Source organism: Bradyrhizobium sp. cir1 (genome assembly GCF_014198245.1).
Classification (GTDB): domain Bacteria; phylum Pseudomonadota; class Alphaproteobacteria; order Rhizobiales; family Xanthobacteraceae; genus Bradyrhizobium.
On record NZ_JACIHE010000002.1, the window covers coordinates 332,772 to 447,092 of the forward strand.

97 protein-coding genes and 1 pseudogene (2 of these 98 running past the window's edge) are annotated in these 114,321 nt (G+C 65.1%); 58 read left to right on the plus strand and 40 right to left on the minus strand.

Features of this window, described 5'->3' with window-relative positions; all coding sequences use genetic code 11:
• Together GGD63_RS06040 and GGD63_RS06045 are read right to left on the minus strand one after the other, a co-directional pair.
• Positions 1-298, minus strand: partial view of a DUF2167 domain-containing protein gene (locus tag GGD63_RS06040; RefSeq protein WP_183239988.1) — the start only. 632 nt of this gene lie to the left of the window's left edge; the window shows 298 of its 930 coding nt (coding positions 1-298); it begins with the start codon at positions 296-298; the stop codon falls past the left edge of the window.
• Positions 299-550: 252 nt separating this feature from the next.
• Complete coding sequence (locus tag GGD63_RS06045) at positions 551-2,269, minus strand: caspase family protein (protein ID WP_183239990.1); 1,719 nt, start codon at positions 2,267-2,269, stop codon at positions 551-553.
• 174 nt (positions 2,270-2,443) lie between these two features.
• Between GGD63_RS06045 and GGD63_RS06050 the strand changes: the two genes are divergently transcribed.
• The 6 genes and pseudogenes from GGD63_RS06050 (at position 2,444) to GGD63_RS06075 (ending at position 9,567) form a co-directional block, all read left to right on the plus strand.
• On the plus strand, positions 2,444-3,799 hold the full coding sequence (locus GGD63_RS06050; protein ID WP_183240756.1) for a hypothetical protein: 1,356 nt from the start codon (positions 2,444-2,446) through the stop codon (positions 3,797-3,799).
• A 63-nt stretch (positions 3,800-3,862) separates the two neighbouring features.
• Positions 3,863-5,059: a methionine adenosyltransferase gene (gene metK, locus GGD63_RS06055; protein ID WP_183239992.1), complete on the plus strand. Its 1,197-nt coding sequence runs from the start codon at positions 3,863-3,865 to the stop codon at positions 5,057-5,059.
• A 306-nt stretch (positions 5,060-5,365) separates the two neighbouring features.
• A complete protein-coding gene (gene ahcY / locus GGD63_RS06060) occupies positions 5,366-6,787 on the plus strand; it encodes an adenosylhomocysteinase (protein WP_183239994.1) in 1,422 nt (473 codons plus the stop codon).
• A 160-nt stretch (positions 6,788-6,947) separates the two neighbouring features.
• A pseudogene (locus GGD63_RS06065) lies at positions 6,948-8,164 on the plus strand (flavin-containing monooxygenase).
• A gap of 142 nt (positions 8,165-8,306) precedes the next feature.
• Positions 8,307-8,927: a ParA family protein gene (locus GGD63_RS06070; protein WP_183239995.1), complete on the plus strand. Its 621-nt coding sequence runs from the start codon at positions 8,307-8,309 to the stop codon at positions 8,925-8,927.
• A 10-nt stretch (positions 8,928-8,937) separates the two neighbouring features.
• A complete protein-coding gene (locus GGD63_RS06075) occupies positions 8,938-9,567 on the plus strand; it encodes a phasin family protein (protein ID WP_183239997.1) in 630 nt (209 codons plus the stop codon).
• A 25-nt stretch (positions 9,568-9,592) separates the two neighbouring features.
• On the opposite strand, the gene GGD63_RS06080 is transcribed toward GGD63_RS06075, so the two are convergent.
• From GGD63_RS06080 to GGD63_RS06090, 3 genes are read right to left on the minus strand one after another with little or no spacing between them, the layout of a single operon-like run.
• Positions 9,593-10,840 carry an MFS transporter gene (locus GGD63_RS06080; protein ID WP_183239999.1) on the minus strand — a complete coding sequence of 416 codons (1,248 nt, stop codon included), beginning with the start codon at positions 10,838-10,840 and terminating at the stop codon, positions 9,593-9,595.
• Between the two features lie 31 nt (positions 10,841-10,871).
• Positions 10,872-11,108: a 4-oxalocrotonate tautomerase family protein gene (locus GGD63_RS06085; RefSeq protein WP_183240000.1), complete on the minus strand. Its 237-nt coding sequence runs from the start codon at positions 11,106-11,108 to the stop codon at positions 10,872-10,874.
• 16 nt (positions 11,109-11,124) lie between these two features.
• Positions 11,125-11,835, minus strand: coding sequence for an SDR family NAD(P)-dependent oxidoreductase (locus tag GGD63_RS06090; RefSeq protein WP_183240002.1), 711 nt, complete (start codon positions 11,833-11,835; stop codon positions 11,125-11,127).
• Between the two features lie 212 nt (positions 11,836-12,047).
• On the opposite strand from GGD63_RS06090, the gene GGD63_RS06095 reads away from it, so the two are divergent.
• The 3 genes from GGD63_RS06095 (at position 12,048) to GGD63_RS06105 (ending at position 14,348) form a co-directional block, all read left to right on the plus strand.
• Positions 12,048-12,971 carry a LysR family transcriptional regulator gene (locus GGD63_RS06095; protein ID WP_183240004.1) on the plus strand — a complete coding sequence of 308 codons (924 nt, stop codon included), beginning with the start codon at positions 12,048-12,050 and terminating at the stop codon, positions 12,969-12,971.
• A gap of 145 nt (positions 12,972-13,116) precedes the next feature.
• Complete coding sequence (locus tag GGD63_RS06100; RefSeq protein ID WP_014493894.1) at positions 13,117-13,272, plus strand: hypothetical protein; 156 nt, start codon at positions 13,117-13,119, stop codon at positions 13,270-13,272.
• A 146-nt stretch (positions 13,273-13,418) separates the two neighbouring features.
• Positions 13,419-14,348, plus strand: a complete 930-nt coding sequence (locus GGD63_RS06105) for an aspartyl/asparaginyl beta-hydroxylase domain-containing protein (RefSeq protein ID WP_183240005.1) — start codon at positions 13,419-13,421, stop codon at positions 14,346-14,348.
• A 35-nt stretch (positions 14,349-14,383) separates the two neighbouring features.
• Here the strand turns inward: GGD63_RS06105 and GGD63_RS06110 are convergent, their stop codons facing one another.
• Positions 14,384-14,926 (minus strand): Spy/CpxP family protein refolding chaperone, encoded by a 543-nt coding sequence (locus tag GGD63_RS06110; protein WP_183240007.1) that lies wholly within the window; start codon positions 14,924-14,926, stop codon positions 14,384-14,386.
• 164 nt (positions 14,927-15,090) lie between these two features.
• On the opposite strand from GGD63_RS06110, the gene GGD63_RS06115 reads away from it, so the two are divergent.
• Positions 15,091-15,549 carry a nuclear transport factor 2 family protein gene (locus tag GGD63_RS06115; protein ID WP_183240009.1) on the plus strand — a complete coding sequence of 153 codons (459 nt, stop codon included), beginning with the start codon at positions 15,091-15,093 and terminating at the stop codon, positions 15,547-15,549.
• 69 nt (positions 15,550-15,618) lie between these two features.
• On the opposite strand, the gene GGD63_RS06120 is transcribed toward GGD63_RS06115, so the two are convergent.
• From GGD63_RS06120 to galE, 3 genes are all read right to left on the minus strand, one after another.
• Positions 15,619-16,320 (minus strand): fumarylacetoacetate hydrolase family protein, encoded by a 702-nt coding sequence (locus GGD63_RS06120; RefSeq protein ID WP_143840864.1) that lies wholly within the window; start codon positions 16,318-16,320, stop codon positions 15,619-15,621.
• Positions 16,321-16,357: 37 nt separating this feature from the next.
• On the minus strand, positions 16,358-18,160 hold the full coding sequence (locus GGD63_RS06125) for an ABC transporter ATP-binding protein (protein ID WP_183240010.1): 1,803 nt from the start codon (positions 18,158-18,160) through the stop codon (positions 16,358-16,360).
• A 116-nt stretch (positions 18,161-18,276) separates the two neighbouring features.
• Positions 18,277-19,290 carry a UDP-glucose 4-epimerase GalE gene (gene galE, locus GGD63_RS06130; RefSeq protein ID WP_183240012.1) on the minus strand — a complete coding sequence of 338 codons (1,014 nt, stop codon included), beginning with the start codon at positions 19,288-19,290 and terminating at the stop codon, positions 18,277-18,279.
• A gap of 126 nt (positions 19,291-19,416) precedes the next feature.
• Between galE and GGD63_RS06135 the strand changes: the two genes are divergently transcribed.
• The 3 genes from GGD63_RS06135 (at position 19,417) to GGD63_RS06145 (ending at position 21,391) form a co-directional block, all read left to right on the plus strand.
• Entirely contained in the window at positions 19,417-20,454 is a 1,038-nt protein-coding gene (locus tag GGD63_RS06135) for a glycosyltransferase family 4 protein (protein ID WP_183240014.1), read from the plus strand.
• Between the two features lie 263 nt (positions 20,455-20,717).
• Entirely contained in the window at positions 20,718-21,008 is a 291-nt protein-coding gene (locus tag GGD63_RS06140; protein WP_183240016.1) for a type II toxin-antitoxin system HigB family toxin, read from the plus strand.
• On the plus strand, positions 21,008-21,391 hold the full coding sequence (locus GGD63_RS06145; RefSeq protein ID WP_210315662.1) for a type II toxin-antitoxin system HigA family antitoxin: 384 nt from the start codon (positions 21,008-21,010) through the stop codon (positions 21,389-21,391). Before GGD63_RS06140 ends, GGD63_RS06145 begins: the two co-directional genes overlap by 1 nt.
• 34 nt (positions 21,392-21,425) lie before the next feature.
• Here the strand turns inward: GGD63_RS06145 and waaF are convergent, their stop codons facing one another.
• The gene (gene waaF, locus GGD63_RS06150; protein ID WP_183240017.1) at positions 21,426-22,505 is read right to left on the minus strand and encodes a lipopolysaccharide heptosyltransferase II; all 1,080 of its coding nucleotides are present in this window, start codon (positions 22,503-22,505) and stop codon (positions 21,426-21,428) included.
• Positions 22,506-22,676: 171 nt separating this feature from the next.
• On the opposite strand from waaF, the gene rfaD reads away from it, so the two are divergent.
• From rfaD to GGD63_RS06170, 4 genes are all read left to right on the plus strand, one after another.
• On the plus strand, positions 22,677-23,657 hold the full coding sequence (gene rfaD, locus GGD63_RS06155) for an ADP-glyceromanno-heptose 6-epimerase (protein ID WP_183240018.1): 981 nt from the start codon (positions 22,677-22,679) through the stop codon (positions 23,655-23,657).
• A gap of 12 nt (positions 23,658-23,669) precedes the next feature.
• Complete coding sequence (rfaE1, locus tag GGD63_RS06160; protein ID WP_183240019.1) at positions 23,670-25,154, plus strand: D-glycero-beta-D-manno-heptose-7-phosphate kinase; 1,485 nt, start codon at positions 23,670-23,672, stop codon at positions 25,152-25,154.
• Positions 25,155-25,207: 53 nt separating this feature from the next.
• Positions 25,208-26,461: an O-antigen ligase gene (locus GGD63_RS06165; RefSeq protein WP_183240759.1), complete on the plus strand. Its 1,254-nt coding sequence runs from the start codon at positions 25,208-25,210 to the stop codon at positions 26,459-26,461.
• Positions 26,462-26,545: 84 nt separating this feature from the next.
• Complete coding sequence (locus GGD63_RS06170; protein WP_183240020.1) at positions 26,546-28,459, plus strand: SDR family NAD(P)-dependent oxidoreductase; 1,914 nt, start codon at positions 26,546-26,548, stop codon at positions 28,457-28,459.
• 6 nt (positions 28,460-28,465) lie between these two features.
• Here the strand turns inward: GGD63_RS06170 and GGD63_RS06175 are convergent, their stop codons facing one another.
• Both GGD63_RS06175 and GGD63_RS06180 read right to left on the minus strand, forming a co-directional pair.
• Positions 28,466-29,482, minus strand: a complete 1,017-nt coding sequence (locus GGD63_RS06175; protein ID WP_183240021.1) for a glycosyltransferase family 4 protein — start codon at positions 29,480-29,482, stop codon at positions 28,466-28,468.
• Complete coding sequence (locus tag GGD63_RS06180; RefSeq protein WP_183240022.1) at positions 29,479-30,438, minus strand: lysylphosphatidylglycerol synthase transmembrane domain-containing protein; 960 nt, start codon at positions 30,436-30,438, stop codon at positions 29,479-29,481. Before GGD63_RS06180 ends, GGD63_RS06175 begins: the two co-directional genes overlap by 4 nt.
• Positions 30,439-30,670: 232 nt before the next feature.
• Here GGD63_RS06180 and GGD63_RS06185 point away from each other — a divergent pair, with 232 nt between their 5' ends.
• The 9 genes from GGD63_RS06185 (at position 30,671) to GGD63_RS06225 (ending at position 42,780) form a co-directional block, all read left to right on the plus strand.
• Complete coding sequence (locus tag GGD63_RS06185; RefSeq protein WP_183240023.1) at positions 30,671-31,660, plus strand: NAD-dependent epimerase; 990 nt, start codon at positions 30,671-30,673, stop codon at positions 31,658-31,660.
• A 7-nt stretch (positions 31,661-31,667) separates the two neighbouring features.
• Positions 31,668-33,080 (plus strand): mannose-1-phosphate guanylyltransferase/mannose-6-phosphate isomerase, encoded by a 1,413-nt coding sequence (locus GGD63_RS06190; RefSeq protein WP_183240025.1) that lies wholly within the window; start codon positions 31,668-31,670, stop codon positions 33,078-33,080.
• Between the two features lie 185 nt (positions 33,081-33,265).
• The gene (locus tag GGD63_RS06195; RefSeq protein WP_183240027.1) at positions 33,266-34,270 is read left to right on the plus strand and encodes a Gfo/Idh/MocA family protein; all 1,005 of its coding nucleotides are present in this window, start codon (positions 33,266-33,268) and stop codon (positions 34,268-34,270) included.
• Positions 34,271-34,309: 39 nt separating this feature from the next.
• Positions 34,310-35,461 carry a DegT/DnrJ/EryC1/StrS aminotransferase family protein gene (locus tag GGD63_RS06200; RefSeq protein ID WP_183240029.1) on the plus strand — a complete coding sequence of 384 codons (1,152 nt, stop codon included), beginning with the start codon at positions 34,310-34,312 and terminating at the stop codon, positions 35,459-35,461.
• A gap of 141 nt (positions 35,462-35,602) precedes the next feature.
• A complete protein-coding gene (murJ, locus tag GGD63_RS06205) occupies positions 35,603-37,132 on the plus strand; it encodes a murein biosynthesis integral membrane protein MurJ (RefSeq protein ID WP_183240030.1) in 1,530 nt (509 codons plus the stop codon).
• Positions 37,133-37,286: 154 nt separating this feature from the next.
• Positions 37,287-40,079, plus strand: coding sequence for an AAA family ATPase (locus GGD63_RS06210; protein WP_283811933.1), 2,793 nt, complete (start codon positions 37,287-37,289; stop codon positions 40,077-40,079).
• 146 nt (positions 40,080-40,225) lie between these two features.
• The gene (locus GGD63_RS06215) at positions 40,226-41,212 is read left to right on the plus strand and encodes an alpha/beta hydrolase (RefSeq protein WP_183240032.1); all 987 of its coding nucleotides are present in this window, start codon (positions 40,226-40,228) and stop codon (positions 41,210-41,212) included.
• 330 nt (positions 41,213-41,542) lie between these two features.
• Positions 41,543-41,818: a DUF1127 domain-containing protein gene (locus tag GGD63_RS06220; RefSeq protein ID WP_183240034.1), complete on the plus strand. Its 276-nt coding sequence runs from the start codon at positions 41,543-41,545 to the stop codon at positions 41,816-41,818.
• A 26-nt stretch (positions 41,819-41,844) separates the two neighbouring features.
• Positions 41,845-42,780: a DUF1152 domain-containing protein gene (locus tag GGD63_RS06225; RefSeq protein WP_183240035.1), complete on the plus strand. Its 936-nt coding sequence runs from the start codon at positions 41,845-41,847 to the stop codon at positions 42,778-42,780.
• 12 nt (positions 42,781-42,792) lie between these two features.
• Here GGD63_RS06225 and GGD63_RS06230 read toward each other — a convergent pair whose 3' ends face one another.
• Together GGD63_RS06230 and GGD63_RS06235 are read right to left on the minus strand one after the other, a co-directional pair.
• The gene (locus GGD63_RS06230) at positions 42,793-43,533 is read right to left on the minus strand and encodes a Fic family protein (protein WP_183240037.1); all 741 of its coding nucleotides are present in this window, start codon (positions 43,531-43,533) and stop codon (positions 42,793-42,795) included.
• Complete coding sequence (locus GGD63_RS06235; protein ID WP_183240039.1) at positions 43,530-43,784, minus strand: hypothetical protein; 255 nt, start codon at positions 43,782-43,784, stop codon at positions 43,530-43,532. Before GGD63_RS06235 ends, GGD63_RS06230 begins: the two co-directional genes overlap by 4 nt.
• 174 nt (positions 43,785-43,958) lie before the next feature.
• On the opposite strand from GGD63_RS06235, the gene GGD63_RS06240 reads away from it, so the two are divergent.
• From GGD63_RS06240 to GGD63_RS06250, 3 genes are all read left to right on the plus strand, one after another.
• Positions 43,959-46,268 carry a xanthine dehydrogenase family protein molybdopterin-binding subunit gene (locus GGD63_RS06240; RefSeq protein WP_183240040.1) on the plus strand — a complete coding sequence of 770 codons (2,310 nt, stop codon included), beginning with the start codon at positions 43,959-43,961 and terminating at the stop codon, positions 46,266-46,268.
• Positions 46,269-46,394: 126 nt separating this feature from the next.
• Positions 46,395-46,844 carry a cytochrome c gene (locus GGD63_RS06245; protein ID WP_183240042.1) on the plus strand — a complete coding sequence of 150 codons (450 nt, stop codon included), beginning with the start codon at positions 46,395-46,397 and terminating at the stop codon, positions 46,842-46,844.
• Between the two features lie 234 nt (positions 46,845-47,078).
• A complete protein-coding gene (locus tag GGD63_RS06250) occupies positions 47,079-48,362 on the plus strand; it encodes a cystathionine gamma-synthase family protein (RefSeq protein ID WP_183240044.1) in 1,284 nt (427 codons plus the stop codon).
• Between the two features lie 48 nt (positions 48,363-48,410).
• Here the strand turns inward: GGD63_RS06250 and GGD63_RS06255 are convergent, their stop codons facing one another.
• Together GGD63_RS06255 and GGD63_RS06260 are read right to left on the minus strand one after the other, a co-directional pair.
• Positions 48,411-48,623: a VF_A0006 family four-cysteine protein gene (locus tag GGD63_RS06255; protein ID WP_246785374.1), complete on the minus strand. Its 213-nt coding sequence runs from the start codon at positions 48,621-48,623 to the stop codon at positions 48,411-48,413.
• A gap of 353 nt (positions 48,624-48,976) precedes the next feature.
• Positions 48,977-49,396 (minus strand): CHRD domain-containing protein, encoded by a 420-nt coding sequence (locus GGD63_RS06260; RefSeq protein WP_183240045.1) that lies wholly within the window; start codon positions 49,394-49,396, stop codon positions 48,977-48,979.
• Between the two features lie 154 nt (positions 49,397-49,550).
• Between GGD63_RS06260 and GGD63_RS06265 the strand changes: the two genes are divergently transcribed.
• On the plus strand, positions 49,551-50,474 hold the full coding sequence (locus tag GGD63_RS06265; protein ID WP_183240047.1) for a cytochrome c: 924 nt from the start codon (positions 49,551-49,553) through the stop codon (positions 50,472-50,474).
• Here GGD63_RS06265 and GGD63_RS06270 read toward each other — a convergent pair.
• Together GGD63_RS06270 and GGD63_RS06275 are read right to left on the minus strand one after the other, a co-directional pair.
• A complete protein-coding gene (locus GGD63_RS06270; RefSeq protein WP_018642903.1) occupies positions 50,471-50,716 on the minus strand; it encodes an Lrp/AsnC family transcriptional regulator in 246 nt (81 codons plus the stop codon). The two genes, GGD63_RS06265 and GGD63_RS06270, sit on opposite strands and share 4 nt — an antisense overlap.
• Positions 50,717-50,913: 197 nt before the next feature.
• The gene (locus GGD63_RS06275; protein WP_183240048.1) at positions 50,914-52,893 is read right to left on the minus strand and encodes a PAS domain-containing sensor histidine kinase; all 1,980 of its coding nucleotides are present in this window, start codon (positions 52,891-52,893) and stop codon (positions 50,914-50,916) included.
• Between the two features lie 271 nt (positions 52,894-53,164).
• Between GGD63_RS06275 and thiD the strand changes: the two genes are divergently transcribed.
• The 4 genes from thiD to GGD63_RS06295 all read left to right on the plus strand — a co-directional run bounded on the left by thiD (position 53,165) and on the right by GGD63_RS06295 (position 57,116).
• Complete coding sequence (gene thiD, locus GGD63_RS06280) at positions 53,165-53,965, plus strand: bifunctional hydroxymethylpyrimidine kinase/phosphomethylpyrimidine kinase (protein WP_183240049.1); 801 nt, start codon at positions 53,165-53,167, stop codon at positions 53,963-53,965.
• A gap of 218 nt (positions 53,966-54,183) precedes the next feature.
• Positions 54,184-54,996, plus strand: a complete 813-nt coding sequence (locus GGD63_RS06285) for a UDP-2,3-diacylglucosamine diphosphatase (protein ID WP_183240050.1) — start codon at positions 54,184-54,186, stop codon at positions 54,994-54,996.
• A gap of 13 nt (positions 54,997-55,009) precedes the next feature.
• A complete protein-coding gene (locus tag GGD63_RS06290) occupies positions 55,010-56,068 on the plus strand; it encodes a glycosyltransferase family 1 protein (protein ID WP_183240051.1) in 1,059 nt (352 codons plus the stop codon).
• Positions 56,069-56,132: 64 nt separating this feature from the next.
• Entirely contained in the window at positions 56,133-57,116 is a 984-nt protein-coding gene (locus tag GGD63_RS06295) for a threonine/serine dehydratase (protein WP_183240052.1), read from the plus strand.
• 180 nt (positions 57,117-57,296) lie between these two features.
• On the opposite strand, the gene GGD63_RS06300 is transcribed toward GGD63_RS06295, so the two are convergent.
• Entirely contained in the window at positions 57,297-59,144 is a 1,848-nt protein-coding gene (locus GGD63_RS06300) for a caspase family protein (RefSeq protein ID WP_183240053.1), read from the minus strand.
• Between the two features lie 179 nt (positions 59,145-59,323).
• Here GGD63_RS06300 and GGD63_RS06305 point away from each other — a divergent pair, with 179 nt between their 5' ends.
• Positions 59,324-59,767: an RbsD/FucU family protein gene (locus GGD63_RS06305; RefSeq protein ID WP_183240054.1), complete on the plus strand. Its 444-nt coding sequence runs from the start codon at positions 59,324-59,326 to the stop codon at positions 59,765-59,767.
• 137 nt (positions 59,768-59,904) lie between these two features.
• On the plus strand, positions 59,905-60,264 hold the full coding sequence (locus GGD63_RS06310; RefSeq protein ID WP_026311971.1) for a hypothetical protein: 360 nt from the start codon (positions 59,905-59,907) through the stop codon (positions 60,262-60,264).
• Positions 60,265-60,277: 13 nt separating this feature from the next.
• Here the strand turns inward: GGD63_RS06310 and GGD63_RS06315 are convergent, their stop codons facing one another.
• Positions 60,278-60,628 carry an ADP-ribosylation/crystallin J1 gene (locus GGD63_RS06315; RefSeq protein ID WP_183240055.1) on the minus strand — a complete coding sequence of 117 codons (351 nt, stop codon included), beginning with the start codon at positions 60,626-60,628 and terminating at the stop codon, positions 60,278-60,280.
• A gap of 164 nt (positions 60,629-60,792) precedes the next feature.
• Complete coding sequence (locus tag GGD63_RS06320; protein WP_183240056.1) at positions 60,793-62,205, minus strand: hypothetical protein; 1,413 nt, start codon at positions 62,203-62,205, stop codon at positions 60,793-60,795.
• Between the two features lie 75 nt (positions 62,206-62,280).
• Between GGD63_RS06320 and GGD63_RS06325 the strand changes: the two genes are divergently transcribed.
• Positions 62,281-63,477, plus strand: coding sequence for an MFS transporter (locus tag GGD63_RS06325; protein WP_183240058.1), 1,197 nt, complete (start codon positions 62,281-62,283; stop codon positions 63,475-63,477).
• Here the strand turns inward: GGD63_RS06325 and dgcA are convergent.
• Positions 63,447-64,442: an N-acetyl-D-Glu racemase DgcA gene (gene dgcA, locus GGD63_RS06330; protein WP_183240059.1), complete on the minus strand. Its 996-nt coding sequence runs from the start codon at positions 64,440-64,442 to the stop codon at positions 63,447-63,449. The two genes, GGD63_RS06325 and dgcA, sit on opposite strands and share 31 nt — an antisense overlap.
• Positions 64,443-64,586: 144 nt before the next feature.
• On the opposite strand from dgcA, the gene GGD63_RS06335 reads away from it, so the two are divergent.
• The 3 genes from GGD63_RS06335 to GGD63_RS06345 are packed head-to-tail and all read left to right on the plus strand — an operon-like array spanning position 64,587 to position 67,382.
• Positions 64,587-65,720, plus strand: a complete 1,134-nt coding sequence (locus tag GGD63_RS06335; protein WP_183240061.1) for an ABC transporter permease — start codon at positions 64,587-64,589, stop codon at positions 65,718-65,720.
• Between the two features lie 2 nt (positions 65,721-65,722).
• Positions 65,723-66,493 (plus strand): ABC transporter ATP-binding protein, encoded by a 771-nt coding sequence (locus tag GGD63_RS06340; protein ID WP_183240064.1) that lies wholly within the window; start codon positions 65,723-65,725, stop codon positions 66,491-66,493.
• A gap of 16 nt (positions 66,494-66,509) precedes the next feature.
• Positions 66,510-67,382, plus strand: a complete 873-nt coding sequence (locus tag GGD63_RS06345; RefSeq protein WP_183240065.1) for an MlaD family protein — start codon at positions 66,510-66,512, stop codon at positions 67,380-67,382.
• A 268-nt stretch (positions 67,383-67,650) separates the two neighbouring features.
• On the opposite strand, the gene GGD63_RS06350 is transcribed toward GGD63_RS06345, so the two are convergent.
• A complete protein-coding gene (locus GGD63_RS06350) occupies positions 67,651-73,365 on the minus strand; it encodes a negative regulator of septation ring formation (protein WP_183240067.1) in 5,715 nt (1,904 codons plus the stop codon).
• Positions 73,366-73,763: 398 nt separating this feature from the next.
• On the opposite strand from GGD63_RS06350, the gene GGD63_RS06355 reads away from it, so the two are divergent.
• A complete protein-coding gene (locus GGD63_RS06355) occupies positions 73,764-74,138 on the plus strand; it encodes an Hpt domain-containing protein (RefSeq protein ID WP_183240069.1) in 375 nt (124 codons plus the stop codon).
• 175 nt (positions 74,139-74,313) lie between these two features.
• Positions 74,314-74,634, plus strand: a complete 321-nt coding sequence (locus tag GGD63_RS06360; protein WP_008143731.1) for a 2Fe-2S iron-sulfur cluster-binding protein — start codon at positions 74,314-74,316, stop codon at positions 74,632-74,634.
• A 15-nt stretch (positions 74,635-74,649) separates the two neighbouring features.
• Here the strand turns inward: GGD63_RS06360 and GGD63_RS06365 are convergent, their stop codons facing one another.
• Entirely contained in the window at positions 74,650-75,117 is a 468-nt protein-coding gene (locus GGD63_RS06365) for a thioesterase family protein (RefSeq protein ID WP_183240071.1), read from the minus strand.
• 182 nt (positions 75,118-75,299) lie between these two features.
• Between GGD63_RS06365 and GGD63_RS06370 the strand changes: the two genes are divergently transcribed.
• Entirely contained in the window at positions 75,300-76,328 is a 1,029-nt protein-coding gene (locus GGD63_RS06370) for an NAD(P)/FAD-dependent oxidoreductase (RefSeq protein WP_183240072.1), read from the plus strand.
• Between the two features lie 141 nt (positions 76,329-76,469).
• Positions 76,470-77,081 carry a DUF2147 domain-containing protein gene (locus GGD63_RS06375; protein WP_183240074.1) on the plus strand — a complete coding sequence of 204 codons (612 nt, stop codon included), beginning with the start codon at positions 76,470-76,472 and terminating at the stop codon, positions 77,079-77,081.
• Positions 77,082-77,280: 199 nt separating this feature from the next.
• Here GGD63_RS06375 and GGD63_RS06380 read toward each other — a convergent pair whose 3' ends face one another.
• Positions 77,281-78,405 (minus strand): hypothetical protein, encoded by a 1,125-nt coding sequence (locus tag GGD63_RS06380; protein ID WP_246785375.1) that lies wholly within the window; start codon positions 78,403-78,405, stop codon positions 77,281-77,283.
• 368 nt (positions 78,406-78,773) lie between these two features.
• On the opposite strand from GGD63_RS06380, the gene GGD63_RS06385 reads away from it, so the two are divergent.
• Entirely contained in the window at positions 78,774-79,130 is a 357-nt protein-coding gene (locus GGD63_RS06385) for a hypothetical protein (RefSeq protein ID WP_183240077.1), read from the plus strand.
• A 112-nt stretch (positions 79,131-79,242) separates the two neighbouring features.
• Here the strand turns inward: GGD63_RS06385 and GGD63_RS06390 are convergent, their stop codons facing one another.
• The 3 genes from GGD63_RS06390 to GGD63_RS40755 all read right to left on the minus strand — a co-directional run bounded on the left by GGD63_RS06390 (position 79,243) and on the right by GGD63_RS40755 (position 81,747).
• Positions 79,243-79,512: a hypothetical protein gene (locus GGD63_RS06390; protein WP_183240079.1), complete on the minus strand. Its 270-nt coding sequence runs from the start codon at positions 79,510-79,512 to the stop codon at positions 79,243-79,245.
• A 193-nt stretch (positions 79,513-79,705) separates the two neighbouring features.
• Positions 79,706-81,070: a HAMP domain-containing sensor histidine kinase gene (locus GGD63_RS06395; RefSeq protein WP_183240081.1), complete on the minus strand. Its 1,365-nt coding sequence runs from the start codon at positions 81,068-81,070 to the stop codon at positions 79,706-79,708.
• Entirely contained in the window at positions 81,067-81,747 is a 681-nt protein-coding gene (locus tag GGD63_RS40755) for a response regulator transcription factor (protein WP_183240083.1), read from the minus strand. Before GGD63_RS40755 ends, GGD63_RS06395 begins: the two co-directional genes overlap by 4 nt.
• 340 nt (positions 81,748-82,087) lie before the next feature.
• Between GGD63_RS40755 and GGD63_RS06405 the strand changes: the two genes are divergently transcribed.
• Both GGD63_RS06405 and GGD63_RS06410 read left to right on the plus strand, forming a co-directional pair.
• Positions 82,088-82,975, plus strand: a complete 888-nt coding sequence (locus GGD63_RS06405; RefSeq protein ID WP_183240085.1) for a MipA/OmpV family protein — start codon at positions 82,088-82,090, stop codon at positions 82,973-82,975.
• 6 nt (positions 82,976-82,981) lie between these two features.
• Positions 82,982-83,722: a hypothetical protein gene (locus tag GGD63_RS06410; RefSeq protein ID WP_183240087.1), complete on the plus strand. Its 741-nt coding sequence runs from the start codon at positions 82,982-82,984 to the stop codon at positions 83,720-83,722.
• Positions 83,723-83,738: 16 nt separating this feature from the next.
• On the opposite strand, the gene garD is transcribed toward GGD63_RS06410, so the two are convergent.
• The 8 genes from garD to GGD63_RS06450 all read right to left on the minus strand — a co-directional run bounded on the left by garD (position 83,739) and on the right by GGD63_RS06450 (position 95,316).
• Positions 83,739-85,280 (minus strand): galactarate dehydratase, encoded by a 1,542-nt coding sequence (gene garD / locus GGD63_RS06415; protein WP_183240088.1) that lies wholly within the window; start codon positions 85,278-85,280, stop codon positions 83,739-83,741.
• A gap of 116 nt (positions 85,281-85,396) precedes the next feature.
• Positions 85,397-86,845: an aldehyde dehydrogenase family protein gene (locus tag GGD63_RS06420; RefSeq protein ID WP_183240090.1), complete on the minus strand. Its 1,449-nt coding sequence runs from the start codon at positions 86,843-86,845 to the stop codon at positions 85,397-85,399.
• Between the two features lie 24 nt (positions 86,846-86,869).
• Entirely contained in the window at positions 86,870-88,213 is a 1,344-nt protein-coding gene (gene gudD / locus GGD63_RS06425; protein WP_183240092.1) for a glucarate dehydratase, read from the minus strand.
• A gap of 26 nt (positions 88,214-88,239) precedes the next feature.
• The gene (gene kdgD / locus GGD63_RS06430) at positions 88,240-89,184 is read right to left on the minus strand and encodes a 5-dehydro-4-deoxyglucarate dehydratase (protein ID WP_183240093.1); all 945 of its coding nucleotides are present in this window, start codon (positions 89,182-89,184) and stop codon (positions 88,240-88,242) included.
• A 130-nt stretch (positions 89,185-89,314) separates the two neighbouring features.
• A complete protein-coding gene (locus GGD63_RS06435; RefSeq protein WP_183240095.1) occupies positions 89,315-90,220 on the minus strand; it encodes a LysR substrate-binding domain-containing protein in 906 nt (301 codons plus the stop codon).
• Between the two features lie 122 nt (positions 90,221-90,342).
• A complete protein-coding gene (locus GGD63_RS06440) occupies positions 90,343-91,695 on the minus strand; it encodes an MFS transporter (RefSeq protein ID WP_183240097.1) in 1,353 nt (450 codons plus the stop codon).
• A gap of 498 nt (positions 91,696-92,193) precedes the next feature.
• On the minus strand, positions 92,194-94,146 hold the full coding sequence (locus tag GGD63_RS06445; RefSeq protein ID WP_183240098.1) for a hypothetical protein: 1,953 nt from the start codon (positions 94,144-94,146) through the stop codon (positions 92,194-92,196).
• Positions 94,147-94,233: 87 nt separating this feature from the next.
• Positions 94,234-95,316: a YbhN family protein gene (locus GGD63_RS06450; RefSeq protein ID WP_183240100.1), complete on the minus strand. Its 1,083-nt coding sequence runs from the start codon at positions 95,314-95,316 to the stop codon at positions 94,234-94,236.
• 428 nt (positions 95,317-95,744) lie between these two features.
• Here GGD63_RS06450 and GGD63_RS06455 point away from each other — a divergent pair, with 428 nt between their 5' ends.
• Positions 95,745-96,251 carry a ferritin-like domain-containing protein gene (locus tag GGD63_RS06455; protein ID WP_183240102.1) on the plus strand — a complete coding sequence of 169 codons (507 nt, stop codon included), beginning with the start codon at positions 95,745-95,747 and terminating at the stop codon, positions 96,249-96,251.
• 564 nt (positions 96,252-96,815) lie between these two features.
• On the plus strand, positions 96,816-99,215 hold the full coding sequence (locus GGD63_RS06460; protein WP_183240104.1) for an EAL domain-containing protein: 2,400 nt from the start codon (positions 96,816-96,818) through the stop codon (positions 99,213-99,215).
• Between the two features lie 4 nt (positions 99,216-99,219).
• Here the strand turns inward: GGD63_RS06460 and GGD63_RS06465 are convergent, their stop codons facing one another.
• A complete protein-coding gene (locus GGD63_RS06465) occupies positions 99,220-99,654 on the minus strand; it encodes a hypothetical protein (protein ID WP_018642849.1) in 435 nt (144 codons plus the stop codon).
• Between the two features lie 64 nt (positions 99,655-99,718).
• On the opposite strand from GGD63_RS06465, the gene GGD63_RS06470 reads away from it, so the two are divergent.
• The gene (locus GGD63_RS06470; RefSeq protein WP_183240106.1) at positions 99,719-100,300 is read left to right on the plus strand and encodes a hypothetical protein; all 582 of its coding nucleotides are present in this window, start codon (positions 99,719-99,721) and stop codon (positions 100,298-100,300) included.
• 62 nt (positions 100,301-100,362) lie between these two features.
• A complete protein-coding gene (locus GGD63_RS06475) occupies positions 100,363-100,962 on the plus strand; it encodes a YdcF family protein (RefSeq protein WP_183240107.1) in 600 nt (199 codons plus the stop codon).
• Positions 100,963-101,029: 67 nt separating this feature from the next.
• On the opposite strand, the gene GGD63_RS06480 is transcribed toward GGD63_RS06475, so the two are convergent.
• Complete coding sequence (locus tag GGD63_RS06480) at positions 101,030-102,373, minus strand: PLP-dependent aminotransferase family protein (protein WP_183240109.1); 1,344 nt, start codon at positions 102,371-102,373, stop codon at positions 101,030-101,032.
• A gap of 186 nt (positions 102,374-102,559) precedes the next feature.
• Between GGD63_RS06480 and GGD63_RS06485 the strand changes: the two genes are divergently transcribed.
• Complete coding sequence (locus tag GGD63_RS06485; protein WP_183240111.1) at positions 102,560-102,796, plus strand: DUF1127 domain-containing protein; 237 nt, start codon at positions 102,560-102,562, stop codon at positions 102,794-102,796.
• 1,076 nt (positions 102,797-103,872) lie between these two features.
• On the opposite strand, the gene GGD63_RS06490 is transcribed toward GGD63_RS06485, so the two are convergent.
• A complete protein-coding gene (locus GGD63_RS06490; RefSeq protein ID WP_183240113.1) occupies positions 103,873-104,298 on the minus strand; it encodes a universal stress protein in 426 nt (141 codons plus the stop codon).
• A 50-nt stretch (positions 104,299-104,348) separates the two neighbouring features.
• Positions 104,349-104,885 (minus strand): histidine phosphatase family protein, encoded by a 537-nt coding sequence (locus tag GGD63_RS06495; protein WP_183240115.1) that lies wholly within the window; start codon positions 104,883-104,885, stop codon positions 104,349-104,351.
• Between the two features lie 198 nt (positions 104,886-105,083).
• On the opposite strand from GGD63_RS06495, the gene GGD63_RS06500 reads away from it, so the two are divergent.
• The 6 genes from GGD63_RS06500 to GGD63_RS06525 all read left to right on the plus strand — a co-directional run.
• A complete protein-coding gene (locus tag GGD63_RS06500; RefSeq protein ID WP_183240116.1) occupies positions 105,084-106,541 on the plus strand; it encodes an FAD-binding oxidoreductase in 1,458 nt (485 codons plus the stop codon).
• A gap of 87 nt (positions 106,542-106,628) precedes the next feature.
• Entirely contained in the window at positions 106,629-107,141 is a 513-nt protein-coding gene (gene msrB / locus GGD63_RS06505; protein ID WP_183240118.1) for a peptide-methionine (R)-S-oxide reductase MsrB, read from the plus strand.
• Between the two features lie 269 nt (positions 107,142-107,410).
• Positions 107,411-109,702 carry a flagellar hook-basal body complex protein gene (locus tag GGD63_RS06510; RefSeq protein WP_183240120.1) on the plus strand — a complete coding sequence of 764 codons (2,292 nt, stop codon included), beginning with the start codon at positions 107,411-107,413 and terminating at the stop codon, positions 109,700-109,702.
• 36 nt (positions 109,703-109,738) lie between these two features.
• Entirely contained in the window at positions 109,739-111,622 is a 1,884-nt protein-coding gene (flgK, locus tag GGD63_RS06515) for a flagellar hook-associated protein FlgK (RefSeq protein ID WP_183240121.1), read from the plus strand.
• A gap of 20 nt (positions 111,623-111,642) precedes the next feature.
• Entirely contained in the window at positions 111,643-113,517 is a 1,875-nt protein-coding gene (locus GGD63_RS06520; protein ID WP_183240123.1) for a flagellar protein, read from the plus strand.
• 72 nt (positions 113,518-113,589) lie between these two features.
• Positions 113,590-114,321: the 5' portion of a hypothetical protein gene (locus GGD63_RS06525; protein WP_183240125.1), read on the plus strand. It continues 51 nt past the right edge of the window; the window shows 732 of its 783 coding nt (coding positions 1-732); it begins with the start codon at positions 113,590-113,592; the stop codon falls past the right edge of the window.

Consider the following 114,321-nt stretch of genomic DNA (forward strand, 5'->3'; position numbering starts at 1 on the left):
TGCCGAGCACGAGACCGACGAATGTCGCCTCGTGCACGACATTGCCGAGAGCGCGCATGACCCGCGCCCCCTCGGCTTTCGGCACGAAGAAGTCGCCGGTCGGGATTTTCAGCTTTGCCTGGTCGATCAGCGGGATGTCGGCGGGACCGGCGGTGCCGGCATTGCCGGCTGCCTGCCACGCGGCGGCGAGTTCCGCCTTGCGCGCCGCCTCGCTAGATGCTGCACCTTGCGAGAAACCAGGGTGTGATCCGAATATGACAGAGAGGACGATGCCGATAGCGGCAACGAATTTTCCCACGGGTTCCCCCAGCAATCAGTCCACCGACGGTCGGTGTTGCCGGCACTGTAGGATAACGATAGGCAGCAGGACAGGACAGCCGCAGGTTGCGTTCGACTATCTCGCTGGCTGTTGCAATTTTGGCGCGCTGCCGCGGGATGTCGTCACCCTCGCTAATTAGAACCGCAATCGTAACCGGATGGGCGTAGCTGCTTATTCCCGGGGGCGCTCATCGGGGCCATGGCACTCCGGCGGGCCGGTGCAAGCTCGCCCTCACTTCTCCGCCAGATAGACCTCGCCCAGCAGCGACGAATTCGACCACGGAACCTGCTTGTTCTTCGTGCTCGAGACCACCTCGGCCCGCACCCGCGTGAGCATCTGCTGCACCTCCAGCCCGGGCGTGCCGATATGGCGGGACAGTGCGGCGGAGAACGGCGAGTTGGCGCCTTCGCCGTCGAGCGCGACCTGGCCCGGTGCGGTGGCGAAAGCGATCAGGGTGCCGGCACCCAGCGTTGCGCCGGCGCCGAGGCTCGTCGGCGCGGCGAGACCCGAGGCACCCTCGATGCCCCGATTGGTGCCGGCGCTCGCGACCTGCTGCGCCATCGGATTGTTGCGGCAGGCATCGAAGATCAAGATGTTGGTGCGGACCTGGTCGTCGAGGCCGGCCATGATCGTGTCCATGTCGATCATCGCCTCCGTCATGCCCGTGCCCGGCTTGAGCTCGACGTCGACGGGAATGAGATAGTTGCGGCCGTCGACCTGCACGCCATGGCCGGCATAGTAGACCAATGCGACCTGCGCCCGCGCGGCCGCGCGCAGAAAGTCGCGCGTCATCTTCTGCATTGCGGCGCGGTCGAGGTCGATGCCCTCCGATAAGGTGAAGCCGATATCGCGCAGGCTTTTCGCGACCGCGCGCGCATCGTTGGGCGGATTGGGCAGCGCCTTCACATGCGCATAGGCGCCGTTGCCGATGATCAGCGCCATGCGTGTGCCGCGAACGGCTGGAGCGGGCGAGGGAAGAGGTGCCGCGCCGGTCTGCTGCTGGGCAGGGGATGCCGCCGGCTGCGTCGCGGGGGAAGGCGCATCGCGCGGTATCGGCGCGGCTGCATCCGTCACCAGCGACAGCCGCACCTTTGCCGTTGCCTGGTTGGCCTTGCTGCCGGCATCGGACGCCACGATCGCCAGCGTCGCCTTGTAGTCGTCGCGCGCGCGGGCATAGTCGCCCTTGGCCTCATAGGCCAGCGCGCGGTGGGTGTAGCCCGAGATCAGCACGCTGTTGGGCGGCGTCATGATGTTGACCGGGGGCTTGTCCTTGGCAAGCCGGATCGCCTCGCTGCCGTCGGCGATGGCGCGATCGAAATCGCCCTTGGCGCGCCAGATCGAGGTGCGGTTGATCAGCGGCTGCGGCAGCGACGGGTCGAGCCGGATCGCCTGGTTGATGTCGGCGAGTGCGCCGTCGAGATCGCCGAGCGCTTCCTTCGCGATGCCGCGGTTCTGGAACGAGAACGCCGATTTCGGATCTGATTTGATGGACATGTCGTAGTCGGCGACCGCCTTGGCGTAGTCGTGCTTGCCGCGCCAGGCATTGCCGCGATTGTGGAAGATGATGCCGCTGGGCGGGCCGAGCTTCAGCGCATCGTCGAAATCGGCGATCGCGATGTCGTAGTCGCCCTTGTCGTAATAGGCCGATCCACGCAAGTTGTAGACCGCCTGGCTCGGCTGCAGCCGGATCGCCTCCGTGGCATCAGCGATGACCTTGGTGTAGTCGCCCTTCTTGTTCCAGCCGACGGCGCGCCAGAAATAGACGGTCGCGAGCTGCTCGCCCTTGAAGACCTTCAGCGCAATGATCTTGGTGCAGGCGTCGACCATTCGGTCCGCCGGGGTGGTCTCGGTGGTGCAGAGCGGCCCGAGCTGGTTGCGCGCCTGCGCCAGGGCGGACGCCGGCCACAGCGCGGCGGTGAGCAGGCAGAGCGCGACAAGCAGGCGGCGCATGGCGGTCGTCCCATCGGAGGAGAGGCGCTTGTTTGTTGCCCGGCCGCGCCACGGGGTTCACCGGTCCCCGCCAGTGCGAACGCAGCGGTGGACGGGATCTGGCCCCTATTTCCCTGGTGGGCAGAATTTGCTAAGAGGCAGTCCCCAATTGCGTTGCCCACTCCCGTCCCACCAATGAAAAACGACGAAATCCTGAGCCAAATCACCGAGTTCTGCCGCAAGGCGGGCATGGCGGAATCGACCTTCGGCCGGCGTGCGGTGAACGATGGGAAGCTCGTGCAGCGCCTGCGCGAGGGCAAGCGCATCACCATCGACACGCTGGAGCGGATTCAGGCCTATATCGCTGCATCAACGACGGGCGGCCTGCCTCCGCCGCGCGGGCTTCAGGTACCCCCGGAAAAGCGCGATCCCCGCGGCAATTTCCGTTTCTTCGAGAACCGGCAGAAATACCTGCTGTTCGTCCACACCTGCAGCGAGAAGCGGGTGATCGCGGACCGGGTCGCGCTGGAGCTTTCCGCCATCCATCCGCGCCCGCCGGCGCTGCGCATTTTCGATGCGGGCGTCGGCGACGGAACGGTGCTGGCGCGGGTGCTGCGCGCGACGCACCAGCGCTACCCCCACATGCCGTTCTACGTGGCCGGCAAGGAGCTCAGCCTCGAGGACCTGCGGCTGACGCTGGAGAGGGTGCCGGACCGCATTTTCGAACATCCGGCGTCGGTTTTTGTCTTCACCAACATGTTCTATTCGGAGGCGCCCTGGCTTACGCCGGCATCGCCCGCGGCGGCAGCGGCCACCGTCTGGCACGAAGTCCCGCTCCGGGGATCTTCATCGGGCGAGTTCGAGCAGCAGATCGCCGAGCTCCGGCCGTTCCTGGAGCAGAACTGGCGCGCCGCGATCAGCCCGCGCACGGCCATGCCGCTCTATGAGCGGCCGGTCGTCCTCGTGCTCTATCGCGAGGACCACAGGTTCCTGCTGGATTCGACCATTCCGCGGCCGGGCCAGACCGAGGCCAATTTCGACCTCGTTATTGCATCCCAGCCATACCGCGCGCTGTCCTCGGTCAATTTCCGGGCAAAACGTATCATTGCGCCCCTGGCGCGGGCCTTGCGGCCGGGGGGGCGGCTGATCGGAATCCACTCCCATGGTCACGATCCCGGCATGGAAATGATCCAGGCGATCTGGCCCGGAGAAAATCCTTTCTCGGTGAGCCGTCATGAGCTATTGCGCGCCGTGAAGTACGAGCTTGGGTCGTTGGGCCGCGACTTAAATTTTAATGCTTATGCTGATAACCGCTCGATCTTCAGGTATGATATGGAAGCTCTGCCCAACGAGGTTACGGGCAATATCGGAACCTCGACGGCCTTTGCAGCGTGGAATGCGGCGGTGTATGTCGCTCAGATCGAGGACGACCGATTGACAGAAACGACTCAAAACGGCCGCACTCTGGATGCCGCCAGGGACGTGCTGAGAAAGTACAACGGCCTCTGGTTTCTTGACGAATCCTACGTCATCTCGCGCCGGCGTGATTGACACAATCCAACGGTAAACATCGCAAACGAACCGCCGTCGAGTGGCGGAACAAGGGGTTACTTGATGCGCGCGTCCTATCTCTTCACCAGCGAGTCCGTGTCCGAGGGCCATCCCGACAAGGTCTGCGACCGGATCTCCGATGAAATCGTCGATCTGTTCTACCGCGAGGGGCCGAAGGCCGGTATCGATCCCTGGGCCATCCGCGCCGCCTGCGAGACGCTCGCGACCACCAACAAGGTCGTGATCGCGGGCGAGACCCGCGGCCCGAAGTCCGTCACCAACGAGCATATCGAGAGCGTCGTGCGCGGCGCGATCAAGGACATCGGCTACGAGCAGGAAGGCTTCCACTGGAAGACCTGCGACATCGAGATCCTGCTGCATCCGCAGTCGGCCGACATCGCCCAGGGCGTCGACGCGCTGCAGCCGGGCGAGGTCAAGGAAGAGGGCGCGGGCGACCAGGGCATCATGTTCGGCTACGCCACCAACGAGACCCCGGACCTGATGCCGGCGCCGATCTTCTACGCCCACAAGATCCTCCGCCTCATCTCCGAAGCCCGTCACTCCGGCAAGGAGAAGGTGCTCGGTCCGGACTCCAAGAGCCAGGTCACCGTGCAGTACGAGAACGGCAAGCCGGTCGGCGTGCGCGAGATCGTGGTCTCGCACCAGCACCTGGTTCCGGACCTCACCTCGAACCAGGTCCGCGAGATCGTCGAGCCCTATGTGCGCGAGGCGCTGCCGAAGGACTGGATCACGCCGAAGACCATCTGGCACATCAACCCGACCGGCAAGTTCTACATCGGCGGTCCCGACGGCGACTCCGGCCTGACCGGCCGCAAGATCATCGTGGACACCTATGGCGGCGCGGCCCCGCACGGCGGCGGCGCGTTCTCCGGCAAGGATCCGACCAAGGTCGACCGTTCGGCTGCCTATGCCGCGCGCTACGTCGCCAAGAACATTGTCGCAGCCGGTCTTGCCGACCGCTGCACGCTGCAGCTCGCCTACGCCATCGGCGTGGCGCGCCCGCTGTCGATCTACATCGACACCCACGGCACCGGTAAGGTGTCGGAGGACCAGCTCGAGAAGGCCGCCGCCAAGGCGATGGACCTCACCCCGCGTGGCATCCGCAGCCATCTCGACCTCAACCGCCCGATCTACGCGCGCACCTCGGCTTACGGCCATTTCGGTCGCACGCCCGACAACGAGGGCGGCTTCTCCTGGGAGAAGACCGATCTCGTCGAGCAGCTGAAGCGCGCGCTTTAGTGCTCTTACCTCGCCCCGCTTGCGGGGAGAGCGTAGGCCGCCTTCGGCGGCCGTACTTAAAGCAAACGCCGAAGCAAAGCTTCGGCTATGCGCGAAGCGGCGGGTGAGGGGAACTCTCCGCAAGCTCAGTGCTTGGATAGAGCCCCTCACCCATAGCCGATGCTCTGCATCGGCGTTCTACTAATACGGCGGCCGAAGGCCGCCTATGCCTCTCCCCGTAAGAACGGGGAGAGGGAGAATGGTGCCACATAGCGTTCAGCTTGCCTTGGTACTGACACGCCAGCCCTCACTGATTAGGAAACAGACATGAACGCGAAGCCCGGCTTCACTGATTATATCGTCAAGGACATTTCGCTCGCCGATTTCGGCCGCAAGGAGCTCTCGCTCGCCGAGACCGAGATGCCCGGCCTGATGGCCACCCGCGAGGAGTTCGGGCCGAAGCAGCCGCTGAAGGGCGCGCGCATCGCAGGCTCGCTGCACATGACGATCCAGACCGGCGTGCTGATCGAGACGCTGGCGGCACTCGGCGCCGACATCCGCTGGGTCTCCTGCAACATCTATTCGACGCAGGATCACGCCGCTGCTGCGATCGCGGCCGCCGGCATCCCCGTCTTCGCCGTCAAGGGCGAGACGCTGACCGAGTACTGGGACTACACCGCAAAGCTGTTCGACTGGCACGGCGGCGGTCACCCGAACATGATCCTCGACGACGGCGGTGACGCCACCATGTACGTCCATCTCGGTCTGCGCGCCGAGAACGGCGACACCGCCTTCCTCGACAAGCCCGGTTCAGAGGAAGAGGAAGTCTTCTTCGCGCTTCTGAAGAAGCAGCTCAAGGAAAAGCCGAAGGGCTACTTCGCCGAGATCGCCAAGAGCATCAAGGGCGTTTCCGAAGAGACCACCACGGGCGTGCATCGTCTCTATGACATGCAGAAGGCCGGCACGCTGCTGTGGCCGGCGATCAACGTCAACGACAGCGTCACCAAGTCGAAGTTCGACAACCTCTATGGCTGCCGTGAATCGCTGGTCGACGGCATCCGCCGCGGCACCGACGTGATGATGTCGGGCAAGGTCGCGATGGTCGCGGGCTTCGGCGACGTCGGCAAGGGTTCGGCGGCCTCGCTGCGCCAGGCCGGCTGCCGCGTGATGGTGTCGGAAGTCGATCCGATCTGCGCGCTGCAGGCCGCGATGGAAGGCTACGAGGTCGTGACCATGGAAGACGCCGCGCCCCGCGCCGACATCTTCGTCACCGCCACCGGCAACAAGGACATCATCACCATCGAGCACATGCGTGCGATGAAGGATCGCGCCATCGTCTGCAACATCGGCCACTTCGACAACGAGATCCAGATCGCGGGTCTGCGTAACCTGAAGTGGACCAACATCAAGCCGCAGGTCGACGAGATCGAGTTCCCCGACAAGCACCGCATCATCATGCTGTCTGAGGGGCGCCTCGTGAACCTCGGCAACGCGATGGGCCATCCGTCCTTCGTGATGTCGGCGTCCTTCACCAACCAGACGCTGGCGCAGATCGAGCTGTTCGCCAACAACAAGGACGGCAAGTACAAGAAGGAAGTCTACGTGCTGCCGAAGGCGCTCGACGAGAAGGTCGCGCGCCTGCACCTCGCCAAGATCGGCGTCAAGCTCACCGAGCTGCGCAAGGACCAGGCGGACTATATCGGCGTGAAGCAGGAAGGTCCGTACAAGTCGGATCACTACCGCTACTGAGCCATCGGTTCGACCGACCATCGATGCGAAGCCCCGGAGCGATCCGGGGCTTTGTTGTTTCGGCGCATGGAATTCAACTCGCTTTGCAGTTGCGGCACGGCCGATTGCCAATTGACGGCCAGCAGCGGCGGGCGGACAATCCTCCTCGGCGGAGGAAACCATGCAACAAGAACATTTCGACGTGCTCATCGTCGGTGCCGGGCTATCAGGCATCGGCGCGGGCTATCATTTGCAGACCAAGTGCCCGGCCAAGAGCTACGTCATCCTGGAGGGGCGCGATTGCATCGGCGGCACCTGGGATTTGTTTCGCTATCCCGGCATCCGGTCCGACAGCGACATGTTCACGCTGGGCTATTCGTTCAAGCCGTGGACAACACGCCGGAGTTCAAGGGCACGGCGGATTTCGCCGGCCGCATCGTGCATCCGCAGAAATGGACCGAGGACATCGACTATGCCGGTAAGCGCGTCGTCGTGATTGGCTCCGGCGCAACCGCGGTGACGCTGGTGCCGGAGCTCGCCAAGAAAGCGGCGCAGGTCACCATGCTGCAGCGCTCACCGACCTATGTGGTGTCGCGCCCTGCGCACGATCCTGTCGCCAACAAGCTGCGCCGCAATCTGCCGACGCAGCTTGCCTATCATCTGATCCGCTGGCGCAACGTGATGTGGGGGATGTTCTTCTTCCAGCTCAGCCGGCGCAGGCCTGCGAAGGTGAAGGACCTCATCCTCAAGGGCGTGCAGATGGCGCTCGGGCCCGACTATGACGTCGCCACCCATTTCACGCCACGCTACAATCCCTGGGACCAGCGTCTGTGCCTCGTGCCCGACGGCGATCTGTTCAAGGCGATCCGCGAGCAGAGGGCGTCCGTCGTCACCAGCGAGATCGACACGTTTACGCGCGACGGTATCCGCCTGAAGGACGGCCGCGAGCTTGCCGCCGACATCATCGTGACGGCGACGGGGCTGGTGCTCCAGGTCGTTGGCGGTCTCGAGGTCAGCGTCGACGGCCGCGCCGTCGATTTTGCCAAGGCGCTGACCTACAAGGGCATGATGTATGCCGACGTACCGAACATGGCCTCGGCCTTCGGTTACACCAATGCGTCCTGGACGCTGAAATGCGATCTCACCTGCGAATATGTCTGCCGGCTCATCAACTACATGGACCGGCATAATTTCCGGCAATGCATGCCGCACAATGACGACCCCGAAATCACCGCGCAGCCCTCGCTCGATTTCACCTCGGGCTACGTGCAGCGCTCGGTCGCCAAGATGCCGAAGCAGGGTTCGAAGCGGCCGTGGCGGCTGTACCAGAACTACGCGCTCGATATCGTCTCCCTGCGCTTCGGCCGGATCGACGACGGCGTGATGCAATACTCCTGACCTTGCTACGTAGGATACCGGGATAGCCTCGCGTTCCCTTGAGACGAATCGCGACTTGCGGTAGTATTTTTTGCGCTGCAAGAAGTTTATTTCCGACAGCGTCTGAGTTCCGCGTCGTTGCCGTCTTGAGGGGAGCGCGGGCATGCACGTCCTTGCCCTGGTTACGCAAAAAGGCGGAAGCGGCAAGAGTACGCTGTCCGTTGGACTGGCGGTGGCAGCAATGCAGCGCGCGGAACGCGTCGCTCTCATTGAGGCGGACGCGCAAGGCACGATCTCGAGATGGAATGAGCGCCGCGAGCATCCCTATCCTCGCGTCGAACGCGTTACCGATCCTGCCGAGATCGAACCGTTGATCGCGCGCCTGAGGGCCGAAGGTGTTTGGCTTGCCATCATCGACACAGCTGCCACGACCAACAGCCTGGCGATGCGCGTCATCGCCTGCGCCGATCTCTGTCTCATCCCGGCGCGCCCGAGCCCGGCCGATATCGAAGCCGCAATCCCTACACTGATCGCCATTCGCAGGCTCAACCGCCAATTTGCCTTCATCCTCAATCAGACGCCGACGCGGGGGTGCCGGTTGAGCGAAGCTGCCACATCGCTAAGCTCGCTCGGCGTGCTTGCGCTCCCGTTTATTGCGCAGCGTAACGATCACCAGGATGCGCTCGGAGCAGGGTTGGGCGTGACGGAGTTCGCACCGGCGGGCAAAGCTTCGGACGAAATTGTCAGTTTGTGGGGTTGGATCGCGGCGCACTTGGCCGAGTAGAGGGACGATTATGGGAAAGGCGCGCTCAAAGCTGCCGGCTGACGTTGCACGCGCCGGGCGTCGCTCGCTGCTGGAACTGGCGGCGGAAGTGAGCCGTGCGGTCGATGAGGGCTTGGCCATGCCGCCGGGCTCAGTCGCCGTCTTCCCCCAAGATGCGCCGCAGATCGTGCAAGAAGCGCCTGCTCCGATGACTGTTCCGGTACAAGAAGCGGCCAGCGTCATCGTTGCAAGACCTGAACCTCCGAGCAGTACCACCACTGATCTCATCGTGGACGTAGCCAAGGAGTATCAAGCCCGCGCTTTGGACGGCATGAGCGCTACGCTCAACTATGCCGATGACCTTGCAAAGTCACGGCTGGCCGGTGTGACATCAGAGGCCAATGGAACCGTCGTCGCGGAAAGCGATCTCATCGACGCGATTGGAACGGTAGCCGAGTGTCGTACCGTCGTGCTCGAACTGATGAAGGTCAATGCGGGCGCGACCTTGGAGTATGCGCGGGAGCTAGGCCGTGCAAAGACGCTGGCGGAGTTGGTTGAGCTGTCGGGCACGCATGCGCGAAAGCAATGTGAGTTAGTCCTGAAGCAAACCGAGTTGCTGAGATCGCTTGCTCAAAGCATGACAAAGCCCAGTGCCAGGTAATGCCGCTCGCCTGCCGTCATCGCGCTCAGGATCTGCGCAGGATGATCAGGGCGAGCCCGAGATCGATCGCCAGCGCAAGGACGACCGCGCCGCCACCGAGGCCGAACAGGACCAGATAGTCTCCGCCAGTCTGCGCATAGATCCAGGAGAAGCCGTACGCGGCGGCCGCCTGGAACAGTGCAAAGCTGGTGGTGGCACGGCTCCATGTCGCGCGCTGCTGTTCGGTCGAACGAGGTACGAGCTCGTGGATGCGTCCGAGCACCAACGGCACGATGCCCGGCGTGAAGCCGCCGACCACCACGCTCGACACGATCAGCGACAGCGGCGCGGTGCTGACGGTCGGCAGCAGCACCGCCGCTGCTTCGATCAGGAATGCCGCGCGCAGGGCGGGACCAAAGCCTGAGCGGTCGCCGAGATGGCCGGTGACGAGCGGGCCGACGATCGCGCCGAGGCCGTACAGCACCCAGTAGCGCGATCCCGCGGCAATGCCCTGGCCGAGCCCCCGCGCCACGAAATCGACGATGAAGACCATGTGCGGCACCAGCGCCACGGCATTGAGGCCGTACTGGACCAGCAGCGCACGGGTGGCCGTCGAACTGCGATGGTGCTTCCCTTGATGATGTGAAGGCGCAGCATCGGCCTTGGCTTCCACAGGCCAGTTCCACCAGCTCGCGAGCGTGAGCACGGCAGAAAGCATGCCGAGGCCGTACCAGCTCTGCTGCAAGCCTTGTTGCAGGAGCAGCGGCACCAGCGTGCCCGATGCGGCGACGCCGAGGCCGACGCCGGCAAAGATCACGCCGCCGACGATGCCGCGCCTTGCGGGCGATGTGTGCGGCAGAATGACGGACGCCGCCAGCACCATGATGATGCCGCCGGTAAGGCCCGACAGAAAGCGCCAGGCGAAGAACCAGGTGAACGACACCGGGGCCGAGCTCGCAAAGAAGGAGAGGGTGGCGAGCAGCATCATCGCCCGCAGCGCGCGGACTGCGCCGATCCGGCTGGCGATGGCGCGTGCCGCGAGCGCGCCGGCGAGATAGCCGGCAAGGTTCGCAGCACCGAGATAGACGACATCGGACGCGCTGAACCATTTTGCCGCGATCAGGGCCGGGATCAGCGGCGTATAGGAAAAGCGGGCGAGGCCGAGTCCGACCAGCGATGCGGACAAGCCCGCGACCGCATATCGCCAGGTTCTTTGTGAAGTTGATTGGGACTCTGAGCCCGGCCGCGTATGCGGCCGGGTCTCGACGTGTCGCTTTGTATCTGCGTCGGTCATGTCATCCTCCTGCGCGCGATGGCGCGCGGGGTCATCCTGTCTGGGCGGCGCGGCGGCGGCGGAATTCCTGCACGGGCAGGCCGCCCCAGCCCCAATTGTCGGTGTCGACTTCCTCGATCACGACGAAGGTGGACTCGAGCGGCTTGCCGAGCACGTCGCGCAGGAGTTCGCTCGAGCCCTTGATCAGCGCGGCCTTCTCCTCCGCCGTGAGCGACGCCGCACCCGGCGTCGTTCCCTCGCGGGTCACTTGAATGGTGACGATGGGCATCGTGGTTCTCCTCGGCTCAGTGGCCGGCACTCTGGCCGCCGTCGACATGCAGGATCTCGCCGGTGACGAAGGAGGCACGTTCGAGATAGAGCACGGCATCGACGATGTCGGACATCTCGCCCATGTGGCCCACGGGATGCATCGCGCCGTACTGCGCATGCGTCGCGACGGAGTGCATCGGCGACTTGATAATACCGGGCGACACCGCATTCACGCGGATGCCGCGCCTGGCGTATTCGATCGCAAGCGATCTGGTCGCGGCGTTCAGCCCGCCCTTGCTCAGCGAGGCCAGCACCGAGGGCACGTTCGAATTGGCGTGGTCGACCAGCGTGGTCGTGATCTGGACGACGTGGCCGGATCCCTGCTTCTCCATCTCGGCGATGGCGAGCTGCGTGATGTTGAAGAAGCCGGCGACATTGGTGCCCATCACCGCGGCATAGTCTTCGGCCGTGTACTGCGTGAACGGCTTGGCGACGAAGATGCCGGCGTTGTTGACCAGCGTGTCGACCCGGCCGAAGCGGGCGATCGCTTGCGACACCACGCGCTCGGCGGTGGATCGGTCGGCGATGTCGCCGGGAACGGCGAGAACGTCATCGTCGCCCGACGACTTGATGGAGCGCGCCGTTGCGACGACGCGATAGTTGCGATCGCGAAAACCCTGGACCAGGGCGGCGCCGATTCCCTGTGATGCACCGGTGATGATGGCGACCTTCTGCTCGATACCCATGACGGGCTCCTGTTGTTGGCTTGAAGACCTGCGCCAGCAGCGGCTGGCTTACGTGCTGAGGTACGCCGCAGCCGCCCGGCTGCGAATACACGTTGTCCGGCAGACTCCGTTACGCGGCGCGAACGAATGCCGGGTCGGCCTTTGGCGGCAGTTGTCGCGGCGCGGGGGAGCGCCTAGCCTGTCACGGGAATTTGACGGGGCGGAAGGAAGGCATGGATCGTCTGGATGCGATGAATGTGTTCGTGCTTGCGGTGGACGAGGGGAGCCTCGCAGCCGCAGGGCGCAAGCTCGGCCGCTCGCCGGCGGCGGTGAGCCGCGCCATCGCCTTCCTGGAAGAGCGGGTCGGCGCCGCGCTGCTGCACCGGACGACGCGCTCGATCAAGCTGAGCGAGGAGGGCGAGCGCTATGTCGCGATCTGTCGCCGCGTGCTTACCGAGCTGGAGGAGGCCGAGGACATCGCGGCCGGACCGCGCACGGCACCGCGCGGCCTGCTCACGATCACCGCCCCCGTGGTCTCGGGCGAGATGGTGCTGCGGCCGATCCTCGACGCATTCCTCGACGCCTATCCGACCGTGTCGGCCAAGCTGCTGCTGTTCGATCGTGCGGTCAACCTGATCGAGGAGGGCGTCGACGTCGCGCTTCGCATCGGTCCGCTGGCGGATTCGGCAATGGTGGCGATGCGGGTCGGCGGCATCAGCCGCGTCGTGGTGGCCGCTCCCCGTTACCTGAAACAGCATCCGCGCATCACCGAGCCGGGCGATCTCGCAAAACACCAGATCGTCGCGATGGCGCATCTGCCCAATTCCTGGACCTTTGCGCCGCAGGCGGGCGCATCGGCGCCGCGCACCGTGCAGTTCACCCCGCGGCTCGTCGTCAACAGCACCTATGCGGCAATGGCCTCCACCGTGGCCGGGCGCGGCGTGGCGCGGATGTATTCATACCAGGTGGCCGAGCAGGTCGCGCGCGGCGAACTCGAGATCGTGCTGGCGGACGATGAGGATCCGGAGATGCCCGCCCATCTCATTTGCCCGCAGGGCCGGCTATCGGTGTCCAAGGTGCGGGCCTTCACCGACTTCGCCGTGCCCCGGCTGAAGAAGCAGTTTGCGCTGCTGAAGAAGAGCATCAAGGCGCGCTGAGCCGCTTCGCGCCCAACAATGCGTTGTTTTGCGTATACGGCGGGTCGGTTGAATCGGCGATGGTTCCGAAACGGTTAACGCCGATTTAACGGATGAGTCTTAGCCTGTCTCGGCCGGGGTTACTCGCAAGGCCGAGGTGAGCCCAATGGAAGCCCAGAAGATCGCGGTCGACGCCGTCGTCGCGCTGACCGATTGCGACCGCGACGCCGTGATCGCGTTCATCCGCCGGCTCTATCTTGCCGGCGTCACCGACCCCAAGCGCCTGACCTTCAAGGGCCTGCAGGCGCTGTCGCGGGCCTGATTCGGCTCGTTTCGGCCAGTTTGGCCCCAGGTTCCACCCCCCTTGCTCTCTCCGGCGTGATTGCAGCCCACCGGTGAATATCTTGCCGCTCGGGCCGGTCCGGAGTAGATGACGTCCCCGGCTGGGTCACCTGGGAACTTGGGGAAATGCTGAAACAGCTTTTTGCGCCGCAACTTGTCATTTTGTATGTGCTTGCGGCCTCGACGATCTACGTTCACTTCCGCGGCAAGCAGCGGCTGCGCTTCGCGCGCCAGCTTGGTGACCACTCGACCTACCTCGCGCCCTATAACGTGCTGATGTACGCCGGCTCGGCCGTGCCGAACAAGCCGGTGATCTCGGTCGAGCAGTTTCCGGAGCTCAAACCCCTCAGCGAGAACTGGGAGACCATCCGCGACGAGGCCGTGCGCCTGTTCGACGAAGGCTTCATCCGCGCCGCCGCAAAGAACAATGACTGGGGCTTCTATTCGTTCTTCAAGAGCGGCTGGAAGCGGTTTTACCTGAAATGGTACGACGACTTCCTGCCGTCGGCGAACACGCTGTGCCCGAAGACGGTGGAGCTGCTCAAGTCGATCCCGAGCGTGCACGGCGCGATGTTCGCGATGCTGCCGCCGGGCGGCAAGCTCGGCGCGCACCGCGATCCCTTCGCCGGCTCGCTGCGCTATCACCTCGGCCTCGTCACGCCGAACTCGAACAAGTGCCGCATCCTCGTCGACGGCGTCGAATGCGTCTGGCGCGACGGCGAGGCCTTCATGTTCGACGAGACCTTCATCCACAGCGCGGAGAACGCGACCGACGTCAACCGCATCATCCTGTTCTGCGACGTCGAGCGTCCGATGAAGTTCGGCTTCATGACCGCGATCAACCGCTGGGTCAGCCATCACATCGTCAAGGCGTCGGCGACCCAGAACGTCGACGGCGAGAATGTCGGCGTGCTCAACAAGGTGTTCGGCAAGCTCTACGAGATCCATCTCGCCAGCCGCAAGGTCAAGGAGTGGAACCGCAACGTGTACTACGCGCTGAAATATTCGCTGACGGCGCTGATCCTCGGCCTCATCGTGCTGTCGGCGCTGCGGTGACCCGCCTGCTGCGCGAAGGACGCGGTCAGTATTGTCTAGTGACTGTGTTTGTGCCCTGCGGAGCTGTCAGGGTGTTGGTAGCCTCGTAGCTCTGCGTATCGCTGCATCTGGCTCTGATCGAGCAAAGCAGCGGTCGGCAGATGATACTTGAGGTGGCTCTCGCGGAGCTGGCCCTGAGTTTCGGAAATCGCTGCAATGCTTGTCTTGAGCGACTCAGATGTCACGGCACGGGAAGAGAACAAATCTTCCAGCGCCGTCTCTTGTTCGATGAGCTTGTTACCCAAAGGAACGGTCTCTTGTTTCATGGCGTCGAACAGCCGCTGAACCTGGACGCGCTGATCCGCGGTCAAGTCGAGGCGATCACCAAGCTCGAGAACGTGACTGGGACCGGGATATCCATGGAGTTCGGCGGCAAGAGCCAAACCCATACCGCGTCCGGCGCGAAGATCATCGACCTGCTGGTGTGACAGCGCCTTGATGGGGCGCTGCTCGAGGCCGGCATAGGGTTGGCTGGACTGCGCACTGGCAGCGCTGCAGGTGAGAACGAGTGAGACCGCAAGCAGAAGAAGGCGTCTCATGAATCTGGCTCCATTAAATCGACCCGGCCGATGCCGAAGCATCGGGCCCGGCTATGACCCGGTCTTGTCGCGATCGGTTGGTCTCGGAGTCCAAGACTTGCTGGATGGTTCGGCTCATGGCAACAAAGTTTCCCGTGATTGAGTAGCCGAATATGGAGCAGGCGATGGCCTCCTTGCCGACCGCTAATACCGAGACGACGGAGTACTTCCGGTCATGGCTGGACACCTTCGCGGGCTATGTCCGCGAGGTCGACTACGCCTCGGCGCGGCCGCTCTTCCATCCGGACGTGCTCGCCTTCGGCACGCATAACGACGTCATCCCCGGCCTCGATCAATGGGTCAAGACGCAATGGGACAATGTCTGGCCGAAGACGGCGGACTTCCGTTTCGTCCTCGATCAGACCTCGATCCTCGCATCTCGTGACGGCACGATGACGACCGTGATCGCGCCGTGGACGAGCACGGGCTATCACCCCGATGGCAGCGCATTTGCGCGGCCGGGCCGGGCGACGATGGTGTTTTCAAGAGATGGCGACGGCTGGCTGTGCGTGCATTCCCACATGTCGCTCAATCGCGGTGTGCCGCAGGCGAGCCATGCCAATCGGCCGGTGAAGGCCTGGTAGGTGCGACCGGAATGGAAAAGGCCCCGGGCATAATGTCCGGGGCCTTTTGATTTCGAGATGTGCCGCCGCCTATTCCGGCTGGCCGATGCTCACCTTCAGCGTGCCGACGCCGTCGACGCCGCATTCGAGCTTGTCGCCGGGCTGCAGCTGCGACACGCCGGCGGGCGTGCCCGTCATGATGATGTCGCCGGCGGCGAGCTTCACCTGCTGCGAGAGCTGCCAGATCGTCTCCGGCACGTTCCAGATCATCTGCTCGAGGTCGCCCGTCTGCGCTTCCTTGCCGTTGACGGTGAGCCAGATCCTGCCCTTGGAGGGATGGCCGATCTTCGAGGCCGGCTGCAATGCCGAGGCGGGCGCGGAGCCGTCGAACGACTTGCCGATCTCCCACGGGCGCTCCTTCTTGCGCGAGGCGATCTGGAGGTCGCGGCGGGTGAGGTCGATGCCGACGGCATAGCCGTAGACGTGGTCCAGCGCCTTGTCGGCGGGAATGTTGAGGCCGCCGCTCTTCAGCGCGACGATCAGCTCGACCTCGTGATGCAGGTCCTTGGTCAGCGGCGGATAGGGAATGGTGGCGCCGTCGGGCACCAGCATGTCGGCGTGCTTGGCGAAGAAGAACGGCGGGGCGCGCTCGTCATTGCCCATCTCGCGGATGTGTTCGAGATAGTTGCGGCCGACGCACCAGATGCGGCGCACGGGAAAACGGCCGCTCTCCCCGACGACGGGAAGCGAAGCCTGGGGCGGAAGCGGGATGACGTAGGAGGCGGCGTTCATGAAGCGGTCTCGCTGCTCTTGAGGTTGATAAGGAACTCTATGCGGTTGCGCTGACCGGCGCCAGAGCGACGGCGTCGTGATGTTGCAGGCGGAAGAAAGAAGCATAGCGCCCGCCGCGCCGCAGCAGCTCGTCGTGGCGGCCCTGCTCGACGATCTCGCCGCCCTCGACCACCAAAATGCTATCTGCGTGCATGATGGTGTGCAGGCGGTGCGCGATCACGATGGTGGTGCGGTTCTGGCAGAGATGCTCGATCGCCTCCTGCACCTGCCGCTCGGATTCGGAATCGAGCGCGGCGGTGGCTTCATCGAGCAGGATGATCGGCGCGTTCTTGAGCAGCGCGCGCGCCACGGCGATGCGCTGGCGCTGGCCGCCGGAGACCTGCGTGCCGTGCTCGCCGACCGGCGTGTCGTAGCCGAGCGGGAAGCCCATGATGAAATCATGCGCGCAGGCCGCCTTCGCCGCCTCGATGATCTCGTCCTCGCTCGCGCCCGGCTTGCCGAAGGCGATGTTGTTGCGGATGGTGTCGCGGAACAGATAGACGTCCTGGCCGACATAGGCGGTCTGTGTGCGCAGCGATTTGCGCGAGACCGAAGCGATCGACTGGCCGTCGATCACGATGTCGCCTTGCGCCACCTCGTGGAAGCGCAACAGCAGCGCCAGAACGGTCGACTTGCCGCCGCCGGAGGGGCCGACCAGCGCGGTGACCTTGCCGGGCTCGGCGACGAAGCTCATGCGGTTGAGCACGGTCTCATTGGCGCGATAGGAGAAGCTGACGTCGCGCAGCTCGATCCGGGCGTCAGAGAGCTTCAGCGCCGGCTTGTCATCATCGGAATGCTCACTGGCGGGACTGTCGACGACCTCGAGCAACATACGCGCGCCGACGAGCTGGCTGTTGAGGTCGATGTTGAGCCGCGCCAGCCGCTTGGCCGGCTCGGTCGCCATCAGGAACGCGGTCATGAAGGAGAAGAATGCGCCGGGCGTGGCGTTGAGCGCAACCACGCTGTAGCCGCCATAAAGCAAACAGCCGGCAACGGCGAAGCCGCCGAGCATCTCCATCAGCGGGTTGGAGCGGTTGGCGACGCGGGCCATCTTGTTGGCGTTGCGCTCGACGATCGCGATGTTCTCGTCGATGCGCTTCTGCATGGTGTCTTCGAGCGTGAACGCCTTGACGGTGCGGATGCCCTGCAGCGATTCCTGCATCGTCTCCATGATGTCGGCGGTGCCGGTGAACTGGTTGAAGGCGAGGCCTTTGATGCGCTTGACCAGCTTGCGCAGCACCAGCATCGCCGGCGGCACCGCGACGAGGCCGATGAACGACATCAGCGGATCCTGCCACACCATCACGCCGATCATGGCGAGCAGCATGAGCAAGTCGCGCCCGATGGCGTTGACCAGCATGTTGAGCACGTCGGTAATGGATTTTGCGCCGGCCGTCAGCCGCGCCAGGAATTCGGAGGAGTGCCGCTCGGAGAAGAAGCCGACGCTTTCGCGCATCAGCTTGGCGAACAGCTGGCGCTGGTTGGTGGCAAGGATCGCGTTACTGATCTTGGTCAGGATCACCATGTGGCCGTAGGTCGCCACGCCCTTGATGAAGAGCAGGATCACTGTGATGCCTGAGAACATCGCGATGCCCGGTATGTTCTTGTCGACATAGGCCTGGTTGATGACCTGGCCGAGCACATAGGTCGCGCCCGCGGTCGATCCGGCGGCAAGCGCCATCAGCGCGAAGGCGACGAGATAGCGCCGCCAGTAGACGATGCCCTGTTCGGTGACCAGGCGGCGGATCAGGACCGCTGCCGCGTAGGGATCGTCGGTGATTTTCTTTGGAAACTGGGCCATCCGTAGTCCATTGACGGCGCAGGGAAGCCTGCCCGCGCGTCAGGGATCGAATGGCCTCTGTGCCCGCTCAAGCGGGGTTTTTCAAGCCCAATTAAGGGCTTGCGTCCGGACGGAATCTAGGCCGAGACGGCCTGGCGGAGCTCGCCATGGCGCTCGCGGAACAGCTTGTCCTCCCAGGCCAGCGCGTGGGCTGCGATGGTCTCGAGGTCGTCATATTGCGGCTTCCAGTCGAGCAGGCCGCGGATGCGGCTGGTGTCGGCGACCATGGTCATGATGTCGCCGGGCCGGCGCGGGGCGTACTGGACGGCGAAGCTGCGCCCGGACACCCGGCGCACCGCGTCGATGGTCTCCAGCACCGAATAGCCGCGGCCATAGCCGCAATTCAGCGTCGTCGAGGCGCCGCCGTTGCGCAGGTAAGCGAGCGCCGAGCGATGGGCCTGCGACAGGTCCGTGACGTGGATGAAGTCGCGGATGCAACTGCCGTCCTGGGTCGGATAGTCGATGCCGAACACATCGATCTTGGCACGCTGTCCGGTTGCGGCCTCCACCGCGATCTTGAGCAGATGCGTGGCGCCGACGGTGGCAAGCCCGATGCGCGCCTGCGGATCGGCGCCGGCGACGTTGAAGTAACGCAGGGTCACGTACTGCATGCCGTAGGCGGCGGCGACGTCGTGCAGCATGATCTCGGTCATCAGCTTCGACGAGCCGTAAGGCGACAGCGGCCGCGTCGGCGCGTGCTCGGGCACCGGCACCTGGTCCGGATTGCCGTAGACCGCCGCGGTCGAGGAGAAGATGAAGCGGCCAATGCCGCGCTTCACGGCGACGCTGAGCAGGTTGCGTGCGGTGACGAAATTGTTGCGGTAATAGCCGAGCGGATCGCGCATCGAATCCGGCACGACCACCGAACCCGCGAAATGGATGATGCTCTCGATGTTGTGCTGGGCGATCACGCCTTCGAGCAGGTTCTCGTCGCCGGCGTCCCCGATGAACAGCGGCACGCCTTCCGGCAAGTACGCCGAGAAACCGGTGGAGAGATCGTCGATCACGACGACGTCCTCGCCGGCTTCCGCCAGCGCCAGGACCGTATGACTTCCGATATAACCGGCGCCGCCGGTGACTAGCACAGTCATGGTCTCACCCGTCTTCGATCAACGCGCAAGGCTAGCGCTTGCGTGGTGAAGAGGGGGTATCGGCGGTCCTGAACTGGTCACTATGCTTAATGTTGCGTATAGGGACCTTTCGAAACGGAGCATGACGTGGCGAATTCTGAGGGCGATCTCGAGGTGATCGTGCCAAATCTGCACAGGCGCTATTCCGGGGTCACCGCGACCAACCGGATGGTGGCGCCGCGGCTGGCGAAACTGTATCGCGCCGCCTGGTTCGGCTCGGACGCGCCGGAAGGGATCGCGCGCTTGAGGACTGGCGATCTGCTGAGACTATGGCGTCGCAGGGCGCCGCTGATCTGGCACGCGCGCCGCAACAACGAGATGATCGCGGGCGTCGTGCTGCGCGCGCTCGGCTGGCCGCTGAAGCTCGTGTTCACCTCGGCGGCGCAGCGGCATCACAGCTGGATCACGCGCTGGCTGATCCGGCGCATGGACGCGATCATCGCGACGAGTGACATCTCGGCCTCGTTCCTGAAGGTGAAGGCGACGGTGATTCCGCACGGCGTCGACACCGACGTCTACGCGCCGCCGGCGGACCGCGCTGCGGCCTTCGCGGAAGCCGCGCTGCCGGGCCGCTACGCCATCGGCTGCTTCGGCCGCGTGCGCGCGCAGAAGGGCACCGATGTGTTCGTCGATGCGATGTGCCGCCTGCTGCCGCGCTATCCCGATTTCACCGGCGTCATCGTCGGCCAGGTCACGCCCGAGCAGGTGCCCTTCGCCAATGACCTGAAGAAACGCATCGAAACTGCCGGCCTGCAAGCGCGCATCGTCATCACCGGCGAGCTGCCGATCGAAGCGGTGCAGCGCTGGTATCAGCGCTTGACGATCTACGCCTTCACCTCACGCAACGAAGGCTTCGGACTGACGCTGATCGAGGCGATGGCGGCCGGCAGCGCGCTCGTCGCCGCGCGCGCCGGCGCGGCCGAGCTCGTGGTGGAGGATGGTGTCACCGGCGTGCTGATCCCGACGGGCGATGCCGATGCGCTCGCGGCTGCGGTCGAGCCGCTGATGCATGACGTGGCTGCGGCGACTGCGATGGGCGAGCGCGGGCGGGCGCGGGTGCTGGCCAAGTTCAGCCTGGATGCCGAAGCTGCTCGGATCGGCGACGTCTATAGGCCCTTGCTTTGAGCTGCCGCTTCGCGACAGCGGACGAAAAGCGAGAAAACAACCCCATGCACAGTAGCCGAGAGAAGTTGAATCAACGAGCTGCGCGACGGTGAGGCGTTTCTGCGGATTTTTCGAAATTTATTTGACTCGTCGGGCAAAACATCACTAGACTTTCACCATCGCAAAAATCGTCAGCCGCCTATCCGCCCACTTTCCAGCGGCCGGGCTCCAAGTATTTGTTCCCGCATTGGGAATTTGGATTGATCCCATTTTGGGAACATGCTATGGCAGCCAAAAAAGCACTCAAGGCTTTTTGGGGCCGATACCCCAAGTCGGAGACGCCGCTGGGGACTTGGTATGAAATCGTTTCAAAGGGGGACTGGAGTGGTCCAGCAGATCTGAAGAGGGCGTTTGGAAACAACGTGGACTTCGTTGGCGACAACAGAGCCATCTTCGACATCGGCGGCAACAAGTATCGCCTCGTGGTTCATTTCTCCTACAAGTTCAAAACAGCACTCATCAAGTTTGTCGGCACGCACGACGAGTATGACGGAATAGACGCGGAGACTGTGTGATGATGGACGTGAAGCCTCTTCACAACGAACAGGATTACGACTGGGCGATCCGCGAGGTGTCCCGCTATTTCGAGGCCGAGCCGACTCCTGGCACGCCCGATGGTGATCGCTTCGAAGTTCTGTCGTCGCTCATCAAAGTGTACGAAGACAATCACTACGCGATCACCCAGGGTGATCCAGTCGATGTCCTGCAGTTCGCCATCGAGTCGATGGGGCGCTCGCAGGCAGAATTGGCGGCTCTGATCGGACGCAATCGGGCATCCGAGATTTTGAATCGCGTTCGTCCACTGACATTGGAAATGATCCGCACCATCAGCAAGGAATGGAGCATTCCAATCGGTGCTCTGACAGCTCCATATGAGGTGGGACGTGCGTCTGCCTGATCCGAGAAGTCCCGCGTCTGTGGGGCTTTTTGAACTAGCGCTTCCCAGCTTCCCCCAGCACCCTCTCCGCAATCCCCACCACCTCGCTCGCTGCAATGTCCCGCATGCAGCGGTGGTCGTTCATCTTGCAGATCGTGCTCTGGCAGGGCTGGCATGACAGCACGCTCTTGTCCTGCACCACTGTTGCCGCCAGGCCGTTCAACGGGGCCCAGAGATAGGGGCTGGTCGGGCCGAAGATGCCCATGGTGGGCGTGCCGAGGGCGGCCGCGATATGCATCAGGCCGGAATCGTTGGAGATGGCGACGCCTGCCGCCGCCATGGCCAGCACGCCGTTGCGCAGATCGTTGCCGGTGAGGTCCCGCACCCCCGGGCCGCCAGCGGTCCCCGGACCGCCGGCCGCGACGATCTCCTGGGCGAGGCCCTTTTCGGCGGGGCCGCCGACCACCCAGACCTCGAGGCCGCGCTCGACCAGCAGGCGGGCGGCTTCCGGATAATAGGTCCAGCGCTTGGAGACGCCGACCGAGCCGGGGGCCAGCGCCACGGCGGCGCCGGCGCTGAGGCCGCTCGCCTGCCGCCAGCGCACGATCTCCTCGGCCGGAACCCGTAATTGCGGCACCGGCCATTCCGGGGGCAGGGGCGCACCGTCGGGCTGGGCGAGGGCGGCGTTCTTGTCGATGAAGCGCGGCAGCTTCTTCTCGCCCCAGCGCCAGTGGTTGAGCAGCCCGAACCGGAACTCGCCGACGAAGCCGACCCGTTCGGGGATACCGGCCAGCGCCGGCGCGATGGCCGCCTTCCAGGTCCGGGGCAGCACCAGGGCGGTGCCGTAGTTCCGCTCGCGCAGGAGTTTTGCTAGGCCGAGCTGGCGGCCCACGGCCAGCCGGCTGCGCGGCAGGTCCCAGACGATCCCCTGCCGGACGCCGGGCATGTAGTCGACCAGCGGGGCGCACAGGGACGTGGTCAGCAGATCGACCGGCCGGTTCGGACAGCGCTCCTTCAGGACCCGCACCACGGTGTGATTCCGGACGAAATCGCCGATCCACATGTAGGGAATGATCAGGATCGGACGGGTGTCGTCCTGATCTGCATATCCACTAAGTTGCGAATCGTGGTTCATTTGTTAATAGGGCCGAAGGCGACTGATAAGGCGGTTCGGTTAGCCGCTCCGGGCCGGAACGTAAAGCAGGGAGAGCGCGAGTCCAAAAGCGCGTGCCCAAAATGCTTACACTTTGGCAGATGATGCGCTACGGCAGGGTCGGACCTTAAGAAAATCGGGCAGGTAGGTGGAATGTTGCTGGTGACCGGCGGGGCCGGTTTTATCGGATCGAATGTCGTGGCCGCGCTGAATGACGCCGGCCGCAGCGACGTCGTTGTGTGCGACCTGCTCGGCAATGACGGCAAATGGCGCAACCTCGCCAAGCGCCAGCTTGTGGATATCGTCCCGCCGGCCGAGCTGCTCGACTGGCTGAAGGGCCGCAAGTTAGATGCCGTGATCCATCTCGGGGCGATCTCCGCGACCACCGCGACCGACGGCGACCACGTGTTCGAGACCAATTTCCGGATGTCGATGCGCCTGTTGGACTGGTGCACGGCCGGCGCCGTGCCGTTCATCTATGCCTCCTCGGCCGCGACCTATGGCGACGGCGAGGCCGGCTTTGGCGACGACGCCTCGTTGCCGGTACTGAAAAAGCTGCGGCCGATGAATCTCTATGGCTGGAGCAAGCACATGTTCGATCTCGCGGTCGCCGAACGGGTCGCGCGAGGCGAGAAGCTGCCACCGCAATGCGTGGGCTTGAAATTCTTCAACGTGTTCGGCCCGAACGAATACCACAAGGGCTCGATGATGAGCGTGCTGGCGCGCCGCTTCGACGACGTCAAGGCGGGCCGCGTCGTGCAGCTGTTCAAGTCGCATCGCGAGGGCATCGCCGACGGCGACCAGCGCCGCGATTTCATCTATGTCGACGACGTCGTGCGCGTCATCATGTGGCTGCTGGCAACGCCGGCCGTCTCGGGCCTCTTCAATGTCGGGACCGGCAAGGCGCGCAGCTTCAAGGACCTGATGCTCGCGGCATATGCTGCGCTCGGCACCAGGCCCAACATCGAATACATCGACATGCCCGAGAACATCCGCGGCGCTTACCAGTACTTCACCCAGAGCGAGGTCGATCGCCTCTGCCGCGCCGGCTATAACGGAGGCTTCACGACGCTCGAGGACGCGGTGAAAGCCTATGTCGGGGATTATCTCGACCGGCCCGACCGTTTCCGCTGAGGCTCTTTGATCATGGCGACGCCCATTCTCGATTTTGACGCGCTTGCGAAAACGATCTCAGCCCGCACGGTGCTCTGCATCGGCGACATCATGCTGGACGAGTTCGTCTATGGCGAGGTGTCGCGGATCTCGCCGGAAGCGCCGACGCCGGTCATCGCCGCCCAGCGCAGCGAGATCCACATCGGCGGCGCCGGCAACGTCGCGCGCAATATCGCTTCCCTCGGCGCGCGCTGCGTCTTCGTCGGCCTCGTCGGCGAGGACGATGCGGGCAAGCGGCTGGCATCAGCGCTGGCCGAACATGGTGCAATCGAAAGCGTGCTGGTGTGCGATCCGTCGCGGCCGACCACGCGAAAAGTCCGCTTCGTTTCCGAGCATTTTTCCACGCATATGCTGCGCGCGGACTGGGAGCAGGCGGCGCCTGCCTCCGACGCGATCGAGACCGAGCTGATCGAGGCGATCCTGCCGCAGATCGCGCGCGCCGACGTCGTGCTGCTGTCCGATTACGCCAAGGGCGTGCTGACCGCGCGCGTGATCCGCCACATCATCGATGCCGCGCGAAAGCTCGGCAAGCCGGTGATCGTCGATCCCAAGAGCCTGAACTGGGCGATCTATCGCGGCGCGACGCTGCTGACGCCCAATCGCAAGGAATTCTCGGAAGCCACCCGCAGCCGCGCCGACAGGCCGCAGAGCATCGTCGATGCCAGCGAGGACGTGATGCGGCTCGCCGATTGCGAGGCGATCCTGGTCACGCAGGGCGAGCACGGTATGACGCTGGTGCCGCGCAAGGGCGAGGCGGTTCACGTTCCGGCGGTTCCGGTGAAGGTGCGCGACGTCTCCGGCGCCGGCGACACCGTCGCCGCCGCGCTCGCGGTCTCGATCGCGGCGGGCGCGGACTGGGACACGGCGCTGCGCGTTGCCAACGCCGCCGCTGCCGTCGCCGTCGGCAAGCAGGGCACCGCCAGCGTGAGCGCGGCCGAGCTGCGGCGAAAGATCCTGCCGCACGCCTATCTTGCGGCCGAGGAGAAGATCGTGCTCGAGGCTGGTGCGCTGGACGCGCAGCTCGCCGAATGGAAGCGGCAGGATTTGCGCGTCGGCTTCACCAATGGCTGCTTCGACATCCTGCATCCCGGCCACGTCAAGGTGCTGACCGCGGCGCGCGCCGCCTGCGACCGCCTGATCGTGGGCCTCAACAGCGACGCCTCGGTGCGGCGGCTGAAGGGCGCCGATCGTCCGGTCCAGGACGAGCGTGCGCGTGCTGAGGTGCTCGCCGCGCTCGAAGCGGTCGATCTCGTCGTCATCTTCGAGGAGGACACGCCGATCGACCTGATCGCCCGGATCAAGCCGAGCGCACTGGTGAAGGGCGGCGACTACACCCGCGAGCAGGTGGTCGGCCACGAGGTGGTCGAGGCCGCGGGCGGAGTGGTCGTGCTGGTCGACATCCTCCAGGGTTTCAGCACGACGGCCCTGATGCATCGCGCGCGGGGAGGGGCCAAGTGAGCGCTCAAGTGACAGGTGAGGCGACGACGCTGGCCCGGGAGACGGCCGGCCAGATGCTGTCGCGCCGCTTGCGCAGCCCGGCAGCCTGGAGCGAGACGGTCGACCTGTTCGCGATCCTGACCGCGGCCTCGCTGCCCTGGTCGACGTCGCTGGCCGGGATCTTCAACGCCTTGATGCTCCTCTGCATGGTGCCGTTCCTCGACGTCCGCGCGTTCCTGCAATCGCTGACGCGTCCAATCTGTGCTGCGCCGATCGCGTTGGTCCTGCTCGCGCTGGTCGGGACGCTGTGGTCGGACGCGGCCTGGGGCGCGCGCTTCTATGCCGTCAATCCGACCGTCAAGCTGCTCGTGCTGCCGGTCCTGCTCTATCATTTCGAGCGTTCGCCGCGCGGGCGCTGGATCTTCGTCGCCTTCCTGGTGTCCTGCGCGCTGCTGTCGGTGATGTCCTGGCTGGTCGCGCTCTACCCGAACCTCGCGCTCAAGACCGATCCGCCCGAGCGCGGCATCTTCGTCAAGAACTATATCGACCAGAGCCAGGAATTCACGTTGTGCGCCGTCGCGCTGGCCTATCCCGTCGTGATGCTGCTGCGCGAGAAGCGCTACTGGCTCGCCGGGCTGCTCACCGCGCTGGCGCTCAGCTTCTTCGTCAATATGGCTTTCGTGGTGGTGTCGCGCACCGCGCTCGTCACCGTTCCGATCATGTTCGGCGTGTTCGCGCTGCTTCATTTGAGCTGGCGCAACATCGCGATCATTTTCGCCGCTCTGATCGCCGGAGCGTTGCTTGCCTGGCAGGCCTCGCCGCAATTGCGCAAGACCGTTGACACCTTTGCTAGCGACTACACGCGCTATATGGAGAAGGGCGAGCCGAGCTCGGCCGGCCTGCGGCTCGAATTCTGGCGGAAGTCGCTCGGCTTCTTCGCGGGGGCGCCGATCAAAGGGCACGGGACGGGCTCGTCGCGCGGATTGTTCGAGCGTGCCGCCACACCCGCTGGTCCGTACCTTGCCTCTGCCGAGGTGATTGGCAACCCGCATAACCAGACGCTGAACGTCGCCGTGCAATGGGGCGTCATCGGCATCGCCGTTCTCTACACAATCTGGATCCTGCATCTCCTGCTGTTTCGCGGCGATGGCCTCGCCAACTGGATCGGTCTGCTGGTCGTGGTGCAGAATGTCTTCACTTCGTTGTTCAACTCCCATCTGTTCGATTTCCACGAGGGCTGGATGTACGTCATCGGCGTCGGCGTTGCCGGCGGCATGGTGATCCGGGCACAACAGGCCGAGACGAAGATGGGGGAAGCTGGTTCCTGAATGGCCGCGCGGCTGGCAAGTCCTGTTAAGATGGGCTATCAGCGCGGTCAGGTTGCACCCAACGGGATATTCATCGGTCGGCGGATGACGCGTCTTTCGCATCTCACCTCGCGCAATTTCCTGATCGCGCTCCATGATCTGCTGGCGACCACGGCGGCACTGTTCGTCGCCTTCTATCTGCGTTTCGAGGGCGGCGAAGGCTTCTACGACCGCCTGCCGCTGCTGTTCCAGATCCTGCCCTATTTCCTCGCCTTCAGCGTGGTGGTGTTTTTCGTCTTCAACCTGACCACGACGAAATGGCGCTTCATCTCGCTGCCGGACGCGCTGAACATCATCCGCGTCGCGAGCGTCCTGACGGTGGCGCTGCTCGTGCTGGACTACATCTTCGTCGCCCCCAATGTCCGCGGCGCCTTCTTCCTCGGCAAGGTGACGATCGTCCTCTACTGGTTCCTCGAGATCACCTTCCTCAGCGCGCTGCGCATGGCCTACCGCTACTTCCGCTATACGCGGGTGCGGCGTCATGCCCGCACCGACGATGCGGCGCCGACGCTGCTGATCGGCCGCGCCGCGGATGCCGAGGTGCTGCTGCGCGGGATCGAGAGCGGGGCGATCAAGCGGATCTGGCCGGTCGGCGTGCTGTCGCCGTCGAGCTCGGATCGCGGTCAGCTGATCCGCAACGTGCCGGTGCTCGGCGGCATCGACGACGTCGAGGACGTCATCGCCGACTTCGCCAAGCGCAACAAGGCGATCGGACGTCTTATCATGACGCCGTCCGCGTTCGAGCCGGAGGCGCGTCCGGAATCGATCCTGATGCGGGCGCGCAAGCTGGGCGTGATCGTCAACCGCATGCCTTCGCTGGAGAGCGGCGATACGCCGCGTCTGACGGCCGTCGCGGTCGAGGACCTGCTGCTGCGACCGAGCGAGAAGATCGACTATGCGCGCCTCGAAGCCCTGATCAGGGGCAAGGCGGTGATCGTCACCGGCGGCGGCGGCTCGATCGGTTCCGAGATCTGCGAGCGCGTCGTCGCCTTCGGCGCCGCGCGCCTGCTGATCGTGGAAAACTCCGAGCCGGCGCTCTACGCGGTCACCGAGGCGCTCGCCGTGCACGGCACGGCCGCCGCGATCGAAGGACGGATCGCCGACATCCGCGACCGCGAGCGCATCATGCGCCTGATGGCTGAGTTCAAGCCGGATATCGTGTTCCACGCCGCGGCCCTCAAGCACGTGCCGATCCTTGAGCGCGACTGGAGCGAGGGCGTCAAGACCAACATCTTCGGCTCGATCAACGTTGCCGATGCCGCGCACGCCGCCGGCGCCGAGGCCATGGTGATGATCTCGACCGACAAGGCAATCGAGCCAGTGTCGATGCTCGGCCTCACCAAGCGCTTTGCCGAGATGTACTGCCAGGCGCTGGACCACGATCTTGGTGCAGGAAGCAGCGGAGCCGGGCCACCGATGCGGCTGATCTCGGTCCGGTTCGGCAACGTGCTGGCGTCGAACGGCTCGGTGGTACCGAAATTCAAGGCCCAGATCGAGGCCGGCGGCCCGGTGACGGTGACTCATCCCGATATGGTCCGCTATTTCATGACCGTCCGCGAGGCTTGCGACCTCGTCATCACGGCGGCGACGCACGCGCTCGGAACTGTGCGCTCGGACGTGTCAGTCTATGTGCTCAACATGGGCCAGCCGGTGAAGATCGTCGATCTCGCCGAGCGCATGATCCGCCTCTCTGGCCTGCAGCCGGGCTACGACATTGATATCGTGTTCACCGGGATGCGGCCGGGCGAGCGGCTGCATGAGATCCTGTTCGCCTCCGAGGAGCCGACCCGCGAGATCGGTGTGGCCGGCATCATGGCGGCGCAGCCGAACGAGCCGCCGATGCAGACGCTGCGCAAATGGATCGCAGCGCTGGAGCAGGCGATCGCCCGCGACGATCGTGCCACGATCAGGACCATCCTGAAGGATGCGGTCCCGGAATTCGGCTCGACCGCCGCCTGACATCTTTCAGGACGTCTGACGGCTGGAGAAGCGCCACAGCACGACGCCGATCGCGATCGCTCCCGCTATAAGCGCAAGCGCCGTGGTCATCGAATCGGCGTGAATTGTGGCGATGGCGAGCCATGCCAGCACCAGATTGAGCACGAGCGCCTCGCCGACCACCCGCTTTACCGTAAACCCGTTGTCGGTTGCACGCTGATAGAAATGCGAACGGTGCGCCGACCAGAACGGCTGGTGCCGGGAAATGCGCCGAAACAGCGTGATGGTAGAATCCGCAAGGTAATAGCCCGGCAGCAGCAGCGCTGCGGCAGGTTGTCCGTGCCAGGCAAGATCCAGCAGGCACCAGCCTAGCAACAAGCCAATTGGCAGGCTGCCGACATCGCCCAGGAAAACTTTCGCGACCGGCTTGTTGAAGGGCGCGAAACCAAGCATGGCGCCGCACAGCGTGGTGGCGATCAGCATTGCAGGCCATGAGAGATCGCCGAGCCATCCAAGCAGCAACAGCGCGGCGGTGACCGGCACCACTTCCGCCACCGTCATCAGGTCGAGCCCGTCCATGAAGTTGACGAGGTTCACGAACCAGATGCCGGCGAGCAGGATGAGGCCGCGCTCCAGCGCAAGCGGCATGGCCGGCACGACATGCGCGCTCTCGGGCGCGGTGAACACGACGGCGCCTACGGCCGCCGCCTGCAGCACGAGCCGCACGGTCACCGGCAGCGATACGATGTCGTCGGCGAAACCGACCAGGGCGATCGCGATTGTCGCAATGACCAGCGCCGGCGGGATCGCGACGTTCGCCCAGGCCGCCCACGCCAATGCGACCAGCAGTGTCGCCGAGATCACCGCGATGCCCGCGCCCTGCGGGGTCGGGACGCGATGCGAGGAGCGTGCATTGGGCCGCGCCAGCGCGTAACGCTGGAGCAGGGGGCGGCTGGTCCAGGTGATGAGAGCCGATATCAGCGCGGCGATCGCGACAGCCAGCAGCGAGGGTGCGGCGGCGACGGCTTCGGTGGCTGGGTTCACTCAGGCACTCCGAACTGAGCCGAGCCTTGGGCGGCTTTCTCCGCGCTGAGGATCCAGACGAGGCCGCCGACTGCGCCGACAATAAAGTACACAGCGCCGAACAGCAGCGAGATGTTGACGCCCTCGTTTGCGGCAAGTCCCGCGAAGCCGAAGGCGAGGCCCATGGTGGCTTCGCGCACGCCCCAGCCCGCGATCGAGATCGGCATCATCGTGATCAGCATCACCGGCGGCACGAGCTGGAAGACATCGCTGAAGCCGACCGGAGCGGCGATCGACTGCACGACGCACCAGGCGATGACGACGGTCAGCACATGCACGGCGAGCGACAGGATCGAGACGATCGGTCCGCGCGCGCGGCTGAAGATCACGCGGTTCGCGATCACCGCGCAGGCGTGGATGTGATGGGTGGCCCACCAGGTTTTCAGCCAGCGCCATTTCAGCGCGCCGAAGACCAGGAAGCCGAGGCCACCCGCGAGCGCGGCGAGATCGACCAGCAGCAGCGCCGAGCGCCCGTGCGGATCGGTGATGAGGGCGTAGCTCCATGGCAGGCTCGCCACGATGAGGATCGCGAGCGCGATCAGGCCGATCGCGCGGTCGACGAAGATCGAGTAGGTCGCCGCGCGCCAGCCGGCGCCGGCGCGCGCGACCAGCCACAGCCGGACCGCGTCGCCGCCGATCGCGGAGGGCAGGGTCTGGTTGAAGAACGAGCCGATCACGTTGTAGCGCATCGCGCGGGCGAGCTCGAGCGGCGCGCCGCATTCGGCACTGATCTCGCGCCAGCGCAGCACGCCGACGAAGATCTGCAGGAACGTGACGGCGATCGCGAGGCCGATCCAGAACAGGCTGGTCACGGTGAAACGCGAAAACAGTTCGGACAGATCGACCTTGCGCAGCGCGAGGTAGAGCAGCGCCGCGGAAATCAGGATCTTGGCCGTCGACAGCAGGATTCGGCGCATCTCGCCCGCATGAACAGGGTTTGCGAAGATTGTGGCAACCCGACGCGAGGCGCCGAATTCGGCCGCTTTGGTATGGTTTTGGCGCCGATCTTGCAATAGCCGTGATAAGGAGCGGTCATAAGCGGCGGTCACGAACGGCCGTTATGACGGGCCGGACGGCACTTGCGACCCCCGCGATGCGGCGGCTAGAGAGGCGCAGAAAGGCCGGGGGATCGGGTCCCTTGGGAACAGGATGACGGATCAGGCGATTTTGGTCACGGGTGCCGCCGGATTCATCGGCTTTCACCTCGCCCGGCAGCTTTTAGCCGAAGGCCGGCCGGTCGTCGGGCTGGACAATCTCAACAGCTATTACGACCCGGCGCTGAAACAGGCGCGCCTGGAACTGCTCTGCCGCGATTCCCGCTTCGCCTTCGTCAAGGCGGATCTCGCCGACCGCGAAGCCATCGCGGCGCTATTTGCGCGCCACCGTTTCACGCATGTCGTGCATATGGCCGCCCAGGCCGGCGTGCGCTACTCGATCGAGCAGCCGCAGGCTTACGTCGATTCCAATCTGGTAGGCTTTCTCAACGTGCTGGAGGGCTGCCGCCACAACGGCTGCCGCCATCTGGTCTATGCCTCGTCATCCTCCGTTTACGGCGCCAACACGAAACTGCCATTTGCGGTCGAGGACCGCACCGACCATCCGGTGAGCTTCTACGCCGCGACCAAGAAGGCCAACGAGGTGATGGCGCAGTCCTACAGCCATCTCTACCGGCTGCCGGTCACCGCCTTGCGCTTCTTCACCATCTACGGCCCGTGGGGCCGGCCCGATATGGCCATGTTTCTGTTTGTGAACGCCATCATGGAGGGCCGGCCGATCCGGCTCTTTAACCATGGCAAGATGCGTCGCGACTTCACCTATATTGACGACGTCACCCGTGTCGTGTCCAAGCTGATCGATCGGGTGCCTGCGGATGATCCGGCTGCCGCAAATGCGCCGTCTAAGGTCTACAATGTCGGCAACCACCGCCCCGAGGAGCTGATGCATGTCGTCGGTCTCCTGGAGCAGGAGCTGGGTCGGACGGCGATCAAAGAATTGCTGCCGATGCAGCCGGGAGACGTTTTGGAAACGTTCGCGGATGTCGAGGACCTGATGCGCGACACCGGCTTTGCGCCGTCAACGCCGATCGCGCAGGGGGTCCGTAACTTTGTCACCTGGTATCGGGACTACTTCAAGGTTTGAGATGACGATGGACAAACGCATTATCCCCCTGATCATGTGCGGCGGTGCCGGCACGCGGCTGTGGCCCGCCTCGCGCGAGGTGCGCCCGAAACAGTTCCTGCCGCTGTTCGGCACGCGCTCGACCTTCCAGGACACGCTGCTGCGCGTCTCGGATGCATCGCTGTTCGATCGCCCGATCGTCATCACCAATGCGGCCTATCGCTTCATGGTGCTGGAGCAGCTCGCCGAGATCGGCATCGAGGCCGACGTGATCCTCGAGCCGATGCGGCGCGACTCCGGCCCGGCCATCGCCGCCGGCGCCGTGTTCGCGCAGAACCGGGCCAGCGAGGCCATCGTGCTCGCGCTCGCCGCCGATCACGTCGTGCAGGACAATGCCGCCTTCGTCGCGGCGTGCCGCGAGGGCCTCACCGCCGCGAGTGCCGGGCGCATCGTCACCTTCGGCGTCAAGCCGGAGCGGCCGGCGACCGAATACGGCTATATCAGCCCGGGCGACGTCATCTCCGGCCAGGTGCACGCGGTTGCGCGCTTCGTCGAGAAGCCTGACGCCGTGAAGGCGGCCGATTACGTCAATTCGGGCTATCTCTGGAACAGCGGCAACTTCATGTTCCCGGCGAGCGTCCTGCTCGACGAATACCGCAAGGTCGATGCGGCGAGCGTCGAGGCGGTGTCCAATGCGGTCACCAATGCCGGCCGCGATCTCGGTTTCGTCACGCTGGAGCCGGAGGCGTTCGGCGCGGCCAAGGCGATCTCGATCGACTACGCCGTGATGGAGAAGACCTCGCGCGCCGCCGTGGTGCCGGTGTCCTGCGGCTGGTCCGACGTCGGCTCCTGGCACGCGGTGTGGGAGCTGTCCGAGAAGGACGCACAGGGCAACGCGGCGCACGGCACCGCGGTGTTCGAGGATTCCCGCAACTGCAACGTCACCACCGACCAGGCGCTGGTCGCGCTCGAAGGCGTCGACGATCTCGTCGTGGTCGCCACTGCGGATGCGGTGCTCGTCTCGCGCCAGAAGGATGCCAACGGCCTGAAGCGCCTCGTCACCAAGCTCAAGGCGGTCGCACCGAAGGTCACCGAGGAGCATCTGAAGGTGCACCGTCCGTGGGGCAGCTACCAGTCGGTCGACAATGGCGAGCGCCACCAGGTCAAGCGCATCGTGGTGAAGCCGGGCGGGCGGCTGTCGCTGCAGAAGCATCACCATCGCGCCGAGCACTGGATCGTGGTCCGCGGCGCGGCCCGCGTCACCGTGAACGAGACCGTGAAGACCGTGCACGAGAACGAGTCGATCTACATCCCGATGGGCGCGGTGCACCGGATGGAGAACCCCGGTAAAATCATGCTGGAGCTGATCGAGGTTCAGACCGGCAGCTATCTCGGGGAGGACGACATCATCCGGATTGAAGACGACTATCAAAGGTCGTAACCAGCAGGCTCCGAATCACGCGACCCGGGCCGAAATAGCGGCCTCTTTCAGCGGCTTAAGGCCCGGGGAACGTGTAACTTTTTGAATCAAATCGTGTCCGGTCAGCTAGCTCCGCATTCGCCACAAATGTGGCGTCCATGCTAGAAGCGGCGCCGGGGATTTGAAGTGAATCGGGGTTTGCTCAGATGAGTTCCAAAGGGTCTGCACCGGCAAAGGCCGGTTTACGCGTCGGCGTCATCGGCGCGGGCGTGATGGGCAGCAACCATGCCCGCGTGCTCAGCGGCCTGCCGGGCGTCAGCCTTGTCGGCGTCGTAGATCCGTCGCCCGCCCATCGCGCGCGCGCGACGGAACTGGCCGATTGCGCGAGCTTCGAGACGCTCGACCAGCTCTTCGCCGCCGGCGTCGATGCCGTCACCATCGCGGCGCCGACCCATCTTCATCACGAGGTCGCGCTCGCCTGCATCGCCAAGAACATCCATGTCCTGGTCGAGAAGCCGATCGCATCGACGGTGGAAGAGGGCCGTGAGATCGTCGCCGCCGCGCACAAGGCCGGCGTGACGCTGATGGTCGGCCATGTCGAGCGCTTCAATCCGGCGGTCGCCGCCGTCAAGCAGGCGATCGCGGGCGAGGACATTCTCTCCATCGCGATCACGCGCGTCGGTCCGTTCCCGCCGCGCATGTCCAATGTCGGCGTCGTCATCGACCTTGCCGTGCACGACATCGACCTGATCCGCTGGTTCACCGAATCCGACATCGTCGAGGTGCAGCCGCAATTGTCGAGCGCGGTCGCCGAGCGCGAGGACATCGCGCTGTTGCAGTTCCGCACCGCCAACGGTGTGCTCGCCCACATCAACACCAACTGGCTGACGCCGTTCAAGGCGCGCAGCGTCACGGTCGCGACCCGCGACAAATACGTGATGGGCGATCTGCTCACGCGCCAGGTCACCGAGTGCTTCGGCTTCAAGCCGGATGGTAGCTATTCGATGCGGCATCTGCCGGTCGGTCATGACGAGCCGCTGCGCGCCGAGCTGATCGCGTTCCTCAAGGCGGTGCGCCATGGCGAGACGCCGGCGGTCACCGGCGACGAAGGCGTCGCCAGCCTTGAGATCGCCACGCAGTGCCTGGAGGCGCCTTCGCGTCCCGCCGCGGCATCGCCCGCCCGCAAGGGGCCGCGCCGCGTCGCCGGCTGATCCCTTTCCATGTCGACCGCTCAAACTTCAGAAGGCGCCATGAACCAGCATCTTCGTTCCGAACCCATTCCCTTCATCGACGTCGGCTCGCAGCGCCGCCGGCTCGGCGCTTCGCTCGATGCCGCGGTCAAGCGCGTGCTCGACCACTGCCAGTTCGTCAACGGCCCCGAGGTGTTCGAGCTCGAAAAGCAGCTCGCAGCCTATAGTGGCGCCAAGCACGTGATCGGCTGCGCCAGCGGCACCGACGCGATCCTGATGGTGATGATGGCGATGAATGTCGGGCCCGGCGACGCTGTGCTGTGTCCGTCCTTCACCTTCATCGCGACGGCGTCGCCGGTGGCGCGGACCGGCGCGACGCCTGTCTATGTCGACGTCGACGAGACGACCTTCAACATGAGCCCGGAGTCGCTCAAACGCGGCATCGCGACCGCCCGCAAGGCCGGCCTGAAGCCCGTCGCGGTGATTCCGGTCGACCTGTTCGGCCAGCCCGCCGATCACGACGCCATTGCCGAGATCGCCAGGGACGAAGGCCTGTTCGTGCTCGACGACGCCGCGCAGGGGTTTGGCGCGAGCTACAAGGGCCGCAAGCTCGGCACGCTGGCGCACGCCACCGCGACCAGCTTCTTCCCGGCCAAGCCGCTCGGCTGCTTCGGCGACGGTGGCGCGATCTTCACCGATGACGACGAGCTCGCGGCCACGCTGCGCAGCATCCGCGTGCACGGGCAGGGCGTCGACAAATACGACAACGTCCGCCTCGGCCTCACCGGCCGGCTCGACACCATGCAGGCCGCGGTCCTGATCGAGAAGCTGAAGATCTTTGACGACGAGATCGTCGCCCGCAACAAGGTCGCGGAGCGCTATGCGCGCGGGCTCTCCAATGTGGTCATTGTGCCGCGCCTTGCGCCCGGCAACACCTCGGTCTGGGCGCAGTACACGATCCGTCTTCCTGAGGGCACCGATCGCGACGGCTTTGCCGCCGCGTTGAAAGCCCAGGGCGTACCGACCGCGATCTATTACGGCAAGTCGATGCATCAGCAGACCGCCTACAAGCAGTATCCGGTCGCAGACGGCGGATTGCCGGGTTGCGAGAGCCTGTCGCAGGACGTCATCAGCCTGCCGATGCACGCCTACCTGACCGAAGCCGACCAGGAGCGAATCATCGCCGCCGTCCGCGGCGCGCTGGCGAGCTGAATTCTTCCCTCTCCCCTTGCGGGAGAGGGTGAGTTTGTGTCTACCAGCGTCGCTGCCCTCTCCCGCAAGGGGAGAGGGCGCAGTAATGCGCATCGCAAGATGCAATCGACCTCTGCCCGATAAGCCTCTAGAAGAGTCCGCATGCTCGGACGCATCTTCACGGTCGGTGGTTACACGCTGCTCTCGCGGCTGACGGGATTTGCCCGCGACATCATGCTCGCGGCGATCCTCGGCGCAGGCCCGGTGGCCGACGCCTTTTTCGTGGCGCTGCGGCTGCCCAACCACTTTCGCGCGATCTTTGCCGAGGGCGCCTTCAACGCCGCCTGGGTACCGGCCTATGCGCATGTCCATGGCGAGAAGGGCGAGGCGGCTGCACACCTGTTCGCCGACCGCATCTTCACGCTGCTGCTGGCCTCGCAGGTGGTGCTGCTGGTCCTCGCCTGGCTGTTCATGCCGCAGGCCATGAGCATTTTGGCACCAGGCTTTTCCGAGGATGCCGAGCAGCGCAAGCTCGCGATCGAGCTGACACGGATCACCTTTCCCTATCTGCTGCTGATCACGCTGGTGACGCTCTATGGCGGCATGCTCAACGTGATGCAGCGTTTTGCCAGCGCCGCGGCCGCCTCGATCTTCCTCAACGTCGCGATGATGATGACGCTGGCGGTTGCCGTCTGGTTTCCGACCGCGGGCCATGCCGCGGCCTGGGGCGTCCTCATCTCCGGCTTCCTGCAATATTTCCTGCTGGCGGGCGATCTCGCCCGTCATGGCGGCCTGCCGCGCTTTGCGCCGCTCAAGCTCGACGAAGATGTCCGCGGTTTCTTCAAGGCGTTGGGTCCCGCGACGCTGGGCTCGATGGGCACGCAGGTCGCACTGTTCGCCGACACCATCATCGCGACCTTCCTGCCCGCCGGCGCGCTGTCGGCGCTCTATTATGCCGACCGGCTCAACCAGCTCCCGATCGGCGTCATCGGCATCGCCATCGGCACGGTGCTGCTGCCGGAGATGTCGCGGCGGATCACCGCCAACGACCATGACGGCGCGATGAAGGCGCAGCGCCGCGCCTTCGACTTTACGCTGCTGTTCTCGATCCCGTTCGTCGCGGCCTTCATCACCGTGCCCGATGCGATCATGCGCGCGCTGTTCGCCCGCGGTGCGTTCTCCAAGGCCGATGCCGCCGCCGCCGGCGCCACGCTCGCGGCCTACGCCATCGGCCTGATCCCGTTCGTGCTGATCCGCAGCGCGGTCGCGACCTTCTATGCCCGCAAGGACACCGCAACGCCGGTGCGGGCGTCGCTGACAGGCATCGTCGTCAACGTTGCGCTGAAGATCGCCTTGATGGGATCGCTGGCTCAGATTGGCCTCGCGCTGGCCACCGCCGTCGGCGTCTGGACCAATCTGTTGCTGGTGCTGTTCTTCGCGGTACGGCGAGGTTTTCTCGTGCCGGACCGCGCCTGGCTGCTGTCGCTCGGCAAATTTCTGCTGACTGGAATCATCCTGGCTGCGGCCTTCTGGCTGATTGCGCGTTTCAGCCCAGCCGCTCTTGCCTCCGTGCACGCCTTCCGGGACGAAGCAACGCTGGCCTTGCTCGCCGTCGGCGGCACGGTCGTCTATGCGCTCGCGATCCTCTTGTTGTTCGGCCGCAAGTGGCTGGTCTCGCTGGTGCGCGGCTAGGCGCGTTTCAATCCGGTGAGCCAAAGTGTGCTGCGGTTGGCGAGACATGCCGGAAGCAGCCACCACGTATACGGCTCTCCTCTGGTTCCCGCCACATGCTAACGTTAAACCTCGGTCGAGTTTGAAAGGGTGTGGTGCCACCAACGGTTATGCGATGACCAGACCGGCAAAAAAGACAGCTTCGCCGCCGAAAGGGCGCGCTGGTGCTGCCCCTGTGTCCCCAAGTTTGCGGGGCCGAGCGCAGGACATTGCCTTGATCGATCACCTGATCGAGCGGATCGACCAGGGTGGATCCACGATTGTGATCAGCGGCGAGCCTGGCATCGGGAAATCTGCGCTCCTCGATGTGGCCAGGCACAGGGCCAGTGAACGCGGCTTCACCGTTCTGGGTATGACCGGCGTCCTGGCCGAAGTGCATTTGCCGTTTGCAGCACTTGAACAGGCCCTGCGTCCGCTGATGAAAGGGGCCGTAGGCCTTGTCCCTCGCCAGCGCTCGGCCTTGCTCGCCGCTTTCGGCATGCATGATGACGCGGGGCCGCCCGATATTTTCCTGGTTGCACTCGCGACGCTGTCCCTTCTGAGCGAAAGGGCGACGCGCGAGCCTCTCCTGCTTGTCGCCGACGATGCCCAATGGCTGGATCAGGCGACCTATGAAGTGCTGGCATTCATCTCGCGCCGATTGAGTTCGGACCCGATCGTTCTCGTCGTGGCCATGCGCGATGACTTCAAGAGTTCGCTCGGCGACGCCTCTACCTACAGGCTGCGACTTTCGGGACTTGATGCGGCCGACGCCGAGCATCTGCTCGATGCTAATGCGCCGGGCCTTCCTGCGGAGCTGCGCAGCCGCTTCCTTAAAGAGGCCTCGGGTAATCCGCTAGCTCTTGTGGAACTGCCCCGCGGAGAACGTGCCGCTGGAGATATACCGTGGCTTCCGCTGACCGACCGGCTCGAGCGCGCCTTCTCCAACCGCTTGCCCGACCTCCCGCACATCGCGCGATTGCTGTTATTCGTGACGGCAGAGAACGACAGCACATCGCTCCACGAAATCCTTTTCGCCGGTCAAGCTGTGTTGGGCGAGCGCGTGGGTATCGATGCCATGGCGCCCGCGGTCGCCGCCAAGCTCATCGAAATCAACGGAACGGAGGTGCGGTTTCGGCATCCGCTGGTTCGCTCCGCCATGCACCAGGCCGCCGACCCGGTGACCCGCCAAAGAATCCACGCCGCGCTTGCTGCGGTCATTCACGATCAGCTCGACCGCCAATTATGGCATCGTGCCGCAGCTACAATCGGGCCTGACGACGAGCTTGCTGGCGAATACGACCGGATGGCGGCGCGAGCGTTGCGGCGAGGCGCCGTGGCCATGGCGATCGAGGTTCTGGAAAGCGCGGCACGGCTGAGCAGCACGGCGAAAGCCAAAAGCGACCGGCTGTTGCGGGCAGCCGAACTCGCCGCCGATCTCGGCCAGCCAGAACTGATGGAGCGCCTGCTGCGGCAGGCCGACATCGACGAATCCAATCAATTGGCGCTGGTTCGGATCGCCTGGTGTCGTGAGATCAGCCAACCCCCAGCGGTCAACGATCCCGCGAAGATTCTCGCCTTGATCGGGTTCGCCGCGCGAGCCCACACCGCCGGCGCGATTGATCTCGCCAGCAATCTGCTTTGGCGAGCCGCACAACGCTGCTGGTGGAGCAGCGCGAGCGATGAACTCTGCGCTAGGGTTCACGACGCGGCAACGCGGCTGCAGTTGCCCGATACGGACCCTCGCCTGATCGCAATCTCCGCTTACGTCGAGCCGCTGCGGCGGGGCGCCGATGTGTACCTCAAGCTTCAGGGGCTCGCGGGAAATGCGCACAACGATCCCACCGTTGCGAGCATCCTCGGCAGCATCGCGAATGTCGTCGGCACCTTCGACATCGGCGTGTCCTTTCTCGCCGAGTCCAGCGCTGCGCTCCGTACGCAGGGACGGCTCAGCGATCTCGCCCGCGTGCTCTTCGCCCAAGGGTGGGCGGAAACGGAAGTCGGTGACTGGCGGGGAGCCATGAGGGAAGCAGAGGAATCCGCTCGCCTCGCCGAAGAGACGGGCGGGCTCCCGTGGATTGCCGCGGCCACGATCCTGAAAGCGAGGCTCGCAGGGATGCAAGGCAATCTGGAGCAATCCGAAGCCTATGCGGCGCAGGCGGAAGCCCTGGCCCTGTCGATCGGCGCGAGTTTCCTGCTGGCCATGTTGCAGATCGCGCGAGGCGTATCCGCAATCGGCGCGGGCCGTCATTGGGAGGCCTTCGAGCATCTGCGGCGACTTTTTACGACGGCCGATCCCGCTTTCAATTTCGGCGTTCGGTTCTTCGGGCTTGCGGATTTCGTGGAGGCCGCCGTTTCGTCCGGCAATGCGGACGCGGCGAGCCGCGTGCTCGATGAGATCGAGCGTGCCTCGGCTCCGACGCCGGTGCCGTGGGTCGGGACGATGCTGCAATATGGCAAGGCGCTCCTCGCGGCGCCGGAAGATGCCGAACAGTTCTTCCTGCAAGGTCTTGGACCGGCCGCGAAGAAATGGCCGTTCCTGCGTGCCCGCTTCTTGCTGGCCTATGGCAGATGGCTGCGCCGCCAGCGAAGATCGGCCAATGCGAGGGCCCCGTTGCGCGAGGCGCGCGACATGTTCGATGCCCTCGGCGCCTCGCCCTGGAGCGATCGGGCCCGGGAGGAATTGCGTGCTTCGGGTGAAACCAGCCGCCGGCGAACCGAACAGGTGTGGGAAACGCTGACCCCACAGGAGCTTCACATCGCGCAACTCGCCGCCGAAGGTCTCTCGAACAAGGAGATCGGCGCCAGACTGTACCTGTCTCACAGAACCGTCGGGTACCACCTGCACCGGATCTTTTCCAAGGCCGGCATCACCTCGCGGGCCGGGCTCGGCCCCATTCTCGCAAGCATCAGCCGCCCCGCGGACTGATCGCCGTCCCGTCATCGGACCGGTCATTTGACAGAAGCGGCATCCCCTCCGCGCGGGCTAGCTGTGCGATTGCGTCTACCCTCAAGCAAAAGCTGACCATGAAACTGTTCTCTTCATTCGCTATCCTCAGCCTCGGAGCAATCCTCATGACTCAAGCCGCCGATGCGGCCCCCGACGCCGGCACCGACCCCCGGATCGATCCCCAGGTTCGCGCCTTCCTGCGCGAGATCAACAAAGATCCGAGCCCGTTCTGGGAGCTGCCCCAGCCCAAGCCGCAGGAGATCCTGACGGACCTTCAGAACAAGACGGCAGTCGATATGTCGGGGGTGAACACGACCAAGCAGACCATCACCCAGGACGGTCAGTCTGTGAAAGTCTACATCATGAAGCCTGAGCACGTGACCGGAAAGCCCGGCGTGCTGCTGTTCATTCATGGCGGTGTCTGGATCGTCGGGAATTTTCAGAACCATCAACGCTTGTTGCGAGACCTGGTCGTCGGCTCCGGCCAGATCGGTGTTTTCGTCGAGTATACTTCGCTACCCAAGGCGCGTTTCCCAACTCAGCTCGATCAGTCCTATGCCGTGCTGAAATGGGTGGCGAACCATGCCGAAGAGTTCGGCGCCGATGGTAGCCGGATCGCAGTCGCCGGCAATTCGGTTGGCGGCAACATGACCGCGGCATTGTCGCTGATGGCCAAGGACCGCAGCGGCCCCAAGATCAGCTACCAGGTCCTGATGATCCCGGCGACCGACGCCAGCGTCGACACCGCGTCCTATCACGAATATGGCACCGGACGATTTCTGGCCCGCGCTTTCATGAAGTACGGCTGGGATCTGTACGCGCCGGATGAATTGCTGCGCAACAACCCCTACGTCTCGCCGCTGCGCGCCAACCTGCAGCAATTAAAGGGGCTTCCCCCGGCTCTGGTCGTCACCGCAGAGAACGACCCGCTGCGCGACGAAGGCGAGGCTTACGCGCGCAAGCTCAAGGAGGCCGGCGTTTCCGTGATCGCGACCCGCTACAACGGGATGATCCACGACTTCGTCCTGCTGAACGGCATCCAGAGCGATCCCGAGCCCCAGGCCGCGATTCGCCAGATGTCGGCGGAGATCAAGGCGCATCTGGCGCCCTGATCCAGCCCTGGAAGAGCAGGCGGCGACACCGTCGCCGCTTGCGTCGTCCTGTCCGGCCCCGACGAACGCTCCTGGCTAGGACTCGCCTCCAGGATGCCATCCGATCTCCGCACACCCCTTGAGTTTATGCGATTGGCGTGGTATCAGCCGCTCATGATTAAATCCGTGCGCAACGTCAACCTCTCGCACATGACCTGCTTCGGCTGGGCCGTGGAAGGAGTCGCGCGCTAGGAATTCGACGACGACATCTTTTCCACCAGGCCCCGCCGGCATCGGACGGGGCCTTTTCATTGGCCACGCTCCGTGCCGGCACAACAGCAGGAGCATCCGATGCCACCACAACAGACGAACATCTCATCCGAGATTGAGCGCGATGCCGCGAGGCTCCGCCTCGACCTCTCCACCGTCTTGAGCCTGCTCGGGCGATACTGGCGCACGTTTCAGGGCTGGCGCCGGCGTTCACAGGTCACTCTGTACGACCTGAGCGACAGGGAGCTGATGGATATCGGCTTGACGCGTGGCGAGATCGACTCCATCGCGCCTGAACGCGCTATCGATAGGCTGAGAGATCGCGCCGCGGATCTATGGAGGCGCGGTGGGATGTAAGAGATCAACCGGATGGTTCGACAAACATGATTCCGTTTCTTGAACGACTCGATCATGCAAGCAAAGTGCTCGTTGCGGGCTGTGGCGGCGGCTTCGACGTTTTCGCCGGGGTCCCGTTTGCGCAGCGTCTGACGGCGCGGGGTAAGGAGGTGGTATTCGCCAGCTTCTCCTTCACGAACTTATGGCTATGCGGCGGCGAGCGTGTCGGGGAGGCGATTTGGCGCGTCGATCAGCGCGCCGTGGAAATTCCTTACTTCCCGGAGAAGTGGCTGGCCGAATGGCTCGGTCGCCGCGAGCAGCTCGTGCCGATCTACGCCTTCGCGAAAAGCGGGGTTCGGCCGCTCGCGGCGGCGTATCGCTGGATCATCGATTCCCATGACATCGATACCGTGGTCCTGGTTGACGGCGGGACCGACAGTCTCGTGTTCGGCGATGAGCCCGGCGTCGGAAGCGTCGTCGAGGACGCTGTCTCGCTCGTGGCTGCCGATCAGGCCGCGGGCGAAAACGTGCTGCTCGCCGCAATCGGTTTCGGCGTAGACCATTATCACGGTGTCTCGCATCACGCGTTCCTGGAGAACACAGCCCAGCTGATTCGCGATGGCGGGTTTCTCGGCATGTTCTCGCTGTCGCAGGGCAGCAGGGAGGCCGAGGCCTTCCTCGATCTGGTGGATTACGCCAACCAGCGCCAGCCGCAGCATCCGAGCATCGTGTGCAATTCGATCGCGAGTGCACTGCGGGGCGAGTTCGGCAACTATCATGCCACCAACCGGACGAGCGGAAACGAGCTGTTCATCAATCCGCTGATGTCACAATACTGGACGTTTCAATCCTCAGCGGTGGTGCGTCGCATGGCCTATGCGGGACAGCTGGCCGGAACCGAGCGAACTGAGGACGCCCGCAGGATCATCGATCTTCACAGGGAAATGACCGAGCTGCGGCCTTTCCGCCCAATTCCACTCTGACAGGGCGCCGGTTCAGTCCTCTTGTCCGGAGCCTTGCGCGCGATTGCGCTTGAGTTCTTGTGCTTCGTAGCGGGCTTTGAGCGCCGGATCGCTGGTATCGCCAGCGACCGTATCCGCATCGCTGCCGTCTAGACCCGGTGCGGCCTTGATGGCGTCGGCAAGTCCCTTCAGGTCGGGGCTCTCCTGAACAAATGGCTTTAGATAGGCGTCGAGTTTGTCCTTACCAGGCTCATCGAGCTCTTGGGTCAAGGCTGTAAGGTATTCATCCTTGCCGGTGGCGGACCAATCGATGCTGATCGCGGCACGCCGCGCCATCTCGGCATGAACCAGCATAATCGTGCGTCCGTTGCCGTCGAGGAAGGGATGTCCATAGGCGAGATAGCCCATCACCTCGCCCGGTTTTTTCGCCATGAAGGCCCTGTCTTGGCCCTTCTCCAGCGCGTAGTTGATGGCTTTGCGAATATCGCTTGGATGCGCAAAGAGAACGGATCCCTTTTTCACAAAGATGTGGGGCGCATTCTTGAGGCGGTCCTCTCCGGCCCATGGAAACACCGCTTCGAAGAGCGTCTTGTGGGTCTGCTGCACGTCGGCGTAGGTCAGGGACGATCGCGCCTGAAGATACTCTACGGCGGCATCGATGCCGGTTAGGAACGAGTTGTGCAGAAGACGCTGAACAATGTCGGGATCCTTGGCTTTTGCGACGTTGCGCAAGTAACCTTGCGTCGCAAAATCACCGAAAGGATCGAAGGTCACGGACGGCTTTCGCGCAGATAGCGTGCCTGAAGGCGTACCGCCTGGACGCGGCTCAAAATCCCGGCGCGTTGCAGGGCAACAATGGTGTTCTCGATATCATCGAATTTCACGTCATCGCCGGAGAGGCGTGTGGCGTGGTGAGCAAAAACGTCGTTTGACGACACAACGACCGCCACGTTGTTGCTGCTCGCAAGCCGTCGAATGACTTCGGCGGTATAGCGGGGCCGGGTCGCAGAACGTCGAGCGGACATGGATTCTCCTCGTCTTCAATATAGTACGGAGAGACCTGAAAATCCATCATGTTGCGGCATCCGGGCCAAGCCCAGGGACCAGGGCGCCGGGAGTCTCCACGCCCAAACCCATTTGCCTTGCCACTTTTTCCACGGCAATATGCCGACAAAACAACCATAGGACGGGTCAAGACAATGGCGGCTCCCATCAAGTTCGGCGTTGGCCAAAGCGTGCTGCGCAAGGAGGATGACGCGCTCATCCGCGGCAAGGGCCGCTATACCGACGATTATGCGCCGCAGGCCGCGCTCCGCTGCTTGATGCTGCGCTCGCCGCATGCGCATGCCAAATACACCATCGATGCGAGCCGTGCCCGCAGCCTGCCCGGCGTCGCGCTGATCCTGACCGCCGACGACGTGAAGGACCTCGGCAATCTGCCGTGCCTGTTCAATCTCGAGACCGATCCGTTCACCGGCCCGCCTTACCCGATCCTCGCCAAGGACGAGGTGCGCCATGTCGGCGATGCCATCGCCTTCGTCGTCGCAGAGACCATCGACCAGGCGCGGGACGCGATCGAGGCGATCGAGGTCAAATGGTCGCCGCTGCCGGCGGTGACCGGCGTCGTCAACGCCGTGAAGAAGGGCGCGCCGCAGGTCTGGCCGGACAAGGCCGGCAACGTGCTGTTCGACGTCTCGATCGGCGACAAGGCGGCGACGGACGCTGCCTTTGCCAAGGCGCATGCAGTCGCCGAGATCTCCATCGTCAATCCGCGCGTGGTCGCGAGCTTCATGGAGACGCGTGCGGCGGTGTGCGAATACGACGCCAAGCGCGACCATCTGACGCTGACGGTCGGCAGCCAGGGCAGCCACCGCCTGCGCGACATCCTGTGCCAGAACGTGCTCAACATCCCCACCGACAAGATGCGGGTGATCTGCCCCGACGTCGGTGGCGGTTTCGGCACGAAGCTGTTTCCGTACCGGGAATACGCCCTGATGGCGGTCGCGGCGCGCAAGCTGAAGAAGGCGGTGAAATGGGCGGCCGACCGCTCCGAGCATTTCATGGGCGATGCGCAGGGCCGCGACAACGTCACCACCGCGAAGATGGCACTGGCCGAGGATGGCAAGTTCCTCGCGATGGATTGCGATCTGATGGGCGACATGGGCGCGTATCTGTCGACCTTCGGGCCCTACATCCCCCATGGCGGTGCCGGCATGCTGCCGGGCCTCTACGACATCCAGGCCTTCCACTGCCGGGTGCGCACCATCTTCACCCACAGCGTGCCGGTGGACGCCTATCGCGGTGCGGGCCGGCCCGAGGCGGCCTACGTGATCGAGCGCCTGGTCGATGCCTGCGCACGAAAACTCGGCATGACGCCGGATGTCATCCGCCGCAAGAATTTCATCCCGCCGAAGGCGCTGCCCTACAAGACCGCCACCGGCAAGGTCTACGATTCCGGCGACTTCGCCGCGCATCTGAAGCGCGCGATGGAGATCGCGGAATGGAAGGAGTTTCCCAAGCGTGCCAAGGCGGCCAAGAAGCACGGGCTTATCCGCGGCATCGGCCTTGCGAGCTATGTCGAGATTTGCGGCGTGATGGGTGAGGAGACGGCCAATGTCCGCCTCGATCCCAATGGCGACGTCACCGTGCTGATCGGCACGCAATCGAGCGGGCAGGGCCATCAGACCGCCTATGCGCAGATCGTCGCGGAGCAGTTCGGCCTGCCGCCGGAGCGCGTGCATATCCACCAGGGCGATACCGACGAGATCGCGACGGGCCTCGGCACCGGCGGCTCGGCCTCGATCCCCACGGGCGGAGTCTGCGTGGAGCGCGCTGCGGGCGATCTGGGCAAGAAGCTGAAGGAGCTTGCAGCGCAGGCGCTGGAAGCGAGCGCCGGCGACCTCGAGATTACCGACGGTGTGGTCCGCATCTCCGGCACCGACCGTTCGATCTCCTTCGCCGATCTCACCAAGCGGCCCGGCGCTGATCCGTCGAAGCTGAATGGCAGCGCGACCTTCGCCAGCGCCGACGGCACCTATCCGAACGGCACGCATCTGGCGGAGGTCGAGATCGATCCGGCCACCGGCATCATCAGAATCGTCAACTACGTGATCGTCGACGATTTCGGCAAGACGCTCAATCCGCTGCTGCTGGCCGGCCAGGTCCATGGCGGCGCCATGCAGGGCATCGGCCAGGCGCTGATGGAGCAGGTAGTTTATGGCGCCACCGACGGCCAGCTGATCACCGCCACCTACATGGACTACGCGCTGCCGCGGGCGGCGGACGGTCCGTCCTTCGTGTTCGAGACCCACAACATCCCCTGCAAGACCAATCCGCTGGGAGTGAAGGGGGCGGGCGAGGCCGGCGCGATCGGTTCCTGTCCGGCCGTCGTCAACGCCATCGTCGACGCCCTCTGGCGCGAATACAAGATCGACCACATCGACATGCCGGCAACGCCGGAACGGGTGTGGATCGCCATCAGCGAGCACCACCGCCGCCACAGCCTCTGACCCCGATCTCCGCGCGCACGGGAATAAACGCGCCGCGCGGGGTTCTATCCATGATGGGTCCCGGCTTCCCCTGAAGCCGGTGAGGTCTCATTCCCTGAACGTATCGAGAGCCGGAGAAACGGACCAATGAAGCGGACGATGATTGTCGCGGGCGCCCTCGTGCTGGGCGCCGGCGCCGTAATGGCGCAACAGGAGATTGCCGTCCAGCAGGACAATCTGATGCGCTCGCAGGCAAAGAGCCTGTACTCGGTCATTCAGAAGATGACCAAGGGCGACATTCCCTACAACCAGAAGGCCGTCGACGAGGCGATTGCCAATCTGGAGGCGGACGTCGCCAAGATCGCCAAGACCTTCGAGGTCAATCCCAAGCAGGACGTCGTGAATGCGTCCTACGGCTCCTCGCCGAAGGTCTGGCAGAACAAAGCCGATTTCGACTCCAAGATCCCGCCGGTGCAGAAGGCGATCGCCGACGTCAAAGGCAAGATCACCAATGTCGCGAGCCTGAAGGCGGCCTACAGCGCGATCAACGACCGCTGCAACGATTGTCACGAAACCTATCGCTTGAAGTTGAAATAGCGGGGCGACGAGGAATCGGTGAAGGGCGGTTGCGAAAGCAGCCGCCCTTTTTGTGTGGCCGCGAGTCGCAGCGAGCAGAAATTCTGTCCGCAAGGTCTGACGGATCGCGCTGAGAGCAGCTATCTTTATCCAACGGCCGTGCGCTGACACGAGTCGACGCAGCTTCCTCCGACAGCCTCACGACGTCGGGAGTTCCAACGCGCGGCGGACAGCTGAACCACAGCGAGGCAGGCCATGGCAAAACCGTTCCCGTCGAAGACCCATATCGGCAACCATATGCTGCATCCGGAAACCCTGATGCTGACCTATGGCTATGATCCGCAATTGTCGGAAGGCGCCATCAAGCCTCCGGTGTTCCTGACCTCGACCTTCGTGTTCAAGACCGCCGAAGACGGGCAGGACTTCTTCGATTATGTCGCCGGCCGGCGCGAGCCGCCGGAAGGCATGGGCGCGGGCCTCGTCTATTCGCGCTTCAACCACCCCAACAGCGAGATCGTCGAGGACAGGCTCGCGGTGTATGAGCGCACCGAAAGCTGCGCGCTGTTCTCCTCCGGCATGGCGGCAATCGCGACCACGATTCTCGCCTTCGTCCGTCCCGGTGACGTCATCCTGCACTCCCAGCCGCTCTATGGCGGAACGGAAACGCTGCTGACGAACACGCTTGCGCGCCTGTCGATCGGCGCGGTCGGCTTTGCCGACGGCATCGATGAAGCCTCGGTCAGGCAGGCCTCGGAGGAGGCGATGGGCAAGGGCCGGGTTTCGATGATCCTGATCGAGACCCCCGCCAATCCGACCAACGGCCTCGTCGACATCGCGATGATCCGCCGCATCGCCGATTCCATCGGCAAGGCCCAGGGACACACGCCGATCATCGCCTGCGACAACACGCTGCTCGGCCCTGTGTTTCAGCGCCCGATCGAGCACGGCGCGGACCTGTCGCTGTATTCGCTGACGAAATATGTCGGCGGCCATTCCGACCTGATCGCGGGCGCCGCGCTCGGATCGAAGGCGATCATGAAGGGCATCAAGTCGCTGCGCGGCGCCATCGGCACCCAGCTCGATCCGCATTCCTGCTGGATGATCAACCGCTCGCTCGAGACGCTGAGCCTGCGCATGGAAAAGGCCGATGCGAATGCGCGCCTGGTGGCGAGCTATCTGCGCGACCACCCCAAGGTCGCCAAGGTGCACTATCTCGGTCATCACGAGCAGGGCTCGCCCTCGGGCCGTGTGTTCGCGCGGCAATGCCTGGGCGCGGGATCGACCTTCTCGTTCGACATCGTCGGCGGCAAGGAGGCGGCGGTGAAATTCCTCAATGCGCTGCAGATACTCAAGCTGGCGGTGAGCCTTGGCGGCACCGAGTCGCTCGCGAGCCTGCCCGCGACGATGACCCATTCCGGCGTTCCCGCCGAGATCCGCCGGAAGATCGGCGTGCTCGATTCCACGATCCGGCTGTCGATCGGCATCGAGAACCCGTCGGATCTCATCGCGGATCTCGCGCAGGCACTGAATGCGGCTTGAGCGGGCTTGACGTGAAACGTCAGTGGCTTCCTGCGGACGCCATGGCGCCTAGAGCGGATTGGACGCGCGGCATGCCGACATGATCGCCGCGGCAGCCTCGTTGCTCTGCGCGCCCGAGAGCTGCCGCACGAGGCAGACGTAATAGCCCTTGCTGGATGCATTCAGCAGGGAGTCGCCGTTGACGACGAGCCAGTTGCAGGCGGAGCGGATGTACTGCACGGCAAGGGCCGATCGCGTGTCGCGGATGGGGACAGCTCGCATTGAGCCTGCCTTTCCATGTCGCTTTGCGCGACCACCGGTCCGGAGGAGGAAAGCAACGCTCCGGCCACGATGAGGCTTGCCAGAACGTGCGAGCGCCCGTGCGCCCTTCTTCTTGTGTCGGCGTCGTTGGGCCGATCGAGAGCGCTGGAATCGAGACGCACAGTGCCACTCTGGAGATGGTGATGTCGAAGTTTACGGCGGAACGCGCGAGGCTGGCAAGGCACGAGGTTCGGAAATTGCCGGACCGTCAGATCCTCGCCCGAATCGAAAAGGCCGGGCGCTCCCTCCGCGTCCGGCCTTTCCGCGACGAAGCTGCGTTTTCGCTTTGCTTCGTCACCCTGTTTCGTCACTTGCTATTTCGTCACTTGGCCGCGGATCTCACCGCCTGGGTTCGCCGCCGTGTGGATGTTGATATAGTACTTGCCGCCGAGCAGGTCGGCGGCCTGCGCGTCGGTGAGCGTCGCTTCGCCCTTGACCGGGCTCGCGGCCGCATTGGCGATCGGGACCGCGACGCCGGCGTTCTTGCCGGCCTCGGCAGGGCCGTGGAAATGAGCGGCGGTGGCAGGGCCGGAGAGCCCGGAATAGCTGACGGTCCACGACAGCTTCTTGCTGGCAGCGTCATAGTCGAGCTCGGCCGTTCCGGTGCCGCTGCTGGTGTTGGCGGGTACTTCGGATTTGCCGTCCAGCGTCGCCTTCAGTTTCTCCGCGCTGGCCGGGGCGGCGAACGCAACGGCAGCTCCGAGTGCCAGTGTGGCAAAAACGGCTTTGGTCATGGGTCTCTCCCTGTTGACGCCTGATTGCTGTCAACTTCCAAACAGTACGTCTTGCAGTTTATTCCCGCATTACAGCCGGACCATCTAAAATATTCGTGGCTGGATCGGGCGCGGCATGACCCGTAAGTTCGCGCGCTCACGATGGAATCATTGAATGCTGCGACGAACGCTTCTTGCCGCCCTGATCGCCGCCGTTGCGGCTTTCGGCCTTTATTGGCGGTTGACCGCCCCGGCGGCGCTGGCCGCGCCGGCGCCGACACGCAACCCCGATCTTGCCAACGGGCAGGAGCTGTTCAACGCCGGCGGCTGCTCGTCCTGTCATGCGGTGCCCAATCAGCCCGATCGCCTGCGGCTCGGCGGCGGCCTTGCGCTCGGCTCGCCGTTCGGGACGTTCTACGCCCCCAATATTTCCCCCGATCCGGCCGACGGGATCGGCCGGTGGAGCGAGGCTGATTTCGTCAACGCCGTGATGCGCGGCATCTCGCCCGAGGGCACGCACTACTTCCCGGCGTTTCCCTACACGTCCTATCATCTGGCGAAGATCGATGACGTCCGCGACCTCTTCGCCTATCTGAAGACGCTGCCGCCGGTGTCCGGCAGAGTGCGCGACCACGCGCTGCCGTTTCCGTTCAACATCCGCCGCAATGTCGGCATCTGGAAACTGCTGTTCATGGACACCGGGCCGTTCGTCGCGGACGCCGCACGCTCCCCGCAATGGAATCGCGGGGCCTATCTCGTGAACGGTTTCGGCCATTGCGCCGAATGCCACAGCCCGCGCAATCTGCTCGGCGGCATCGTCACGGCGCAGCGCTTCGCCGGCGGCCCCAATCCGGAAGGAGAGGGCTGGGTGCCGAACATCACGCAGCAGGGCATCGGCAGCTGGAGCGAGAAGGACATCGCCGATTTCCTCGAGACCGGCGACATGCCCGAGGGCGACAGCGCCTCGGGCGCGATGCGGCCGGTGATCAAGAATCTGGCGCAACTGACGGCGGAAGATCGCGCCGCGATGGCCGCTTATCTGAAGTCGCTGCCGCCGGTGCAGGGACCGACACCGCCCAAGCGCAAGGAGGGCAGCTAGCCCGTGCCGAACGCCTTGAAGGTGATGATGGTGAGGGTGTCCTGGATGCCCGGCAGCACCTGCACCTTCTCGTTGACGAAGTGGCCGATGTCGGTGTCCTTGTCGACGTAGAACTTAACCAGCAAATCATATTGGCCAGCGGTCGAGTAGATCTCGGAGGCGATCTCGGCTTCGGCGAGCGCATTGGCGACCGTGTAGGACTGGCCGAGCTTGCATTTGATCTGGACGAAAAAGGGAACCATTGCAGTCACTCCGAAAGCGCATCTGGCGGCTAATAGGCCAAAACCGGGGTGGCTTGGCAAGCGAACTTGCCGCCTTGCGGTTACCCGGGACCGACTCTAAAGCGCGATGAGATTTGGATAAATCGTCATCGCGCTTTAGGTTGTTGTTTACGCATGATCTTTTCGGAAAACCGCTTCGCACTTTTCCGGATCATGCTTTAGGAGGGCAGGGGCGCGCCGGCGAACGCGTCCCTGAGCCGATGGGCGAGCTCGGCATTGCGATAGGGCTTGGTGAGGACGATCGATTGGGCGTGCGCGCGGCCCTGCTCGACCAGGGTTTCCAGGGCGTAGCCGGACGAGAACACGACCGGCAGGCCGGGGCGGATGCGCCGGGCCTGGTCGGCGAGCTCCCAGCCGCTCATTCCGCCGGGCATCACGATGTCGGTGAACAGGAGGTCGATGGCCGGGTTGGTGCGCAGCAGCTGCAGGGCCTCCTTGCCATTGACGGCCGAGATCACGCGATATCCCAGCGCTTCCACGCGCAGCGTGACGGAGGAGCGGACGAACGGATCGTCCTCGGCGACCAGAATCGTTTCCTGGCCGCGGGGCGCGGCTTCCTCGCGCGCCTCGATGTTGGCGAGCGATTGCTCGCCGCCGGCATGCGGCAGGTAGATGCGGACCGTCGTGCCGAGGCCCGGCTCGCTGTAGATCGAGACATGTCCGCCTGATTGCCTGGCGAAGCCATAGACCATGCTCAGCCCGAGGCCGGACCCCTTGCCGACCTCCTTGGTGGTGAAGAACGGCTCGAAGGCGCGCTCGATGACGTCAGGGGCCATGCCTTCGCCGTCATCGGTGACCGAGATCAGGGCGTAGCTGCCGGACGCGACCTCCGGATGCTGCATGCGATAGTGCTCGTCGATCGCGGTGAGCTCGGTGCTGAGGGTGAGATGCCCGCCCGATGGCATGGCATCCTGCGCATTCAGCGCGAGATTGAGCACGGCGGATTCCAGCTGGGCGCGGTCGGCGAAGGCCAGGATGGAGCCGGAGCCGAACGCCGTCCTGATCTCGATGTTCTCGCGGAGGGTACGCTTGAGCAGCTTGTGCATGGAGGTCAGGAGCTCGCGGCACTCGATAGCGCGGGGTTGCAGCAACTGGCGCCGGCTGAACGCCAGCAGCCGCTGCGTCAGCTCCGCGCCGCGTTCGCCCGACTGGCAGATGTCGTCGGCGAAACGCTTGAGGTCAGGACGGGCCTTGAGCTGGTCGCTGAGATATTCCGCGTTGCCGATGATGACGGTGAGCAGATTGTTGAAGTCATGGGCGATGCCGCCGGAGAGCTGGCCGACCGTTTCCATCTTCTGCGCTTGCTGCAGCTGCTGCTCGGTCAGCTTGCGCCTGGTCAGGTCGTGAACGATGCCGACATAGATCAGCTCGCCGTCCTGCCAGGCCTGCCCCACCGACAGGTCCATCGGAAAGCTCGATCCGTCCTTGCGCACGCCGACCGCTTCCCCGGTTGCGAGGCGCCGTTCTTGAGCGGTGGATGGGGGCCGCTTCTCGTCGGACATCAGCATGCCGATGTCGCGATTCATGACCTCGGCGGCGCGATAGCCGAACAGCCGTTCGCAGGCGGGATTGAACAGGAGAATGTGGGCTTGCGCGTCGAACAGGATGACGCCGTCGACCGCGGTGTCGACCACGGCGGTGAGGCGCGTCATGCTCTCGCGCAGCGCGCGCTGGGCTTCACTGACCTGGCCGAGCAGCTGCGCCGCATCCCGGTTCTTGGTCTCCTCCTCCAAGAGTGCGGCCTGGACCTGCCGGAGCTCGAACGGCGAGGGGATGGTCAGGATCTTCGGCAGCAGCGGCCAGAGCGCGCCCGCGGTGAAGACCGACGCCACGGCGGTGAGCGCCTTGACGATGCCCTCGATGCCGTAGACCGGCACCCAGAGCGTGTAGATCGACAGCACATGCGTCAGGCCACAGGCCATGATGAAGACGGCGAACGCCCAAAACACCCATCCGAACTTGAGGTCGCGCCGTTTGGTGACGAGGATCGCAAGCGCGAACGGGATCGAGAAATATGCCAGTGCAATGCTGGCGTCCGAGACGACGTGCAGCCATATCAGCTCAGGCTCCCAGAGCAGGCAGATGCCGTGCGGGGAGAACATCGAGGAGTCGAGGAGACGTTCGAAATAGGCCCACATGATTGGGTTCCCGAGAGGATTGCGAGCCGGGGCCGGCCCGCAACATGGCGTCGCTGGACGAATCCACAGGCCAACCTCTCATTCATCGGAATCGATGCCAAGGCCGGGCGACGCCGAGTCATATTTTGTGCACGATTGCGGGAAGACGGCGGCCCGGAGGCCCCGCTCTCCGCCTGATTCACTGGCCCATGGCCGGCCCGGCTTGCTGGCCCATCGGGGGCGCGCTAGGACAAAGCATGGCGGTGTCCTTCTCAAACGAACGTATCCGGCGATGACGACGCCCGTTGCGCTCACCATCGCCGGCTCGGATTCCAGCGGCGGCGCCGGCATCCAGGCGGATCTGAAGACCTTTGCCGCGCTCGGCGTCTACGGCGCCTCCGTGATCACGGCGCTGACGGCACAGAACACGCGCGGCGTCACCGGCATTCACGCCGTGCCGGCCGAGTTCGTCACCGCGCAGATTGATGCGGTGTTCTCCGATCTCGACATCGGCGCGGTGAAGATCGGAATGGTCGGCCAGGCCGACAGCATCGATGCGATCGCAGCCGCGCTGTCGCGCTGGACGCCGCGCCACATCGTGCTCGATCCCGTGATGGTGGCGACGTCAGGCGATCGCCTGCTGGCGTCCGAAGCCGTCGACGCCTTGCACACGAGACTGCTGCCGCTGGCCTCGGTGATCACGCCGAACCTGCCGGAGGCCGCGGCTCTTCTCGGCGAGCCCGTCGCAGTGAGCGAGGCCGAGATCGAAAGCCAGGGGCGCCGGCTGCTGGCGCTCGGCTGCCGCGCGGTGCTGATCAAGGGCGGGCATGGCGAGGGCGCCGAGAGCATCGACTATCTCGTCACGTCCGGACACACGACCGCGCTCGCCGCGCCGCGCGTCGCCACCTGGAACACCCATGGCACCGGCTGCTCACTCTCCTCGGCGGTCGCCGCGGGGCTCGCCAAGGGCGAGGATCTCGAGCTTGCCGTGCGCAACGCCAAGGCGTGGATCAGTGCTGCGATCGCAGCCGCCGACCGCTTCAGCGTCGGCCATGGCCATGGGCCGATCCATCATTTCCACAAGTTTTACTGATGCCGGCTTTCGCGCGGCGCAACGGCTCCCCCCGTTAACCAATAAGGCCGTGCGGTTCCGTGGTTTTGCGGGGGAGGCTAGCGGCGCCATGTCGCCTGATTGTCGCATGCGACTGATATTCGCGGGTAGGGCGAGGCAAGGCGTGATTCGTATTTGAAGGTGCCTCAAGGGTTCAATCAGTCATCCCCCTGTCACGGGACATTGTTACAGGCTGGCGCATGGGAAGTTACGATGTGAGTGACGAGAGCCCGGAGCGGCGCTTTCGCACGTTGTTCATCTCCGACGTTCATCTCGGAGCCCGCGGTTCTCAAGCCGATCTTCTGCTCGACTTCCTGCGCTACCATGATGCCGACACGATCTATCTCGTCGGCGACATCGTCGACGGCTGGGCGCTGAAATCGAGCTGGCACTGGCCGCAGTCGCATAACGACCTCGTCCAGAAGCTTTTGCGCAAGGCGCGCAAGGGCGCCAAGATCATCTACATTCCCGGCAATCACGACGAGTTCCTGCGCAACTATTACGGCACGCATTTCGGCGGCATCGACGTGGTCGAGAACACCGTCCACACCGGCGTGGACGGCAAGCGCTATCTCGTCATCCACGGCGACATCTTCGATCTCGTGGTGCAGAACGCGCGCTGGCTCGCCCATCTCGGCGACAAGGCCTACGACTTCGCGATCCAGATGAATCGCTTCGTCAACTTCTTCCGCCGCATGTTCGGCGTGCCCTATTGGTCGCTGTCGCAATGGGCCAAGCAGAAGGTCAAGAACGCCGTCAACTATATCGGCGCGTTCGAGCAGGCGCTGGCAGCCGAAGCGCGGCGGCACGAGGCTGACGGTGTGATCTGCGGCCACATCCACTACGCCGTGATCCGCGACGAGGCCGGCATCCGCTACATGAATTGCGGCGACTGGGTGGAGAGCTGCACGGCTCTCGTCGAACACGACGACGGCCATTTCGAGATCATCACTTGGGCGGATCAGTTGCAGAAGCCCGCACAGGTGCCGCAGGTCGCAGCCAGAGCTGCATAACAAGGGCCACTTGATGCGCATCCTGGTCGCGACCGACGCCTGGCACCCGCAAGTCAACGGTGTGGTTCGGACGCTGACCAAGCTGGCTGATGCCGCCAAGGGGCTCAGCTTTGAAGGTGTTGGCGTCGAGTTCACGTTCCTGACGCCGCAATCGTTCCGCACCTTCGCGATGCCGAGCTATCGCGACGTGCGCCTCGCGATGCCGCGTCCGGCGCGGATCGCGAGGCTGATCGAGGAGGCGCGTCCCGACAGCATCCACATCGCGACCGAAGGGCCGATCGGCCTGATGGTCCGCCGCTATTGCCGCCAGCGCAAGCTGCCGTTCACGACCAGCTTCCATACCCGCTTTCCCGAATATGTCCGCGCCCGCGTCCCGGTCCCGGGCTCGCTGATCTGGCGGGCGCTGCGCCGCTTCCATGCGCCCAGCAGCGCCGTGATGGCGGCAACGCCGGCGCTCGCCCGCGAACTGACCGAGCGCGGCTTCGACAATGTGGTGCTGTGGCCGCGCGGCGTCGACACCGGCCTGTTCCACCCCCGCGCCGTCGACCTCTGCCTGCCGGCGCCGGTGTTCCTGTCGGTCGGCCGCGTCGCGGTGGAGAAGAATCTCGAAGCCTTCCTCGAACTGGACTTGCCCGGCACCAAGGTGGTTGTCGGCGACGGCCCGGCGCGCGCCGCGCTCGAAGAAGCCTATCCCGACGCGATCTTCCTCGGTGAGAAGCACGGCGAGGCGCTGGCGGAAATCTATGCCGCGGCCGACGTGTTCGTGTTCCCCAGCAAGACCGATACCTTCGGCCTGGTCCTGCTGGAGGCACTTGCCAGCGGCCTGCCGGTCGCGGCCTTCCCCGTGAAGGGCCCCCGCGACGTCATCGGCGATGCGCCGGTCGGCGCTCTCGATCACGATCTGCGCAGTGCCTGCTTTGCCGCGCTCGGTGTCTCCCGGCAGGACTGCGTCGAATTCGCCGCCAACTACACCTGGGAGGCCTCGGCGCGGGTCTTCATCGACAGCATCCAGGCGGTCGGCGCGGTGCTGCCGGGCCGAAACCGCGCGGAACAGCCCCGCCGGGTCGCCTGAGCGGGCAAATCCCTCGCGCGGAGGTGTCTTGCCCGGGCCTCATCGGCCGCGATAACATTCCGCCATGACCGAACAGCTCCTCCCGGTTGGCCCCGCCGACATCGATGCCGCAGCGCGCGTGATTGCGCCCTACGCCATCCGCACCCCGCTGTTGTCCTTTCCCGTGCTCAACGAGCGTGTCGGTGCCAAGGTGTTCTTGAAGCCGGAGATGCTCCAGCGCACCGGCTCCTTCAAGTTCCGCGGTGCCTTCAACAAGGTGTTCTCGATCCCGCAGGACAAGCGCGCCGGCGGCGTCGTCGCGTTCTCCTCCGGCAACCACGCCCAGGGCGTGGCGGCCGCCGCAAAAATCCTCGACATGCAGGCGACCATCGTGATGCCGGCGGATGCACCGCTGTCGAAGCGCGAGCGCACCAAATCCTACGGCGCCGAGGTCGTGCTTTACGATCGGGACAAGGACGACCGCGAAGCGATCTCGCGCGGCATCGCCGAGAAGCGCGGTGCGACACTCGTAAAACCCTATGACGATCCCTTCGTGATCGCGGGGCAGGGCACCGCCGGCCGCGAGATTGCGGAAGACATGGCAACGCTCGGCCTCAGCCCCGACATCGTGGTGGCGCCGGCTTCGGGCGGCGGCCTGATCGCGGGGGTCGCGACGGCCGTGAAGGCGCGCTATCCGCAAGCCGAGATCGTGGTCGCCGAGCCCGAGGCGTTCGACGATCACGGCATCTCCCTGACCGCCGGCCATCGCGAGCCGCACCCGCCGGCCGGCCGCACCATCTGCGATGCGCTGATGGCCCTGATGCCGGGCGAGATGACCTTTGCGATCAACAGCAAGCTCTTGGCGCGAGGCGTCACCGCCTCGGACAAGGAAGTCGGCGCGGCGGTGGCGTTCGCCTATCGCGAGCTGAAGCTTGTGGTCGAGCCTGGCGGCGCCGTCGGTCTCGCCGCGCTGCTCGCGGGCCGCCTCGACGTTGCCGGCAAGAACGTCGTTATCGTGCTCTCCGGCGGCAATGTCGATGCGGACCTGTTCGCGGAGCTGGTGGCTTAGACGTCATTCCGGGGCGCGCGCGAGCGCGAACCCGGAATCCATTTCCCCACCCATCCTGCTGCACAATGGATTCCGGGCCTGCGCCTCTCGGCGCATCCCGGAATGACCATGTTAAAGAGCTCAGATGAAGAAGGGGCAGAGCGTTTCCGCTCTGCCCCTTTGTCGTTTCGCTTGCCGCGATCAGTGCATGAAGCCGCGGTGGTTGTTGCCGCCGCCCATGCTCGGGGCCTGGTTCATCGACTGGCGGAAGTTGTTGTTGCTGTTGACCATGCGGTTCGGCGTCGTGTTGAGCTGCGGACGGTTGGTCTGCACGTTGTTCTGGACCTGCACCTTGTTCACCGGGTTGTTGTTGAGCTTCACGATGCCGGTGTTGCCGTTGTTGACGCGGATCGGGTTGTTCTGCGTCTGAACAGGCTTCACGTCGACGGTCGAGCCGCCCTTGCCGACATTCACCGGCATGCTCACGATCTTGCCAGGAGAGCCGTTATTCGAGCCGCTGGTCGAACCGCTGGTCGCGCCGTTGGCAGTGCCAGCGTTGTTGCCGCCATTCGTCTTGGTGTTGGTTACGGGCAGGGTCACAATTTTGCCGGTGCCGCCCGTGTTGTTGGTCGTGTTGGTCGGCGCAGGCAGGGTGATGATCTTGCCCGGATTCTGCGACGGCGTGCCGTTCGGCTGGTTGTTGCCCGCCGGCAGGCTCCCGACCTGGCCGCCATTGCCGAACTTGCCGATGACGTTGCTATCGACCGGCTTCTGCACGACCGGCAGATTGCCATTGACCTGCGCACCACCATTGCCCTGCATCAGCGGCATGTATTTGGGCTGGCCGAGATTGCCCATCTTGAAGATCGGGGCAATGTTCTGCGGCGCCAGGAACTTGGTCGGCTGCATCAGGGGGATCTGCTTCGGCTGCGCCTCGAGCTTCAGCGCGACTTGCGCATAGGGGCTGTTGCCGTAGCTGTCATAGAAGCTCTTGTAGCCGAGCGGCGAGTTGGCGAGCACCGCCTTGTGCCAGGCCTGCGAGATCAGGAGGTTGTTGAGCAGCCAGCGGATGTGGTCGCACAGCGGGTCGTGCGGATACATCCGGATGAACTCCTGATAGTATTCCGGCCGTCCCTCGGACACGACATAGTCATAGGCCTGACGGGTCGAGCGGCTCGGCAGATTGGAGGCCATCTGCACCACGGGCGCATTCACGGGCATGCGGTTGGCGGCCACGGCGGTGTCGCCGAAGAAGGTGAAGTCGCTCGTGAGCGATGAGCTCTCCCACGGGATCTGTGCGCCGCTGGTGCTCTGGTTCACCTGAAGGCGGACACGCTTGAACAGCTGCTCGATCGGCACGTTGGGCTCGCGTGCGACGTTCAGGAAGGCTTGCGTGTACGGGCTGTGGCCGCCGGTGCCATCGAGCGCTTCGGCGCCCGGCGCGGTGGAATAGCCGACGATCGAGCCGTTCGGCGCATCGACGATTGCCAAGCCGCGGCCAGCGTCGTTCACGGTCGGGAACGGGTTGTTGCGGCAGGCATCGAGGATGACGATGCGCATGCGGCTCGGGATCGTCTCCAGCGTCGACATCACGTCGACGAGGCGCACCGAATTGTTGACGAGCTCGGTCGGGCTTGAGACTTTTGCGTCGACCGGAACGAGATAGTTCTCGCCGGCGAGCTGCACGCCGTGACCGGCGTAGTAGACCATCGCGACCGTGTTCGGGCCGCGCGCGGACACTTTTGCGGAGAAGTCCTGGACGACGCGGAGCATGTCGTTCTGGCCGAGGTCGGTTGCCGAGACCACCTCGAAGCCGGCGGAGTTCAGGAACTGCGCCATCGACTGGGCATCATTGTCGGGATTGGCGAGCTGCGGCGCGTTCTGGTAGTTCGAATTGCCGATCACCAGCGCGACGCGCTGCTCCGGCCCTTGCATGGCGGTGGGGGCAGGCTGGACCGGGGCGACTTGCGCGGAAACAGGGCCGCAGGCGAAGCCGAACAGGCTCCCCACGAGGCTAGCCGTCATCAGGAAAGGCTTTAGGCGGAACATGGCGTGCTCCTTTCGGCACTCATCTCGATGCGAGATTGGTTGCGAGGAAGACTGGCCGCGTTCGAGCCCGGGGACCGTGATCCCTGTCACCATGGTAGGTTGCGTGATCTGAATCACGCTTGGAACCTGCTATGGTGAATGGCTGGCCAATGACATGTTGCCTGAGGAAATGCCGTCACATGCTGAAATCGATCGATCCGATCCTCACGCCCGACCTGCTCTGGCTGCTTGCCTCCATGGGCCATGGCGACGACCTCGTTTTCGTGGATGCCAATCATCCCGCGACCCGCATCGCGCAGAGCACGACGTCGCAGCGCCTGATCCAGCTGCCGGGCATGAGCATGGAGGTGGCCATTCGCGCCATCATGTCGGTCTATCCGCTCGACGATTTCGATCCCGATCCGGTGCGTGTAATGATGCCGGTCGACGATCCCGATCGCGTGCCCGACGTGCAGCGCGCCGTGCTCGCGGAGATCGAGCGCGCTGCTGGCCGCACTGTCATTCCTGGCAAGCTCTCGCGTCCGGATTTCTATCGTGCGGCGGCGGTGGGGTTTGGCGTGGTGCAGGTCGGCGACAGCAGGGGCTATGGCTGCTTCCTGATCCGCAAGGGCGTGATCAGCTAGCGGGGCTGCGTTCGATCGACGCACGCTCGATGCAAAGCGGAAGCGGTCATTGTGTGCGATGATCCCGCGCATGGCGACGAACAGGCAGCACTCGAATTTGAATGGCCTTCAAGCAGGCGAGCGTCTATGGTCGATCCATGTCTCGCCTTGTGTGTCTATTCGTTGCTGTCATCTTGTCTCTGCTGCCCGCCGTCGCGCCGGCTGAGCCCGTGCAAAAGCGCCCCAAGCCGGTCTGGAAGGGCTACGGCTTCCTGCCGGGCTATCGTCAGCCGCTGAGCAACAGCATTCCGCTCTACAAGCAGAAGGACGCCATGCGCCGCCTCGCGCGCAGCGAGCGCCGCCATTGGTACATCGACCCCGTTCCGCAATATTACCGCTGGGATGGCGAGTGGCACTATTTCGGCCGACCCGGCTTCGGCGGCGGCCGCTACAACGGCGGCAGCTTCGGCCCGTGCTGGACGCGGACGCCGATCGGGGCGGTGTGGAATTGCGGGTGAGCGCGCGCGGCGGCTAGGGGAAACTGCGGACGACCTCGATCGAGCCGACGATTGCGGCATTGAACGCATCGAGGTCCTCGGCCGGAATCCAGTACTCCAGATGTGAGCGTCCGCCCGCTTCCTGCACGTCGTATTTTTCGATGAAGCTGCGCTCGACCGCAAAGCGCGTCACAAACCCAGCGCCGCTCGTCGGGACATTCCAGTCGCGCGCGATCTTGACGGCGTAGTCTTCCGTCAGCACCGGATAGAAGATCGGCTGATCCGGCAGGCGCGGCGGAAACGCGCGCATGCCGGATTGCTCGATCAGCTCCAGCTCTTTCGGACCGACGGGACGCCAGAGGGTGAGGGTGTCTTTAGTGGGCATGGGTACGATGATCGGGTTCTGCTGGCCCCTACATACACTGATGCCTCCGTCTACTCCATCACCGTCATTGCGAGCGCAGCGAAGCAATCCAGAGTCTTTCCACGGAGGGGATTCTGGATTGCTTCGCTGCGCTCGCAATGACGGCGTGGAGAGCGCGCGTCCCCTTACGAGAAGAACGCGATCTTCTCGGCCTGGGTCATGCGGCGGATGGGCGCGAGCGGGTCGTTGGCGGGCGCGCGGGGTTTTTGCAGGATGCCGCTGGCGAGGATGGTGGCGCCGAGCGAGGGCTCGGGCGAGGACAAGGGAGACGGCATCGGCAGCGTCGCGGTCGGCGCCGCGGCGAATGATGCCGTGGCCGTCATCGCCGGGGCCTGCTGCTCCATCACTTCGGCGGCGGCTTCGGCGATGGCGTCGGTGAGGCGCGCGAGCGAGTCCATCGCGATCGGTGCATGGGCTGCGGGCTCTTCCGCGACTGCGGCGGGCTCCGGTGCGACCGGCTCCGGAAGCTCGGCGGCGATCGGAACTCCGGCCTCAGCGGCCATCGGCTCCGGATTTGCGACGGCCATCTCGACCGGCTCGATGATCTCGTCGAACTCCGGATCGGGCGCCGCCATCTCCAGCGCGATGGCCTCGAGGATGGCTTCGTCTTCGGCTTCCGCGGCGGCGTCGAGCGAGAACTCGTCGGTGGCCTCAGAGGCCGCGCTGGGCTCTGCGACCGGCTCTTCAAGAGCGACGTCGTCAACCGCGGCGTTTCCAAGTGCCGCACTGTCGGGCGCGATTTCGCTGTCGGTTGCGATGTCCGGCGCGACGGTCGCGTCCATGGCCTGCTCGGCCATTGCGAATGCTTCTGCGGCGTCGGCTTCCTCAATCGCCGCTTCGGGCTCGGCAGCCACCGCGATGTCCTGCGGCATCTCCGTAAAAGCCACGGGCGCTTCGCTCGCCATCGCAGCAGGCATCGCCTCCACGGCCGGAGCTTCCGCGGCGGGCGGCGGTGTGTCCTGCGCCGGAGACGGCGAGGAACGTTCTGCCTGCGGCGATGCGCCGCCCTCGGTCTGCTCGATCCGATCCCTGAGCAGATCGAATGCGGCCTTGAGCTCGACGCGGGGGTCGATGGTCGACATCTGTCCGCAGGCGGCCTCGATCGAGGCGAGCTGCGAATCAATGAGGTCGCAGATTCGCCCGTCGGCGCCGATCTCGCGCCAGCGCCAGGAGATCTCCTTGATGATGCGCACGCCGCGCGGGATCGGCGCGAGGCTCGCCTCGATCGCGGCGGGATCGAACGCCGCGATCGCGATCGTCTCGGCTTCGCGGATGGCGCGGCGGATCTCGACCAGCGCCTCCGGCAGGCGGTCCTCGACGACGGGTTGTCGCTGTGCCGCAAGGGTTTCTTCGATTTTCGCGACCGCATCCAGCACCATGCGGGTGTCCGCATTGCGGTTGCGCTTGGCATATTCGCCGAGGAACCAGCGGCCGCGCGCGGTCTCCATGAAGGCTTCGCGGATCGCGTCGTAATCCTGCTCGTTCGGCTCGGCCGCACGGGCAGACATGGGCGAAAGGGCGAATGCTTCGTTGGCCATGACAATCTCGTCGCGCAAATCAGTGCGCGTTACAGTAACGATCACCACGATATCGACCGAATCGCAATTGGTTTGATGCAGTCCGAATCACAAATCCCCACGCCAGCCACCGTGAAGCGGCGATTCGCCGTGAGCCTTGCCCTGTTCTATTCGGCGCTGTTCGCGGTGGCGGGCACGCAGCTGCCGTTCTTCCCGGTCTGGCTGAAGGCGATCGGCATCGACGCGGCCTGGATCGGCCTCATCAACGCGCTGCCGGCGATCACGCGCTTCACCACGCTGCCGCAGATCACCGCCTTTGCCGAAAAGCGGCATGCCATTCGCGCCGGCATGATGCTGTCGGTGCTGGCGACGGCGATCGGCTTCACGGCCGTGGGCTTGCAGCATCAGCCGCTGGCGCTGTTCCTGATCTACGCACTGACCTGCATGATGTGGACGCCATCGACCCCGCTCACCGATGCCTACGCGCTGCGCGGCGTCGCCCGCTACGGTCTCGACTATGGACCCCTGCGGCTGTGGGGCTCGGCGGCGTTCGCCGCCAGCTCGCTCGCCTGCGGCTATCTCGTCGACGTCATCGCAGGCCGCGACCTGATCTGGGTGATCGTGGCCTGGGCGGTCGTTGCGGTGCTCGCCAGCCTGCTGCTGCAGCCGCTCGACGACATCAGGCGCAAGACGACGGAGAGGCATACCGACACGGCGCTGCTGCGCGATCGCGCCTTCTGGGCGTTGATCGCCTCGGCCGCGCTGATTCAGGGCAGCCACGTCGCCTACTACACGTTCTCGGCCATCAACTGGCAGCTCCATGGTCTCAGCGGGCTGACGATCGCAGGGCTGTGGACGCTGGGCGTGGTCGCCGAGATCGTCGTGTTCGCGCTGTCGCCGCGCTTCCTGCTGCACCCGTCCACGATGATGGCGATCGGTGGCTTAAGCGCCGTGGTGCGCTGGATCGTCACCGCCAACGAGCCGCCGCTGGCCTTGCTCGCGATCGTGCAGCTCGGCCATGGTCTCACCTTCGGCATGACCATCGTCGGCACCATGAACCTCCTGGTGCAGCGCGTGCCGTCGCATCAGCTCGCGCGGGGGCAGGGCTATTACGCCGCATGCAGCGGGCTGTTGGGCGCGACCACCTCGATCGCGTCAGGCGCGATCTACGCCCGCATCGGCGATGGCCTGTATTACGTCATGGCGGCGATGGCCGCGGCCGGCGCGCTTGTGATCTGGTCGGCGCGGCACCGGCTCACCGCTCATCCCCACAGTGAAGAGTCCGGCGGATAGACGAGACTGCCGTCATAGCGCAGGCCGTGATCGCGGTCGCGCGCCAGCAGCAGGGGACCGTCGAGATCGACGAAGCGCGCCTGCGGTGTCACCAGCATGGCGGGCGCCATCGACAGCGAGGTCGCGACCATGCAGCCGATCATGATCTCGAAGCCGAGCGCCTGCGCGGCGTCGGCCATGGCGAGCGCCTCGGTGAGGCCGCCCGTCTTGTCGAGCTTGATGTTCACGGCGTCGTAGCGCTCGCGCAAGGGTGCGAGCGAGGAGCGGTCATGCACGCTCTCGTCGGCGCAGACCGCGAGCGGCCGCCTGATCCGCGCCAGCGCGTCGTCCTTGCCCGCGGGCAGCGGCTGCTCCACCAGGGTGACGCCGGCGGCGGCACAGGCGGCGAGATTGTGCGCCAGATTGGCTTCGGTCCAGGACTCGTTGGCGTCGACGATGAGCTCGGACCCCGGCGCCGCCTTGCGCACGGCCGCGATGCGCTCCGGGTCGCCCTCGCCGCCGAGCTTGATCTTCAGCAGCGGCCGGTGCGCCGCTCTGGCAGTGGCCGCAGCCATGGCTTCGGGCGTGCCCAGCGAGATCGTGTAGGCGGTGGTGCGCATCCCGGGCACCGGGCGGTCGAGCAGGCTCCAGGCCCGCCGGCCGGCCGCCTTGGCCTCCAGGTCGATCAGGGCGCAGTCCAGCGCGTTGCGGGCCGCGCCTGGGGGCATGGCGGCTTGCAGGGCCTGCCGGGTCAGGCCGCCGGCCACGGCCGCCTGCATGGCCTCAATGGCGGCAAGGGTCGCCTCGGGTGTCTCGCCATAACGGGGATAGGGCACGCATTCGCCGCGGCCGGTGAGGCCGTTCTGGCTCACTTCGGCCACAACGGTGACGGCCTCGGTCTTGGCACCCCGGCTGATCGTGAAGCTGCCGGCGATGGGAAAGCGCTCGATTCGCGCCACGAGGGCCGGAACTTTGCTGGAAGTCATTTTGAACTCTGGCGAAATCTGAACCTGCTGGTTACCTGTAGCAACTAACATTAAACACTTGGGGATACCTTTCTCTGGGTAAGGGCGCGTGCGCAACTATCTGAATCCATCTGTTTCTTGCGCCCCGGCGCGGGAGCGGACATCTTGAACAGCGATCCGAAGCTGGAACGGATTGCGAAGGGCAACGCGCTGGCACTCTGCGCCACCGGAACCTGGACCGCGAGCTTCGCGCCGGTCCTGGAGCGGATGGTGGCGGATGCCGAGAAGCTCGCCGGCGGTCCGCAAAGCATCTTCATCGACGTCTCCGAGGTCGCCAAGCTCGACACGTTCGGCGCCTGGCTGATCGAACGGCTGCGCCGCAGCCTGACGCAAGGGTCGGTCGAGGCGCAGATCGCCGGGCTGTCGGCCAATTATTCGAGCCTCGTCGACGAGGTGCGGCGGGTCCGGGCGACGCCCGTGGTCGAGACCTCAACGATCACCATCACCGGCATGCTGGAGCAGATCGGCCGCACTGTCGCCGGCGTCGGCGGCACTGTGGCGGGCCTGATCGACATGCTCGGCGCGGTGCTGGCGGCGGGCATGCGCGTGCTGATCCACCCGCGCTCGTTCCGCCTGACCTCGACGGTGCACCACATGGAGCAGGTGTGCTGGCGCGCGGTGCCGATCATCGTGCTGATCACTTTCCTGATCGGCTGCATCATCGCGCAGCAGGGCATCTTCCACTTCCGCCGCTTCGGCGCCGACATCTTCGTGGTTGACATGCTCGGCGTGCTGGTCCTGCGCGAGATCGGCGTGCTCTTGGTCGCGATCATGGTCGCCGGCCGCTCGGGCAGCGCCTACACCGCCGAGCTCGGCTCGATGAAGATGCGGGAAGAAATCGACGCGTTGCGTACCATGGGGTTCGACCCGATCGAGGTGCTGGTGCTGCCGCGCATGCTGGCCCTGGTGCTGGCGCTGCCGATCCTCGCCTTCCTCGGCGCCATGGCCGCGCTCTATGGCGGCGGTCTCGTCGCCTGGCTCTATGGCGGGGTCGACCCCGAAGCGTTTCTATTGCGGCTGCGCGACGCCATCTCGATCGACCATTTCATCGTCGGCATCGTGAAGGCACCGGTGATGGCCGCGGTGATCGGGATCGTCGCCTGCGTCGAGGGGCTCGCCGTGCAGGGCAGCGCGGAATCGCTCGGGCAGCACACCACGGCGTCGGTGGTGAAGGGCATCTTCTTCGTCATTGTCATGGACGGCGTGTTCGCCATCTTCTTCGCCTCGATCGGGATGTGACGATGGCAGGCGAAATCCAAAATCCCATCATCCGCGTCCGCGACATCACCGTGCAGTTCGGCACGACGCGCGTGCTCGACGGGCTCAACCTCGACGTCAAGCGCGGCGAGATTCTGGGCTTCGTCGGCCCCTCGGGCGCGGGCAAGTCGGTGCTGACGCGCACCATCATCGGCCTGGTGCCGAAGGTCGCAGGCAGCATCGAAGTATTCGGCGTCGACCTCGATTCCTCGAGCACGTCGCAGCGGCGCAATGTCGAGCGGCGCTGGGGCGTGCTGTTCCAGCAGGGCGCGCTGTTCTCATCGCTGACCGTGCGGCAGAACATCCAGTTTCCGATGCGCGAATATCTACGCGTCTCGCAGCGGCTGATGGACGAGATCACCATGGCCAAGCTCACCATGGTCGGGCTCAAGCCCGAAGTCGCCGAGCGTTTCCCGTCGGAACTCTCGGGCGGCATGATCAAGCGCGTCGCGCTGGCGCGGGCGCTGTCGCTCGATCCGGACCTCGTGTTCCTGGACGAGCCGACCTCGGGTCTCGATCCAATCGGCGCCGGTGATTTCGACGAGCTGGTGCGGACGCTCCAGCGCACTTTGGGTCTGACCGTTTTCATGGTAACGCACGATCTCGACAGCCTTTACACCGCTTGCGACCGCATCGCCGTTTTAGGGAACGGTAAGATCATTGCGGCAGGGTCGATCGCCGACATGCAGGCCTCGCAGCATCCCTGGCTGAGGCAGTATTTCCATGGCAAGCGCGCCCGCGCGGTCATGAGTTGAGTAGCCGGAGCACTTGATGGAAACGCGGGCGAATTACGTCCTGATCGGATCGTTCACGCTGGCGGTGATCGCCGCGGCGATCGGCTTCGTGCTGTGGTTCCAGTCGCTGCACACCACCAAGCAGCGCAGCCCCTTACGCGTCGTGTTCGAGGGCCCGGCGGCGGGCCTGCGCAACGGCGGCAGCGTCAATTTCAACGGTATCAGGGTGGGTGAGGTGGTCTCGGTGAAGCTCGACAACCCGCGGCGGGTTGTCGCACTCGCCATGGTCGAGAACAACGCCCCGATCCGCAAGGACACCCTGGTCGGCCTCGAATTCCAGGGCCTCACCGGCGTTGCCGCGATCTCGCTCAAGGGCGGCGAGGAGGCAGCACCGCCGCCGTCGCTCGACGAGGACGGCATCCCGACGCTGACCGCCGATCCCAACAAGCTGCAGGACGTCACCGAGGCGATCCGCGGCACGCTGCAGAACATCAACAAGATCGTCGCCGACAATCAGGAATCGGTGAAGAACTCGCTGAAGAATCTGGAGACCTTCACCAACTCGCTGGCGCGCAACTCCGAGAAGATCGACGGCGTGATGGCCAAGGTCGACGGCGTGATGCTCAAGGCCGACAACCTCATGCTCGGCCTCAACACGCTCGCCGGCGGCAAGGACGGCGGCGAACTGTTCCAGGCGGTGAAGTCGATCCGCGAGCTCGCCGACGATTTCGACAAACGCTCCGGCGCATTGATCAGCGACGGCCGCCGCACCCTCGGCGACATCAGCCGCGCCGTGAACAATTTCGACCGCAACCCGACCCGCGTGCTGTTCGGCGCCAGCAACTCATCGCAAGCCGCCCCGCCGCCCGAGCCGCCGAAGCCGGCCGCACCTGAGCGCAGGCGGCAGTAGCGGCGCGTTTGCACGCTTCGTGTCCCGGACGCGCTGCAACGCCCTTAGCGTTGCTGCGCAGAGCCGGGGCATGAGAGGATGCATGCTCTCTCCACCCGTCATTGCGAGCGAAGCGAAGCAATCCAGATTGTCTCTGCGGAGGCAGTCTGGATTGCTTCGTCGCAAGGGCTCCTCGCAATGACGGTGGTCGTGGGGTGACGCCGCTCCAAACAAAAACGGAGGCCGTGAGGCCTCCGTTTTTCATTCGCTGCTCTTTGTTGTCCGCCGCTTACCCCAGCCGGCCCGCCGCGTGTGCGAGCAGGGTGTACACCAGCCCCGTCTCCGAGGTCAGGTGGCCGCGCAGTTCCTGCGGGCCGCGGCCGTCGCGGGCGACTTCGTCGAGCAGGCGCTCGAACTCGGCGACGTAGCGGTCGACGGTGCCCTTGAAGTTGCGGTCGGCGCGGTACTTGCGGGCGACCTCGTCAAAGGCCTTCTGGCCGGCGGGCGTGTAGAGGCGCTTGGTGAAGGCCTTGTTCTCGCCGCGCTGGTAGCGGTCCCACATCTCGGCGGCAAGGTTGCGGTCCATCAGCCGGCCGATGTCGAGCGACAGCGATTCCAGCGGATTGCTGCTTGCCTGCGGGGCCTGCGGCTGCGGTGCAGGTGCCTGGCGGCCGCGGGGAGCCTCACGTCCGGCCGGAGAGCCCTGGTTGGCGTCGGTGCGGTTGAGCAGGTCCGACAGCCAGCCGTCACGGCCCTGGTCGCTGCTGGAAGGCGCAACCGGCGGGGCTTCGGTGCGGCGCGAGGGAGCCGGCATGCCGAGGTCCGGCGGCGGCAGCGTCGAGGCGCTGCCGGTGTCGCGCATGCGGGTCTCGGTCGCCCGGCCGCCGACAGCCGCCATCATCGGCTCTTCCTGACGCTGGACGGCGACAGAAGCGCGGCCCGTCGTGGTGACGTCGAGGCCGCGGCCATGCTGGGCCACGATGCGGTTGAGCTCGGCGAGGGCCTCGATCTGGTCGACGATCACCTTGCGCATCTGCGCAGTGCTCTCGGCGGCCTCCTGCGGCATCTCGAGCACGCCGCGGCGCAGCTCGTTGCGGGTGGCTTCGAGCTCGTTGTGCATCTCGAACGCCATCTGCTTCATGCTGGAGACGAGGTTGGTGAACTTCTCGGTCGACTGCTTGAACATCGCATCCGCCTCGTCCGTAGTCTGGCGGTAGATGTCGTGCATCGCCTCGATGGTCTGGCGGTGCTCCTCCTCGGACGCCGAGCGCACCGCGTCGAACTGGCGGGTGATCGCGGCCGAGCCTGCGCCGGCGGTCTCGGCGACGACGCGGGCGATGTCGCGGGCACGCTCTTCGGCCGCGGCCAGCGATTCATCGAGCAGGCCGGTGAAGCGCGACAGCCGCTGGTCGAGATCGGCCGTGCGCAGGTCGATCGTGGTGACGAGCGATTCCAGCGCCTGCTTGCGCTCGGCGAGCGAGGCGGTGGTGTTCTTGTTGCTCTGCTCCACGACCTGCGCGGCATCGACCAGCGCCTTGCCGTGCTTGTCGAACTGGGTCGACAGCTCGCCGAGATCCTGGAGCGCCTTCGTGGTCTTGCTGTTGAAGACGTTGAGCTGGTCTTCCAGGTTCTGCGTCGCCGCGCCGTTGCGCGAGGTGACGTCGTTCATCGCCGAGACGAAGTCGGCAACGCGCGTCACCAGCGCCCGCTCCAGCGAGTTGAGGTTGTCGTGCGCACCGGTCAGCACCTCCTGGAGCAGGATGTTGCCTTCGCGCAGGCGCTCGAACAGCGCCACCGTGTCGGTGCGCAGGATCTTGCTGGTCTCCTGCATCTCGGTGACCGCGGCGATCGAGACCTGGCGCGACTGGTCGATCGCGGAACGCGAGGCCTGCTCGAGGTCCTTGAGCGACTTGCCGACCGCGCCGGTCGCCATCTCGCTCGCCGCATTGATGGTGCGGGCGACTTCCGAGCCGTTGCCCATCATGGTCTGCGAGAAGGCATGGCCGCGCGTCTCGATCGACTTCAGCGCGTCGGAGGTGACGCGGTCGATGTCGAGCGTGAGCTGGCTGGTCTTGGAGCCGATCGCATCGACCAGTGCGCCGCGCTTGGAGTCGATCATGTTCGACAGACGGTCGGCCTGCTGCTGCACATAGGTGACGATCTCGTCGGTCTTGCCGGTCATGGCCTGGCCGAAGCTGCTCGAGGCGGCGAGCACCGAGCGCTCGACGTCGGCCGAGCTCGACTTGACCCGCGAGCTCGCCTCGTTGGAGGCGGAGATCAGCGCGTTCTGGGCGTTGAGCGCGCTGGTCTGGATGTCGTTGGTCGCGTTCGTCGTGGCCGTGCTCAAGGCGCGCTCGATCTCGGTCGAGATCGTGCGGATCTGGCTCGCGGCATCCGCCGAGGTCGAGGTCAGCGAGGTCTGGGCCTCACGCGCGCTGTTGAGGATGGTCGAGGCGGTGTCGGCGCCGACCGCGGTCAGCGTGCGCTCGATATCCGTGGTCAGCGACTTGATCTGGCTGGCCGCATCGGTCGAGGCGGAGATCAGCGTGCCCTGGGCCTCGCGCACGCCGCTGGTGAGCGCCTCGATGGTGGCGCCGCCGGCAGTCGCCAGCGCGCGCTGCATCTCGGCCGCGAGCGAACGGACCTGGCCGGTTTGTTCTGCGGAGACAGCAAGAAGGGTGCTCTGGGCGTCGCGGGCGCTGATCGTGATGGTCTCGGCGGTCGACTGGCCGGCCTGCGAGAGCGAACGATGCACCTCGGCCGCGAGCGACTTGACCTGGCTTGCCGCATCCGAGGACGCCGTGACCAGCGTGCTCTGGGCTTCGCGCGCGCCGGTCATGATGGTCTCGGCCGTCGCGGTGCCCGCCATCGTGAGCGAGCGCTGCACGTCCGAGGACAGCGCCTTGATCTGGTTGGCGGTCTCGGTCGAGGCCGCGATCAGCGTGCTCTGCGCATCGCGGGCGCCGGCGGTGATCGATTCCGCCGTGGTGGCACCGGCCATCGACAGCGAGCGCTGCACGTCGGCGGTGAGCGTCTTGACGTGGCTGGCCGCGTCCGAGGACGCCGTGACGAGCGTGGTCTGCACCTCGCGGGCGCCGGCCAGGATCGAGGCTGCGGTGGCGGAACCGGCCGCCGACAGCGTGCGTTCGACGTCGGCCGCGAGACCCTTGATCTGTTCGGAGGCATCGCCCGAGGCGGCAACCAGGGTCGACTGCGCCTCGCGGGCGCTGCTCAGGATCGAGTTGGCGGCGCCGGCGCCGACCGCGGTCAGCGCGTGCTCGACCTCGGCGGAGGTCATCTTGAGCTGGGCGTTGACGTCGGAGGAGACCGTCATCAGCGACTGCTGGGCGGTACGCGCACCGGTCTGGATCGTCTCGCTGGTGTTGACGACGAGGTTGGTGAGCGAGCGCTCGGCGTCCTCGACATGCGAGCGGATCGCGGTCGAGATCATCTCGGCGCGGGACATCATGTCCTCGCTGGCCTGGCGGCCGCTGCTCTCGATGCGGCCGGCGACGGCCTCGACGCGCGAGCCGAGCAGGTCCTCGAACTGCGCCACGCGCACGTCGATGTCGTTGGCAACTGAGCCGACCTTGGTCTCGATGGTCTGGTGGATGTCCTGGAAGCGCGCAGTGACCGTATCGGTCAGCTGCGTGCTGCGGCCGTCGATGATCTCGGTGACGCCGGTGATGCGGCGGTCGACCGCCTCGATCGCCTGCGCAGTGCCGTCGGTGAGCGTCGAGGTCAGCAGCGTAAGGCGCGTGTCGATCGATTGCACGGCCTGCGAGGCGCCGTTGGTCACGGCGGTGGTGAGGTAGGTGAGGCGGCTATCGATCGATTCGAGCGCCTGCGTCGCGCCGCCCGTCAGCGTCGTCGTGAGGTGGGTCAGGCGGGTGTCGATCGACTGGATGGTCTGCGACGCGCCATCGGTCAACGAGGACGTGAGGTGGTTGAGGCGCGCATCGATCGTCTCGATGGCCTGCGAAGCGCCGTCGGTGAGCGACGTCGTGAGGTGGGTGAGGCGGGAGTCGACCGACTGGATCGCCTGAGCGGCACCGTCGGTGAGCGACGAGGCGAGCGTGTTGAGGCGGCCGTCGATGGTCTCGGTCATCGACTTTGCGCGGGTGTCGAACGACTGTTCGAGCGCGGCGACGCGGCCGCCGAGCTGCTCGTCGAAGGTCTTGATGTGGCCTTCGATCGTGCCGTCGAGGCCGGCGATCTTGCCGTTCAGCGAGGTATCGAGATGATTGACGCGTTCGCCGATCGTGGTCTCGAACTGCACGAGGCGCTGGTCGAGCAAGGCCGTGATCTCGCCGCCGTTGGAGGTGAAGCGGGTGTCGAAATTGTCGACATAGGTCTTCAGCGACTCATGGATGTCCTGGGTGCGCTGGCCCATGCGCTCGACGATCTCGCCGCCGAAGGTCTTCACCGTGCGGTCGAACTCGGAGATGTGGCGGGTGATCAGCGCGCCCAGCGTGCCGGAATCGCGGGCGAACTTCTCGACCAGCTCGGTGCCCTGGTTCTTCACCAGCTCGTCGAAAGCGCTCATCTGCAGCGACAGCGAGTCGTGCGCGGTTTCGGTCTGGCTCACGACCTTGGCGACGAGGGTGTTGACGGTGGCGTCGAGCGCCTCGCTCGCCTTGTCGCCGCTCGTCATGATCTGGTTGGCGAGGCGGCTGCCGGCGTCGTCGATCTTGGCGGAGATGTCGTTGGAGCGCAGCTCGAGCTCGAGCAGCAGCGAGTCCGACGAGTTCTTCAGGCTATCGTGCACCTGCTCGGTGCGCTCGGAGATGCCGTCGACGATCGCAGCGGAGCGCTGCTCGAACTCGCCGGTGATGCGGTCGATGCGCTCGTTCAGCATCTCGTGGACGCGGTCGGCGAGGTCGACGAACTCGTCGTGGACGTGGCCGGTCTTGAAGTTGAGGCTGGTGGTCAGCCGCTCGCTGGCATCGAGCACGGCGCGCGTGGTCTCGTTGCTGGCCTCCTCGAGGCGGTCGAGCAGGTCGCCGCCGCGCTCGCCGAGCGCCAGGATCATGTTGTCGCCGGCATTGCTCAAGGCGCTGGTGATGTGGGCGCCGCGCTCTTCCAGCGCGCCGGTGATGGACTTGGCGACCTCGTCGACGCGCGAGGCGATCGCGTCCGAGATCAGCGCGATGTCGTGGCGCAGATCGATCTGCACGCCGGAGATGGCGCTGCGGACCTGCTCGGCCTGGCCGACCAGGTTGTCGCGCTGATGCGCGATGTCCTGGAGCAGGGCGCGGATGCGCACCTCGTTGTCGCTATAGGCGCGCTCCAGCGCGGCGACCTCGTTGGCGACCAGCGTCTCGAGCTCGCCGGCGCGCGCAATCGCGCGCTCGATGCCGTCGCCCATAGCCGCGACCTCGCGGCGGATGGCCTGGCCGACGGTGACCATGGAATCGGAGGCCGAGCCTTCGGGCTCGGAGAAGCGCATCGCGACCTGCGCCATCGCCTGCGCGATCATGCGCATTTCCTGGCCGCGCCAGACCAGACTCGCCAGGAAGTAGAACAGCATGATCGGCGCGAAGAACATCGCGATCAGGCCGGCGATGACGAGCACGCCGCCGCTCTGGCCCATGGCGGCCTGGATCGAGGGCAGGAAGCCGACCGTCAGCGCCGCACAGGCGGCGAGCCAGACGCCGGCGAAGATGGTGGCGAAGGTATAGACGCTGCGGGCAGGGCGGCCCCTCTGAAGCGCCTGGAGCAGCTGACCGATGGTCTCGCGGTCGTCATTGGCGGCGCGGCGCGTGGTGCGCGGCTCCTCGACCGGGTCGAACACGGTCGACCGTTCGTTGGCAGCGGGGCGCGGCTCGAAGCTCGGCTCGTCGAAGACCGGGGGCGCCGGAGGCTCCACCTGCGGCGCCGTTTCGCTCCGCATCGAGGCGTTGCGGCTGGTGTCCGCAGCGGTGTCGCTGATGTTCAGGGCTTCCTGGATCGCAGAAAGCGCAACTTCTGTGGGGTCTTTGACCTTTTTGGGAGTGTTCGCCATGTTCAGTCCGAGCCCTCGTTACTTGTACACGCCCCCCGCGAGCCCTGCGCGCCACGCAAGCCCACAGACCGGATCATGCCGCTTATGCGGATCTCCGAGCCGTCCCCACCCGGACGGCTTGTCCGCCAATTTCCGCAACATCCTATTGGCAGAGCGTCGCGAATGAAATGCCCGCGATTAAGACAATCTTAATCATCGTTAACAGGATCGCGCCGTAACGCCTTAGCAATCAATGGAATTCTCCACGGAACCCGGGCGATTGCGGCAACTTTTCGTCAATAAACGGGCGGATTTGCGTAAATCAGCCCAAACATTTCGTTAACCATTTTCGTGCTTGGGTGGGGCGAGCCGTAGCCGCCGGACCGGCGGAACCGTCGCGCGATGCCGGGGCCTGCGCCATGACGCCTGAACTGCAACGGATGGACTGGATGCCCTCGCCCCCGCTTGCGCCGATCGACAGCCCGCTCGATCTCGACCACCTCTCCCGGATGACGCTCGGCGACACTGAACTGGAACAGGAAGTGCTCGCGATGTTCGCCGAGCAGGCCGTTCGCCTGCTCGCCGCAATGGCGGCGCTGCCGGCCGAGACCGGCGCGCTCGCGCACACGCTCAAGGGCTCGGCCCGCGGCATCGGCGCCTTCGCGGTGGCCGATGCTGCCGCCAGCCTCGAGACGGCGGTCCGGACCGGCCACAACCGCCTCCATGCGCTTGCCGCGCTGAACGAGGCGGTGGCCGAGGTCCGTGCCGCGATTGCGGCGATCCTGAAGCATTAGGCGGGCGCCTCCCACAAATATGGGGCCTGCGCACTAGTCGTTTGATTTGACGCGTTTTCTGCGCGCGAACCGGGATCCACGCCGCTCGAAAACGCTATGGCGCCGGGCTAACCGACCCGTTATAGGACAGCCCGGACCCTCCTTCATTCCCAACATCGCGGCAGCACGAGCACACATGGCCAAGATTCACTTTGTCGACCACAAGGGCGAAACCCGCACGGTGGAAATCGAGAACGGCGCGACCGTGATGGAAGCCGCCATCCGCAACAGCATTCCCGGCATTGAAGCCGAATGCGGCGGCGCCTGTGCCTGCGCGACCTGCCATGTCTATGTCGACGAAGCCTGGCGCGAGAAGGTCGGCAGCCCGACGCCGATGGAAGAGGACATGCTCGATTTCGGCTTCGACGTGCGCCCGAACTCGCGCCTGTCCTGCCAGATCAAGGTCTCCGATGAGCTCGACGGGCTGGTCGTGGCGACGCCGGAACGTCAGGCCTGATCGTCTCTCCATAGTCTACATGCCGGGCGGCGCGACCTCGATGCCGCGCTTGTGCCAGGGTCTGAACTTCTCGATCACCTCTGCGGTCAGCGGTGCCGGCCGTCGCGTCGTCTCGTCGAGCAGGACGCCGACGGACGTCGCTGACGCAATGCACTTCCCGTTCGAAAACACGACCTGCTCGAAGGTCACCGACGTTCGTCCCAGCTTCACGACGCCGAGGCCGAGCTCGATCGTGCCCGGCCAGTGCAGCTCGGCGCGAAAATGGATGTCGAGCCGCACCATGATCCAGGCGAGGCCCGGCGGCGTCAGGCCGTATTCCGGGCTCTTCATCAGCGTGACACGGCCGGTCTCGAAATAGGTCGCGTAGACGGCGTTGTTGACGTGCTGGTTAGGATCGAGATCGCCGAAGCGGACGTTGTCGCTGAGGCGGTAGGGGAAGTCCTCCAGACGCGGCGTCGTGTCGAGGCGGGCTGGTGCGTTCACCGATTGATCTCCGTCATATCCATCCTCGTTACAACCCAGTTATCCTGGCCCGGCAAGTGGGTGCGGCTGCGGGGCGATCCCGCTTTTATGCCTTCCCTGTTCCATCCCCGTTGGCTAGACAGGCAGGGTCACCTCTGCCCAACGGGCGCCGTCCAACCGATAACGATCGATAAAGAGACGACATGAGCGACGTGATCAAAACCGATGTGCTGATTATTGGCGCCGGCCCCTGCGGCCTGTTCGCCGCCTTCGAGCTCGGCCTTCTCGACATGAAGGCGCATTTCGTCGACATCCTCGACAAGGTCGGCGGCCAGTGCGCCGAGCTCTATCCGGAAAAGCCGATCTACGACATTCCCGGCATTCCGCAGGTCTCGGGCCAGGGCCTCACCGACGCGCTGATGGAGCAGATAAAGCCGTTCCACCCGACCTTTCATCTCGGCGAGATGATCGAGACCGTGGAAAAGATCGGCGATCCCGCATTCCGCTGCACCACGGACACGGGCAAGGTGTTCGAATGCAAGGTGGTGGTGATCGCGGCCGGCGGCGGCTCGTTCCAGCCCAAGCGCCCGCCGGTGCCGGGCATCGAGGCCTATGAAGGCACGTCCGTCCACTACGCCGTGCGCAAGATGGAGACGTTCCGCGACAAGAACGTGCTGATCGTCGGCGGCGGCGATTCCGCGCTCGACTGGACGCTCAACCTGCATCCGCTGGCCAAGCGCATCACGCTTCTGCACCGGCGCGACGAGTTTCGCGCCGCGCCCCACAGCGTCGAGCAGATGCGCGCGCTGGTGGCTGGCGGCAAGATGGATCTGCGGCTCGGCCAGGTCACCGCGCTCTCCGGCGCCGACGGCAAGCTCACCGGTGCGACCGTCAAGGGCAACGACAACAGCATCACAGAGGTTGCCTGCGACACCATGCTGCCGTTCTTCGGGCTGACCATGAAGCTCGGCCCGGTCGCGAACTGGGGCATTGCGCTCGAGAACAACCTGGTGCCGGTCGAGACCAGCGCGTTCGAGACCAACGTATCCGGTATCTTCGCCATCGGCGACATCAACACCTATCCCGGCAAGATCAAGTTGATCCTGTGCGGCTTCCACGAGGGCGCGCTGATGTCGCAAAAAGCCCATCGTTATGTCTATCCGGAGAAGCGGCTCGTGTTCCAGTACACGACCTCGTCGTCCAGCCTGCAAAAGAAGCTCGGCGTCAACTGACGCCGAGGGGGCGGCAAGGCAATGCCCCATGTTTCTGGTGCTGGAACCGTTCGCGAAATCGCCGTAGTGTGCGGCCATTCCAGACTTGGCTTGGCACGGTCTTGGCTTGGCAAAGGCGATTGGCTCAGCAAGGTGACGATAATGCGGACTCTCATTTCCAGCTTTCGGCTGCTCCCCTTCCTCGCACTTGCGCTGCTCGGCGTGGTGAGCCCGGCTGCGGCGCAAGCTCCGGCTGCGACGTCGGCCCAGCCGACCGCTGCTGGGCTGTGGCAGAAGGTCGAAGACGGCAAGACGGTGGGATGGTTCCTCTTCATCGACCACAACGGCATCTTCGAAGGCGTGATCGCAAAAACCTTTCCGCGCCCCGGCGACGATCCGAACGAGGCCTGCACGAAGTGCACGGACGATCGCAAGAACCAGCCGGTGCTCGGGCTCTCCTTCATCCGCGACATGAAGCGCGACGGCCTGAAGTATGACGGCGGCAACGTGGTCAATCCGCGCGACGGCAACGTCTGGAAAGCCAAGATGACGGTGAGCCCAGATGGTCAGACCCTGACCATGCGCGGCTTTCTCGGCATTTCCCTGTTCGGCAAGGACGAAATCTGGACGCGCCTGCCCGACGCCAACATCGCCCAGGTCGATCCCGCCATCGTCGCCAAATACCTGCCCGCGCAGGCCGCCGCGACCAAGCCCGCACCCGCGCCCGCGGCCAAGAAAGGCGGCGCGATGATGGCGCCGGCGCCGAAGCAGTAGGGATTTTCGGGCGGCCGTTGTCGTCGCAGCCGTCGCTCCACCCACCAGTGTCATTCCCCGCGAAGGCGGGGAATCCAGTACGCCGCGGCTTCTCCGTATCCTCGCACTGTCTCTGGAATACTGGATCGCCCGGTCAAGCCGGGCGACGACAGCTGAGTGGGGGCTCGCGCGTGCCTCGATCTCGCGGGCTACAAGATCGTCAATACGTCCGTGCCTTCTTGCACGGCGCATAGAAGGTGCCGTTGCCGGCGACGACCCGCTCGAGGCACTGCCGGGGATCGGTGATCTCGCCGTCGACCTGGAAATAATAGGCCTGAGCTCCCAGGCTCAGGACGTAATGCCCCGGTGGAAGCTCGAGCTCAGAAGCTCCGGCGTGGAGTTCATGCATCTCGGCCTTCCCCGGAATCGGCGAGACCCGGAACGGATAGGAGAAGTTGCGGATGACCCCGACATCGTCGCCGCCGCTGAGCGCCTTGCCGGCGGCGTCGCTGGAAAACTCCCTGGCGATCTTCGCCATGACGCGAACCTCGACGCGTTCGGGAATGGCGCTTGCGGCATCGCGGCGGAAGACGATGAACTTGACGCGGCCGTTCGGCAAATGCGGCCGATCGGGCTTCCTGAACTCCGGTGAAATCGCGATGCGCATATCGGGCGCCATCACGCCGGTCGCGGATAGCTCCGCCAGCGACTTGTCGTCGATCAGGGCGTAGATGCCGTAGTCGGTCGGAAGCACGCGCGTCGGGGCAGGTGCGGCGGGCGTCACCATCTCCGGCTTGGCGACCGCAAACGTCGTCTCCGGCTTGGGTGCGACCAGCGCGATCTCCGGGCTCTGCGACGAAATCTGCCGGCGCAGCGCGGCGATATTGTCCCGCTGCGAAACGATCAGGATGACTGCGCTGGCGGCAAGCAGGATGGCCGCCGTGCGCTTGATCACCGGCAGAAGCGGGCCCGAGATCGCAGGCAGCCTGCTGCGCGGCCTGCCGACTCCTGATGGCAAGACGGTCGCATCGCCGGATAACAGAACGCCGCCGGTCTCCTTGGACGAGGCGAGTTGCTGCGACGGCAGGCGCTCCAGCGGCGCCTCTTCACGCGAGAACTTCTCGACCTCTTCGATGGCGACCTCAAGCGCCCGCTTCATCTGGTCGATGTTTCTGGCGTCGGCGTAGGTGAACTGCTCCTGGAGCTTGTAGCGGGCAAGGTCGTAGACCATCTGCCGCCTCGCGTCCGCGTCGTCCTTCACCGTCTCCAGCATGCGCGAAATCACCAGCGCAAACTGCACCTGGTTTGCGGGTAGATCGGTCGCGTCCTGCTGGCCAGGGAGCAACTCTCTCGAACTCATAGCGCTGCCGGTCCAATGCCAGTCACGCCATCACCTGATTCTCTAATCGAAACAGCCGGTTAAACAATGCGATAAGGTTTCGCGGCCACGTTCGTACACGTTGAGGTGCGATAAGGAAAGCCTCGAAAATGCGCGGCAAAAATCGCCGGCGCGTCACGCATGCAGGCATACGCAAGCGTGGGCAACTGTGTGCGGCAGTAGTTCTCCGGAATGCACGCTGGCGCCGGATTTGCATAGCTGTGGCAAAGCTGCTGGGGGAGCGAGTCGCCGTCCCACTGCCTGCCGCCAATGTGCGGAAGGCGGACGGTGGCGCCTGTCCCTCGCGGCGCTACTTCGATCCGCGGGAAGACGACATGACACTTGCAAGACCGTGTGCGGCGATGATGCTCGGCCTGACCGTGCTGCTGGCGACATCGGCGCTGGCGCGCGACGACGGGCGCTACGCCAACTCACCGCTCAAACCCTGGTTCGAGAGCCTGCACAGCGAGTTCGGGCAGTGCTGCTCCGATGCCGACGGCTACGTGGTCGCCGATGTCGACTGGGAATCCGACAAGGGGCGCTACCGCGTCCATCTCGACGGCGAATGGGTGCTCGTGCCGGAGGGAGCCGTGATCACCGAGCCGAACAAGATCGGCCGCACCATGGTGTGGAAGCACTATATCGACGGCCACCCGCGCGTACGCTGCTTCATGCCGGGCAGCATGACGTAGGGTTTGAAACGTCATCCCGGGCGACGCATAGCGTCAAGCCCGGGATCCCGATGGTGCTGGACGATGGAAGTCCGGGCTCGCGCTTCGCACGTCCCGGAAGGACAGATCGTACCTAGCGCGCGTCGCTTCGCGAATTCACGCTCGCAAGCTGCTTGACGCGCGGCGACAGCACCGAAACCTGCGCGGGCGAGGCGGGCATGCCGGCGACGGTCATCGCGGGCGCGGTCGACTGCTCCTCGACGCCGGCGCCGCCGAGCACCTGCACCTGCGTCGTCGAGATCGGGAACGATTTCACTTCGTAAGAGGGAAGCTCGCCGGCGAACGCGCCGGCCGAGCTCGCAATCATTGCACCGGTAACGGCAATCACTGTGAGAACGCGCATTGGAAAATCTCCGTGGAAGATGGCAATCGGAGGTTTTGTCGCGGTGATGCCGGGACAGGTTCGCTCGCGTGCGAACATTCCTGTCGCCGTTGGCGCACATATTGGTTGCTTGGCGCGAAAGGATGAAACAAGGACGAAGTTTTTTCGCGCCAATGTTTCCGGACGGTTTCGCGGCAGGAGCGATGCGCCTCGCTCAGCGCTCTTGCAGCTCGAGCTGCTGCGATCCGGCCGTCGCGGCAGCCTCGGGAAAGCACAGGCGCATCGTCGTGCCGCGTCCGGGCTCGGAGACGATGACGAGCTCGCCGCCATGGGCGGCCATGATCTCGCGGACGATCGACAGGCCGAGGCCCGCGCCGTCGCCTGCGCCGTTGCCGGTCTGAAACGGCTCCAGCAGCTTGTGCTCCGCGCCGTCGGGCAGGCCCGCGCCGTCATCGTCGATCGCAATGCTGCCGCGGCCGAGTATGGCGACGATGCGTCGCGCGCCACGGGCGTGGATGAGCGCGTTGCCGACGAGATTGGCGAGCGCGCTGCGGATGGCGGCGTCGACGCCCTGCACCAGGAATGGCCCTTCGTCGGCACGCTCCAGCGCAAGCTCGATGCCGGCGTCCAGCGCCGACGGTCCGAAATCGGCCAGCACCTCCAGCGTGATCTCGGCGAGATCGATCGGACGCTTTTCGATCGCATGATTTTGCAGGCGCGCCAGGTCGAGCATGGCTGAGACCAGCGACGTCAGGCGGCGGACGTCCCGTACCAGCTCGGCCTTCAGGGCCGGATCGGGCACGTCATCGATCTTCGCGCGCAGCAGCGTCAGCGGCGTGCGCAGCTGATGGGCTGCATTGCCGAGAAAGCGGCGCTGCATCCTGATATAGGCGTCGATCTCGCCGAACGCGCGGTTCAACGCCTCCACCAGCGGCTTCAACTCGGAGGGGACTTCGGACAGCGATATCAAACCTTGCGGGGCCGAGGGATCGATCGCGAGCGCGCGGTGCGCGACCCGTTCGATGCCGCGCGAGACGAAACGTGCAGCAAGCGCTGAACCGATGGCGACGGTCGCCGCAAATGCCAGCGCCACCAGGATGATCGAAAAAATCCTGTTGACGAGGAAGTTTCCGGCCATTCGGCCGAAGCGGACCTGAGGCTCGCCGACCATCGTCGTGAGCCGCAAGGAGCCCCGTTGCGCAACGGCGAGACAGAACGTGCTCTTCTGGTCGTAGGTGCTGAAGACGGACAGGCCGACCGGCCCGCGATAGGGAAAGGCGAAGGGGAGAGGCGGCCGGTGCTCGCCAGCGTACTCGCTGACGAGATCGCCCACGGACACGACGTACCAGAGGTTTGGACTGTCCGCCTTCAATTCCTCGAGGGCGGGAGTCGCACGTACCGTCAGGTTTTGCCCATCGATATCAGTGGCGCGATCGAGAACGGCCGCCACGACCCGGCAGGCCCTGAACTCGCGTTCCTCCAACGGGTACCTCGAGACGAAGATCGCGACCATGATCAAAAAGATCGTCGTCGCGGCGATGCCGAGCGACAGCGCAAAGGTCCGCGCGATCGACGTCATCGCGGCGTTGCCAGTCGCAGGATGTAACCGATGCCGCGCATGCTGCGGATCTCGACGTCGCCGCCGAATGCCGCCAGCTTCTTCCTCAGGCGCGAGACCTGCGCTTCGAGCGTGTTGGATTCGATCTCGTCGTCGAAACCGTAGATTTCCTCGATCAGGGCGGCGCGGGTGATGACGCGGTCGCGCCGCATCAGCAGCGCGCCCAGGATCAGCGCCTCGCGCCGCCGCAGCAGGATCTTCCTGTCGGCGACCACGACCTCGTTGCTGCCGAGATGCAGCTCGACATTGCCGAGCGACAGCACCGAAGGCGCGAGCAGGCGCGGCCGACGCAACACGGCGCGCACTCGCGCAAGCAGTTCCTGCGGCTCGAACGGCTTGCCGAGATAATCATCGGCGCCGCTATTGAGGCCGTCGACGACGTCCTCCTTGGCGTCCTTGGACGTCAGCATGATGATCGCGGGACGCTCCGGCGACTGGTTCAGCGCGGTGACCACCTCGAGCGCATCGCCGTCGGGCAGCATCCGGTCGACGATGGCGAGATCATATTTGAAATTGTCCAGCGCCTGGCGCGCGTCGGCAATCGAGCCGACGAGGTCGACGACGCCGTGCAATTGACCGAGCAGGCGGCTGACATAGGCGCCGATCTGCGGTTCGTCTTCGATCACGAGCGAGCGCACGCGGGTCGTCCTTGACTCTCCTGGGGCGATAGCACCCCGACGTTAACGCTTTCTGGCCGAAGTCCGGCGGTTCGGTGCGTGCGCGGGTTCCGTTTAAGGCAGCGAGCTTGGCGAATAAAAGGCAGGAACGGAGAGGTTGAACGGCACGCGCGATCAAAACTTGTGCGCGTGAACCCGTCCCGGGCAATGTTCGGGCAATGTTGATCCGGCGGCGCACCCCCGCGCGGAATGTCGCAGGGACGGTCGGCCGTTGCAATCTTGGGGCAATTTTGCCGGACCACATGCTGGGCTCCAACCACATCAGTCGACTCGGCCAGGAAGGCCGGTCCGGGGCCCTGAAATGAAGCATATTGACGAAGCCGCTCTCCGCCTTACGGCGACTGCGCGGTGGACGATCGCCTGCCTTGCCGCACTCGGTGCAATCACGGCGACAGCACAATTCGCATCGGCGCAGACCGCGTTCACGCTGCCGGCTCCGCCCTTCGAGTTGCCGATGCTGCCGTCGCCGTCCGGAAACTGGACCGTCATGGTCGGCATCGGCGGCAAATACACGCCTGATTTCGTCGGATCGAAGAACGGCAAGTTTCTTCCGATCCCGATCTTCACCATCCGCCGCGCCGGATCGATCGACCAGTTTCGCGGACCGCGCGACAGCGCCAGCATCGCGCTGCTCGACGTCGGCAATTTTCGCGCGGGCCCAGCGTTCAAATACGTCTCCTCGCGCAAGGGCAACAAATATGCCGAGCTGACCGGCCTTGGCGACGTCAAGGCCGCCTACGAGCTCGGCGGCTTCGTCGAATATTATCCGGTGGATTGGCTGCGCCTGCGCAGCGAGTTGCGTCAGGGCTTCGATGGCCACACCGGCACAGTGGCCGACGTCTCGGCCGACGTCATCGTGCCGCTGATCCAGAGGCTGACGATCTCGGCCGGCCCGCGCTTCACCTGGAAGAGCACCAAGGCCACCGCGCCGTATTTCGGCGTCGATGCCGCGCAGGCGCTGGCTTCGGGGCTGCCGATCTACAATGCCAGGGGCGGCGCGCACTCGGTCGGCTTCGGCAGCCAGATCTCCTACCGCATCAATCCGCAATGGGAGGTCCATGCCTATGTCGAATACGAGAAGCTGCTCGGCGATGCCGCGGACAGCCCGCTGGTGAAGTTGCGGGGATCGTCAAACCAGACCACCGTTGGCCTGGGCGCGTCCTATTCGTTCGACTTCAGGATTCGATGATCCGCCATGCGCCGTATCGTCATTCTATGGGCTGGCCTCGCGATCGCATCCGCCGTCCTCGGTGCCGCCGCAGCATTCGAGACGCGCGCGACGAAGCTCCAGGCGATCAAGACCGTCGGCATCGTCTCGGCCATCGGCGAAGAAATGAGCCTGACGCGAGCCGGCCTGACCGGGCTCGGCAACGCCGCACAAAGCGCCTCGATCAGCGCATGGGGACTGGACGAGTTGATCGTCCAGCAGGCGACGAAGCTGCTGAGCGGGCGTTTTCGCGTGCAGCCGGTGACCTACAGGCGCGCAGCGTTCGCTGCCATCAAGGATTCGGCGATTGCGCCCGTCAATCTCCTGCGCAGCGATCCGTTCAAGGAGCTGGTTCGCAGCGATATCGCACCGCAGGGGCTGGACGCGTATATCGTCATCACCCGCGCGAGATCGAAGCTTGGAAACGGCCGCGACGTCGAGGGTGTCGGGCTCGCCGAATACCGCACGCTGCTTGCGGACTACGGCCTGATCCACGCGCTGTACGAAATCCGGATCATCGACGGCAAGTCGTTCGACGTGATCGAGAAGCGGGCGGCCGCGCCGCTCGACAACACCGGGACCCTGCGGCTCGCCGGCCCGAGCGGACCGGTCGATGAGACGTTTGGCGGCTCTGCGTCGAGCGAACGTTTGCGCGCCGCAATTGTCGACCTCATCACGCGTAGCCTGCCCGTCACGCTTGGCGACATGCATCTGATCGAGGGGCAGTGAAGCCGCTCGTCGGGACTCAGGTCACCGGCGCCGGATTGAACAGCGTGAGATCGTTGTGGATGCCCCAGCGGTCCGACCATGGCTTGATGCGGCCAGAGGCGACATCGAGGATCAGGCGGAACAGGTCCCAGCCGCATTCCTCGATGGTCTTCTCGCCGGTGGCGATGCTGCCTGAATCGAAATCGATCAGGTCCTTCCAGCGGCGGGCAAGCTCGCTGCGGGTCGCGACCTTGATCACGGGTGCAGCCGCAAGGCCGTAAGGCGTGCCGCGGCCGGTGGTGAATACCTGCAGCGTCATGCCGGAGGCGAGCTGGAGCGTGCCGCAGATGAAATCGGAGGCGGGGGTTGCCGCGAACAGCATGCCCTTCTGCGTCGCCTTCTCGCCGGGCGAGAGCACGCCGGTGATGGCGCTCGAGCCGGACTTCACGATCGAGCCGAGCGACTTCTCGACGATGTTGGCGAGGCCGCCCTTCTTGTTGCCGGGCGTGGTGTTGGCGCTGCGGTCGGCGCCGCCGCGGGCGAGATAGGAATCGTACCATGCCATCTCACGCACCAGCGCGCGGCCGACGTCCTCGTTGATGGCGCGGCGGGTGAGCAGCTGGATGGCGTCGCGCACTTCCGTCACTTCCGAGAACATCACGGTGGCGCCGGCGCGGACCAGGAGATCGGCGGCAAAGCCGACGGCGGGGTTGGCGGTGACGCCGGAGAAGGCGTCGCTGCCGCCACATTGCAGGCCGATGACGAGGTCGGAGGCCGGGCAGGTCTCGCGCTTGCGGGTGTTGAGCACCTTCAGTCGCGCCTCGGCCTGGGTCATGATCGCATCGACGATCGCGCCAAAGCCGTCGAAGGCCTCGTCCTGCATGCGGACGATGGCATCGCTCACGCCTTCCGGCACCAGGCGCTCGGGCGCGAGCTTCTCGCAGCCGAGGCCGACGACCAGAATCTCACCGCCGAAATTCGGGTTGAGCGCGAGGTTCTGCAGCGTGCGGATCGGCACCACCGCGTCGGGCGCGGTTATGGCGACGCCGCAGCCATAGGCGTGCGTCAGCGGCACGACGTCGTCGACGTTGGGGTATTTCGGCAGCAGCTCGGCGCGGATACGCTTCACCGCATATTCCATCGTGCCCTTGACGCATTGTACGGAGGAGGAGATGCCGAGGATGTTCTTGGTTCCGACCGAGCCGTCCGGATTGCGGTAGCCTTCGAAGGTGAAACCCTCGAGCGGCGGCAGCGGCGCGGGGACGGCGGTCGAGATTTCCAGCTTGTCGAGGGCAGGGGCCTCCGGCATGCGGATGCGGGCTTCATCCACCCATTCGCCGGCCAGGATCGGCGAGAGCGCGTAGCCGATGATCTCGCCATAGCGGATGATCGGTGCGCCTTCCGCGATATCGACCAGCGCCGTCTTGTGTCCCTGCGGCACGAAGGCGCGCAGCGTCAGCCCGCCGGCAAAGCGGGAGCCGGCGGGAAGCCCGAAATCATTGACCACGATCGCGACATTGTCGCGCTCGTTGAGCTTGATGTAGCGGGGCTGCTCTTTCGCTGCGACGTCCTGGTCCATGATGGACTCCGGGATTTGTAGGGTGGGTTAGCGCAGCGTAACCCACCGATGTCTGTGGCCGCGGAAGCAGAAGAGGTGGGTTACGCTGCGCTAACCCACCCTACGAAGTCAGCCTATCAACCCGGGAACGTATAAGCCGTCTTCACCGTGGTGTAGAACTCGCGCGCATAGGAGCCCTGCTCGCGGGCGCCGTAGCTCGAGCCCTTCCGGCCGCCGAACGGCACGTGATAGTCGACGCCGGCGGTCGGCAAATTGACCATCACCATGCCGGACTCGCTGTTGCGCTTGTAGTGCGAGGCGTATTTCAGGCTGGTGGTGCAGATGCCGGAGGCAAGGCCAAACTCGGTGTCGTTGGAGATGGCGAGGGCTTCCTCGTAGTTCTTGGCGCGGATGACCGCGGCGACGGGTCCAAAGATCTCTTCGCGCGCGATGCGCATGTTGTTGTTGGCCTCGGTGAACAGCGCCGGCTGCAGGTAGTGACCGGGGTTCTCACGCTTGAGCAGCTCGCCGCCGAAGGCGAGCTTGGCGCCCTCGTCCTGGCCGATCTTGATGTAGCGCAGGTCCTGGTCGAGCTGGCTCTGGTCGACCACGGGGCCGATATGCACGCCGGCCTTGAGCGCGTCGTCCACCGACAGGCCCTTCAGCCGCTCGGCCATCGCCGCGACGAAGCGGTCGTGGATGCCTTCGGTGACGATCAGGCGCGAGGACGCCGTGCAGCGCTGGCCGGTGGAGAAATAGGAGCCGTTGACGGCGACCTCGACAGCGGTCTTCAGGTCCGCGTCGTCAAGCACGACCAGCGGATTCTTGCCGCCCATCTCGAGCTGGAATTTCTTCATCGGGTTCGACAGCACGCAGGCCTGCGCGATCTTGCGCCCGGTCTGCACCGAACCGGTGAAGGTGATCGCCGCGACATCCGGATGGTCGAGCAGGGTCTGGCCGACCACGGAGCCGGAGCCGATCACGAGGTTGAATACGCCAGCCGGAATGCCCGAGCGGGTGATGATCTCGGACAGTGCATGGGCCGAGCCCGGCACCAGCTCGGCCGGCTTGAACACCACGGTGTTGCCGTAGCAGAGCGCCGGCGCGATCTTCCAGGCGGGGATCGCGATCGGGAAATTCCAGGGCGTGATCATGCCGACGACGCCCATCGGCTCACGGGTGAGCTCGACGTCGAGGCCGGGACGAACCGAGGCGCCCTTCTCCCCGATCAGGCGCAGCGCTTCGCCGGCGAAGAATGCAAAGATCTGGCCGGCACGCGCGACCTCGCCGATGCCCTCGGGCAGGGTCTTGCCTTCCTCGCGGGCGAGCAGGCGGCCGAGTTCTTCCTTGCGGGAGAGGATTTCGAGCGAAATCTTGTTCAGCGCGTCATAGCGCTCCTGCGGCGTCGAGCGCGCCCAGGCGGGGAAAGCGGCCTTGGCCGCGGCGATCGCCTTCTCGGTCTGGGCCTTGTCGGCCTTGGCGTATTCGCCGACGAGATCGTTGGTGTTGGAGGGGTTGATGTTCTTCGTGACGCCGGAGCCGTCGACCCATTCGCCGCCGATGAAGTTCTTCAGGATCGCAGTCATCTTTTTTCCTCCGAGGGAACGTTTTTAACGCACGAGGCAGGGACGCTTGTCGTCAAACGTCCAGCCCGGGATCAGGTCCTGCATGGCCATAGCGTCATCCCGGGCGCCGAGTCCATGCTTCTTGTAGAGCTCGTGTGCGGCCTCGATGGCGCCGCGGTCGATCTCGATGCCGAGGCCCGGCCTGTCAGGCACCGTGATCTTGCCGCCCTTGATCTGGAGCGGCTCTTTCGTCAGCGCCTGGCCGTCCTGCCAGATCCAGTGGGTGTCGATCGCGGTGACCTTGCCCGGGGCGGCGGCGCCGACATGGGTGAACATGGCGAGCGAAATGTCGAAATGATTGTTGGAGTGCGAGCCCCAGGTCAGGCCGTTGTCACGGCAGGTCTGGGCCACGCGCACCGAGCCTTGCATGGTCCAGAAATGGGGGTCGGCGAGCGGAATGTCCACCGCGCCCAGGCGCAGCGCATGGGAGAGCTGCCGCCAGTCGGTCGCAATCATGTTGGTCGCGGTCGGCAGCCCCGTGGCGCGGCGGAACTCGGCCATGATCTCGCGGCCGGAGAAGCCGGCCTCGGCGCCGCAGGGGTCCTCGGCATAGGCGAGGATGCCGTGCATGCCCTTGCAGAGGCCGATAGCCTCATCCAGCGACCAGGCGCCGTTGGGGTCCAGCGTGACGCGCGCGTTGGGGAAGCGCTTTGCGATCGCGGTGACGGCCTCGATCTCCTGCTCGCCGCGGAGCACGCCGCCCTTGAGCTTGAAATCGGCGAAGCCGTAATGGTCGTGGGTGGCTTCCGCGAGCCGCACCACGGTCTCGGGCGTCATCGCCTCCTGGTGGCGGAGATTGAACCATTCTGCCTTGCCGGTCTCGCCTGCGACATAGTCGAGCTTCGACTTGCGGCGGTCTCCGACGAAGAAGAGATAGCCGAGCGTCTCGACGCTGGTGTGCTGCTGGCCTTCGCCGAGCAGAGCGGCGACCGGCAGGTTGAGATGCTGGCCGAGCAGGTCGAGGAGGGCGGATTCGATCGCGGTGACTGCGTGGATCATCACCCGCAGGTCAAAGGTCTGCTTGCCGCGGCCCCCGGCGTCGCGGTCGGCAAAGGCGGTCCTGATATCGGCGAGGATGTTGTTCATCGCGCCGACGGTCTTGCCGATCACGAGATCGCGGGCGTCCTGGAGGGTCTGCCAGATCTTCTGCCCGCCCGGTACCTCGCCGACGCCGGTGTGGCCGGCATTGTCAGTGAGGATGACGATGTTGCGGGTGAAGAACGGCGCATGCGCGCCGCTCAAATTGAGGAGCATGCTGTCGCGGCCCGCGACCGGGATCACCTGCATCGCCGTGACGACCGGTGCGCCAGAAATCTCAGTCGCGGCCATCGCGCGCTCCTCCCTGTTTTCTGCCCTTATTCTGCAGCCTGTTGTGACGATCGTGCGGCAGGCAGCTTCTTCACCAGCGCGGTCAGTTCCGCGATCTCCTGCTCGGTGAGATCGGTCAGCGGCGGACGGACCGGGCCGGAATCGCGGCCGATCACCTTCATGCCGGCCTTGATGATCGAGACCGCATAACCCTTCTTGCGGTTGCGGATCGCGATCAGCGGCAGGATGAAATCCTTCAGGCCGGCTTGGATCGCCACATGGTCGCGCTTGCGCACGGCGGCGTAGAAATTGGTGGCGAATTCCGGCACAAAGTTGAACACGGCCGAGGAATAGGTCGTCACGCCCATGTCGAGATAGGGCAGCGCGAAGGTCTCCGCGGTCGGCAGGCCGCCGACATAAGTGAGGCGATCGCCGAGCTTGGTGTAGACGCGGGTCATCAGCTCGATGTCGCCGATGCCGTCCTTGTAGCCGACGAGGTTCGGGCAGCGCTCGGCAAGACGCGCGAGCGTGTCGGGCTGGAGGATGGCGTTGTCGCGGTTGTAGACGATGACGCCGATCTTCACGGCGGCGCAGACCGCCTCGACATGGGCGGCAAGGCCTTCCTGCTCGGAATGGGTGAGGTAGGGCGGCAGCAGCAAGAGGCCGTCGGCGCCGGCCTTTTCCGCACCGATCGCGATCTCGCGGGCGATCGCGGTGCCGTAGCCGGTGCCGGCGAGCACGGGCACGCGGCCCTTGGTCTCGTCGACGGCGACCTTGACCACCTGCGGAACCTCGGTCGGGGTCAGCGAGAAGAACTCGCCGGTGCCGCCGGCGGCGAACAGACCTGCGACATCGTAGCCGCAGAGCCAGTCCATGTTGGCGCGGTAGGTCGCCTCGTCGAAGGAGTAGTCAGCCTTGAACGGCGTGACGGGGAAGGACAGGAGGCCCGATCCGATCTTCTGGGCCATTTCCTGCGGGGTCATCTTGCTCATGGGCGCGGCTCCCTTATTCGCGTGTTGTGGAGGACGCAAGCAGAAGGCTGCGCGTCCATGCGCCGTGGTTTAGGAGACCGTTCGATGCGCGTCCAAGCCAAAGCCTATATCGACCAATGCGAATTCAGCATCAATCTTCCATCGCGTCCGCGGAGGACAATTCACCGGCGATTTTGACCAGCGCCGACAGCAGCGGGTTCTCGTCCTCGCGGCGCCAGGCCATGAACAGCTCGACGGGGACGCGGGTGCGCAGCTTCAGCGGGCGCAGCCGCACGTCGGAGATCTTCAGGCTCGCGGCCGCGGCCGGCACGATGGCAAGGCCAAGGCCGGCGCGGACCATGGCGAGGATCGAGTGGATCTGGCTCAGATGCTGCACGTAGCGCGGCAGCACGTCGGCGCGGGTGAAGAGGGCCACCAGCAGATCGTGGAAGTAGCGGCTCTCATAGGGCGAATACATCACGAAAGGCTGGTCGTCGAAATCCTTGATGGTGATGCTGTCGGCATTGGCCAGCGGATGCTTCTTCGGGATCGCGGCGAGCAGGGGCTCGGCGACGACGCGGCGGCTGGTCAGCTCGGGCCGCGCGATCGGGGGACGGAGCAGGCCGGCGTCGATCTGGCCTGATGTCAGCGCCTCGAACTGGTCGCCCGACACCATCTCCTTCAGCGAGAAATCCACCTCCGGCAGCTTGGCGCGGCAGGCGGCGATGAGCTCGGGCAGGAAGCCGTAGGCGGCGGCCGCGGTGAAGCCGATCTTCAGCGAGCCGGTCTTGCCGAGCGCGATGCGGCGGGCGACCTGCGAGGCGCTTTCGGCAAGCTTGAGGATGCGCCGCGCCTCCGGCAGGAAGCTCCGCCCCGCGGGCGTCAGGCGCACCGAGCGGCTGGTGCGCTCCAGGAGCGGCGCGTCGATGATGTGCTCGAGCACCTGGATCTGCCGGGACAGCGGCGGCTGGGTCATGTTGAGCCGCGCGGCGGCGCGGCCGAAATGCAATTCCTCCGCTACCGTGACGAAACAGCGGAGCTGGTTGAGGTCGAACATCGATACATGCCTTAGATGGATAAGGCGTTTCCCCGGCACTTCTAGCATCGATCATCCTCAAAACAAAGACGGCGGCCGTGAAGCCGCCGTTGAGTTGCCTGGTCAAGCTCCCATGGGAGCCCTCAGGAGGAACGTTTGAGCGTCACCCGCTCGATCTTGCCGACGATGACGAGATAGGCGAAGGCGGCCACCAGCGCGTTGAGCCCGACAAACACCAGCGCGCCGTTGAACGAGCCGGTCGCGGCCAGGATGTAGCCGATCACGATCGGGGTGGTGATCGAGGAGAGATTGCCGAAGGTGTTGAACAGGCCGCCGGAGACGCCGCCGGCTTCCTTCGGCGAGGTGTCGGAGACCACCGCCCAGCCGAGCGCGCCGATGCCCTTGCCGAAGAAGGCGAGCGCCATGAAGCCGACCACCAGCGCCTGTCCGTCGACGTAGTTGCACGCGATGATCGACATCGACAACAGCATGCCGCCGACGATCGGGATCTTGCGCGCCATGGTCAGCGAGCCGGTCCTGCGCAGGATCGCGTCCGAGATGATGCCGCCGAGCACGCCGCCGATGAAGCCGCACAAGGCGGGCAGCGTCGCGACGAAACCGGCTTGCAGGATCGACAGGCCGCGCTCCTTGACGAGGTAGACCGGAAACCAGGTCAGGAAGAAATAGGTCAGCGTGTTGATGCAGTACTGGCCGAGATAGACGCCGAGCATCATGCGGTTGGAGAGCAACTGGCGGATGTGGTCCCACCCCGAGCCGGACTCTTGCGCACGCCCGCGCAGCTGATCGTCCTTGGGCGCGTCGAGATCGACCAGCGCGCCGCCTTCCTTGATGTAGTCGAACTCCGCCTCGTTGATCGAGGGATGCTCCTTGGGGCCGTAGATGGTCTTGATCCAGACCAGGCCCATGATGATTCCGAGCGCGCCCATCACGAAGAACACGTAGCGCCAGCCGTAGGCGTGGGCAATCCAGCCCATCAGCGGCGCGAAGATCACGGTGGCGAAATACTGCCCCGAATTGAAGAAGGCCGACGCGGTGCCGCGCTCGTTGCCCGGAAACCAGGCTGCGACGATGCGGGCATTGGCGGGAAAGGACGGTGCTTCGGCGACGCCGACAAGGAGGCGGAGCACGAACAGCACGACGATGGCGGCGCCGGCGCTGAGGAAGCCGACCCAGCCCTGCATCAGCGTGAACAGCGACCAGACGATGATGCTGAAGGCATAGACGAGGCGCGAGCCGTAGCGGTCGAGCAACCAGCCGCCCGGCACCTGCGCCACGACATAGGACCAGCCGAAAGCCGAGAAGATCCAGCCCATGGCGACGGGATCGAGATGAAGCTCCTTGGAGAGCGCGGGACCGGCGATCGACAGCGTGGCGCGGTCGGCATAGTTCACGGTGGTGACCAGGAACAACATGGTCACGATGAACAGCCTGACGCGAGACCTCCTCACGTCCGCTGCGGACACCACTGCGCTCATGATGCGCCTCCTTAGAACTCGAAATGTTTCCTCAAGGCGAGTCCTAGAGGCGCGTGCGGCAGGGTGTCCAAGTTCAAGGGAGTATCGATCGATGCCGTTTTTGGATTGATGGAACGAAAGCTTGGGGGAACGATCGTGGAGAGAGTGAGAGTGCGCGAGCGAGGTCGCGCCACGCGCACCGCTGTCATTCCCCGCGAAGGCGGGGAATCCAGTACGCCGCGGCTTCTCGGTTCAATCACTGCTGCTGCGGCGAACTGGGCGGATCGCCCGGTCAAGCCGGGCGATGACAGCGGTGGAGTAGATGGTTTGAACCACAAACTCGTCATTGCGAGCGCAGCGAAGCAATCCAGGCTTTTTCCGCGAAGGGATTCTGGATTGCTTCGCTGCGCTCGCAATGACGGTGTGGCAGGCAGCGCGTAGCCCGCATGAGCGTAGCGATATGCGGGGACAGTGGTCCCGGATGTCGCTGCGCTCATCCGGGCTACGATGTCGCGCGCGCTACTGCTGCGCGCTCGGCAGCAATTGCGGCAGAAACCCGCGCGTCACGTTGGGGGGCACGGCATCCAGCCCGAGCACGGCGCTCGCCGCCGGCAGTGCCGCATCCGCCATCGCGGCGTGGCCTTCGGCGCTTGGATGCACGGCGCCGCCATAGACGGCGGACAGCACGCCCCAGGTCGCGTCGTGGATGTCGGTCGGCTGGCTCGCGGCCGGCAGGCCCTGCGGATAGGTCATCGCGGCGAAATAGCTGTCATTGGCGTCGCGGATCCAGCGCGCGCGCGGCAGGTAGGCGCGGTACTCCGAGGCGCCGCGGCCGCACAGCATCGGCTGGCTCGCTGCGCTCACGATATCGGGATTGAAGCTCTGGCCGTTCTCGGCAAAGCAGCTGCGGTCGAATTCGGGATCGTTGCCGGAATGGGCGCAAAAGCCGTGGTCGGCGAACGCGGCCTGGTGCGCATCGACGAAGGTCATGCGGTCGGATTCGGGATCGCGGCACAACGCACCGCGCGTGCAGGTGGCGAGCCCCTTCAGTTGCGGCAGAAATTCCGTGTCGACGAAGGTCGAGACGCGTGCGAGGCGCTGCGGATCGGCGTTGAAGGACGGATGAATGTCGAAGCCGGCGCGGCCGCCGCGGCAGGGCACGCCACCGTCGGCGAGCGCGGGATTGGCGTAGGACACGTAAACAACATGCGAGAGGTCGCCGCCGACCAGCGGCTTCAGCGCCTCGCGCAGCTTGACGAAGTTCTGCGGCAGCTCGCGTGCCAGCGCGTCGCGGGAATCGTCGACGCTCGCCATCACGCCGGAGCGGCGGAACAGCGCGCGCTCGGTCGCGGTGTCGACGATGACGTCGGCGACGAGGCCGGAGAAATAGACGTCGTTGGCGCCGACCGACAGCAGCACGAGATCGAGCGTGCGGTCCGGCTGGCGTTTCTTTGCCGCGCCGAGCGCTTCGCGCAGCTCGGCGACCTGCGCGTTGACGCTGGTGTTGCAGACGCCGGTCTTGCCGGGCGGGCATTCGCGGGCGCGCTGCGAGCCCAGGAGCCCGTCGCCGATGCCGGCGCCGGTGCAGGCGAGCGGCAGAAAGGTCACGGCGATGTGGGTGTAGCGCACCGCGAGCGCCAGCGCGGTGCGGGCCTGGTAGCTGTACAGCGAGCGGTGGCAGGGCGCATTGAACCACAGCGCGCTGTAGTGCTGCCAGTTGGCGAGGGTGTCCGGCGCCTCGCAGGCGCGGCCGCCCTTGTAGCCGGCGCGGCTCGGCCGGTAGTACTGCGCACCGGCGGTGCCGAGATAGGAGCGGAAGCAGAACCCCTCATCCGACAGCGCCAGCGGCCGGTCCGGATTGCCTTCGCCCGAGGCGATGCTGTCCCCGAGGCCGGCGACGAACACGTCGCGCACCTGGATCTCGGTCTGGATGCGCTGGGTCGGGTCGGAGCCGGCGGAGACGTCGACGGTCGCAACCGTCTGCTTGCCGTAGCGGACGCGCAGATTGACCGGCTCGGCGCAGTCGAAGGTCGAGGTCTGCGGTCCGTCGCCGTCGTCGAACGACCAGGCACAGGTGGCCCCGACCGGCACTGCGCCAACGAGGCGTACCGTCACCGGGTGGTCGATCGGCGTGAGGTAGTTCTCTTTGACATTGTCGCGGGTGCAGGGCTGGTTGACCCGGCCCTGCAGGTCGATGCAGAGCCGGTTGACCATGTTGCGGGCCCAGCCTCGCCCCTCGCTCTGGAGCTCCAGCGACTGCTCGGCGGCTAGAATGCTGCGGTTACGTGCATTCTCGACATGGAGCAGGAAGTCGCGCTCCTCGCGGAACAGGCGGAAGCGGTTGCGCACCTCCCAGGAAATCTGCATGGCGCCGGCATCCTGCGCCGCTGCGCGCGGAAGCGGCAAAGTAGTCAGAATTCCGGCAAGCAGCAGGAGGCTTGCGGAGAGGGTACGAAGGGATACAGGGATCATGGCCCGCGTTTTCAACGGCAAAGTTGAGGCGGAAATAAGAGAGGATTGCCTCTCCGCGGGCAACCCCTCCGCCTCCAGATCCTAGCCTTACCGCTTATTGGCCTGCCGCAGCAGCCGTTCGCGCTCCATCGGCGTCACCTGCTTGGGCAGATTGGCCTGGGCGCAGGCCTCCGCCAGCCGCCGCCTCTCCTGCCAGGGCTCGACCACGTTCATCCAGAGCTCGCGCGTGCCCATGATGGAGATGGCGAGGCCAAACGGGATCACGAAATAGAGCAGGCGGAACACCAGCAGCGTCGCCAGGAGCTGCTCGCGGCCGAATTCGGGCAGCGCCAGCAGCATGGCGGCGTCGAACACGCCGATCGAGCCGGGCGCGTGGCTGGCAAAGCCGAGCAGCGTCGCCAGGATGAACACCACGGCGAGCGAGAGGAAGTCGATTGGCGGGGTGGCCGGCATCAGGAGGTACATCGCCGTGGCGCAGAAGCCGAGATCGACCACGCCGATCAGGATCTGCACCAGCGTCAGCGGCGCCGAGGGCAGCACCACCTTCCAGCCCTTCTGGCCGAGCTCGCGCCGCTTCTCGCCCATGCAGAGCCAGACCAGATAAGCGCCGATCGAGGCGAGGCCGCCCAAGGCGATCAGCCGGTTGAGCGACGAGGGGAGCTGATCCATCGAGGTCGCGGCATCCGGATGGACGGCCATGCCGATCGAGAGCACGAAGATGTTACCAAGCCAGAAGGTCAGGCCCGACAGGAAGCAGATTTTCGCGACGTCGATCGCGTTCAGCCCGTAGTCCGAATAGATCCGGAAGCGGATCGCGCCGCCGGTGAATACCGTGGCGCCGATGTTGTGGCCGATCGAATAGGACGTGAAGCTGGACAGCGCTGCGATGCGGTAGGGAACGTGCTTCTTGCCGATCGTTCGCAGTGCAAAAAAGTCATAGAAGGTCAGCGTACAGAACGCGAAGAAGACGCAGATCGCCGCCAGCCCGATGCTGCCACGGGGAATCTCGGTTAACGCGGTCAGGATGACGCCGGTATCGATGCCCTTGAGGGTCCGCACCAGCGTTGTGATCGCGAAGGCGATGATGAAGACGCTCGCGGCAATTCCGAGCCGTCGCCAGCCGATCCATCTCTTGAAGCCGCGTTTCAGCGCGGGCAGCAGTCCGTGCATTCATCCTCCCGGCGGGGGGCAAGACCGACCCGGCCGGGCAGTGGCCGGTCGGGCGCGGTCGTTGCCGAAGGCAAGTGTCGATCGCTAGATATGATCCAGCTCATTTAAGGCAAAAACGGTGACTTGTGCAGCCCTTGACAAGGATAGGTTCTGCGCCAGACCGCCTACTTTTGTCATATGCGGTTCACATCCGGGCGCGCGTTAAGCATGTGAGTCGGCGGATAGGCCCGGATCGTACGTTCACATGCCGGCATGATTTCATATCGTGCTGTCGCCTGCATTGTTCCAGCTCAAGCGATGCAGGCTTTTATGGAACGTCGATCCCGGGCGCCCGTTAGCGGCTCATCAGCAACCGAACATGGCGGAATAAGCGGCTTTTCATGCAAGCCGCGGCCTCCGTGTTCCCGAAACGCAAGAGGATTGGAACGATGGGACTGTTCACAAAGGACATCAAGACCATGAACGACCTGTTCGTGCACCAGCTCCGGGACATCTATTACGCCGAGCAGCAGCTCACCAAGGCGCTGCCGAAAATGGCCAGCAAGGCCACCGATCCGCAGCTGAAACAGGGCTTTTTGACGCACCTCGAAGAAACCAAGCAACATGTCACGCGGCTCGAGGAAGTGTTCAAGATGCACGGCGTCGCCGTGAAGGCGGTCGACTGCCCGGCGATCGACGGTATCATCGAGGAAGCCGATGAGACCGCCGGCGAAGTCGCCGACAAGGCGGTGCTCGACGCCGCGCTGATCAACGCGGCGCAGGCCGCCGAGCATTACGAGATCGTACGCTATGGCAGCCTGATCGCCTGGGCCAAGCAGCTCGGCCGCAACGACTGTGCCAGCGTGCTCGCCAAGACGCTGGAGGAAGAGAAGGCGACCGACAAGAAGCTGACGAAGCTTGCCGAGAGCAAGGTGAATTTGCGCGCGGCGAGCTGATGAAGGTGTAGCGAGAGAGCACCGTGCGGCGGTCCGGGCGGTGCTTCTGTTCTAGCCGTCATGCCCCGCGAAGGCGGGGCATCCAGTACTCCGCGGCCTCTCCGTATCCCCGCGCCGCCGCGGCGTACTGGATCGCCCGCCTGCGCGGGCGATGACACCGATTTTGGCGTGAGCGCATTCGACACACACCCATCCTTCGTCCATTGCCGAAACATGACGGCGGATCGGCGGCGTATATCCCGCATGGGGCTGCAACCGAGGTGGCAGCATGCGCGTGAGCACCATCAAATATGAATCCTTCGACGACGGAGCCGGCGCACAGCGTGCCGGCTCCAGCGGATCAACGGGCTGTCGGCGTGGTGGACCGGGCTCGCCTTCGTTCCGATGATGGCGGCGGTGCTGCCGGTCAATCTGCTGGCGCCGCGCCTCGCCGAGCGCATCGGAGGCGATGAACAATCCGAGCGAATGAGCACATCTCCCGTTCACCATCCGGGGAAGCAGCACATAGCCGGTTACCGATCGTCCACCTCTGTCGGTTCAAGTGCGGGTCCACAGGGGCCGGCAATGTATCAAGTTCTTTACTGTCTCACGGAACAGCATGATTGGAGTCTGGTCGCGCTTGGCGGAGCGGTGTGCCTGCTCGCGAGCGCAGCAGCGATCAGCCTGTTTCACCGGGCACGCACCGCGCGGGGACCGGGGCGCCTCGCCTGGATCGCCCTGGATGCTGCCGTCAGCGGATGCGGCGTCTGGGCGACGCATTTCATCGCGATGCTTGCCTACGGCCCCGGCGATGCCGGCGCCTACAACATCCCGGTCACGATTCTTTCGTTGATCCTTGCGATCTCCGTGACCTTCGTGGGGCTGAGCATCGCGGTATCGTCCTCGCGCGCGGCCTGGGTCGTCGTCGGCGGCGCCATCGTCGGCGGCGGTGTCGCGGCGATGCACTACACCGGCATGGCGGCGCTGGAGATGCCGGCCCGCGTGGACTGGATCGGAAGCACGGTCGCCGTCTCGGTGCTGCTCGGAATTGTCTTTGCTTCACTTGCGCTGTTCGTCGCCGCGCGGCGCGACGACCTGCTCCATGCGCTGGCGGCGACAGCTCTGCTGACGCTCGCCATCGTCGCGCATCATTTCACCGCGATGGGCGCCGTGCTGCTGACGCCGGACCCGACGCTCGCGATCAGCGGGCTCGCGGTTCCGCCTGCCTCGATGTCCTTCCTCACCGCCAGCGCCGCGGTTGCGATCATCGCGATTGCGCTCGTTGCCGCGCTGCTCGACCGCCGCGCCAAGGGCGAACTCGGGCGCCAGCAACTGGTGCTGGACTCCGCGCTCGAGAACATGTCGCAGGGGCTGTGCATGTTCGATGCGGACGGCAAGATCATCCTGTTCAACGAACGCTACGCGGCGATGCTTCGCCGCACCGACATCGCGCTCACCGGCCGCCTGCTGGTCGACGTGCTCAGGGAAGAGCAGGCCAAGGGCCAGTGGCAGGGCGACGCCGATGAATTCTTTGCGCGGCTCGTCGCCGATGCGCGCGAGGGCCGCACCACGACCGACGTCGTCAACCGGTTCGGCCGTTCCATCCGCGTCGTCAACCAGCCGATGCAGGGCGGCGGCTGGGTCGCGACCTTCGAGGACATCACCGAGTGGCTGGAAGCACAGGCCAAGATCTCGCACATGGCACGCCATGACGCGCTGACCGGCCTGCCGAACCGCGTGCTGTTCCACGAGCAGCTCGAGCAGGGACTGAACCGGGCGAAGTCGAGTGAACAGCTCGCGGTGCTCTGTCTCGATCTCGATAACTTCAAGGACATCAACGACTCGCTCGGCCATCCCATCGGCGATGCACTGCTCAAGGAGGTCGGCCGCAGGCTGAAGACTGCCGTCGGCGAGCACGACACCGTGGCGCGGCTCGGCGGCGACGAATTCGCCGTGGTCCAGATCGGACGTTCCGAGGAAGCCGCTGCGCGGTCGCTTGCCGGCCGCCTCGTCGAGGTCATCTCGGCGCCCTACGAGATCGACGACCATCAGATCGTCATCGGGGTCTCGATCGGCATCTCGCTGTCGCCGCAGGACGGCAGCAATCCGGACGAGTTGTTGAAGAACGCCGACCTCGCGCTCTATCGCGCCAAGGCGGACGGCCGCGGCACCTATCGCTTCTTCGAGACCGGCATGGATGCGCGCGCGCAGGCGCGGCGCCTCTTGGAAATGGATCTGCGCGCAGCGTTGCAGCGCGACGAATTCCTGCCGTACTACCAGCCGATCCGCGACGTCGCCAGCGGCCGGGTCGTCGCCTTCGAGGCGCTGTTGCGCTGGAACCATCCGCAACGCGGCCTGATTGCTCCCATCAGCTTCATTCCGCTGGCCGAGGAGACAGGTCTCATCGTCCAGCTCGGCGAATTCGTGCTGCGCTCCGCCTGCACCGACGCGGCCACCTGGCCCGACGATATCGACGTCGCCGTCAACCTGTCGCCGGTGCAGTTCAAGAGCCCGAACCTGATCGCATCCGTGACCGCGGCGCTGGCCGTCTCGGGACTTCAGGCGCGCCGCCTCGAGCTCGAGATCACCGAATCCGTGCTGCTGCAGAACAGCGAGGCGACGCTGACCACGCTGCACGAGCTGCGCGCCATGGGCGTGCGGATCTCGCTGGACGATTTCGGCACCGGCTACTCGTCGCTGAGCTATCTGCGCAGCTTCCCATTCGACAAGATCAAGATCGACCGCTCCTTCGTGTCGGAGCTGGCGACGCGCGAGGATTCCATGGCGATCATCCGCGCCGTGACTGGCCTTGGCCGCAGCCTCGGCATCGTCACCACCGCGGAAGGCGTCGAGAACGATGCGCAGCTCGAGCTGCTCCGGCGCGAGGGTTGCACCCAGGCGCAGGGTTATCTGTTCAGCAAGCCGCGCCCTGCCTCGGAAGTCGCGATGATGCTGGAACGGCCGCGGCTGCGCGCCTCAGCCTGAAGGATCAGCCGCGGCGCAGCGCGAAATGCGCGCCGCAGAACGCCATCACGGCGCCGAGGCACAATGCGGCAAGCCCGGCCAGCACGCCCGAGACGGTCGGGATCGGGCTCGGCGCCGAGGCCACCTGGCCGGCACCCGCCAGCAGGAGCACGCCGACCGCGATCAGGAATTGCCGCATCCGCTGCGGGATCTGGCCGGAGACGGCGCTCTGCATCAGGCTCGCCGTGAAATAGCCGCCGGAGAAGCCGACCGTTGCAATCAACCACCACGCGATCGCAGCGCCTGCGGGTATGAACTCATGCGTATCGGAGCGCCAGAGGCCCCCGAGGTCGAGACCGTAGCGCGCGCCCAGCATGTGCACCGCAAGCGCGAGCAGCACGCCGGAGATCATTGCGGCGCCGAGAATCAGGCGACGTGGAAAAAAGGTCGTCTCAGCCATGCCTCGCTTGTAGGATGGGCGAGGGCGATAGCGCAAGCGGATCGCGGACGGGATTGAATTCGAGATGCAGGTTTCCGGAGCCGAGGCGGCCACGAGCTACGCCTACAAGGCGTCGCTGATCGGCTCGGCGCACCGCTTCGAGCTGACGGAGGAGGGATTGTCCTGGCACATCGGCGGCCGTTCGGGCCTGTGGCGCTATAACGAGATCTCGGCGATCCGGCTGTCGTTCCGCCCGGTGTCGATGCAGCAGCACCGCTTTCGCGCCGATGTCAGCCACAAGGGCGGCGGCCGCATCGCCATCCTGTCGACGAGCTGGCAGACCGCGGCCCTGATGGCGCCGCAGGACAACGGTTTTCGCGATTTTCTCATCGAGCTCCATGCGCGGATGGCGAAAGCGGGCAGCCGCGCGGAATTGATCGCAGGTCTCGGTCGCAAGACCTATGCTGCGGTGCTGGCATTCCTGGCGGTGCTCGCCGTGGCGATGGCGGGGCTGTTGATTCGCGCCCTCATGATCGGCGAATTCGCCGGCGTGCTGTTCATCCTCGGCTTCGCCGCGCTGTTCGCCTGGCAGGTCGGAGGCTTCGTGCGGCGCAACCAGCCGCAGAGCTACAGTTTCGATCGCGTGCCGAAGGCCCTGCTGCCCTAGGTGCAATTGGCCGCAATCAAACGTGACTTCGCGTCCCGGCGTCGGTGTCGCATCTTGCGGTCATGTCAGTCATGGACCGCAGCACCCGCCTGCCAACGGCAGATGAGATCGCCAGAATCAACCGCACGCATCTGATCGATACGCCGCTCCAGCCAGCCGACCTGCTGTTCATGTTCGGCACCCGCGAAGACGTTGGCTTGCGCGCTGACACCGCCGCAAGGCTGTGGCGCGAGGGCCTGTTCCGCTGGTCGATTGTGAGCGGCGGAGTCACGCCGGGCTCGGAGCAATCCGAGTGCAGCATCATCAAGGCCGCGATGGTTGCGGCGGGCATTCCGGCGGATCTCATCCTCGAGGAGCATCGCGCGATGAACACCGGCGAGAACGTGATCTTCTCGCTGCCGGTCATCGATGCGGCGCTCGGACTGCAGAACATCCGCAGTGTGATCTGCCTCGGCAACACCTGGACCGCGCGGCGTTATCCGATGACGCTGCAGCGGCACTGGCCGGAGGTCGAGAAGATGCTGCTCACCGTCGACAGCTTCGCGACGCCGCGTGCGCTCTGGCATACCGATGCCGAATTTCGCCGCCGCATGCTGCATGAATGGGACAAGATCGAGCCTTACAAGGCGAGGGGCTTTATCGCAGACTGGCCGGAGGTCTGAGAAGGGTTTCTTTTTGACGCGTTTTCTTCACGCGAACCGGTACCCACTTCGCTCGAAAACGCTCTGCTTACTCCGTCGAGTCGAAATCCTCTTCCTTGGTGCCGAGCAGCGACACCAGCGTGCGCAGGCCGGAATCGAGCTGCTCCGGGGTGGGCGGGGCGAGCGCGAGCCGCACCGCGTTCGGTGCATGTCCATGCGCGATCGCGAAGGTCGAGGACGGCGTCAGCGCGATGCCGCGCCTTGCTGCCGCGGCAACGAAGGTCTGCGAGCGCCAGTGCGGCGGCAGCGTCAGCCAGAGATGATAGGAGCGCGGGTCGGCGGCGAGCTGGTAGCCGGCGAGCAACCTTGCCGCGGTCTGCTGGCGGCGCGAGGCATCGATGCGTTTCAGGCGGGTCAGCTCGGCGACGGTACCGTCGGCCATCAGCCGCTGCCCGGCCGCGAGCGCGTGCCCGGAGGCGATCCAGCCGCCGGTCCGGACCGCGCTCATCACGCTTTCGCGCAAGTGAGGGGGCGCGACGAGGATGCCGAGCGCTAACCCCGGCGCGACTTTCTTGGACAGGCTGTCGAGCACGATGCAGCGGTCCGGCCCGAGCGCCGCCAGCGGCGTGTCGTCGGCAAGGAAGCCGTAGACGGTGTCCTCGATGATGGTGAGATCGAGCTTCTCGGCAACGCGCATGATGTCGGCGCGCCGCGTCGCGTTCATGGTGACGCCGAGCGGGTTCTGGATGATGGGCTGCAGATACAGCGCCGACAGATGCGCCTCGCGATGCGCCTTCTGGATCGCGTCGGGGCGCGCGCCGAATTCGTCCATCGGTATAGGCACCAGCGTCACGCCCAGCCGCGCGGCGATGCTCTTGACGTAGGGGTAGGTCAGCGCCTCGACGCCGCAGCGGCCGCCGGTGGGGACGAGCGCCGCGAGCGCGGCCGCCAGCGATTGCTTGCCGTTGGCGGTGAAGACGATCTGCTCGGCCTGCGGCGCAAAATTCTTGCGCGCGAGATAGGCGGCGGCAGCATTGCGCGCGCTCTTGGTGCCGGTGCTGGTCGAGACGCGCAGCGCCGATTCGAGCGCATCGACGCGCTCCAGCCCCGCAAGGCTCTTGGCGATCATCGCCCATTGCTGCGGCAATAATGGATAATTGACCTCGAAATCGATCCGCGCGTCGCGCGGCTCGCTCAAGGCCTCGACCTCGCGCCTGATGTCGCCGGAGATGAAGGTGCCGCGGCCAACCTCGCCGACCACGAGGCCGCGGCGGAGCAACTCGGTATAAACCCGGCTCGCGGTGGAGACCGCAATGCCGCGGTCATAGGCAAAATTGCGCTGCGGCGGCAGCCGGTCGCCGGGCCTTAACGTGCCGTTAGAGATATCCGCGGCAATGGCATCGGCAAGCTTCACGTACTCGAACTTGGACATTATTGCACCGAGAGCAATGTTTCACTTGCTCCGAGGAGTGTACTGGAGCATTTAAGTTCCATCAAGTTCCGCGATTGAGCCGAGGGGAGCGAGAGCAATCCGACGGCAGATGAGGTACAGGCGCTGACAGCGCCCGCGCCAACGGCACCTGCTTCGCCGCGCGGGACGATACGCCGGAGAAGAAGAATGACCACGATCTCGCAAACTGCCGGGCGGAGTTTACGCCCATCCTCCTCGAGCGGATTTTTTGGCACGCTCGTCACCGCCGCCTATGCGCTGTTCGACCGCCTGGAGCGCCGCTCCGCCGTCAAGACCCTGAACGAGCTCGACGACCGCGCCCTGCGCGACATCGGCATCAATCGCAGCCAGATCGAGGACGCCGTCTACGGGCAGTTCAAGACCGAGCTGTCGCGGTATCTGTGAGCGCCATTCTCGTGTCCCGGACGCGACGTAGCGCTTCTGGCGTTGCTGCGACGAGCCGGGACCCAGCAGACCGCACTCGCTGTTGCATGGCCCCGGCTCTGCAGCGCATCGTCGAAGAGACGCTGCGCTGCGTCCGGGGCACGAGAGCTGTGCTTTCGTATACAGCTGTCCCAATGACGGAGTGTGGCACGAAAATCGCCCTCCAGATGCTACTGTCATTCCCCGCGAAGGCGGGGAATCCAGTACGCCGCGGCCTATCGATTGAACCACAACCGTCTCGGAGTACTGGATCGCCCGGTTAAACCGGGCGATGACAGCGAGTGTGTCGTTGCAGTCGCGCATATTCATCCTCGCGGCGCATTTCGCCCGAGCTTTGCGTCGATGCCTCACCCTCACATGAAAGAGGGCGCAGGGAAGGCCGGGAGCCGGCTGGCACCCGCGGTCCACTGTGCGAAGTTGGTAGTCAAAAAATCTGCACAGCGGCATACAGGTGAAGCCAGGACATCCCGGCCTTCCCTGCGCAGTGGTTTTACGGCTTATGTCGTGATCTCCCCGGGGAGCGATGCACTATTGCCCCCGTCGCCGTGCAGATGACTGATGCGCGGACCCGGTCGGGCCGCCACATCACCGCAAGACTTGGCGCACAGACCCCGGGCGCCAGGACCACACGATTTTGCCGTACGCTGATGGCACCGGTCGTATGCACGACGACTTTGCTCACGGTCTCCCGCCCTGCAAACCCGTTCGCGCCAACGCCATCTGCGTCCACCGCCGCCCGGCCCGCGTTCGTGACGATCGCGATACGCCCCTCTTCCTTGGGCCGGAGTGCGCGCACTATCCGCTAATTCCGAATTTCGGTAAAGTGGAATATTTTTGGCAGGGCGTCTTGACCGAGAGCTTGGGTGTTTTGCCCGACGGGCAACGCGAGGTCTGGTAGGTGCGTAGGGTGGATTAGTTAGCCGAAGGCGTAATCCACCTCTTCTGTTTCCGTGGAGAGAGACAGTGGTGGGTTACGCCAACGGACTGCGCTTCGCGCAGCCGCAGGCTAACCCACCCTACGAGACCGGGAGCAACCCTCAGTGCCTCACCACCAGCACCGAGCACTTGGCATAACGCACGACGTGCCCGGCGTTGGAGCCGAGGAAGTAGGTGCGCATCGCCGGCCGGTGCGAGGTCATCACGATCAGGTCGGCCTTCATGTGCACGGCTTCTTCCAGGATCTCGTGGTAGATGCCGCCCTGCCGCACCACGCTGGAGATGCGGGAAGCGTCGATGCCGGATTCGCGCGCGACGATAGCGAGGGCTTCCTCGGAGGTCTGGCGCTGCTGCTCGTCGAAATCGGCCGGCACATATTCGGCCAGCATCACCGGCGTCATCGGCAGCACGTTGAGCAGGCGCACCGTGCCGCTCCAGGTCTGCGACAGCGTTGCCGCGGTCGCGATCGCCGGCTTGGCCAGATCGGTGTCGGCGAGGTCGATGGGCACGAGGATGGACTTGAACATCTGCGCCTCCAAATCTTCCGGTCAGGACGTCTTGCCGGCACGTCGCGCGATCAGCCCGATCGAAGCAGCTTGGGGCTGACGAACAGCACCAGCTTGCCGCGGCGGTAGGCCACGTCCCCCCAATCCTTGACGTCAAAGTCGAAGATCGCAAGCCCCGCCGTGGGCAGGTTGTGGGCGAGCGCCTTGGCGCCGGCGTGATCGCCGCCGCCGATCAGCATCAGCGCGATCTCGTGCATGCCCGGATTGTGGCCGACCAGCAGCAACCGCTTCGGATTGGCGGGAATCGTTGCAGTGCGAATGGATTCCAGGATCTGCGCGGGATCGGCGCCGTAGAGTTCTGGCAGGACCTCGACCTGCGGCGTCGGGGCGCGATCCTTCATCGCCTTCCAGGCGATGTCCCAGGTCTGCCGGGCGCGGACGGCATGCGACACCAGCACGGTATCGGGGAAGGGCGGATGGCTGGCGATCCAGTCGCCCATCTGCGCGGCATCCTTGTGGCCGCGGTCGTCGAGGCGGCGATCCTGGTCACGGCCGCTTGGCGCGTCAGTCTCTGTCTTGGCGTGACGCAGCAGCATCAAACGGCGCATGGCATTCTCGAATCGTTCCACGTCCAGGACAATTTACAGACGCCGGTTGAGGACATGGTGACAAGCGCCTGACCGGTTGTTTAAAGCCGCGATGAGATTAGAACAAATCGTCATCGTGATTTAAGTTGTTGTTTTCAGCATGATCTTTTTCGCAAAAACCGCTGCACACTTTTCCGGTTCATGCTCTAAGAAAACGACATGAGCGAGACTTTCACAAGCGTGTCCCAGGAAGAAGCCGGCCTTCGCGAGCGCACGCGGCTGTCGTTCGAGCTCGACGCCGACATCTGCGTGATCGGAGCCGGGCTTGCCGGGCTCTCCATCGCGCTGGAGGCGGCCCGGCTCGGGGCCAGCGTCGCAGTGCTCGAGGGCCGCCATATCGGCTGGAACGCCTCCGGCAACCAGCTCGGCACCGTGATGCCGGGCTTTGCGCTGCCGCTCACCGACCTGATCGAGCGCATCGGTTTCGAGGACGCGCGCGAATTGTGGGCGCTGTCCAAGGAGGGGGCCGAATTCGTCCGCGCCAACGCCACCGAGGAGAACATGCCGGGGATCGCCCCCAGCGACGGCGTGCTGGAGGTCTCCAACGTCGATGCCGGCGACCGGCTGATCAGCCGGCTGCAGATGCTGAACGAGGATTTCGACACCGAGGTCGAGGGCTGGCAGGTCGATCGCGTCCGCGAGATGCTGAAGACCGATCATTACTTCCACGGCGTGTATTACCCCAGGGCGCTCCAGGTCGACGGCCGCAAATACGTGCACGGCCTTGCGGCGCTGGCGCGGCGTGCAGGCGCCCGCATCTTCGAGGACACGCCGGTCGTCAGCATCGATCATTCCGGCATTCGCAAGCGCATCGTCACGCCCTCGGCGCGGCTGCGCGCCACCCACATCGTGCTCGCCGGCAACATCCATCTCGGCGCGCCCTTGCGGCGCCTGTCGGAGACGTTGCTGCCGGTCTGGCGTTACGCCGGCATCACCGCGCCGCTCGGCGAGCGCGTGCACGAGATCATCGCCTTCAAGGGATCGGTGATGGATTCCGATGGCATCGACCATTTTCGCATCGTCGATGGCGACCGCCTGATGTGGGCAAGTCCGGAGACCACCTGGGCGGCGCGTCCAGAGCGCTTTGCCGGCAGCGTCAGGCGGCGGATCCGGTCAATCTTCCCTGAGCTCGGCAATGCCGAGATCACCGAGACGTTCGGCGGCGCCACCGGCCACACCGTGCATGGCATGCCGCAGATCGGCCAGCTGCGCAAAGGCCTGTGGGTGGCGAGCGGGTTCGGCCGCCAGGGCATGAACACCTCGGCCATGGCCGGGCAGTTGATCGCGCGCAGCATCCTGTGGGGCGATGACCGCTGGAAGCTGTTCTCGCCGTTCGAGCTGGTCTGGGCCGGCGGGGCGACCGGCCGCGTTGCCGGCCAATTGGTCGGCATCTGGGGCAGGGCGAGCTCCGCCGCAGCGGGCTCGCTGGCCCGCTACCGCGAACGTGCCAGGGTCAAGGACAGGGAGCGCGAGGCCCGTCTCGCCGAGGCCAACCGCGCCGCCGGCACCGGTCCGCGCCGTCTGCCGCCGCGGCCGGCGCCTGCACCGGAACATGCGGCCCAAGGCGTGAAACCGGCTGCGGAACCGGCTGTCCAGGACCAGAGCGTCTCGCAATAAGTTGAGAAATCCTCCGCCCGGAAGTGTAACGTCGGCCGACAGAAGCCCGTATCTCAGGGCGTGGACTTCCCGCGCACGGAGAATGAGATGTTTGACCGCCGCATCCTGCTGACGACTGTCGCCGGCCTGTTCGGCCTTTCCGCCTTCCGCTGGCTGACAGGATCACCTGCCGAGGCTGGCGAGAAGGCCGCGGAAACGTTCGAGATCACGAAGACGGAGGCCGAATGGCGTGCCCAGCTCACGCCGCAGCAATATGAGATCCTCCGCAATCACGGCACCGAGCGGCCCGGCTCCAGCCCGCTGCTGAAGGAGCATCGCAAGGGCATCTTCGCCTGCGCCGGCTGCGACCTGCCGCTGTTTGCGTCCGAGACCAAGTTCGAGAGCGGTACGGGCTGGCCGAGCTTCTACCAGCCCATCGAGGGCAATGTCGGCAAGACCGAGGATCGCACCTACGGCATGGTGCGCACCGAGGTGCATTGCCGGCGCTGCGGCGGCCATCTCGGCCACGTCTTCGACGACGGTCCGAAGCCGACCGGATTGCGCTACTGCATCGACGGTTTCGGGCTGGTTTTCCACCCGGCGGCGGCATCTGCGACGTAGGCTTTGTTTCTGTCATTCCGGGGCGATGCGCAGCATCGAACCCGGAATCTCGAGGTTCCGGATTCGATGCTTCGCATCGCTCCGGAACGACGATGTGTCCCGGCAATTGTTGCCGGTCCCGGCAATTGTGCCCCGGTCATTGGACCGGGACTTTTTCATTAAGTCATTGATTTCCTGAAGATACCCGCATTGGCATAGGCCTTGCGACTGTCTCCTCCGACTGCGGCCATGGTCGACCGGCCGCCGGGATCGGATTTGGAGACAAAGTTATGGGTATCTTCGATGCAATGAACACCTCGGTGGGTGGCCTGCAGGCGCAGTCCTACGCGCTGCAGAACATTTCCGGCAACATCGCGAACTCATCCACCACCGGTTACAAGGGCATCGGCACCAGCTTCGTCGATCTCATTCCCGACGCCTCGGTCCCGAGCAAGCAGGTCGCGGGCGGCGTGACGGCTAATGCGAAGGCGACCATCACCACCCAGGGCACGATCTCGTCCTCCACCGTGGCCACCAACATGGCGATCACCGGCGACGGCTTCTTCTCGATCCAGAAGGCGACCGGCGTCGTCGACAACGTGCCGGTGTTCAGCGGCGTCACCTACTACACCCGTCGCGGCGACTTCCAGCTCAATGCCAACGGCAATTTGGTCAACGGCGCCGGCTATTATCTGATGGGCACCACGGTCGATCCCAAGACCGGCAACCCGACCGGCAACGTGGCGACCGTCCTGAAATTCCAGAACAACTTCATCCCGGCGCAGGCGACCACCTCGATCCAGTACGCCGCGAACCTGCCGTCCCAGCCGAACACGGCGGCGAGTTCGACGGCCGCGAGCAAGACGCTGCTGGCGGCCGGTGGACTGAACCCGTCGGATTTCGCCGCCAACCCGCTGATCGTCGGCACGCCGCCGCCGCCTTATGTGAACGCGACGGTCTCCGGCGCCGCCGCTACCGGCAATCTGCGCTCGGCCTACACGTCGACGACGGTAACTGGCTCGGTGGCCCTGCTGAACAGCGCATCGGCCGCAGCGAGCAGCGGTACGTCCCTCGACCCGACCGCAAGCCCGCATCTCGGCGTCTCGCTGGCCGGCCAGACGCTGACGATCAACAACGGCAGTGGCCCCTATACGATCACCTTCGACAACACCGCGACGGGCATCACGACGACAGCCAACAGCACCGTGATCGGTGTGAAGGCCGGCGCCACGACGACGGTGAACGATATCCTCACTGCGATTCAAACGGCCGGTGGCGCCGGCAACGGCGTCACCGCCACGATCACCGGTACCGGCAACATCCAGATCGCAGGCGGCACCCTCGTCGATCTTGCGATCAGCGGCAACGCAGCGACCACGCTCGGCCTCAGCAACGTGACGCGCGGCGGCAACGTGCTGTCCACGCCTGCGATCACCGGCAATACGCTGCTCAGTGGTGCCGCGACGGCCGGCGGTTCGGAAGTTCTTTCATCGGGCTTCCAGGCAGGGTCGGCGGGTCCGCCCGTCGTTGCTCCCGATACGATCACGGTGAACGGTCAGACGCTGACCTTCGTCTCCGCGGCCCCGCCCATCAGCAACCCGAACCAGATCAGCGTCACTGACGACATCTCGACCTTGCTTCAGAAGATCGACTTTCTCGCCGGCACGTCGGGCTCGTCGATCAGCAACGGCGTGATCACGCTGAACACCGGCACCGCAAACCCCTCCTTGAACGTCTCCAGCAGCAACCCCAACGCCTTCGCGGCGCTCGGCTTCACCTCGGCCGTTTCCAAGCCTCGTGGCGGCGGCGGCACGGCCGGCACGGGTACCGTGATCGGCAACGACGTCGCGACTTTCACCAAGGAAACGATCAGCGGTGGCGCGGTGACCGCCTACAATGCGGCCGGCACGCCCGTGAACCTGCAGCTCCGTTGGGCCAAGACCGACAGCGCCTCGCTGGGGACGGGTCATTCCGACACCTGGAACCTGTTCTATCAGACCGACCCGAATGCGACCGGCACGAACGTCGCGTGGATGAACACGGGACAGGCCTTCACCTTTGCCGCCGACGGCTCGCTGACCTCGCCGAGCGGCTCGGGCATCACCATCAACAACGTCACCGTCAGCGGGCAGTCGCTCGGCTCGGTCGCCTTCAACATCTCCTCGGGCGGTCTGACGCAATATGCCAGCACCAGCGGCGCGGTGACCATCAACACCATCACGCAGAACGGCTACGCCGCCGGCCAGCTCCGCTCGGTCTCGGTCAACAACAGCGGCCTCGTGGTCGGAACCTTCTCCAACGGCCAGAACCTCGATCTCGCCCAGGTGACGTTGTCGCACTTCAACGGCACCAACTATTTGAAGGCGCTCGATGGCGGCGCCTATGCCGCGACCGAGCAGTCGGGCCCTGCGATCGACGGCGCTTCGGGCACCATCAGCGGCTCGTCGCTGGAAGGCTCGAACACCGACATCGCCGACGAATTCACCAAGCTGATCGTGACCCAGCAGGCCTATTCGGCCAACACCAAGGTGATCACGACGGCCAATTCGATGGTGCAGGACCTCCTGAACGTGTTGCGCTGATCGGCGCGTGACGTAACCAAAGGCGGGTAAGTACACATGGGTTTGAGTTCAGCCCTTGCCAGCGCGATGAGCGGTCTGCGTGCCAACCAGGCCGCGCTCTCGATCGTCTCCTCGAACGTCGCCAATTCGCAGACGCCGGGCTACGTCGTCCAGACGCCGAACCAGATCGAGGTCACCACCGGCGATTTCGGCTCGACGGCGATGACGACCGGCGTCAGCCGGGAGCTCGACACCTTTGTGCTGAACCAGCTGCGCACCGAGACCGGCGGCAGCGGCTACGCCGACCAGATGGCCAACATCCTGAAGCAGCTTCAGAGTGTCTATGGCACGCCCGGCAATAACGGTACGCTCGAAACCGCGCTGAACAATTTCACCACGGCACTGCAGGCGTTGTCGACGAGCTCGGGCGCGTCGTCGGCGCAGACCGTTGCGCTGGGTGCGGCGCAGGCGCTGGCCACGCAGCTCAACGTCACCACCAAGGGCATCCAGTCGCTGCGCTCCAACGTCGAGCAGGATCTCGGCACATCGGCGCAAGCCGCCAACGCGGCGATGCAGCAGATCGCCGACATCAACACCAAGCTTCAGGGCCTGTCGGCCAACGATCCCTCGGCCGCGACGCTGATGGACCAGCGCGACCAGGCCATCAACACGCTGTCGAAATATGTCGACGTCCGCGTCACCACCGACGGCTCGAACCAGGCCAACATCTACACCACGACCGGCGTCCAGCTGGTCGGCGCCGGGCTCGCCTCGCAATTCTCCTTTGCTTCCGCCGGCGCGCTGTCGGCGACCTCGCTCTACAACACCGACCCGGCCAAGTCCGGCGTCGGCGCGCTCACCATCAAGCTGCCGAACGGCTCGCAGCTCGACGTCGTCGCCAACAACGTGGTCTCGTCCGGCCAGATCGCGGCCGACCTGAAGCTGCGCGACCAGACGCTGGTGCAGGCGCAGAACCAGATCGACCAGCTCGCCGCCACGATGTCGAGCGCGCTGTCGGACAAGACCACCGCCGGCAGCACGGTCTCTGGCCCGCCGGCCGGTTTCGACCTGGACCTTGCCGGCGCGCAGCCGGGCAATACGGTCAACATCACCTATACGGACACGGCGACCAACACCCAGCGCCAGATCACGCTCGTCAACGTGACCGACCCGGCGGCGCTGCCGCTCCAGAACGCCACCAACGCCAACCCGATGCGGGTGGGCGTGAACTTCTCCGGCGGCATGGGTGCGATCGCCTCCGCGCTCAACACCGCGCTGTCGGGCTCGCACCTGTCGTTCTCCGCCGCGCCGTCGCCGGCCACCGCCACGACGCTGCGGGTGACCGATGACAATACCGGCCTTGCCAAGGTCAATTCGGCCTCGACCACCAAGACGATCTCGTCGCTGACCTCGGGCAGCCCGCAACTGGCGGTGTTCACCGACGGCGGGCAGGCGCTCTACACCGGCGCGATCACGGCGTCGGGCTCGCAGATGACCGGCCTTGCCGGGCGCATCGCCGTGAACACGCAGCTCGTCAGCGATCCCACGCGGCTGTCGGTCTACAACACCTCGCCGGTGACGCCCGCCGGCGACACCACGCGTTCGGACTATCTCTATTCGCAGCTCACCAGTGCGGTGTTCTCCTATTCGCCGACGACCGGCCTCGGCTCGGCGAACCAGCCCTTCACCGGCAGCGTCTCGAGCTACCTCCAGCAGTTCCTCAGCATCCAGGCCAACGCCTCGACCCAGGCCACCCAGCTCCAGCAGGGCCAAAGCGTCGTGGTCTCGACGCTGCAGGCCAAGTTCGACTCGACCTCCAAAGTCAATCTGGACTCGGAGATGTCGAACCTGATCCAGCTCCAGAATGCCTATGCCGCCAACGCCCACGTCATGTCGGTGGTGCAGAGCATGATGAACACCTTGCTCCAGGCTCAAGCGTAACCAGTACAGGGCTCTGAAAGATGTCGATCAGCAGCATCAACTACTCCTCGTCGATCCTCGGCGCGCAGATCCGCAACATCAACCAGCAGCTCACCGACCTGTCGACGCAGCTTTCGACCGGCAAGCTGTCGCAGAACTATTCCGGCATGGGCACCAACGAGGGCTTTGCGATCGCCTCACGCGCGCAGCTCTCCAACATCGCCGCCTATACGGACACGATCACCAACGTCAACGTCAACATCAACCTCGCCAACACCGCGCTGCAGTCGCTGACGACGATCCGCAACACGGTGCAGACCGGCTCCGCCAGCACCGCGCAGGATCTCAACGTCAACGGACAGACGGTCGCGCAGAACACCGCCGCCGCGCAGTTCGGCTCGATGGTCGGCGTGCTCAACACGCAATCGGGCAACCGCTATCTGTTCTCGGGAACGGCGGTCAGCACGCAGTCGGTCGCCAATGCCGGCGACATCATCAACGGCACCACCACGCAGGCGGGCTTCAAGACCGTGATGGCGGAGCGCCAGGCCGCCGATCTCGGTGCCAACGGCATGGGGCGGCTGGTGCAGACGCAGCCGACGCCGAGCTCGGTGCAGGTGTCGGAGGACGTCGCCGGATCGCCGTTCGGGCTCAAGATCAAGGCGGTGTCCTCGACGTTGACGGGCGCGACCGTCACCGGCCCGAGCGGCTCGCCGGTGTCCTTCTCAGTTGATCTCAACGGCGTCAATCCGAACAACGGCGACAAGCTGAGCATTCAGTTCACGCTGCCGGACGGCACCACCGAGCAGATCGACCTGACCGCCTCGACCGCCACCCCGACGCCGGCCGGCAGCTTTGCGATCGATACGACCACTCCGGGCAACACCGCGACCAATCTCAACACGGCGCTGAATACCGCGATCAAGAAGCTCGCCAATACCTCGCTGGTCGCGGCGTCGGCCGTGATCGCCGGCGACAATTTCTTCAACACGGCGAGCTCTGCGATCGGCGCTCCCAAGACCAACCAGGCGGCTCCCGCCGCACCGATCAGCGGTGCGACGGCGCTGTCCGGTACAAGCCCCTCGGACTCGATCTCGCCGGGCTTCGTCGCCGGCGACACCATCACCGTCAACGGCACCACGCTTACCTTCGTCAGCTCGGGCGCGACCGGCAACCAGCTCAACGTCACCGACAGCATCCAGACCCTGCTGAGCAAGATCGACGCGATCACCGGGACGTCGAAGCCGTCGACGGTTCATGGCGGCGCGATCACGATCAACACCGACGATGCGGCGAGCTTGAACATCACGAGCTCGAATACGGGTGCACTGGGCTCGCTCGGCTTCGGCACGACGCCGGTGACCGCCACGCAGCCGCCGCTGCGCGTCGGCTCCTCGCCGGCGAGCTCGGCGACGACGCTGGTGAACGGCTCCGCCAACACCGTGAAATGGTACCTCGGCAATGACGGGCCCGGCTCGCCGCGCTCCACCGCGACGGCGCGGGTCGACGACTCCGTCACCGTGCAGTATGGCGCGCAGGCGAACGAGGACGCCATCCGCCGCCAGTTGCAGGCGATCGCCGTGTTCGGGACTTTCTCGACCTCGCCGACCGGGCAGTATTCGGGCGGGCAGGTCTCGGCGCTGAGCCTGCGGGTGACGCAGGCGCTGACCCAGCAGCCGGGTCAGCAGCGCATAGAGGACATCCAGACCGACATCGCGATGGCCCAGAACACGATGAAGGACGCGACCACGCGCCATACCCAGGCCAAGGCGCAGCTCCAGACCATCGTCGACCAGGCGGAATCGGCCTCGCCCGATCAGGTCGCGAGCGAAATCCTTGCGCTCCAGAACGCGCTCCAGGCGTCCTACCAGGTGACCTCGAACCTGGCGCAGCTCTCGCTCGTCAAGTTCCTGTAAGGATGCGTTAAGACGCCGTTAACCATGCCTGTTTACCTCTTGGTGAGGATTGCAGCGGGGGCGGAGCGGTCGATGTCTGACAAGATGCAGCTGGTGGTGGCAACGCCTTGCTTCGGCGGGCAGGTGTCGAGCATCTATGCGAGCTCGATCTTCGCGCTTCAGCGCGCCGTGCACGGCATGGCCAATCTCGAGCTCAAGGTGCACTTGCGCGACGGCGATGCGCTCATCACGCGGGCGCGGGCCAATTTGGCCGCGATGTTCCTGGACGATCCCGAGGCGACCCATTTCCTGTTCATCGATGCCGACATCGGCTTCAAGCCGGAGCAGGTGTTCCGGCTGATCGAATGCGGCGCGGACGTCGTTGCGGGCTGTTATCCGATCAAGCGGGTCAACTGGGACAAGGCCGCGCGTGCGATCCAGTCAGGTCGGGCCGACGTGCCGGCCGCCTCGCTCGACTACGTGCTCGAGATCGAGGATCCCGACCGTATCGTGGTGGTCAACGGCTTTACCCGCGTGCGTTATGCGGGCACGGGCTTCCTGATGATCCGGCGTCACGTGCTGGAGGCGATGTGCCGCCATCCGGACTACGCGAACCTGCAGTTTTTCCGCGAGCATTCGCATGACACGCTGGCGGCGAGCCAGAACCGGTTCGCGCTGTTCGAATGCATGATCGACCCGGCGACCGGCACGTATCTTTCCGAGGACTTCGCCTTCTGCAAGCGCTGGACCGATATCGGCGGCGAGATCTGGGCCGACATCCAGAGCTCGCTCGATCACGTCGGGCCGTCGGTGTTCCACGGCGAT

What these genes read in the sequence shown, in the direction of transcription:
- GGD63_RS06090 (WP_183240002.1), bottom strand. Translation starts at nt 11,835, where the DNA reads ATGGGTATCGAGCAGAAGGTCGCCATCATCACCGGTGCATCACAGGGA.
- GGD63_RS06410 (WP_183240087.1), top strand. Translation starts at nt 82,982, where the DNA reads ATGCGCCGTATCGTCATTCTATGGGCTGGCCTCGCGATCGCATCCGCC.
- dgcA (WP_183240059.1), bottom strand. Translation starts at nt 64,442, where the DNA reads ATGACTTCCAGCAAAGTTCCGGCCCTCGTGGCGCGAATCGAGCGCTTT.
- GGD63_RS06325 (WP_183240058.1), top strand. Translation starts at nt 62,281, where the DNA reads ATGCAGTCCGAATCACAAATCCCCACGCCAGCCACCGTGAAGCGGCGA.
- GGD63_RS06105 (WP_183240005.1), top strand. Translation starts at nt 13,419, where the DNA reads ATGCTGAAACAGCTTTTTGCGCCGCAACTTGTCATTTTGTATGTGCTT.
- GGD63_RS06215 (WP_183240032.1), top strand. Translation starts at nt 40,226, where the DNA reads ATGACTCAAGCCGCCGATGCGGCCCCCGACGCCGGCACCGACCCCCGG.
- GGD63_RS06320 (WP_183240056.1), bottom strand. Translation starts at nt 62,205, where the DNA reads ATGGCCAACGAAGCATTCGCCCTTTCGCCCATGTCTGCCCGTGCGGCC.
- GGD63_RS06470 (WP_183240106.1), top strand. Translation starts at nt 99,719, where the DNA reads ATGCAGGTTTCCGGAGCCGAGGCGGCCACGAGCTACGCCTACAAGGCG.
- GGD63_RS06490 (WP_183240113.1), bottom strand. Translation starts at nt 104,298, where the DNA reads ATGTTCAAGTCCATCCTCGTGCCCATCGACCTCGCCGACACCGATCTG.
- GGD63_RS06210 (WP_283811933.1), top strand. Translation starts at nt 37,287, where the DNA reads ATGACCAGACCGGCAAAAAAGACAGCTTCGCCGCCGAAAGGGCGCGCT.
- flgK (WP_183240121.1), top strand. Translation starts at nt 109,739, where the DNA reads ATGGGTTTGAGTTCAGCCCTTGCCAGCGCGATGAGCGGTCTGCGTGCC.
- GGD63_RS06395 (WP_183240081.1), bottom strand. Translation starts at nt 81,070, where the DNA reads ATGACGTCGATCGCGCGGACCTTTGCGCTGTCGCTCGGCATCGCCGCG.
- galE (WP_183240012.1), bottom strand. Translation starts at nt 19,290, where the DNA reads ATGACTGTGCTAGTCACCGGCGGCGCCGGTTATATCGGAAGTCATACG.
- GGD63_RS06275 (WP_183240048.1), bottom strand. Translation starts at nt 52,893, where the DNA reads ATGTGGGCCTATTTCGAACGTCTCCTCGACTCCTCGATGTTCTCCCCG.
- GGD63_RS06340 (WP_183240064.1), top strand. Translation starts at nt 65,723, where the DNA reads ATGGCAGGCGAAATCCAAAATCCCATCATCCGCGTCCGCGACATCACC.
- GGD63_RS06475 (WP_183240107.1), top strand. Translation starts at nt 100,363, where the DNA reads ATGTCAGTCATGGACCGCAGCACCCGCCTGCCAACGGCAGATGAGATC.
- GGD63_RS06420 (WP_183240090.1), bottom strand. Translation starts at nt 86,845, where the DNA reads ATGACTGCGATCCTGAAGAACTTCATCGGCGGCGAATGGGTCGACGGC.
- rfaD (WP_183240018.1), top strand. Translation starts at nt 22,677, where the DNA reads ATGTTGCTGGTGACCGGCGGGGCCGGTTTTATCGGATCGAATGTCGTG.
- murJ (WP_183240030.1), top strand. Translation starts at nt 35,603, where the DNA reads ATGCTCGGACGCATCTTCACGGTCGGTGGTTACACGCTGCTCTCGCGG.
- GGD63_RS06085 (WP_183240000.1), bottom strand. Translation starts at nt 11,108, where the DNA reads ATGCCCATCGTCACCATTCAAGTGACCCGCGAGGGAACGACGCCGGGT.
- GGD63_RS06095 (WP_183240004.1), top strand. Translation starts at nt 12,048, where the DNA reads ATGGATCGTCTGGATGCGATGAATGTGTTCGTGCTTGCGGTGGACGAG.
- GGD63_RS06290 (WP_183240051.1), top strand. Translation starts at nt 55,010, where the DNA reads ATGCGCATCCTGGTCGCGACCGACGCCTGGCACCCGCAAGTCAACGGT.
- GGD63_RS06120 (WP_143840864.1), bottom strand. Translation starts at nt 16,320, where the DNA reads ATGAACGCCGCCTCCTACGTCATCCCGCTTCCGCCCCAGGCTTCGCTT.
- GGD63_RS06125 (WP_183240010.1), bottom strand. Translation starts at nt 18,160, where the DNA reads ATGGCCCAGTTTCCAAAGAAAATCACCGACGATCCCTACGCGGCAGCG.
- GGD63_RS06315 (WP_183240055.1), bottom strand. Translation starts at nt 60,628, where the DNA reads ATGCCCACTAAAGACACCCTCACCCTCTGGCGTCCCGTCGGTCCGAAA.
- GGD63_RS06070 (WP_183239995.1), top strand. Translation starts at nt 8,307, where the DNA reads ATGCACGTCCTTGCCCTGGTTACGCAAAAAGGCGGAAGCGGCAAGAGT.
- GGD63_RS06080 (WP_183239999.1), bottom strand. Translation starts at nt 10,840, where the DNA reads ATGACCGACGCAGATACAAAGCGACACGTCGAGACCCGGCCGCATACG.
- GGD63_RS06250 (WP_183240044.1), top strand. Translation starts at nt 47,079, where the DNA reads ATGGCAAAACCGTTCCCGTCGAAGACCCATATCGGCAACCATATGCTG.
- GGD63_RS06285 (WP_183240050.1), top strand. Translation starts at nt 54,184, where the DNA reads ATGGGAAGTTACGATGTGAGTGACGAGAGCCCGGAGCGGCGCTTTCGC.
- GGD63_RS06170 (WP_183240020.1), top strand. Translation starts at nt 26,546, where the DNA reads ATGACGCGTCTTTCGCATCTCACCTCGCGCAATTTCCTGATCGCGCTC.
- GGD63_RS06355 (WP_183240069.1), top strand. Translation starts at nt 73,764, where the DNA reads ATGACGCCTGAACTGCAACGGATGGACTGGATGCCCTCGCCCCCGCTT.
- GGD63_RS06495 (WP_183240115.1), bottom strand. Translation starts at nt 104,885, where the DNA reads ATGCGCCGTTTGATGCTGCTGCGTCACGCCAAGACAGAGACTGACGCG.
- GGD63_RS06390 (WP_183240079.1), bottom strand. Translation starts at nt 79,512, where the DNA reads ATGCGCGTTCTCACAGTGATTGCCGTTACCGGTGCAATGATTGCGAGC.
- GGD63_RS06435 (WP_183240095.1), bottom strand. Translation starts at nt 90,220, where the DNA reads ATGTTCGACCTCAACCAGCTCCGCTGTTTCGTCACGGTAGCGGAGGAA.
- GGD63_RS06220 (WP_183240034.1), top strand. Translation starts at nt 41,543, where the DNA reads ATGCCACCACAACAGACGAACATCTCATCCGAGATTGAGCGCGATGCC.
- GGD63_RS06300 (WP_183240053.1), bottom strand. Translation starts at nt 59,144, where the DNA reads ATGTTCCGCCTAAAGCCTTTCCTGATGACGGCTAGCCTCGTGGGGAGC.
- GGD63_RS06140 (WP_183240016.1), top strand. Translation starts at nt 20,718, where the DNA reads ATGGCAGCCAAAAAAGCACTCAAGGCTTTTTGGGGCCGATACCCCAAG.
- GGD63_RS06465 (WP_018642849.1), bottom strand. Translation starts at nt 99,654, where the DNA reads ATGGCTGAGACGACCTTTTTTCCACGTCGCCTGATTCTCGGCGCCGCA.
- msrB (WP_183240118.1), top strand. Translation starts at nt 106,629, where the DNA reads ATGTTTGACCGCCGCATCCTGCTGACGACTGTCGCCGGCCTGTTCGGC.
- GGD63_RS06480 (WP_183240109.1), bottom strand. Translation starts at nt 102,373, where the DNA reads ATGTCCAAGTTCGAGTACGTGAAGCTTGCCGATGCCATTGCCGCGGAT.
- GGD63_RS06270 (WP_018642903.1), bottom strand. Translation starts at nt 50,716, where the DNA reads ATGGTTCCCTTTTTCGTCCAGATCAAATGCAAGCTCGGCCAGTCCTAC.
- GGD63_RS06100 (WP_014493894.1), top strand. Translation starts at nt 13,117, where the DNA reads ATGGAAGCCCAGAAGATCGCGGTCGACGCCGTCGTCGCGCTGACCGAT.
- GGD63_RS06110 (WP_183240007.1), bottom strand. Translation starts at nt 14,926, where the DNA reads ATGAGACGCCTTCTTCTGCTTGCGGTCTCACTCGTTCTCACCTGCAGC.
- GGD63_RS06440 (WP_183240097.1), bottom strand. Translation starts at nt 91,695, where the DNA reads ATGAGCGCAGTGGTGTCCGCAGCGGACGTGAGGAGGTCTCGCGTCAGG.
- GGD63_RS06455 (WP_183240102.1), top strand. Translation starts at nt 95,745, where the DNA reads ATGGGACTGTTCACAAAGGACATCAAGACCATGAACGACCTGTTCGTG.
- GGD63_RS06185 (WP_183240023.1), top strand. Translation starts at nt 30,671, where the DNA reads ATGACGGATCAGGCGATTTTGGTCACGGGTGCCGCCGGATTCATCGGC.
- GGD63_RS06225 (WP_183240035.1), top strand. Translation starts at nt 41,845, where the DNA reads ATGATTCCGTTTCTTGAACGACTCGATCATGCAAGCAAAGTGCTCGTT.
- GGD63_RS06045 (WP_183239990.1), bottom strand. Translation starts at nt 2,269, where the DNA reads ATGCGCCGCCTGCTTGTCGCGCTCTGCCTGCTCACCGCCGCGCTGTGG.
- GGD63_RS06450 (WP_183240100.1), bottom strand. Translation starts at nt 95,316, where the DNA reads ATGCACGGACTGCTGCCCGCGCTGAAACGCGGCTTCAAGAGATGGATC.
- GGD63_RS06295 (WP_183240052.1), top strand. Translation starts at nt 56,133, where the DNA reads ATGACCGAACAGCTCCTCCCGGTTGGCCCCGCCGACATCGATGCCGCA.
- GGD63_RS06075 (WP_183239997.1), top strand. Translation starts at nt 8,938, where the DNA reads ATGGGAAAGGCGCGCTCAAAGCTGCCGGCTGACGTTGCACGCGCCGGG.
- GGD63_RS06265 (WP_183240047.1), top strand. Translation starts at nt 49,551, where the DNA reads ATGCTGCGACGAACGCTTCTTGCCGCCCTGATCGCCGCCGTTGCGGCT.
- GGD63_RS06115 (WP_183240009.1), top strand. Translation starts at nt 15,091, where the DNA reads ATGGCCTCCTTGCCGACCGCTAATACCGAGACGACGGAGTACTTCCGG.
- GGD63_RS06195 (WP_183240027.1), top strand. Translation starts at nt 33,266, where the DNA reads ATGAGTTCCAAAGGGTCTGCACCGGCAAAGGCCGGTTTACGCGTCGGC.
- metK (WP_183239992.1), top strand. Translation starts at nt 3,863, where the DNA reads ATGCGCGCGTCCTATCTCTTCACCAGCGAGTCCGTGTCCGAGGGCCAT.
- GGD63_RS06500 (WP_183240116.1), top strand. Translation starts at nt 105,084, where the DNA reads ATGAGCGAGACTTTCACAAGCGTGTCCCAGGAAGAAGCCGGCCTTCGC.
- rfaE1 (WP_183240019.1), top strand. Translation starts at nt 23,670, where the DNA reads ATGGCGACGCCCATTCTCGATTTTGACGCGCTTGCGAAAACGATCTCA.
- GGD63_RS06520 (WP_183240123.1), top strand. Translation starts at nt 111,643, where the DNA reads ATGTCGATCAGCAGCATCAACTACTCCTCGTCGATCCTCGGCGCGCAG.
- thiD (WP_183240049.1), top strand. Translation starts at nt 53,165, where the DNA reads ATGACGACGCCCGTTGCGCTCACCATCGCCGGCTCGGATTCCAGCGGC.
- GGD63_RS06360 (WP_008143731.1), top strand. Translation starts at nt 74,314, where the DNA reads ATGGCCAAGATTCACTTTGTCGACCACAAGGGCGAAACCCGCACGGTG.
- GGD63_RS06235 (WP_183240039.1), bottom strand. Translation starts at nt 43,784, where the DNA reads ATGTCCGCTCGACGTTCTGCGACCCGGCCCCGCTATACCGCCGAAGTC.
- GGD63_RS06245 (WP_183240042.1), top strand. Translation starts at nt 46,395, where the DNA reads ATGAAGCGGACGATGATTGTCGCGGGCGCCCTCGTGCTGGGCGCCGGC.
- GGD63_RS06180 (WP_183240022.1), bottom strand. Translation starts at nt 30,438, where the DNA reads ATGCGCCGAATCCTGCTGTCGACGGCCAAGATCCTGATTTCCGCGGCG.
- kdgD (WP_183240093.1), bottom strand. Translation starts at nt 89,184, where the DNA reads ATGAGCAAGATGACCCCGCAGGAAATGGCCCAGAAGATCGGATCGGGC.
- waaF (WP_183240017.1), bottom strand. Translation starts at nt 22,505, where the DNA reads ATGAACCACGATTCGCAACTTAGTGGATATGCAGATCAGGACGACACC.
- GGD63_RS06050 (WP_183240756.1), top strand. Translation starts at nt 2,444, where the DNA reads ATGAAAAACGACGAAATCCTGAGCCAAATCACCGAGTTCTGCCGCAAG.
- GGD63_RS06445 (WP_183240098.1), bottom strand. Translation starts at nt 94,146, where the DNA reads ATGATCCCTGTATCCCTTCGTACCCTCTCCGCAAGCCTCCTGCTGCTT.
- GGD63_RS06305 (WP_183240054.1), top strand. Translation starts at nt 59,324, where the DNA reads ATGCTGAAATCGATCGATCCGATCCTCACGCCCGACCTGCTCTGGCTG.
- GGD63_RS06260 (WP_183240045.1), bottom strand. Translation starts at nt 49,396, where the DNA reads ATGACCAAAGCCGTTTTTGCCACACTGGCACTCGGAGCTGCCGTTGCG.
- GGD63_RS06240 (WP_183240040.1), top strand. Translation starts at nt 43,959, where the DNA reads ATGGCGGCTCCCATCAAGTTCGGCGTTGGCCAAAGCGTGCTGCGCAAG.
- GGD63_RS06460 (WP_183240104.1), top strand. Translation starts at nt 96,816, where the DNA reads ATGTATCAAGTTCTTTACTGTCTCACGGAACAGCATGATTGGAGTCTG.
- garD (WP_183240088.1), bottom strand. Translation starts at nt 85,280, where the DNA reads ATGGACCAGGACGTCGCAGCGAAAGAGCAGCCCCGCTACATCAAGCTC.
- GGD63_RS06485 (WP_183240111.1), top strand. Translation starts at nt 102,560, where the DNA reads ATGACCACGATCTCGCAAACTGCCGGGCGGAGTTTACGCCCATCCTCC.
- GGD63_RS06255 (WP_246785374.1), bottom strand. Translation starts at nt 48,623, where the DNA reads ATGCGAGCTGTCCCCATCCGCGACACGCGATCGGCCCTTGCCGTGCAG.
- GGD63_RS06385 (WP_183240077.1), top strand. Translation starts at nt 78,774, where the DNA reads ATGACACTTGCAAGACCGTGTGCGGCGATGATGCTCGGCCTGACCGTG.
- GGD63_RS06190 (WP_183240025.1), top strand. Translation starts at nt 31,668, where the DNA reads ATGGACAAACGCATTATCCCCCTGATCATGTGCGGCGGTGCCGGCACG.
- GGD63_RS06405 (WP_183240085.1), top strand. Translation starts at nt 82,088, where the DNA reads ATGAAGCATATTGACGAAGCCGCTCTCCGCCTTACGGCGACTGCGCGG.
- GGD63_RS06370 (WP_183240072.1), top strand. Translation starts at nt 75,300, where the DNA reads ATGAGCGACGTGATCAAAACCGATGTGCTGATTATTGGCGCCGGCCCC.
- GGD63_RS06375 (WP_183240074.1), top strand. Translation starts at nt 76,470, where the DNA reads ATGCGGACTCTCATTTCCAGCTTTCGGCTGCTCCCCTTCCTCGCACTT.
- gudD (WP_183240092.1), bottom strand. Translation starts at nt 88,213, where the DNA reads ATGGCCGCGACTGAGATTTCTGGCGCACCGGTCGTCACGGCGATGCAG.
- GGD63_RS06145 (WP_210315662.1), top strand. Translation starts at nt 21,008, where the DNA reads ATGATGGACGTGAAGCCTCTTCACAACGAACAGGATTACGACTGGGCG.
- GGD63_RS06510 (WP_183240120.1), top strand. Translation starts at nt 107,411, where the DNA reads ATGGGTATCTTCGATGCAATGAACACCTCGGTGGGTGGCCTGCAGGCG.
- GGD63_RS06310 (WP_026311971.1), top strand. Translation starts at nt 59,905, where the DNA reads ATGTCTCGCCTTGTGTGTCTATTCGTTGCTGTCATCTTGTCTCTGCTG.
- GGD63_RS06165 (WP_183240759.1), top strand. Translation starts at nt 25,208, where the DNA reads ATGCTGTCGCGCCGCTTGCGCAGCCCGGCAGCCTGGAGCGAGACGGTC.
- ahcY (WP_183239994.1), top strand. Translation starts at nt 5,366, where the DNA reads ATGAACGCGAAGCCCGGCTTCACTGATTATATCGTCAAGGACATTTCG.
- GGD63_RS06200 (WP_183240029.1), top strand. Translation starts at nt 34,310, where the DNA reads ATGAACCAGCATCTTCGTTCCGAACCCATTCCCTTCATCGACGTCGGC.
- GGD63_RS06345 (WP_183240065.1), top strand. Translation starts at nt 66,510, where the DNA reads ATGGAAACGCGGGCGAATTACGTCCTGATCGGATCGTTCACGCTGGCG.
- GGD63_RS06350 (WP_183240067.1), bottom strand. Translation starts at nt 73,365, where the DNA reads ATGGCGAACACTCCCAAAAAGGTCAAAGACCCCACAGAAGTTGCGCTT.